Source organism: Microbispora sp. CA-102843, from assembly GCF_050936215.1.
GTDB lineage: Bacteria > Actinomycetota > Actinomycetes > Streptosporangiales > Streptosporangiaceae > Microbispora.
The window spans coordinates 1,272,501-1,385,436 of record NZ_JBNJNF010000001.1; the positions used below are offsets into that span (position 1 = coordinate 1,272,501).

The 112,936-nt window shown below is 70.2% G+C and carries 105 protein-coding genes and 2 rRNA genes (2 of these 107 only partly in view); 53 read left to right on the forward strand and 54 right to left on the reverse strand.

The annotated features are described in order from the left end of the window. The 3 genes from ACQEVJ_RS05920 to ACQEVJ_RS05930 all read left to right on the forward strand — a co-directional run. Positions 1-2,861: ribosomal RNA gene (locus ACQEVJ_RS05920) — 23S ribosomal RNA — on the forward strand (it extends 244 nt beyond the left edge of the window). 71 nt (positions 2,862-2,932) lie between these two features. Further along, a 5S ribosomal RNA gene (rrf, locus tag ACQEVJ_RS05925) occupies positions 2,933-3,049 on the forward strand. Between the two features lie 623 nt (positions 3,050-3,672). Then, positions 3,673-4,530 (forward strand): phosphotransferase family protein, encoded by an 858-nt coding sequence (locus tag ACQEVJ_RS05930; protein WP_433097961.1) that lies wholly within the window; start codon positions 3,673-3,675, stop codon positions 4,528-4,530. 58 nt (positions 4,531-4,588) lie between these two features. Here the strand turns inward: ACQEVJ_RS05930 and ACQEVJ_RS05935 are convergent, their stop codons facing one another. The 5 genes from ACQEVJ_RS05935 to pstS are packed head-to-tail and all read right to left on the reverse strand — an operon-like array spanning position 4,589 to position 9,092. After that, on the reverse strand, positions 4,589-5,293 hold the full coding sequence (locus tag ACQEVJ_RS05935; protein ID WP_433097963.1) for a response regulator transcription factor: 705 nt from the start codon (positions 5,291-5,293) through the stop codon (positions 4,589-4,591). A 36-nt stretch (positions 5,294-5,329) separates the two neighbouring features. Beyond that, positions 5,330-6,106, reverse strand: coding sequence for a phosphate ABC transporter ATP-binding protein PstB (gene pstB, locus ACQEVJ_RS05940; RefSeq protein ID WP_433097965.1), 777 nt, complete (start codon positions 6,104-6,106; stop codon positions 5,330-5,332). A 4-nt stretch (positions 6,107-6,110) separates the two neighbouring features. Continuing rightward, positions 6,111-6,995 (reverse strand): phosphate ABC transporter permease PstA, encoded by an 885-nt coding sequence (pstA, locus tag ACQEVJ_RS05945; RefSeq protein WP_433097967.1) that lies wholly within the window; start codon positions 6,993-6,995, stop codon positions 6,111-6,113. Then, complete coding sequence (gene pstC / locus ACQEVJ_RS05950) at positions 6,992-7,972, reverse strand: phosphate ABC transporter permease subunit PstC (protein WP_433097969.1); 981 nt, start codon at positions 7,970-7,972, stop codon at positions 6,992-6,994. Before pstC ends, pstA begins: the two co-directional genes overlap by 4 nt. A gap of 4 nt (positions 7,973-7,976) precedes the next feature. Then, positions 7,977-9,092, reverse strand: a complete 1,116-nt coding sequence (gene pstS / locus ACQEVJ_RS05955) for a phosphate ABC transporter substrate-binding protein PstS (protein ID WP_433097971.1) — start codon at positions 9,090-9,092, stop codon at positions 7,977-7,979. A gap of 163 nt (positions 9,093-9,255) precedes the next feature. On the opposite strand from pstS, the gene ACQEVJ_RS05960 reads away from it, so the two are divergent. Beyond that, the gene (locus ACQEVJ_RS05960) at positions 9,256-9,714 is read left to right on the forward strand and encodes a low molecular weight protein-tyrosine-phosphatase (protein WP_433097973.1); all 459 of its coding nucleotides are present in this window, start codon (positions 9,256-9,258) and stop codon (positions 9,712-9,714) included. After that, on the forward strand, positions 9,701-10,507 hold the full coding sequence (locus ACQEVJ_RS05965; RefSeq protein WP_433097975.1) for a fructosamine kinase family protein: 807 nt from the start codon (positions 9,701-9,703) through the stop codon (positions 10,505-10,507). Before ACQEVJ_RS05960 ends, ACQEVJ_RS05965 begins: the two co-directional genes overlap by 14 nt. 43 nt (positions 10,508-10,550) lie before the next feature. On the opposite strand, the gene ACQEVJ_RS05970 is transcribed toward ACQEVJ_RS05965, so the two are convergent. Together ACQEVJ_RS05970 and hisN are read right to left on the reverse strand one after the other, a co-directional pair. Beyond that, on the reverse strand, positions 10,551-11,303 hold the full coding sequence (locus ACQEVJ_RS05970; protein WP_433097977.1) for an NPCBM/NEW2 domain-containing protein: 753 nt from the start codon (positions 11,301-11,303) through the stop codon (positions 10,551-10,553). A gap of 214 nt (positions 11,304-11,517) precedes the next feature. Further along, a complete protein-coding gene (hisN, locus tag ACQEVJ_RS05975; protein ID WP_433097979.1) occupies positions 11,518-12,303 on the reverse strand; it encodes a histidinol-phosphatase in 786 nt (261 codons plus the stop codon). A gap of 81 nt (positions 12,304-12,384) precedes the next feature. Here hisN and ACQEVJ_RS05980 point away from each other — a divergent pair, with 81 nt between their 5' ends. After that, on the forward strand, positions 12,385-12,828 hold the full coding sequence (locus ACQEVJ_RS05980) for a DUF4442 domain-containing protein (RefSeq protein WP_433097981.1): 444 nt from the start codon (positions 12,385-12,387) through the stop codon (positions 12,826-12,828). 4 nt (positions 12,829-12,832) lie between these two features. Here ACQEVJ_RS05980 and ACQEVJ_RS05985 read toward each other — a convergent pair whose 3' ends face one another. Beyond that, complete coding sequence (locus tag ACQEVJ_RS05985; RefSeq protein ID WP_433097983.1) at positions 12,833-14,170, reverse strand: PLP-dependent aminotransferase family protein; 1,338 nt, start codon at positions 14,168-14,170, stop codon at positions 12,833-12,835. Between the two features lie 164 nt (positions 14,171-14,334). On the opposite strand from ACQEVJ_RS05985, the gene ACQEVJ_RS05990 reads away from it, so the two are divergent. Next, positions 14,335-14,973 (forward strand): LysE family translocator, encoded by a 639-nt coding sequence (locus tag ACQEVJ_RS05990; RefSeq protein ID WP_433097985.1) that lies wholly within the window; start codon positions 14,335-14,337, stop codon positions 14,971-14,973. 11 nt (positions 14,974-14,984) lie between these two features. Here ACQEVJ_RS05990 and rsgA read toward each other — a convergent pair whose 3' ends face one another. Both rsgA and aroA read right to left on the reverse strand, forming a co-directional pair. Then, positions 14,985-16,007, reverse strand: coding sequence for a ribosome small subunit-dependent GTPase A (gene rsgA / locus ACQEVJ_RS05995; protein ID WP_433112587.1), 1,023 nt, complete (start codon positions 16,005-16,007; stop codon positions 14,985-14,987). Positions 16,008-16,154: 147 nt separating this feature from the next. Beyond that, positions 16,155-17,498 carry a 3-phosphoshikimate 1-carboxyvinyltransferase gene (gene aroA, locus ACQEVJ_RS06000; RefSeq protein WP_433097987.1) on the reverse strand — a complete coding sequence of 448 codons (1,344 nt, stop codon included), beginning with the start codon at positions 17,496-17,498 and terminating at the stop codon, positions 16,155-16,157. Positions 17,499-17,579: 81 nt separating this feature from the next. Between aroA and ACQEVJ_RS06005 the strand changes: the two genes are divergently transcribed. The 3 genes from ACQEVJ_RS06005 to ACQEVJ_RS06015 all read left to right on the forward strand — a co-directional run bounded on the left by ACQEVJ_RS06005 (position 17,580) and on the right by ACQEVJ_RS06015 (position 20,403). Next, complete coding sequence (locus tag ACQEVJ_RS06005) at positions 17,580-18,341, forward strand: SOS response-associated peptidase (RefSeq protein ID WP_433097989.1); 762 nt, start codon at positions 17,580-17,582, stop codon at positions 18,339-18,341. A gap of 161 nt (positions 18,342-18,502) precedes the next feature. Continuing rightward, positions 18,503-19,906 carry a hypothetical protein gene (locus ACQEVJ_RS06010; protein WP_433097991.1) on the forward strand — a complete coding sequence of 468 codons (1,404 nt, stop codon included), beginning with the start codon at positions 18,503-18,505 and terminating at the stop codon, positions 19,904-19,906. Between the two features lie 164 nt (positions 19,907-20,070). Next, positions 20,071-20,403 (forward strand): TraR/DksA family transcriptional regulator, encoded by a 333-nt coding sequence (locus tag ACQEVJ_RS06015; protein WP_357052642.1) that lies wholly within the window; start codon positions 20,071-20,073, stop codon positions 20,401-20,403. 43 nt (positions 20,404-20,446) lie between these two features. Here the strand turns inward: ACQEVJ_RS06015 and ACQEVJ_RS06020 are convergent, their stop codons facing one another. After that, positions 20,447-21,187 carry a class I SAM-dependent methyltransferase gene (locus tag ACQEVJ_RS06020; RefSeq protein ID WP_433097994.1) on the reverse strand — a complete coding sequence of 247 codons (741 nt, stop codon included), beginning with the start codon at positions 21,185-21,187 and terminating at the stop codon, positions 20,447-20,449. 249 nt (positions 21,188-21,436) lie between these two features. Between ACQEVJ_RS06020 and ACQEVJ_RS06025 the strand changes: the two genes are divergently transcribed. The 8 genes from ACQEVJ_RS06025 (at position 21,437) to ACQEVJ_RS06060 (ending at position 28,751) form a co-directional block, all read left to right on the forward strand. Further along, a complete protein-coding gene (locus tag ACQEVJ_RS06025) occupies positions 21,437-22,078 on the forward strand; it encodes a sigma-70 family RNA polymerase sigma factor (protein ID WP_433097995.1) in 642 nt (213 codons plus the stop codon). Further along, on the forward strand, positions 22,075-22,341 hold the full coding sequence (gene rsrA, locus ACQEVJ_RS06030; RefSeq protein WP_433097996.1) for a mycothiol system anti-sigma-R factor: 267 nt from the start codon (positions 22,075-22,077) through the stop codon (positions 22,339-22,341). Before ACQEVJ_RS06025 ends, rsrA begins: the two co-directional genes overlap by 4 nt. A gap of 85 nt (positions 22,342-22,426) precedes the next feature. Then, positions 22,427-23,344 carry an NAD-dependent epimerase/dehydratase family protein gene (locus ACQEVJ_RS06035; protein ID WP_433097998.1) on the forward strand — a complete coding sequence of 306 codons (918 nt, stop codon included), beginning with the start codon at positions 22,427-22,429 and terminating at the stop codon, positions 23,342-23,344. A gap of 135 nt (positions 23,345-23,479) precedes the next feature. Continuing rightward, positions 23,480-24,040 (forward strand): hypothetical protein, encoded by a 561-nt coding sequence (locus ACQEVJ_RS06040; protein ID WP_433098000.1) that lies wholly within the window; start codon positions 23,480-23,482, stop codon positions 24,038-24,040. Between the two features lie 357 nt (positions 24,041-24,397). Further along, the gene (locus tag ACQEVJ_RS06045; protein WP_433098002.1) at positions 24,398-25,753 is read left to right on the forward strand and encodes an HD-GYP domain-containing protein; all 1,356 of its coding nucleotides are present in this window, start codon (positions 24,398-24,400) and stop codon (positions 25,751-25,753) included. Further along, positions 25,750-27,039: an HD-GYP domain-containing protein gene (locus tag ACQEVJ_RS06050; RefSeq protein WP_433098004.1), complete on the forward strand. Its 1,290-nt coding sequence runs from the start codon at positions 25,750-25,752 to the stop codon at positions 27,037-27,039. The genes ACQEVJ_RS06045 and ACQEVJ_RS06050 overlap by 4 nt, the downstream gene beginning before the upstream one ends. Positions 27,040-27,172: 133 nt before the next feature. Then, positions 27,173-28,507 carry an acetyl-CoA carboxylase biotin carboxylase subunit gene (locus tag ACQEVJ_RS06055; RefSeq protein ID WP_433098006.1) on the forward strand — a complete coding sequence of 445 codons (1,335 nt, stop codon included), beginning with the start codon at positions 27,173-27,175 and terminating at the stop codon, positions 28,505-28,507. Between the two features lie 31 nt (positions 28,508-28,538). After that, on the forward strand, positions 28,539-28,751 hold the full coding sequence (locus ACQEVJ_RS06060) for a biotin/lipoyl-binding carrier protein (protein ID WP_433098008.1): 213 nt from the start codon (positions 28,539-28,541) through the stop codon (positions 28,749-28,751). 14 nt (positions 28,752-28,765) lie between these two features. Here ACQEVJ_RS06060 and ACQEVJ_RS06065 read toward each other — a convergent pair whose 3' ends face one another. Continuing rightward, positions 28,766-29,143: a thioesterase family protein gene (locus tag ACQEVJ_RS06065; protein WP_079316282.1), complete on the reverse strand. Its 378-nt coding sequence runs from the start codon at positions 29,141-29,143 to the stop codon at positions 28,766-28,768. A 489-nt stretch (positions 29,144-29,632) separates the two neighbouring features. Between ACQEVJ_RS06065 and ACQEVJ_RS06070 the strand changes: the two genes are divergently transcribed. Then, positions 29,633-31,333: a protein kinase domain-containing protein gene (locus ACQEVJ_RS06070; RefSeq protein ID WP_433098010.1), complete on the forward strand. Its 1,701-nt coding sequence runs from the start codon at positions 29,633-29,635 to the stop codon at positions 31,331-31,333. 51 nt (positions 31,334-31,384) lie between these two features. Here the strand turns inward: ACQEVJ_RS06070 and ACQEVJ_RS06075 are convergent, their stop codons facing one another. The 6 genes from ACQEVJ_RS06075 to ACQEVJ_RS06100 form a co-directional block, all read right to left on the reverse strand. After that, positions 31,385-32,353 (reverse strand): aldo/keto reductase, encoded by a 969-nt coding sequence (locus ACQEVJ_RS06075; RefSeq protein WP_433098012.1) that lies wholly within the window; start codon positions 32,351-32,353, stop codon positions 31,385-31,387. A 145-nt stretch (positions 32,354-32,498) separates the two neighbouring features. Beyond that, positions 32,499-34,145 (reverse strand): acetolactate synthase, encoded by a 1,647-nt coding sequence (locus ACQEVJ_RS06080; protein ID WP_433098014.1) that lies wholly within the window; start codon positions 34,143-34,145, stop codon positions 32,499-32,501. Positions 34,146-34,303: 158 nt separating this feature from the next. Next, the gene (gene bioB, locus ACQEVJ_RS06085) at positions 34,304-35,302 is read right to left on the reverse strand and encodes a biotin synthase BioB (protein ID WP_433098016.1); all 999 of its coding nucleotides are present in this window, start codon (positions 35,300-35,302) and stop codon (positions 34,304-34,306) included. A 29-nt stretch (positions 35,303-35,331) separates the two neighbouring features. After that, the gene (bioD, locus tag ACQEVJ_RS06090; RefSeq protein WP_433098018.1) at positions 35,332-36,054 is read right to left on the reverse strand and encodes a dethiobiotin synthase; all 723 of its coding nucleotides are present in this window, start codon (positions 36,052-36,054) and stop codon (positions 35,332-35,334) included. Positions 36,055-36,352: 298 nt separating this feature from the next. Beyond that, complete coding sequence (locus ACQEVJ_RS06095; RefSeq protein ID WP_142565677.1) at positions 36,353-37,081, reverse strand: GntR family transcriptional regulator; 729 nt, start codon at positions 37,079-37,081, stop codon at positions 36,353-36,355. Then, positions 37,078-38,265, reverse strand: a complete 1,188-nt coding sequence (locus tag ACQEVJ_RS06100) for an 8-amino-7-oxononanoate synthase (protein ID WP_433098021.1) — start codon at positions 38,263-38,265, stop codon at positions 37,078-37,080. Before ACQEVJ_RS06100 ends, ACQEVJ_RS06095 begins: the two co-directional genes overlap by 4 nt. A 68-nt stretch (positions 38,266-38,333) precedes the next feature. Between ACQEVJ_RS06100 and ACQEVJ_RS06105 the strand changes: the two genes are divergently transcribed. Continuing rightward, positions 38,334-39,797 carry a histidine kinase N-terminal domain-containing protein gene (locus tag ACQEVJ_RS06105; RefSeq protein ID WP_433098023.1) on the forward strand — a complete coding sequence of 488 codons (1,464 nt, stop codon included), beginning with the start codon at positions 38,334-38,336 and terminating at the stop codon, positions 39,795-39,797. 216 nt (positions 39,798-40,013) lie between these two features. Here ACQEVJ_RS06105 and ACQEVJ_RS06110 read toward each other — a convergent pair whose 3' ends face one another. Further along, entirely contained in the window at positions 40,014-40,268 is a 255-nt protein-coding gene (locus ACQEVJ_RS06110) for a WhiB family transcriptional regulator (protein ID WP_030511444.1), read from the reverse strand. A 286-nt stretch (positions 40,269-40,554) separates the two neighbouring features. Beyond that, entirely contained in the window at positions 40,555-41,547 is a 993-nt protein-coding gene (locus tag ACQEVJ_RS06115) for a diacylglycerol/lipid kinase family protein (RefSeq protein WP_433098026.1), read from the reverse strand. An 86-nt stretch (positions 41,548-41,633) separates the two neighbouring features. Here ACQEVJ_RS06115 and ACQEVJ_RS06120 point away from each other — a divergent pair, with 86 nt between their 5' ends. Beyond that, positions 41,634-42,035 (forward strand): hypothetical protein, encoded by a 402-nt coding sequence (locus tag ACQEVJ_RS06120; protein ID WP_433098028.1) that lies wholly within the window; start codon positions 41,634-41,636, stop codon positions 42,033-42,035. A 137-nt stretch (positions 42,036-42,172) separates the two neighbouring features. Here ACQEVJ_RS06120 and ACQEVJ_RS06125 read toward each other — a convergent pair whose 3' ends face one another. The 3 genes from ACQEVJ_RS06125 to sodN all read right to left on the reverse strand — a co-directional run bounded on the left by ACQEVJ_RS06125 (position 42,173) and on the right by sodN (position 44,013). Then, entirely contained in the window at positions 42,173-42,973 is an 801-nt protein-coding gene (locus ACQEVJ_RS06125) for an RNA polymerase sigma factor SigF (protein WP_169988165.1), read from the reverse strand. Further along, positions 42,973-43,398 (reverse strand): ATP-binding protein, encoded by a 426-nt coding sequence (locus ACQEVJ_RS06130; RefSeq protein ID WP_079316287.1) that lies wholly within the window; start codon positions 43,396-43,398, stop codon positions 42,973-42,975. Before ACQEVJ_RS06130 ends, ACQEVJ_RS06125 begins: the two co-directional genes overlap by 1 nt. A gap of 213 nt (positions 43,399-43,611) precedes the next feature. Further along, the gene (sodN, locus tag ACQEVJ_RS06135) at positions 43,612-44,013 is read right to left on the reverse strand and encodes a superoxide dismutase, Ni (protein WP_142575666.1); all 402 of its coding nucleotides are present in this window, start codon (positions 44,011-44,013) and stop codon (positions 43,612-43,614) included. Positions 44,014-44,097: 84 nt separating this feature from the next. On the opposite strand from sodN, the gene ACQEVJ_RS06140 reads away from it, so the two are divergent. Next, on the forward strand, positions 44,098-44,412 hold the full coding sequence (locus ACQEVJ_RS06140) for a S24 family peptidase (protein WP_433098031.1): 315 nt from the start codon (positions 44,098-44,100) through the stop codon (positions 44,410-44,412). A 36-nt stretch (positions 44,413-44,448) separates the two neighbouring features. Here the strand turns inward: ACQEVJ_RS06140 and ACQEVJ_RS06145 are convergent, their stop codons facing one another. After that, a complete protein-coding gene (locus tag ACQEVJ_RS06145; RefSeq protein WP_433098033.1) occupies positions 44,449-44,976 on the reverse strand; it encodes a CGNR zinc finger domain-containing protein in 528 nt (175 codons plus the stop codon). Between the two features lie 293 nt (positions 44,977-45,269). Here ACQEVJ_RS06145 and ACQEVJ_RS06150 point away from each other — a divergent pair, with 293 nt between their 5' ends. Together ACQEVJ_RS06150 and ACQEVJ_RS06155 are read left to right on the forward strand one after the other, a co-directional pair. After that, positions 45,270-46,433 carry an NAD(P)-dependent malic enzyme gene (locus ACQEVJ_RS06150; protein ID WP_433098035.1) on the forward strand — a complete coding sequence of 388 codons (1,164 nt, stop codon included), beginning with the start codon at positions 45,270-45,272 and terminating at the stop codon, positions 46,431-46,433. Positions 46,434-46,646: 213 nt separating this feature from the next. Further along, a complete protein-coding gene (locus tag ACQEVJ_RS06155) occupies positions 46,647-48,083 on the forward strand; it encodes a hypothetical protein (RefSeq protein WP_433098037.1) in 1,437 nt (478 codons plus the stop codon). Between the two features lie 28 nt (positions 48,084-48,111). Here ACQEVJ_RS06155 and ACQEVJ_RS06160 read toward each other — a convergent pair whose 3' ends face one another. The 4 genes from ACQEVJ_RS06160 to ACQEVJ_RS06175 form a co-directional block, all read right to left on the reverse strand. Next, the gene (locus tag ACQEVJ_RS06160; RefSeq protein WP_433098039.1) at positions 48,112-49,218 is read right to left on the reverse strand and encodes a trypsin-like serine peptidase; all 1,107 of its coding nucleotides are present in this window, start codon (positions 49,216-49,218) and stop codon (positions 48,112-48,114) included. A 187-nt stretch (positions 49,219-49,405) separates the two neighbouring features. After that, positions 49,406-49,681 carry a hypothetical protein gene (locus ACQEVJ_RS06165; protein ID WP_433098041.1) on the reverse strand — a complete coding sequence of 92 codons (276 nt, stop codon included), beginning with the start codon at positions 49,679-49,681 and terminating at the stop codon, positions 49,406-49,408. A gap of 67 nt (positions 49,682-49,748) precedes the next feature. Beyond that, a complete protein-coding gene (locus ACQEVJ_RS06170; RefSeq protein ID WP_433098043.1) occupies positions 49,749-50,930 on the reverse strand; it encodes a trypsin-like serine peptidase in 1,182 nt (393 codons plus the stop codon). A gap of 287 nt (positions 50,931-51,217) precedes the next feature. Further along, on the reverse strand, positions 51,218-52,345 hold the full coding sequence (locus tag ACQEVJ_RS06175) for a hypothetical protein (RefSeq protein WP_433098045.1): 1,128 nt from the start codon (positions 52,343-52,345) through the stop codon (positions 51,218-51,220). A gap of 211 nt (positions 52,346-52,556) precedes the next feature. Between ACQEVJ_RS06175 and ACQEVJ_RS06180 the strand changes: the two genes are divergently transcribed. Next, a complete protein-coding gene (locus ACQEVJ_RS06180; protein WP_433098047.1) occupies positions 52,557-53,066 on the forward strand; it encodes an SSI family serine proteinase inhibitor in 510 nt (169 codons plus the stop codon). A 122-nt stretch (positions 53,067-53,188) separates the two neighbouring features. On the opposite strand, the gene ACQEVJ_RS06185 is transcribed toward ACQEVJ_RS06180, so the two are convergent. Next, positions 53,189-54,349: a trypsin-like serine peptidase gene (locus tag ACQEVJ_RS06185; RefSeq protein WP_433098049.1), complete on the reverse strand. Its 1,161-nt coding sequence runs from the start codon at positions 54,347-54,349 to the stop codon at positions 53,189-53,191. A 356-nt stretch (positions 54,350-54,705) separates the two neighbouring features. Between ACQEVJ_RS06185 and ACQEVJ_RS06190 the strand changes: the two genes are divergently transcribed. Beyond that, complete coding sequence (locus ACQEVJ_RS06190) at positions 54,706-55,668, forward strand: zinc-binding dehydrogenase (RefSeq protein WP_433098051.1); 963 nt, start codon at positions 54,706-54,708, stop codon at positions 55,666-55,668. Here the strand turns inward: ACQEVJ_RS06190 and ACQEVJ_RS06195 are convergent. From ACQEVJ_RS06195 to ACQEVJ_RS06225, 7 genes are all read right to left on the reverse strand, one after another. Further along, a complete protein-coding gene (locus ACQEVJ_RS06195) occupies positions 55,658-55,837 on the reverse strand; it encodes a hypothetical protein (RefSeq protein WP_433098053.1) in 180 nt (59 codons plus the stop codon). The two genes, ACQEVJ_RS06190 and ACQEVJ_RS06195, sit on opposite strands and share 11 nt — an antisense overlap. A gap of 43 nt (positions 55,838-55,880) precedes the next feature. Then, the gene (locus ACQEVJ_RS06200) at positions 55,881-56,621 is read right to left on the reverse strand and encodes a PadR family transcriptional regulator (RefSeq protein ID WP_433098055.1); all 741 of its coding nucleotides are present in this window, start codon (positions 56,619-56,621) and stop codon (positions 55,881-55,883) included. Between the two features lie 91 nt (positions 56,622-56,712). Further along, positions 56,713-57,534 (reverse strand): DUF4097 family beta strand repeat-containing protein, encoded by an 822-nt coding sequence (locus tag ACQEVJ_RS06205; RefSeq protein ID WP_433098057.1) that lies wholly within the window; start codon positions 57,532-57,534, stop codon positions 56,713-56,715. A gap of 182 nt (positions 57,535-57,716) precedes the next feature. Next, entirely contained in the window at positions 57,717-57,890 is a 174-nt protein-coding gene (locus tag ACQEVJ_RS06210; protein ID WP_167530605.1) for a DUF6104 family protein, read from the reverse strand. Positions 57,891-57,974: 84 nt separating this feature from the next. Then, positions 57,975-61,658 carry a multifunctional oxoglutarate decarboxylase/oxoglutarate dehydrogenase thiamine pyrophosphate-binding subunit/dihydrolipoyllysine-residue succinyltransferase subunit gene (locus ACQEVJ_RS06215; RefSeq protein WP_433098059.1) on the reverse strand — a complete coding sequence of 1,228 codons (3,684 nt, stop codon included), beginning with the start codon at positions 61,656-61,658 and terminating at the stop codon, positions 57,975-57,977. 197 nt (positions 61,659-61,855) lie between these two features. After that, positions 61,856-62,497: a B3/B4 domain-containing protein gene (locus ACQEVJ_RS06220; RefSeq protein WP_433098061.1), complete on the reverse strand. Its 642-nt coding sequence runs from the start codon at positions 62,495-62,497 to the stop codon at positions 61,856-61,858. Between the two features lie 10 nt (positions 62,498-62,507). Further along, positions 62,508-63,083 (reverse strand): TetR/AcrR family transcriptional regulator, encoded by a 576-nt coding sequence (locus ACQEVJ_RS06225; RefSeq protein ID WP_433098063.1) that lies wholly within the window; start codon positions 63,081-63,083, stop codon positions 62,508-62,510. Between the two features lie 70 nt (positions 63,084-63,153). Here ACQEVJ_RS06225 and ACQEVJ_RS06230 point away from each other — a divergent pair, with 70 nt between their 5' ends. After that, complete coding sequence (locus ACQEVJ_RS06230) at positions 63,154-63,912, forward strand: SDR family NAD(P)-dependent oxidoreductase (protein WP_433098065.1); 759 nt, start codon at positions 63,154-63,156, stop codon at positions 63,910-63,912. A 42-nt stretch (positions 63,913-63,954) separates the two neighbouring features. Further along, a complete protein-coding gene (locus tag ACQEVJ_RS06235; protein ID WP_433098067.1) occupies positions 63,955-64,662 on the forward strand; it encodes a type 1 glutamine amidotransferase in 708 nt (235 codons plus the stop codon). A gap of 99 nt (positions 64,663-64,761) precedes the next feature. Here ACQEVJ_RS06235 and ACQEVJ_RS06240 read toward each other — a convergent pair whose 3' ends face one another. Beyond that, positions 64,762-67,299: a glycoside hydrolase family 9 protein gene (locus tag ACQEVJ_RS06240; protein ID WP_433098069.1), complete on the reverse strand. Its 2,538-nt coding sequence runs from the start codon at positions 67,297-67,299 to the stop codon at positions 64,762-64,764. A gap of 203 nt (positions 67,300-67,502) precedes the next feature. Between ACQEVJ_RS06240 and ACQEVJ_RS06245 the strand changes: the two genes are divergently transcribed. Together ACQEVJ_RS06245 and ACQEVJ_RS06250 are read left to right on the forward strand one after the other, a co-directional pair. Then, complete coding sequence (locus ACQEVJ_RS06245) at positions 67,503-68,084, forward strand: ArsR/SmtB family transcription factor (RefSeq protein ID WP_433098071.1); 582 nt, start codon at positions 67,503-67,505, stop codon at positions 68,082-68,084. After that, complete coding sequence (locus ACQEVJ_RS06250) at positions 68,077-69,381, forward strand: MFS transporter (RefSeq protein ID WP_433098074.1); 1,305 nt, start codon at positions 68,077-68,079, stop codon at positions 69,379-69,381. The genes ACQEVJ_RS06245 and ACQEVJ_RS06250 overlap by 8 nt, the downstream gene beginning before the upstream one ends. Before the next feature lie 50 nt (positions 69,382-69,431). Here the strand turns inward: ACQEVJ_RS06250 and ACQEVJ_RS06255 are convergent, their stop codons facing one another. Beyond that, the gene (locus ACQEVJ_RS06255) at positions 69,432-70,544 is read right to left on the reverse strand and encodes a helix-turn-helix domain-containing protein (RefSeq protein WP_433098076.1); all 1,113 of its coding nucleotides are present in this window, start codon (positions 70,542-70,544) and stop codon (positions 69,432-69,434) included. A 56-nt stretch (positions 70,545-70,600) separates the two neighbouring features. Next, entirely contained in the window at positions 70,601-70,921 is a 321-nt protein-coding gene (locus ACQEVJ_RS06260) for a type II toxin-antitoxin system RelE/ParE family toxin (RefSeq protein ID WP_433112590.1), read from the reverse strand. Between the two features lie 236 nt (positions 70,922-71,157). On the opposite strand from ACQEVJ_RS06260, the gene ACQEVJ_RS06265 reads away from it, so the two are divergent. Then, positions 71,158-72,222, forward strand: a complete 1,065-nt coding sequence (locus tag ACQEVJ_RS06265; RefSeq protein WP_433098078.1) for an MBL fold metallo-hydrolase — start codon at positions 71,158-71,160, stop codon at positions 72,220-72,222. A 43-nt stretch (positions 72,223-72,265) separates the two neighbouring features. On the opposite strand, the gene ACQEVJ_RS06270 is transcribed toward ACQEVJ_RS06265, so the two are convergent. Continuing rightward, entirely contained in the window at positions 72,266-73,804 is a 1,539-nt protein-coding gene (locus ACQEVJ_RS06270) for an FAD-dependent oxidoreductase (RefSeq protein WP_433098080.1), read from the reverse strand. A 457-nt stretch (positions 73,805-74,261) separates the two neighbouring features. Here ACQEVJ_RS06270 and ACQEVJ_RS06275 point away from each other — a divergent pair, with 457 nt between their 5' ends. Continuing rightward, on the forward strand, positions 74,262-74,741 hold the full coding sequence (locus ACQEVJ_RS06275; protein WP_433098082.1) for a MarR family winged helix-turn-helix transcriptional regulator: 480 nt from the start codon (positions 74,262-74,264) through the stop codon (positions 74,739-74,741). A gap of 48 nt (positions 74,742-74,789) precedes the next feature. Here the strand turns inward: ACQEVJ_RS06275 and ACQEVJ_RS06280 are convergent, their stop codons facing one another. The 4 genes from ACQEVJ_RS06280 to ACQEVJ_RS06295 all read right to left on the reverse strand — a co-directional run bounded on the left by ACQEVJ_RS06280 (position 74,790) and on the right by ACQEVJ_RS06295 (position 79,112). Beyond that, positions 74,790-75,659 carry an SDR family NAD(P)-dependent oxidoreductase gene (locus tag ACQEVJ_RS06280; RefSeq protein WP_433098084.1) on the reverse strand — a complete coding sequence of 290 codons (870 nt, stop codon included), beginning with the start codon at positions 75,657-75,659 and terminating at the stop codon, positions 74,790-74,792. 68 nt (positions 75,660-75,727) lie between these two features. Beyond that, entirely contained in the window at positions 75,728-76,570 is an 843-nt protein-coding gene (locus tag ACQEVJ_RS06285; RefSeq protein WP_433098086.1) for an amidohydrolase family protein, read from the reverse strand. Beyond that, the gene (locus tag ACQEVJ_RS06290; protein ID WP_433098088.1) at positions 76,567-77,754 is read right to left on the reverse strand and encodes a mandelate racemase/muconate lactonizing enzyme family protein; all 1,188 of its coding nucleotides are present in this window, start codon (positions 77,752-77,754) and stop codon (positions 76,567-76,569) included. Before ACQEVJ_RS06290 ends, ACQEVJ_RS06285 begins: the two co-directional genes overlap by 4 nt. Further along, a complete protein-coding gene (locus ACQEVJ_RS06295) occupies positions 77,754-79,112 on the reverse strand; it encodes an aspartate aminotransferase family protein (protein WP_433098090.1) in 1,359 nt (452 codons plus the stop codon). The genes ACQEVJ_RS06290 and ACQEVJ_RS06295 overlap by 1 nt, the downstream gene beginning before the upstream one ends. Positions 79,113-79,301: 189 nt before the next feature. Here ACQEVJ_RS06295 and ACQEVJ_RS06300 point away from each other — a divergent pair, with 189 nt between their 5' ends. The 12 genes from ACQEVJ_RS06300 (at position 79,302) to ACQEVJ_RS06355 (ending at position 93,837) form a co-directional block, all read left to right on the forward strand. Then, a complete protein-coding gene (locus ACQEVJ_RS06300; protein ID WP_433098092.1) occupies positions 79,302-80,099 on the forward strand; it encodes an IclR family transcriptional regulator in 798 nt (265 codons plus the stop codon). Positions 80,100-80,292: 193 nt separating this feature from the next. Continuing rightward, positions 80,293-82,458: a hypothetical protein gene (locus tag ACQEVJ_RS06305; RefSeq protein ID WP_433098094.1), complete on the forward strand. Its 2,166-nt coding sequence runs from the start codon at positions 80,293-80,295 to the stop codon at positions 82,456-82,458. A 23-nt stretch (positions 82,459-82,481) separates the two neighbouring features. Further along, positions 82,482-84,590 (forward strand): hypothetical protein, encoded by a 2,109-nt coding sequence (locus ACQEVJ_RS06310; protein ID WP_433098096.1) that lies wholly within the window; start codon positions 82,482-82,484, stop codon positions 84,588-84,590. Between the two features lie 34 nt (positions 84,591-84,624). Beyond that, a complete protein-coding gene (locus ACQEVJ_RS06315) occupies positions 84,625-85,878 on the forward strand; it encodes a Gfo/Idh/MocA family protein (protein WP_433098098.1) in 1,254 nt (417 codons plus the stop codon). 32 nt (positions 85,879-85,910) lie between these two features. Continuing rightward, a complete protein-coding gene (locus tag ACQEVJ_RS06320) occupies positions 85,911-87,143 on the forward strand; it encodes an ABC transporter substrate-binding protein (protein WP_433098100.1) in 1,233 nt (410 codons plus the stop codon). Positions 87,144-87,228: 85 nt separating this feature from the next. Beyond that, positions 87,229-88,125 (forward strand): carbohydrate ABC transporter permease, encoded by an 897-nt coding sequence (locus ACQEVJ_RS06325; RefSeq protein WP_433098102.1) that lies wholly within the window; start codon positions 87,229-87,231, stop codon positions 88,123-88,125. Continuing rightward, a complete protein-coding gene (locus tag ACQEVJ_RS06330) occupies positions 88,122-88,958 on the forward strand; it encodes a carbohydrate ABC transporter permease (protein ID WP_433098104.1) in 837 nt (278 codons plus the stop codon). Before ACQEVJ_RS06325 ends, ACQEVJ_RS06330 begins: the two co-directional genes overlap by 4 nt. A gap of 3 nt (positions 88,959-88,961) precedes the next feature. Then, positions 88,962-89,981: an NAD-dependent epimerase/dehydratase family protein gene (locus tag ACQEVJ_RS06335; protein WP_433098106.1), complete on the forward strand. Its 1,020-nt coding sequence runs from the start codon at positions 88,962-88,964 to the stop codon at positions 89,979-89,981. After that, positions 89,981-90,973, forward strand: coding sequence for a dihydrodipicolinate synthase family protein (locus ACQEVJ_RS06340; protein ID WP_433098108.1), 993 nt, complete (start codon positions 89,981-89,983; stop codon positions 90,971-90,973). The genes ACQEVJ_RS06335 and ACQEVJ_RS06340 overlap by 1 nt, the downstream gene beginning before the upstream one ends. Continuing rightward, complete coding sequence (locus ACQEVJ_RS06345) at positions 90,957-91,934, forward strand: hydroxyacid dehydrogenase (protein WP_433098110.1); 978 nt, start codon at positions 90,957-90,959, stop codon at positions 91,932-91,934. Before ACQEVJ_RS06340 ends, ACQEVJ_RS06345 begins: the two co-directional genes overlap by 17 nt. Further along, positions 91,931-92,848 carry a GNAT family N-acetyltransferase gene (locus ACQEVJ_RS06350; RefSeq protein ID WP_433098112.1) on the forward strand — a complete coding sequence of 306 codons (918 nt, stop codon included), beginning with the start codon at positions 91,931-91,933 and terminating at the stop codon, positions 92,846-92,848. The genes ACQEVJ_RS06345 and ACQEVJ_RS06350 overlap by 4 nt, the downstream gene beginning before the upstream one ends. A 65-nt stretch (positions 92,849-92,913) precedes the next feature. After that, entirely contained in the window at positions 92,914-93,837 is a 924-nt protein-coding gene (locus ACQEVJ_RS06355; RefSeq protein ID WP_433098114.1) for an SDR family oxidoreductase, read from the forward strand. Positions 93,838-93,865: 28 nt separating this feature from the next. On the opposite strand, the gene ACQEVJ_RS06360 is transcribed toward ACQEVJ_RS06355, so the two are convergent. Together ACQEVJ_RS06360 and ACQEVJ_RS06365 are read right to left on the reverse strand one after the other, a co-directional pair. Further along, the gene (locus ACQEVJ_RS06360) at positions 93,866-96,268 is read right to left on the reverse strand and encodes a glycoside hydrolase family 65 protein (RefSeq protein WP_433098116.1); all 2,403 of its coding nucleotides are present in this window, start codon (positions 96,266-96,268) and stop codon (positions 93,866-93,868) included. Next, positions 96,265-97,008, reverse strand: coding sequence for a beta-phosphoglucomutase family hydrolase (locus tag ACQEVJ_RS06365; protein ID WP_433098118.1), 744 nt, complete (start codon positions 97,006-97,008; stop codon positions 96,265-96,267). Before ACQEVJ_RS06365 ends, ACQEVJ_RS06360 begins: the two co-directional genes overlap by 4 nt. Before the next feature lie 155 nt (positions 97,009-97,163). Here ACQEVJ_RS06365 and ACQEVJ_RS06370 point away from each other — a divergent pair, with 155 nt between their 5' ends. The 6 genes from ACQEVJ_RS06370 to ACQEVJ_RS06395 all read left to right on the forward strand — a co-directional run bounded on the left by ACQEVJ_RS06370 (position 97,164) and on the right by ACQEVJ_RS06395 (position 104,357). Continuing rightward, a complete protein-coding gene (locus ACQEVJ_RS06370; RefSeq protein WP_433098120.1) occupies positions 97,164-98,351 on the forward strand; it encodes an ROK family protein in 1,188 nt (395 codons plus the stop codon). Between the two features lie 46 nt (positions 98,352-98,397). Continuing rightward, positions 98,398-99,945: a sugar ABC transporter ATP-binding protein gene (locus ACQEVJ_RS06375; protein WP_433098122.1), complete on the forward strand. Its 1,548-nt coding sequence runs from the start codon at positions 98,398-98,400 to the stop codon at positions 99,943-99,945. After that, positions 99,938-100,948: an ABC transporter permease gene (locus ACQEVJ_RS06380; RefSeq protein WP_433098124.1), complete on the forward strand. Its 1,011-nt coding sequence runs from the start codon at positions 99,938-99,940 to the stop codon at positions 100,946-100,948. The genes ACQEVJ_RS06375 and ACQEVJ_RS06380 overlap by 8 nt, the downstream gene beginning before the upstream one ends. Positions 100,949-101,067: 119 nt before the next feature. After that, positions 101,068-102,129 carry a substrate-binding domain-containing protein gene (locus tag ACQEVJ_RS06385; protein WP_433098126.1) on the forward strand — a complete coding sequence of 354 codons (1,062 nt, stop codon included), beginning with the start codon at positions 101,068-101,070 and terminating at the stop codon, positions 102,127-102,129. 17 nt (positions 102,130-102,146) lie between these two features. After that, the gene (locus ACQEVJ_RS06390) at positions 102,147-103,316 is read left to right on the forward strand and encodes a Gfo/Idh/MocA family protein (protein ID WP_433098128.1); all 1,170 of its coding nucleotides are present in this window, start codon (positions 102,147-102,149) and stop codon (positions 103,314-103,316) included. Positions 103,317-103,346: 30 nt separating this feature from the next. Beyond that, positions 103,347-104,357, forward strand: coding sequence for a sugar phosphate isomerase/epimerase family protein (locus tag ACQEVJ_RS06395; protein WP_433098130.1), 1,011 nt, complete (start codon positions 103,347-103,349; stop codon positions 104,355-104,357). A 269-nt stretch (positions 104,358-104,626) separates the two neighbouring features. Here ACQEVJ_RS06395 and ACQEVJ_RS06400 read toward each other — a convergent pair whose 3' ends face one another. The 4 genes from ACQEVJ_RS06400 to ACQEVJ_RS06415 form a co-directional block, all read right to left on the reverse strand. After that, positions 104,627-105,121: an MSMEG_6728 family protein gene (locus ACQEVJ_RS06400; protein ID WP_433098132.1), complete on the reverse strand. Its 495-nt coding sequence runs from the start codon at positions 105,119-105,121 to the stop codon at positions 104,627-104,629. A 73-nt stretch (positions 105,122-105,194) separates the two neighbouring features. Next, positions 105,195-106,280, reverse strand: coding sequence for a Zn-dependent alcohol dehydrogenase (locus ACQEVJ_RS06405; RefSeq protein WP_433098134.1), 1,086 nt, complete (start codon positions 106,278-106,280; stop codon positions 105,195-105,197). A gap of 37 nt (positions 106,281-106,317) precedes the next feature. Continuing rightward, entirely contained in the window at positions 106,318-106,512 is a 195-nt protein-coding gene (locus ACQEVJ_RS06410) for a ferredoxin (RefSeq protein ID WP_030506197.1), read from the reverse strand. 20 nt (positions 106,513-106,532) lie between these two features. Beyond that, the gene (locus ACQEVJ_RS06415) at positions 106,533-107,015 is read right to left on the reverse strand and encodes a pyridoxamine 5'-phosphate oxidase family protein (RefSeq protein ID WP_433098137.1); all 483 of its coding nucleotides are present in this window, start codon (positions 107,013-107,015) and stop codon (positions 106,533-106,535) included. Between the two features lie 82 nt (positions 107,016-107,097). Here ACQEVJ_RS06415 and ACQEVJ_RS06420 point away from each other — a divergent pair, with 82 nt between their 5' ends. After that, positions 107,098-107,727 carry a class I SAM-dependent methyltransferase gene (locus ACQEVJ_RS06420; RefSeq protein WP_433098139.1) on the forward strand — a complete coding sequence of 210 codons (630 nt, stop codon included), beginning with the start codon at positions 107,098-107,100 and terminating at the stop codon, positions 107,725-107,727. Here ACQEVJ_RS06420 and ACQEVJ_RS06425 read toward each other — a convergent pair whose 3' ends face one another. From ACQEVJ_RS06425 to ACQEVJ_RS06435, 3 genes are all read right to left on the reverse strand, one after another. Beyond that, on the reverse strand, positions 107,728-108,789 hold the full coding sequence (locus ACQEVJ_RS06425; protein ID WP_433098141.1) for a prenyltransferase: 1,062 nt from the start codon (positions 108,787-108,789) through the stop codon (positions 107,728-107,730). It abuts the gene before it with no gap. Then, complete coding sequence (locus ACQEVJ_RS06430; RefSeq protein WP_433098143.1) at positions 108,786-109,499, reverse strand: class I SAM-dependent methyltransferase; 714 nt, start codon at positions 109,497-109,499, stop codon at positions 108,786-108,788. Before ACQEVJ_RS06430 ends, ACQEVJ_RS06425 begins: the two co-directional genes overlap by 4 nt. A gap of 65 nt (positions 109,500-109,564) precedes the next feature. After that, the gene (locus ACQEVJ_RS06435; RefSeq protein ID WP_433098145.1) at positions 109,565-110,806 is read right to left on the reverse strand and encodes a glycosyltransferase family 4 protein; all 1,242 of its coding nucleotides are present in this window, start codon (positions 110,804-110,806) and stop codon (positions 109,565-109,567) included. 265 nt (positions 110,807-111,071) lie between these two features. On the opposite strand from ACQEVJ_RS06435, the gene ACQEVJ_RS06440 reads away from it, so the two are divergent. Beyond that, positions 111,072-112,097 carry a GDP-mannose 4,6-dehydratase gene (locus ACQEVJ_RS06440; RefSeq protein WP_433098147.1) on the forward strand — a complete coding sequence of 342 codons (1,026 nt, stop codon included), beginning with the start codon at positions 111,072-111,074 and terminating at the stop codon, positions 112,095-112,097. A 23-nt stretch (positions 112,098-112,120) separates the two neighbouring features. On the opposite strand, the gene ACQEVJ_RS06445 is transcribed toward ACQEVJ_RS06440, so the two are convergent. Then, the gene (locus ACQEVJ_RS06445) at positions 112,121-112,648 is read right to left on the reverse strand and encodes a hypothetical protein (protein ID WP_433098149.1); all 528 of its coding nucleotides are present in this window, start codon (positions 112,646-112,648) and stop codon (positions 112,121-112,123) included. Between the two features lie 216 nt (positions 112,649-112,864). On the opposite strand from ACQEVJ_RS06445, the gene ACQEVJ_RS06450 reads away from it, so the two are divergent. After that, on the forward strand, positions 112,865-112,936 hold the start of the coding sequence (locus ACQEVJ_RS06450) for an ROK family protein (RefSeq protein WP_433098151.1). The gene runs 1,191 nt beyond the window's last position; 72 of the gene's 1,263 nt are visible here — the first part of the coding sequence; the start codon lies at positions 112,865-112,867; its stop codon lies beyond the right edge, outside the window.

Below are 112,936 nucleotides of genomic sequence, written 5' to 3' on the forward strand. Positions count from 1 at the left end.
GAGTAGTGGTGAGCGAAAGCGGAGGAGGCTAAACCGTGCGCGTGTGATAGCCGGCGGGCGTTGCGTGTGCGGGGTTGTGGGACCTTCCGGGGGAGACCGCCGTCTCTTCAGGCAGTGAGAAATCGGTGGGGTAGTCGAACGCTCTGGGAAGGGCGGCCGTAGACCGTGATAGCCGGGTAGGCGAAACTTTGCCGACTGTTGGGAGTGTTCCCGAGTAGCACGGGGCTCGAGAAATCCTGTGTGAATCTGCCAGGACCACCTGGTAAGCCTAAATACTTCCTGATGACCGATAGTGAACGAGTACCGTGAGGGAAAGGTGAAAAGCGCCCCGGTGAGGGGTCGTGAAATAGTACCTGAAACCGTGTGCCTACAAGCCGTAGGAGCGTAGTCGTCTTCGGGCGGCTGTGATGTGACTGCGTGCCTTTTGAAGAATGAGCCTGCGAGTTATGGTGTGTGGCGAGGTTAACCCGTGTGGGGGAGCCGTAGCGAAAGCGAGTCTGAATAGGGCGTTTGAGTCGCATGCTGTAGACCCGAAGCGGAGTGATCTACGCATGGGCAGGTTGAAGCGTGGGTAAGACTGCGTGGAGGACCGAACCCACCAGGGTTGAAAACCTGGGGGATGACCTGTGTGTAGGGGTGAAAGGCCAATCAAACTCCGTGATAGCTGGTTCTCCCCGAAATGCATTTAGGTGCAGCGTTGCGTGTTGCTTGCCGGAGGTAGGGCTCTGGATGGCTGATGGGCCCGACAAGGTTACTGACGTCAGCCAAACTTCGAATGCCGGTAAGTTGAGCGTGGCAGTGAGACTGCGGGGGATAAGCTCCGTGGTCGAGAGGGAAACAGCCCAGATCACCGACTAAGGCCCCTAAGCGTGTGCTAAGTGGGAAAGGATGTGGAGTCGCAGTGACAACCAGGAGGTTGGCTTAGAAGCAGCCACCCTTGAAAGAGTGCGTAATAGCTCACTGGTCAAGTGATTCTGCGCCGACAATGTAGCGGGGCTCAAGTACACCGCCGAAGTCGTGGCACCGCCGGCATTTGCTGGTGGTGGGTAGGGGAGCGTCGTGCGAGCCGGTGAAGCCGCCGAGTGATCGTGTGGTGGAGGTCGTGCGAGTGAGAATGCAGGCATGAGTAGCGAGTCAGAAGTGAGAATCTTCTGCGCCGAATGACCAAGGGTTCCTGGGGCAGGTTCGTCCGCCCAGGGTAAGTCGGGACCTAAGGCGAGGCCGACAGGCGTAGTCGATGGACAACGGGTTGATATTCCCGTACCCGCTGTGATGCGCCCATATCGAATCCAGTGATACTAAGGGTCCTTAAGCCCTTCGAGCCTTCGGGTTTGGGGTGAGGCTGAACGCCTGGCCTGATCTGGTAGTAGGTAAACGATGGGGTGACGCAGGAAGGTAGCCCAGCCCGGGCGGTGGTTGTCCCGGGGTAAGCATGTAGGGCGAGAGATAGGCAAATCCGTCTCTCATGTGCCTGAGGTGTGATGCCGAGCCGATTGTGGCGAAGTGGGTGATCCTATGCTGCCGAGAAAAGCCTCTAGTGAGTGTCGCGGCGGCCCGTACCCGAAACCGACTCAGGTGGTCAGGTAGAGAATACCAAGGCGGTCGGGTGAACTGTGGTTAAGGAACTCGGCAAATTGCCCCCGTAACTTCGGGAGAAGGGGGACCTTTACTGGTGATCGGACTTGCTCCGTGAGCTGGTGGGGGTCGCAGTGGCCAGGGGGAAGCGACTGTTTACTAAAAACACAGGTCCGTGCGAAGTCGTAAGACGATGTATACGGACTGACGCCTGCCCGGTGCCGGAACGTTAAGGGGACCGCTTAGCACTCTTCGGGGTGCGAAGGTGAGAACTTAAGCGCCGGTAAACGGCGGTGGTAACTATAACCATCCTAAGGTAGCGAAATTCCTTGTCGGGTAAGTTCCGACCTGCACGAATGGCGTAACGACTTCCCCGCTGTCTCAACCACAGGCCCGGTGAAATTGCAGTACGAGTAAAGATGCTCGTTTCGCGCAGCAGGACGGAAAGACCCCGGGACCTTCACTACAGCTTGACATTGGCGTTTGGAGCGTCTTGTGTAGGATAGGTGGGAGACTGGGAAGCTCTGACGCTAGTCAGGGTGGAGTCATTGGTGAAATACCACTCTGGTCGTTTTGGACGTCTAACCCGCGCCCGTGAATCCGGGTGGGGGACAGTGTCTGGTGGGTAGTTTAACTGGGGCGGTTGCCTCCTAAAAGGTAACGGAGGCGCCCAAAGGTTCCCTCAGCCTGGTTGGCAATCAGGTGTCGAGTGTAAGTGCACAAGGGAGCTTGACTGTGAGACTGACGGGTCGAGCAGGAGCGAAAGCTGGGACTAGTGATCCGGCATCGGCGTGTGGAAGCGGTGTCGCTCAACGGCTAAAAGGTACCCCGGGGATAACAGGCTGATCTTCCCCAAGAGTCCATATCGACGGGATGGTTTGGCACCTCGATGTCGGCTCGTCGCATCCTGGGGCTGGAGTAGGTCCCAAGGGTTGGGCTGTTCGCCCATTAAAGCGGTACGCGAGCTGGGTTTAGAACGTCGCGAGACAGTTCGGTCCCTATCCGCTGCGCGCGCAGGAGACTTGCGAGGGGCTGTCCCTAGTACGAGAGGACCGGGACGGACGAACCTCTGGTGTGCCAGTTGTTCCGCCAGGAGCACGGCTGGTTGGCTACGTTCGGTAGGGATAACCGCTGAAAGCATCTAAGCGGGAAGCTCGCCTCAAGATGAGGTCTCCCACCACGAGAGTGGGTAAGGCCCCCTAGAGATGATGGGGTTGATAGGCCGGAAGTGGAAGCGTAGTAATGCGTGGAGCTGACCGGTACTAATAGGCCGAGGACTTGACCATAATATGCTCGCGTCCACTATGTGATCTCAGAGACAGCAACCATTGCTTGGTGGTTGTGTGTTTCATGGGGTTACGGCGGTCATAGCGGCAGGGAAACACCCGGTTACATTCCGAACCCGGAAGTTAAGCCTGTCAGCGCCGATGGTACTGCACCGGGGACGGTGTGGGAGAGTAGGACACCGCCGGACAATCTTTCATGCGGTAGGGCCACCCTGGTTTGGGGTGGCCCTACCGCATTTTCAGGGGTTTTTCCCCATGCCTGCTGGTGGGGTGTGGGAGATGGTGTGGTGGTGTGTGGTGGGGGTGCCCCGGCCGGTTGGCCGGGGCTTTCGCATTTCCAGAGGCCTCCGCCCGCGGGGTGCGGTGGTGTGTTCCATGGCGTCCTGGTGGTGTCCTCCTGGGTGAGGCTGCGCGCCGCGACAGGCTGGGCCGGCGCGAGGCGGCCGGCCGAGGTGACAGGGGGATGTGGTGCCGCCGCTGGGTGGGCGCGAGCAGCAAGCGGGAGGAGCGGAGCGGGCGGGAGGGAGGACCGCAGCGAAGGCCCAGCGGAGCGGGCTTCGCGAGGACCGGACCTTCCGGCCGGCGCAGTGACGTCCCACCCCACCGGACCAACACGCCCCACCGTGAGACCTCCCGCCGCCGAGCGCAGCGACCTCCCACCCCACCCCGCCAACACGCCCCACCGTGACACCTCCGCCGCCGGGCGCAGCGACCTCCCGCTCCACCCGACCAACCTCCTCACGAGAGCCCCCACCCCAGACACAGTGACCTCCCACCCAACCAACCAACCAAAATGGCTAGGGTTACGGAGGTGACGGAGCAAATCATCCGGTTGCTGGCCCGCCACCTCCCCGGCTACGTGGTCAGTACCGTCGAACGTCTGGGCGAGGGACAGGACAACGCGGCGTACGAGGTCAACGGTGAGTTGGTCGTACGCCAAAGCAAGATCGACGATGTGGCTCTCCGCGGCGAAGAGGTGCGGAGAGAGGCGGCGTTGCTCGCCGCCGTGAGCGAGCTGTCGCCGCTGCCGGTGCCGCAGCCGATTCTGGTGGACGAGGAAGAGGGCGTCCTCGCGTACCGCAAGCTGCCCGGTCGTCCGCTGAACCTTCACCCGGTCAGGGAACCCGCGCGTCTGGCGGCCCCCCTGGGCGAGTTCCTGAGCCGGCTCCACGCGGCGCCGGTGGAGCGGATGGAAGCGTTCGTGTCGCGTGACACCTATTCGATGAGCGAGCTCCTGGAAGAGGCCGAAGAACACTACCGGGACATCGTGGCCCACGTGCCGGCGGCCGCCCGGCGGCTGGTCGAGGACTTCATCGGCACCGCGGCCCCCGCCGAGCCCGGCGTGCTGACGTTGTGCCACAACGACCTGGGCAGCGAGCACCTACTGGTGGACGTCGAGGCGAGCACCGTGACGGGGGTCATCGACTGGACGGACGCGGCCATCGCGGATCCCGCGTACGACCTGGCGCTCGTCTACCGGGACCTCGGACCCGAGGTCTACAAGCGGACGCTGGAGCACTATCAGGGCCGGCGCGACGACGCGGACCACGAGCGGGCGGTCTTCTACGCGCGGTGCGCGCTGCTGGAGGACGTCGCGTACGGCCTGAGCTCGGGCGTCCGGTCGTATGCGGACGCCGGTCTTGCGCACCTCGACCACACCTTCTCCTGAAGACCACACCTTCACCTGAAGACAGCGAGCACCGAGACAGCGCGCACTGAGACAGCGGTCAGCCGCTGACCAGGCGGTAGCCCACTCCTCGGACGGTCTGGATCATCCTGTCCTCGACGTCGCCCAGCCGCGCGCGCAGGCGCTTGACGTGCACGGCGATGGTGTTGGTGGACATCCCGTCGGTCGAGTGCCAGACGTTGCGCATGATCTGCTCGCGGGTGACCGTTCTGTCCGCGTTGCGCATCAGATAGTGCAGCAGCTCGAACTCGCGCAGCGGCAGGTGCACGACCTGCCCGCCGACCTTCACCTGGTACGCCGTCACGTCGAGCTCCACGTCGCCGATCGTCAGCACGATCCGGTGGCCGTCCTGCCGGCGGAAGGCCGCGTGGACGAGGGGGAGAAGCTCAGGCACGCGGTACGGCCTGGCCACGCAGGCCGTCGCGCCCGCCTCCAGGGCCTGCAGGGCCTGCTCGGCGTCGCTCCCGAAGTCGATGCCGAGCAGGACGGGCACGGCCCGCATGAGCCGTACGGCGCGGACGAAGTCGACGGGGCCGACGATGGGAAGGGAGGCGCAGATCAGCACGGCGTCGGGCCGGAGCGCTCCGGCCTGCAGCAGCGCCTGGGCGCCGTCCGGTACGCCGGTCACGTCGACGCCCTCGGCCTGCATGGCCGCCGAGAGCTGCCGCACCAGACCCGCGTCCGGATCGGCCACCAGGAGCATGGGCGCCGTCCGAGTGTCCCCCTCCACTGCGGGTGCCGTCACCCAGGTCCCTCCAATGCTGTCAGCCGGAAGCGGTCGTCAGCCGAAGCGGCCCGTGATGTAGTCCTCGGTCGCCTTCTCGGCCGGATTGGTGAAGATCTTCGAGGTCTCGGCCATCTCGACGAGCTTGCCGGGCTGACCCTGCGCGGCCAGGTTGAAGAACGCGGTCTTGTCGCTGACCCGGGCGGCCTGCTGCATGTTGTGGGTCACGATCACGATCGTGTAGTCCTGCTTGAGCTGGGAGATCAGGTCCTCGATCGCCAGCGTCGAGATGGGGTCGAGCGCCGAGCAGGGCTCGTCCATGAGCAGCACCTGCGGGCGTACGGCGATCGCGCGGGCGATGCACAGGCGCTGCTGCTGACCGCCGGACAGGCCCGCGCCCGGCTTGTTGAGCCGGTCCTTGACCTCGTTCCAGAGGTTGGCGCCCTTGAGCGAATCCTCGACGATGCCGTCCAGCTCCGAACGGGAGTAACGGCCGTTGAGCCGGAGGCCCGCCGCCACGTTGTCGAAGATGGACATCGTGGGGAAGGGGTTCGGCCGCTGGAACACCATGCCGATGGTCCGGCGGACCGACACCGGGTCGACGTCCGCGCCGTACAGGTCCTGCTCCTCGAGGCGGACCTTGCCCTCGACCCGGGCGCCGGGGATGACCTCGTGCATCCGGTTGAGGGTCCGCAGGAACGTGGACTTCCCGCAGCCCGAGGGGCCGATGAAGGCCGTCACCGACCGCGGCTCGATCGTCATCGAGATGCCCTCGATCGCCTTGTGCGAGCCGTAGTAGGCGTCGAGGTCCGAGACCTCGATCTGCTTGGCCATGTTCCTACCTCCTCCTCGCGGGCGAACGCCACCAGGTGATGAGGCGTGCGACCAGGTTGAGCAGCATGACGATCAGGATCAGCGTGAGCGCGCCGGTCCAGGCCCGGTCGATCGCGGTGTCCGTGGGACGGCCGGCCTGATCGAAGACGTACAGCGGAAGCCCCATCTGCGGCCCGTTGAACGGGTCGTTGTTGATGGAGTCCGTGATGAAGACGGTCAGCAGCAGCGGCGCGGTCTCGCCGGCGACGCGGGCCACGGCCAGCATGACGCCGGTCACGATGCCGGTGAACGCGGTGGGCAGCACGACCTTGACGATGGTGCGCCACTTGGGCACACCCAGCGCGTACGACGCCTCGCGCAGCTCCCGGGGGACCAGGCGGAGCATCTCCTCTGCGGACCTGACCACGACCGGCATCATCAGGATCGACAGGGCGAGCGCGCCGGCGAAGCCGGAGAACGGCATGCCGAGCACGAGGATCCAGAAGGCCAGGACGAAGAGCCCGGAAACGACGGAAGGGACGCCGGTCATGACGTCCACGAAGAAGCTGATTATGCGTGACAGTCGCCCGCCCTCGCCGTACTCGACGAGGTAGACGGCGGTGAGCAGGCCGATCGGGACCGCGATGACCGATGCGAGCAGGACCTGTTCGAGCGTGCCGATGATGGCGTGGTAGGCGCCGCCGCCCGCGTCGCGCGCCCCGATGTTGCGCATGGAGTGGGTGAGGAACTCCATGTCGAAGCGGCCGATGCCGTTCTTGACGACGAGCCACAGCACCGACAGCAGCGGGATGACCGCGAGCGCGAACGCCAGGTAGACGAGCACCTGGACGATGCGGTCCTTGGCCCGCCGCGCTGCGGAGATGGGCTGGATTCCGGTCTGTACGGTCACGCTGCGGCCCTCGCGTATTCCTTGCGGCGGGCGATGACGAAGCGGGCGGCCATGTTCACCAGCAGGGTGATGAGGAACAGGACGAGACCCGAGGCGATCAGCGCGCCGCGACCCACCTCGGTCGCCTCGCCGAAGCCGTTGGCGATGTTGGCGGCGATGCTGTTGCCGTACGGGCCGAGGATCTGGAACGAGATCTTGAACGTCGCGGGGAAGATGAGCGCGACCGCGATGGTCTCGCCCATCGCGCGGCCGAGGCCGAGCATGGCGGCGCTGATGACGCCGGGCCGGCCGAACGGCAGGACCGACATCCTGATCATCTCCCAGCGCGTCGCGCCGAGCGCGAGCGCGGCCTCTTCCTGCATCTTGGGGGCCTGCAGGAAGACTTCGCGGGAGATCGCGGCGATGATCGGCAGGATCATGATCGCGAGCACGAGCGACGCGGTGAGCATGCTCTTGCCGACTACGGTGTCACCGCCGAACAGCGGGATCCAGCCGAGGTAGTCGTTGAGGAACTTCGACGGGCCGAGCATGAACGGCACGAGGAAGGTGACGCCCCACAGGCCGTACACCACGCTGGGGACCGCCGCGAGGAGGTCCACCACGTAGCCCAGGACGGAGGCGAGCCGCCGGGGCGCGTAGTGCGAGATGAACAACGCGACCCCGACCGCCACCGGGGTGGCGATGACCAGCGCGAGCAGCGAGCTCAGCACGGTGCCGAAGGCGAGCGCCCCGATGCCGAAGACGGGCTTGGTGGCGTTCGGCTGCCAGGTCAGCTCGGTCAGGAAGTGGGACGTGTTCGCCCGGAGGGCGGGGACGGCCTTGACGACCAGGAACACCCCGATCGCGGCCATGATCGCCAGAAGGACGACACCGGCCCCGGTCGAGGCGAAGCGGAACGGGCCGTCGCCGCGGCTGCGCCGGAAGGCGGACCGGCGCATGGCCGGCCCGCTCTTCCTGGTTCTGGTTGATGTCGCCATCTGGTTAGGAGATCGCCTCGACCGCGGTGCGGACCTTGGTGAGCAGGCTCGCCGGCAGCGGCGCGTAGCCGAGGCTGGTCAGCGCCTGCTGGCCCTCGTCGCTGGAGGTGTAGGTCAGGAACGACTTGACCAGCTTCGCGTCGTCCGCCGACAGGCCCTTCTCACAGGTGATCTCGTACGTCACCAGCACGATCGGGTAGGCGCCCGCGGCCTTGGTGGCGTAGTCGATCTTCAGCTTGAGGTCGTTGCCGCTGCCCACGATCTCCGCGGCCTCGACGGTCTTGCCCGCGCTCTCCGGCGTGAGCTCGACGTACTCGCCGGCGCCGTTGGCGACCTTGGCCTTCTGCAGCTGCGAGTTCTCGGCGAAGGAGAGCTCGACGTAGCTGATCGCGCCTTCGGTGCTCTTGACGCTGGACGCGATGCCGTCCGAGCCCTTGGAGCCCTGACCCTGCGCCTCGGCCGGCCAGGCCTTGGCCGGCTCGTACGGCCAGTCGGCCTCGGCGGTGCCCTTCATGAACTTGGTGAAGTTGTCGCTGGTGCCCGACTCGTCCGAGCGGTGGAACGCCTGGATGGCGGTCGAGGGCAGCTTGGCGTCGGGGTTGTCCGCCTTGATGGCCGGGTCGTCCCACTTGGTGATCTTGCTGTTGAAGATGCCGGCGATGGTCTTCGGCGAGAGCTGGAGGCCGTCCACGCCCGGCAGGTTGTAGACGACGGCCACCGGGCCGGTCACCATCGGCAGGTCGATCGCCTTGCCGGTCTTGCAACGGCCGTCGGCCTGGGCGGGCTCGCCCTTCTCGTCGTTCAGGGCCGAGTCGGAGCCGGCGAAGGCCACCGTGCCCTGGATGAACGCCTGGACACCGGCGCCGGAGCCGCTCGGGTTGTAGTTGATGCTGACGCCGGGGTTCGACGACTGGAAGTTCTTCTTCCACTCCGCGATGGCGTTCGCCTGGGCCGAGGAGCCGGCGGCGTTGATGGTGCCCTTCAGGGTGTCGTCGCCCTGCGCGGGAGCGGCGGCGCTGGAGGTGCCCCCCGCGTTGCCAGTGTTGTCATCGGTCCCGCATGCGGCGAGCGAGAGCACGCCGACGATAGTGGCGGCTGCGAGCCGGCCTGCATACTTCACGGTTGTTCCTCCCCTTGTCTCTCAACATCAGGGACGGTAGGGAGCCAAGGTGACCTAAAACCTTGGTAAAGGTGAACGGGCAATGAACGCGCCCAGTCGCTCTTGTGCGACCCCGGAAGAGATAACGAGCAGGTCACGGGCGTTATGGGAGAGGATTGAGTTCATGAAGCGTGTATGTCTGGTCTGCATGGGGAACATCTGCCGCTCGCCGATGGCCGAGGTCGTGCTGCGCCGTACGCTGGCGGAACACGGGCTCGACGTGGAGGTGGACAGCGCCGGCACCGGCGGCTGGCACGAGGGGGAGCCCATGGACGAGCGGGCCCTGGCGACGCTGGCCGACCACGGGTACGACGGCTCGTCCCACCGGGCCCGCCAGTTCGACCGGGCGTGGTTCGCCGAGCGTGACCTCATCCTCGTGATGGACCGGGACAACCTGCGCGCCCTACGGCGGATCGCCCCGCCGGACGCCGACGTCAGGCTGCTGCGGTCGTTCGACCCGGCGGCCCCCGAGGGCGCCGAGGTGCCCGATCCCTACTACGGCGGGCGCGAGGGGTTCGTCGAGGCGCTGCGGATGGTCGAGGCCGCCTGCGAGGGGGTGGCGAAGTACCTTGAGGATCACTAGGGATCTCGGCGGCGGACACGCCTGGACGCTGCACGAGGGCGTGCTCGACGACGGCCGCAGGGTGTTCGTCAAGAAGAGCGCGGACGCGTCCGCCGTCCTCGACAGCGAGGCGGCGGGGCTGCGCTGGCTGGCCGAGCCGGGAGCGGTGGCCGTCCCCGAGGTGATCGCCGCGGACGGCGGCACGTTGGTGCTGCAGTGGATCGACACCGCCCCCGCGACGGCCGGGGCCGCCGAGCGGTTCGGGCGTGAGCTGGCCGCCCTGCACGCCGCCGGGGCCGCGGACTTCGGCGCCCCCTGGCCCGGCTACATCGCCGAGCTGCCGATGAGCAACGAGCCCGCGCCGGATTGGCCGTCGTTCTACGTGTCCCGCCGCGTGCTCCCGTTCGTACGGCTCGCGCGCGACCGCGGCGCGCTGTCGGCCGCGGACGTGGAGCTGGTCGAGGAGGCGTGCGACCGGGTGGCGGAGGTCGCCGGGCCGGCCGAGCCGCCGAGCCGGATCCACGGCGACCTGTGGAGCGGGAACCTGCTGTGGTCCGCGGACGGGGTCGTGCTGGTCGACCCCGCCGCCCACGGCGGCCACAGGGAGACCGACCTCGCGATGCTGGCGCTGTTCGGGGCACCGCACCTCAACACGATCCTCGCCGCCTACCGTGAGGCGACGCCCCTCGCGGACGGCTGGCGCGAGCGCGTGCCCCTGCACCAGCTCCACCCGCTCGCCGTCCACGTCTGCCTGTTCGGCGAGGCGTACCGCGGCAGCCTTCTCACCGCCGCGGGCGACGTCCTCGCGCTGTAACCATTGCCGACAAAAGGGAATCCGGCGGGCGAAAGGATTCGCGTCAGCCGAAGGTGGGATTTATCCACGCGGACCGGAAATAGTTCGACCCCGAGACGTCGCCGCTCTTGACGACCGTCATTTTGAGGCGGATTCGCGGCACTCCCGAAACCCGGGCGGTGATGTCCGGCGCGCTCGTATAAGTCGCCACCTGTTGCGCGAGCACGTTGTCGTCAAGGTCGACGACAGAGAACCGCACCCTCGCCGACGTGTTGGGTGACATGCGGTCGATTCCCACTTTCGCCGTGAACGTGGTCGCGTTCTGCGGAACCACGTAGTCGAGGTATCCGGTCACGGCGCCCGCGGCTTCGACGCGGCACGTCAGGGCGCCGAACTGCTCGTCCGAACCCGCGAGGGCGACCGAGCGGTCGAGCCAGTCGTTGGTGAACCCTCCGGGCGGGCCACAGTGCTCGACGCCGACGGCATTCGACCGGGTCAGGGACGTCGCGGCGCCTCCGGCGGTCTCGTCCGTACTGGCGTCCGCCACGCTCGCGTGCGGGGAAGGGGCCGGCGGGCTGACGGTGACCGTGGCGGTGACCGTCGCCGTCGCCGTGCGGGTCACCGCGATCCTGTCTCCGACGACGTCCCGCACCGTGTCAGGGGAGGCGATGACGGCGACCGTCACCGCCGACCCGGCGGTGATGAGCGTGCCGGCGAAGGTCAGGACTCCACTGATCCACGCTATTCTCCGGGCGTTTTTCCGCTCCTTGTCGCCCGGGTCGTCCTGTGCTTTCCGCGGCTGGGCTGGTGCGCTCATCGTCGGTGTTCCGGCTCTATCCACTCGTGGGCTGGGAAGGCCGCTTGCGCGTCCGATTGTTCGACGCGGTTCACGAGAAGCCGGTTGGCGATTCGGGTGTCACGAGAGGAAAACGAGTTCCCTCCGGGCCGGCCGAATTCCACCACCGATTATGCTGAAATATCCTTTTATAAAGGGATACCTGCACCCTGTTCTCTGGGGCTAATAAGGCGGTTCAACGGGGGGACAGGCGCTTGAGTACCTCGTTGTGGAGCAGGCCGTTGGTGCAGACGAGGTTGCCGCCGTCGAGGGGCGCGGTGCCGTCGAGCGAGGTGCAGGAGCCGCCGGCCTCCTCCACGATGATCGTGAGCGCCGCCATGTCCCAGGGGGACAGCTCGGGCTCGGCGGAGATGTCCACCGCGCCCTCGGCGACCATCATGTGCGACCAGAAGTCGCCGTAGCCGCGGGTGCGCCAGCACTCCCTGGTGAGGTCGAGGAACGGGTCGAGCCGCCCGGCCTTCTCCCATTCCTCCAGGTCGGAGAAGGAGAAGGAGGCGTCGTCGAGGCGGCCCACCGAGGACACCTCGCAGCGGGTGGCCTTGCTCAGGCTCCGCCCGGTCCACGCGCCGATCTCCTTGGCGGCCCACCAGCGGCGGCCGAGCGCCGGGGCCGAGACCACGCCCACGACGACCTTGCCGTGCTCCATCAGCGCGATCAGCGTGGCCCACACGGGGACTCCGCGTACGTAGTTCTTGGTGCCGTCGATCGGGTCGACGATCCAGGAGCGCATGCCGTAGCCGGTCATGCCGAACTCCTCGCCCACGACGGCGTCGCGGGGCCGGGCACGGCGCAGCGTGCCGCGGATCGCCTCCTCCACGGTCCGGTCGGCGTCGCTGACCGGGGTGAGGTCGGGCTTGGTGTCGACCTTGAGGTCCACGGCCTTGAAACGGCGCATCGTGATGTCGTCGGCGGCGTCCGCCAGTAGATGCGCGAGATGCAGGTCGTCGCGGTACTCCGTCACAGGCCCAACGTATCGTGCCGCGACCTGGTCACATCAGAGGAAGGATCGCCACGAACCGTACCAGTCGGTAACATCCCGGCCATGGACATCGGCGCCTTCATGCTCGACAGCGTTCCGTTCGCGCGGCTGCTCGGCATCACGTTCGACTCGATCGGCACCGGTACGGCGGTCGCCCGCCTGGCCGACCGGGGAGACCTGCACAACCACGTGGGCGGCCCGCACGCCGGCGCCCTGTTCACGCTGGCCGAGACCGCCTCTGGCGCGGCCATGCTGTCGGCCTTCGGCGACCAGCTGTCCCGGGCCGTGCCGCTGGCGACCGAGGCGAGGATCGGCTACCGCAAGCTCGCCATGGGCGAGGTCACGGCCGCCGCCACCCTCCGGGCCGAACGGGAGGCGGTCGTCGCCCGGCTGGACGCGGGGGAGCGGCCCGAGTTCGAGGTCGCCGTCGAGATCCGCAACGCCGAAGACGTCGTCGTCTCGGAGATGACCGTTGCCTGGACCCTGCGCCCCAACCGCAAGGCCTGACCCCTCACTCGGCCAGCAGGTCGTCCGGTGAGGAACGGGCGAGACCGGCGAGGGTGGACAGGGCGCGTGCCAGCGTCTCGGCCGGAGGTGAGGCCAGGCCGAGGCGGACGGCGTTCGGCGTGCGGTTGTCGCCGACGGCGAAGGCCGCCGCGGGAGTGACGGCGATGCCGTGCCGTGCGGCGGCGGCCACGAACGTGTCGGCCCGCCACGGAGGCGGAAGCTCCCACCAGCAGTAGTAGGACCGCGGGTCGCCGCGGACGGCGAACTCGCCCAGGTGGCGCGCCGCGATCTCCTGCCGGGCCTCGGCGTCCCGCCGCTTGCCTCGGCTCAGCGACTCCACGACGCCGTCGCCGGCCAGCCTGGCCGCCGCCTCCAGCGCGAACCGCGGCGGCGCGGAGCCTCCCGAGTGCAGCGCCGCGGTCACATTGGGGACGGCGGCCTCGGGCACGACGGCGAATCCCACGGTCAGCCCGGGCGCGAGCCGCTTGGAGAGGCTGTCGACGAGGATCGTGCGCTCGGGCGCCACGGCGGCGAGCGGGGGCACCTCGTCGCGGAGGAACGACCAGATGCCGTCCTCGATCGCGGGCACGTCCAGCCGTGCGAGCACGGCCGCGAGCTCGGCGCGGCGCTCGACCGGCATGGTGAGCGACAACGGGTTGTGCAGCGTCGGCTGGAGGTAGACCGCTCTCAGCGGAGCCTTGCGGGCGGCGGTCTCCACCGCCTCGGGCACCAGGCCCGCCTCGTCGACCGGCAGGGGCACGAGGGTGACCCCGAGCCGGGTGGCGATCGTCTTCACGACGGGGTAGGTGAGCTCCTCGACGCCCAGCCGCGCACCCGGCGGGACCAGCGCGGCGATGACGGCCGCGATCGCCTGGCGTCCGTTGCCGGCGAAGAGCACCCGCGCCGGGTCCGGACGCCAGCCGGCGCGGGCGAGCAGGTCCGCGACGACCTCGCGGGCGAGAGGGGTGCCCGCCGCACCCACCGGCCGCATGGACGCCTCCAGCACGTCGGGGCGCAGCAGCCGCCTGATGCCGTCCCCGAGCAGACGGGCCTGCTCGGGGATGACGGGATAGTTGAGTTCGAGGTCGATCCTGGTGCCGCTCGGTTCGGCCAGAGCGGTCCCGGGGCGCCGGGTGGAGGCGCGTACGAAGGTGCCGCGGCCGACCTCGCCGACCGTCAGGCCGCGGCGGGTCAGCTCCGCGTAGACACGCGCCGCCGTGGAGCCGGCGATGCCGCGCCGCCGGGCGAAGTCGCGCTGCGGAGGCAGCCGGTCTCCCGGCCTGAGCCGCCCGGCGGCGATGTCCGCGGCCACCTCGTCGGCCAGCTCCCGGTAGTTCTCCACCGCCGCCTCCTCTCCGCATCGCGGTGAACGCCTCACGGTGAACGCATCCAAACACAATATTGCTCCGAGAGCAATATTGAATATTGCATTCTTTGTGAACGATGAAATAGCCTGAGAAAGCCGTCCGGACCGGCACTGACGACCTGCGAGGAGAGGGCGGCATCATGGTCGAGGCGAACGCGCTGCTGGGTGTCGTTTCCGTGGCGCTCGGAATGGTGCTGTCACCGGGGCCGAACATGATGTATCTCGTGTCGCGGAGCATCAGCCAGGGGCGCCGGGCCGGGATGATCTCGTTGAGCGGAATCGTCGCGGGATTTCTCGTCTATTTGACGGCGACGAATCTCGGCCTGGCGGCGCTGTTCGCCGCGGTTCCGCAGGTTCTCACCGCGATACGGCTGGCCGGAGCGGGTTACCTGCTGTGGCTCGCCTGGAAGACGATCGGGCCCGGCGGTGTTTCGGTGTTCACCGTGCGGGACATACCGCACGACCCGCCGCCCCGGCTTTTCGCCATGGGACTGATGACGAACCTGCTCAATCCGAAGATCGCCATTCTGTACGTCTCCGTCATTCCGCAGTTCGTCGATATCGGCGCGGGGAACGTGCTGGCTCAGGGCATCGTTCTCGGCCTTTTCCAGATCGCGGTGGCCTCGACGGTGAACCTGTCGATCGTGCTGGCCGCCGGAAGTGTCGCGGGCTTCCTGGCGCACCGGCCGGCGTGGCTGCGGGCACAGCGGATCGTCATGGGGAGCATGCTCGGAGCACTCGCCGTAATGCTCGCTTTCACCCGGACCGCGTCGTTCTAGTCCTCGTCGCCCTAGTCTTCGTCGGCAGAGCCCTCGCGGCTGGCGAGCAGCCGCCGCAGGGACTCCAGGCGCGTGGGGTCGGCGTGCCCCTCCGCGACGTAGCGGTCGAGGGCGCAGTCGTCGCCGAGGTGGGTGCAGCCCTTGGGACAGCCGGTCGTGGCGTCCACCAGGTCGGGGAAGGCCGCGAGCACGGTCTCCACCGAGATGTGGGCGAGCCCGAAGCTGCGTACGCCGGGGGTGTCGATGATCCAGCCGCCCTCCGGCATCTCCAGGGCGACCGCGGAGGTGGAGGTGTGCCTGCCCCGGCCGGTGACGGCGTTCACGTGGGACACGGCCCGGCGGGCGTGCGGCACCAGCGCGTTGACCAGGGTCGACTTGCCGACCCCCGAATGGCCGACCAGCACGCTGATGCGGTCCGCGAGCGCCTCGCCCAGGTCGTCGAGCGGGCCGCCCTTGCGGACGACCACGAACGGCACGCCGAGGGGTTCGTACAGCGCCACGAGGTCGTCGGCGGGGGCCAGGTCGGCCTTGGTGAGGCACAGCAGCGGCTCGATGTCGGCGTCGAAGGCCGCGACGAGCATCCGGTCGATCATCCGGGGGCGCGGCGGGGGATCGGCGAGCGCGGTGACGATGACCAGCTGGTCGGCGTTGGCGACGATGGGGCGCTCGATGTCGTCGACGTCGTCGGCGCTGCGCCGCAGCATGGAGGAGCGCTCCTCCACGCGGACGATGCGCGCCAGCGTGTCGGGCTGCCCGCTGACGTCACCCACCAGCGCCACGCGGTCGCCCACCACGATGCCCTTGCGGCCGAGTTCGCGGGCCTTCATCGCCACGACGAGCGTCCGCTCGTCCCGCCGCTTCCTCTTGCGCTGAGGGACCCCGTCGCCGACCAGGCAGGTGTAACGCCCGCGGTCGACGGCCACCACGAAGCCCTCGACGGCCTCGCTGTGGGCAGGACGGATCCGGGTCCGGGGCCGTGAGCCCTTGCCCGGCCTGACCCTGACGTCGTCCTCGTCGTAATGCCGCTTTCTCAGCGCCCGCGCCCCGATCGCCCGGCGGGGACCAGCCCCTCGCTCATGCCATCCCCTCGCCTAGCGGCTCGGAGTTCGGTCGTGCCGGAGGCGCACAGGCCGACACTTCGCGAATCGCGCTGTGCCTACTGATCCGCTCGCTCCGCTCGCTCATTCTCGGTGTCCCCCGCTGCCCAGCATCGCGGCCCACATGCTCGGGAACTCGGGCAGCGTCTTACCGGTCGTCGCGATGTCCTCGACCTCGACGCCCGGCACGACCAGGCCGATGACCGCGCCCGCCGTGGCCATGCGGTGGTCGGCGTACGAGTGGAAGACGCCGCCGGTCAGCGGCCGGGGGTGGATCTCCAGGCCGTCGTCGGTCTCCCGGGCGTCGCCGCCCAGCCGCTTGATCTCCGTGGCGAGGGCGGTGATTCGGTCGGTCTCGTGCCCCCGGATGTGCGCCACACCCCGGATGCGGGACGGCCCGTCGGCCAGCGTGGCCAGCGCGGCGATCGTGGGGGTGAGCTCGCTGACGTCGTGCAGGTCGGCGTCGACGCCGCTCACCCGGCCCTCGCCGGTCACCCGCAGGCCCTCCGGCACCCGCTCGACCCGCGCGCCCATCTGGGAGAGCAGCCCGCGAAGCTCGTCGCCGCCCTGCGTCGTCTCCTCCGGCCAGTCCGGCACGACGACGGAGCCCCCGGTGACCAGGGCCGCCGCGAGGAAGGGGGCGGCGTTGGACAGGTCGGGCTCGACCGTGACGTCCCTGGCCCGGATCGGGCCGGGCTGCACCCGCCACACGTCGGGCTCGGAGTCGTCCACCTCGACCCCCGCCTGGCGCAGCATCTGCACGGTCATCTCGATGTGCGGCATCGACGGGACGGGCGGGCCGCTGTGCCGCACCGTCACGCCCTTCTCGAAGCGCGCGGCGGCCAGCAGCAGGCCGGAGACCATCTGCGAGGAGACCGACGCGTCGAGGGTGACCTCGCCGCCCGGGATCGGCCCGCGGATCGTGACCGGCAGCGCGTCGTTGTCCACCGACGCGCCGAGCGCGCGCAGCGCGCCCAGGATCGGGCCCATCGGCCGCTTGCGCGCGTGCGGATCGCCGTCGAAGAAGACCGGTCCGTCGGCCAGCGCGGCGACCGGGGGCACGAACCGCATGACGGTCCCGGCCAGGCCGACGTCGATCGACACCCCGCCGCGTACGGGATGAGGGGTCACCGACCAGTCCACGCTGTCGGCGCTCTCGTTGGACGGCGTCATCTCGGCGCCGAGCGAGCGCAGCGCCGTCGCCATCAGGTCGGCGTCGCGGCTGCGCAGCGCGAGCCGTACGGTGCCGGGGGCGTCGGCCAGCGCGGCGAGCAGCAGCGCGCGGTTGGTCACCGACTTCGAGCCGGGCAGGCGGACCGTCGCGCGGACCGGCTCGGCGGCCACCGGGGCGGGCCAGAGCGGTGCGGCGGCGTTCTGATCGACGCCGTGCGGCGCGGCGCCGCCGGACGCGGACTGCGGAGAGGCCATGTCCGCAAGCTTAGTGCGCGCACGCTCGTCCGCACCGTCGTGAGAGTGCGTGCGGCCCGTGCGAGTGGCAGTCTTGGTGGCATGTGCGGGAGGTACGCGTCTGCGCGCAAGAAGCAGGAGTTGCTGGAGGAGTTCCAGGTCGACCTGGACGGGGTGCCCGACCAGGTGTCCGGCGGCGAGCTCCGGCCCGACTACAACGTCGCGCCCACGAAGAACGTCTACGCGGTCATGTGCCGCGTGCCGAAGGACGACGGCGGCGAGAGCCGGGGCGACGAGCCCGTCAGGCAGCTGCGGGTGGTCCGGTGGGGGCTCGTGCCGAGCTGGGCGAAGGACCCGTCGGTGGGTTCGCGGATGATCAACGCCAGGGTGGAGACCGTGGCGGAGAAGCCGTCCTACCGCAGGGCGCTGAAGTCCCGGCGCTGCCTGGTCCCGGCGGACGGCTACTACGAGTGGATGCCGCTGGAGGGCAAGAAGAAGCAGCCGTTCTTCATCCACCCCGCCGACGGCGGCGTGCTCGCGATGGCCGGCCTTTACGAGTTCTGGAAGGACCCCACCCGCCCGGACGACGACCCGCTGAAGTGGCTGTGCACCTGCACGGTGATCACCACCACGGCCACGGACAAGCTGGGCCGCATCCACGACCGGATGCCGATGATGGTCGAGCGCGACCGCTGGACGGAGTGGCTCGACCCGCGCGTCACCGACCCCACCGGCCTGCTCGTCCCGGCCGGCCCGGACCGGCTGGAGGCGTACGCCGTGTCGGACGCCGTCAACAGCGTCCGCCACAACGGCCCCGAGCTCATCGAGCCCCTGGAAGGCGACGACGTTCCGCGGCTGCTGTGACCGGTCCCGAACGGGACCTTCCCGGCCCGGACACGGGCGGATCCGTTATCGCAGTCCTATGGCGGACAACCTGTTGATCGGAGCCAGGGCCGGACGTACGCTCCGGTGGCGCTTGCACGACATGTACGTGACTCGCCACCCTCAGCCATTTGGAGCGTTACATGTCCCTGACGAACGACCTCACGCGCACCCCGGCCGAGCCGAGAACGGTCGGCTTCGGACCGCTGAAGGCGACGGTCGACTACACGAAGCTGCGCGCCCTCCCCGAGAGCAAGCACCCCGACTACTTCAACCGCGTCTACCGCCTGTTCACCGGGCTGGATATCGACATCTGGCCCCAGATCGCGCAGTACCAGGGTGAGAACAAGCTCTGGCTGGCCCACGCCCTCTACCTGTACGGCACGAACCAGGACGTCCTCCCCGAGGACTTCGACCACACCGCGGCGGTGAGCCGCCTCATAAGCCGGGCGCCCCTGCGTACGGCGATGCCGGGCGCCGAGAACGACGCGTTCGAACGGGAGGCGCTGCGGGCGAGCGGATGGGTATCGGCGGCGGTCGTCCGGAAGCTCACCCCGCCGGACCAGGTGTTGGCGGCGAAGTTGAACATCATCTACAACCCCCCGGGCTCTGAACGGGACGGCGAGGGGAAGACGAAGGTCGGGCCGCTGCAGGAGAACGCACTCAAGGAGCTGGCCGACCTGCTGGCGAAGGTGGTGGACGAGCAGCTCCGGCACTGGGCGCCGCCCACAGGCAAGCAGCCCGAGCCGGAGTCGCTCGATCACCTCAGGCGCATCGCCGAATTCCTCCAGCTGTTCGTCACCGTCGGACTCCGGCCATACGCGGACGCCTGGGAGGCCGGGCCGTACTTCGACGGCTTCCGTTACGCCGAACGCCTGCAGAGCACCTGGGAGCTGCCCGCCGGGCCCGCGGAACAGCTGAACTGGATGATGAACAGGGCGCAGGCGGTCGGCTGGGACAAGCAACGAGGGGCGCTGCTCGCCAAGGCGAACTACGACGCCACCCGTTCCGGCGACCGGGAGAGGCTGCGCGCCCTGCTGCGGGAGCGCCTGTCGGCCGACGCGACCCTGAGCAGGAGGGTCGGCACCATGATCAAGCTGACCGCGGCGCACAGCGGAGGCGAGGGCAACATCTCCGTTCAGCCGATCTTCCCGAGTCCCACGTGGGGGACCAAGTCCGACTGGCGCTGGCGGGTGATCAGGACGCTCGTGCACGAGTTGATGCACCGGCTCGCCCACCCTCGCTTCAGGGAGACGGCGGGGGAGATCCGGCACGACCAGATCATCGGCGAGGGCTTCGTCGACCTGCTGACCGTGGACGTCTACACCCAGCTCTGGGAAGCGGTGTCCAGGTCGGGCAGGGGCGCGCAGGTCCTGCTCAAGGGGCTCGACACGACCAAGGAACCGGACCCGTCGTTCCTGAAGGTCGGCTACGGCGAGGCGGGGACCTCGGCCGCGGCGATCCGTGACCTCGTGGGTGACGACAACGTCCGCGCGGCCTTCTTCCTCGGCGCGACGCACCTCATCGGATTGCCCCCGCGCCAGTGAACCCCCACCAGGGGCGGCTGCCGAGCAGGTCAGGAGTGTAAGCGGCGCGCGAAGTGGGCATCCGTTCGAGAAAGCGGTCGCACGGAAGGTGACCGGCCGCTGCCCGACCAGGAGACCGGGGGCTCCTGGGCAGGTGATTCCCCCACTCCCGGAGGTGCGGATCCGTGGACGTCGCGACCGCGCGTATGCGCCTGGAAAGCATGCTCGCCGAGCTCGACCGGTCGATCAGCGTGCTGCGTGGGGATCCGGCCGCCGGGCACGACAGGTCCCTCGCCGACGCGGGAGCCGGACTCACCGACGCCGACCGGACCCGGGCCATGCTCGACGCCGCGTCCCGGCAGCGTACGGCCGTGCTGGCCGCGCTGCGGCGGCTGGACGACGGCGGTTACGGCCGCTGCGTCGACTGCGGCGCGCTCGTTCCCGAGGGCAGGCTGGAGGCCCGCCCCGAGGCGGCCCGCTGCGTGCAGTGCCAGTCGCGGGCCGAGCGCCGCCGCTGAGGATCCGTCCCATGCGCCTGCCGAGCGGCGTTCGGGAGAGCGTTCACAACGGCTTGCGAGCGCTGGCCACCAGGTGGATGCCGACCGTGTCGTCGCCGTCGGCCTGGGTCTCGAGCTCGGTGCGGACCAGCCAGGACAGCGACTTGCTCTCCGTGCTCAGCACGTGGTCGACGGTGGAGGGGGACAGCACGGTGCGCGGGCGCACCCACTCCACCTCAAGGCCGGCGCCGGTGATCAGCTCGCGTATCTGCTGGCTGGTGAAGCAGCGGGTGATGCTGCCGTCGGGCCAGGGGATGAGCATGACCTCGCCCGTCTGGCACAGGTGCGCCCAGTAGTTCTGCTCGGCCAGGATCGCCATCCCGAGGACCAGTGAGTCGACGCACAGGAGCGCACGCCCGCCGGGCCGCAGCACCCGGGCCACGTCCTCGATGACGGACTCCGCCATGATCTCGACCGACAGCACGCGCTCCTCGGCGATCACGCCGTCCACGCAGCCGTCGGGCAGGAAGCCGAGGTTGTCGGCGCGCACCTTCTGTATGCGGTCGGAGGCGTCGCGCAACCACGGCTCCGCCGGCCTGCGGAAGTCCATGACCTCGATCACCCGGTGACCGGCGCGCGCCGCCTGGGCCGGCCACCGCCCGCGTCCGCCGGACAGGTCCAGCAGGAGGGAGGGGCGGCCGGGCAGCCACTGGCGCAGCTGTTCGGCGACGACCGCGTGATAGAAGGTCCAGTACGGCCCGAGTGTGCCCGAGCCGTTGAGTTCGTTGGCCGGTATGGGCAGCACGAGCGGCTCCTGGACTCTGGCTGCCTCACGCATGGGCGTGCGGCAGCGAAACTCGGTTTCCGGGCTACCAAGCCGGTGCTTACTTTTTTCCCCGCACCGGGTCGTTCGTCACCTCAATCTGCACCGGGAACAGACTCTACGCCCGCCCTGTTGCAGTTGGGCATGAAGACGTTGGTGCTGCCAGAAGGCCTCGACGGGCTGGACGTTGCCGGGCCGGTATCCTCGGCTGGGTACGGTGTCCTTAAGGGGGTGGGTCCGGTCTCCAAGACAGCCGAGGAGACTCTGGAGCAGCGCAGCGAGCGGTTCGAGCGCGACGTCATGCCGTTTCTCGACCAACTGTACTCGGCCGCGCTCCGGATGACCCGAAACGCAGCGGATGCGGAGGATCTCCTGCAGGAGACCTTCGCCAAGGCGTTCGCCTCCTTCCACCAGTTCCAGGAGGGGACGAACCTCAAGGCCTGGCTCTACCGCATCCTCACCAACACGTTCATCAACAGCTACCGGAAGAAGCAGCGGGAGCCCAAGCAGGCGGGCACCGAGGAGATCGAGGACTGGCAGCTCGCGCGGGCGGAGTCGCACACGTCCAGCGGGCTGAAGTCGGCCGAGATCGAGGCGCTCGAGCACCTTCCCGACAGCGACGTGAAGCACGCTCTCGCCGCGCTCCCCGAGGAGTTCCGCATCGCCGTCTATCTGGCGGACGTGGAGGGCTTCCCGTACAAGGAGATCGCCGAGATCATGGGCACGCCCATCGGGACCGTGATGTCGCGCCTCCATCGTGGCCGCCGGCAGCTGCGCAACCAGCTCGAGGACTACGCGCGCGAGCGAGGTCTCGTGCGGTCGGACTCCCGCGGCGCGGGTCTCGGCGGAACGCTTGGCGAGGAGGAGCGATGAGCTGCGGGAACCACCACGACACCCCGTGTAGCGAGGTGCTCGACCGGGTGTACACCTACCTGGACGGCGAGCTGGACAGCAACCGCATCGCCGAGATCAGGAAGCACCTCGACGAGTGCGGCCCCTGCCTGGAGGAGTACGGCCTCGAGGAGGTCGTCAAGCGGCTCGTGGCCAAACACTGCGGGTGCGACCCCGTCCCGCAGGACCTGCGCGCCAAGGTGCTCACCCGGATCGAGCAGGTGCGCGCCGAGATGGCGGAATAGCCCGCGTTCCACGGGAGGCGTGCTCGGGCCGTGCCGGGGCAATGCTCGTTAGGATCTTCCGTTACAGGCCGGGAAGGGCGGGGACATGCGGGCACTGGTCACGGGCGGGGCGGGGTTCATCGGGTCCACCCTCGTCGATCGGCTGTTGGCGGACGGCCACGAGGTCGCGGTGGTGGACGACCTGTCGTCCGGGCACGTGCGCAACGCCGACGCCCCCCTGCATGTCATGGACGTGCGCGACCCCGCGCTCGCGGAGCTCGCCGAGCGCTGGCGGCCGGAGGTCGTCTGTCACCTCGCCGCGCAGATCAGCGTACGCAGGAGCGTGGCCGACCCGGTGACCGACGCCAAGATCAACATTGAGGGCACGGTGAACGTCCTGGAGGCCGCCCGGCGCGCCGGCGCCCGCAAGGTCGTCTACGCGTCCTCCGTCGCCGTCTACGGCAGGCCGGCCGTGATCCCGGTCCCGGGCGACGCCCCCACCGATCCCCGCTCGCCGTACGCCGCCTCCAAGCTCGGCGGTGAGCTGTACCTCGCCACCTACCGGGCGCTGCACGGGCTCGAATACACCACGCTCGTGCTGTCGAACGTCTACGGGCCGCGCCAGTCGCCCGAGGGCGAGGCCGGGGTGGTCGCCATCTTCACCGACGCCCTGCTGGCCGGAAAGCCCACGGTCGTGTACGGCGACGGCTCCCAGACGCGCGACTACGTCTTCGTCGAAGACGTGGTGGACGGCTTCGCCCGCGCCTGCGGGCCGCAGGGCGACGGCCGGCGTGTCAACCTCGGCACCGGCGTCCAGATCACCGACCGTGAGCTGCACGGCCTGGTCGCCGCTGCCGCCGGAGCCCCTGACGAGCCGCGCTTCGAGCCCCCTCGCATGGGCGACCTCCCCGCGATGGCCGTCGACCCCGCTCCGGCGTACGAGGCCCTCGGCTGGCGTCCCCGGCACGACCTGCCCACCGGTCTCAAGGCCACCGTCGAATGGGCCCGCCAGGCGCTCGCCTGACCGGTTTCATTACCAGATGCGGCGTGCTATCAGTCGGGCATGCCAAGATCATCGGCCGTTGATGTACGCCGGGTGGGGCCTCAGCTTCTCGACGTCGGGTCCACAGCAGGTGTGCGCCAGGTGAACCGGCTTGCCATGACGGGACGTCTCAGCAATGTCATGCGCTTGCGCCGGATCGTCGTCGCCGTCGCCGCCTTGTGGGCGGGAGCCGTACTGGCCGCGTGCTCGCCGGGGCCGAGGACGGCGGTGCCGGACGCGTGCCCGCCGCGCTGGGGCGGGGAGGGCATCGGCGGCTGGGTGCCGGCCGCCGTGGACGTGGACGGCGCGGACGAGTCGCTGGTGCCCGGCTCGCCGGTCCGGGCGCTGATCTGCGCTTATCCCGGTGTCAACATGGATCCGGGCGGCGAACCGCTGGGCGGGTCGCGGACGCTGACGGACCAGGCGGCTGCGATGGCCCGCGACCTCGCGTCCCTGCCGGTGACCACCGGCGAGGGCGATCACGTCTGCACGCTGATGGGCGGGCCGATGACGAACTACCTGGTCCGGTTCGGGTACGCCGACGGCTCGGCGCTGTGGGTGGGCAGCGCCGAGGAGGTGAACTCCTGCGTCGTGACGACGAACGGCACGGTCCGGACCCGCTCGTACGTCGGGGAGGCCCTGACCGCCGCCTACCGGGAGGGGACGTGGCGCACCTGATCACACGTCGGCTGGCGGCAACGGGATGCTCCAGGCTCGCCCCGGGAAAAGGCACTGACAAACCGGTGCAATTGCACGCGGTGTGATGGCTTGGTTACGGTTTGGCTGCGATGGTCGCGACATCCCGGACCGGCCATCGGCCCTTCTGTAGCCTGAGTGCGACATCGACGTGGAGGCGGCGCAATGCTTGGGAAGACCGTCGTCAGGCTGATAGTGGCGCTGGCGCTGCTCACTCCGGTGGTGGCTCTGGCCGGTCTCGCGGCCGGCACCCCGGGGATCTCCTGGACGTAGTCACTGCCCGTGGGCCGGTCCGGCAGGGCCGGCCCACGGGTCCGATCCGCATTCAAGGTGGCCGCAATGCGGGAACTTCCGTGGCCCGCCAGGGTCTACTTCGTCGCACTCGTCGGAACCGCCGGTCTTGTGATCACGCGCGGTCTCCTCGCGCATCACGGGCTCGTGGCGGAGGACTGGTCCGCGCTCCTTGTCCTGGCGCTGCTCTTCCTGCTCTGCGAGTCGGTGCCGACGCTGCTCAACGTGCCGAACGTCGCGGTGTCGGTGAGCTTCTCCGCCGCGCTGGCCGCCGTGGTGCTGATCGGCCCGGAGGGCGCGGCCCTGGTCGGGCTGGCCGCGGTCGTGAGCGTGCGCCCCGGGCTGCCGATGGTGAAACGGCTGTTCAACGGCGCGCAGTACGCCCTGTGCGGGTACGCCGCCGGGTGGGCCTACGAGAGCGCGGGAGGACGGGCCGACCTGCCCGAGCCGCCCGACTTCCCGGGCATCCTCGTGCCGTACGCCGCGGCGACGGTGGTCTTCGTGGCCGTCAACTTCGCGCTGACCGCGGTCATCCTGCGCCTGGCGTCGGCGGTGCACAGGGACCAGGTCTCGCTCCGCGCGATGGTGCAGTTCCTGAGCTCCTACGTCGGCTTCGCCACCTTCGGCCTGCTGATCGCGGCCCTGTGGTCGACGGTGCAGTCGATCTCGGCCGTGCTCGTGCTGCTGCCGCTGTTCGTGGCCCGGTGGGCGCTGGGGCACTACCACGCCGAGCAGCGGGCGTACGACGCGACCATCGCGGCGCTGTGCCAGGCGGTGGAGACGAAGGACTACTACACGCGCGGGCACTGCACGCGGGTCTCCGCGGCCTCCTCCATGATCGCCGAGGAGATCGGGATGGGCACCGAGCGGCTTCGCGCGATCCGTTACGCGGGCATGCTCCACGACGTGGGCAAACTCGGCGTGCCGACCAAGGTGCTGCAGAAGGACGGCCGCCTGACCGAGGAGGAGTACGCCGCGATCCAGCTCCACCCGATGCGCGGGCTGGAGATCGTGCGCGGCATCGACTTCCTCGACGAGGCGTTCGCCGGGATCATGCACCACCACGAACGACATGACGGGAGGGGCTACCCGATGGGCCTGGCCGGCTCGGAGATCCCCGAGTTCGCCCGGATCATCGCGGTGGCCGACGCGTTCGACTCCATGACCTCCGACCGCTCCTACCGCAAGGCCAAGTCGATCGAGTTCGCGGTGGCCGAGCTGCGCAAGAACGCGGGGACCCAGTTCGACCCCGACATGGTGTGCGCGTTCGTCAAGGCGCTCGACCGGCACGGCTGGGACATGGCACAACGGGTGCCCGTCCCGCCGGACGACCCCGCCGTGGTGACCACGGTGAAGGACCACGACGACCCGACGACGCCCATCCAGGTGGTGTCGGAGCGGTGAGGGAGCGTCGGCTGACGGCCAGGCCGGTGGGGCTCGACTCGGGCCAGCTCCTGCTCATCTGCGCCGCCGGGATGCTGACCGTGGCGGGAATCGCCCACACCGCGGCGGAGGGGCTGACCGATCCGCGGGTCGCCATCGGGTTCGGCGCGCTCATCGCCGCCGGGGAGCTGGCCCGGCTCACGATGCCCGGCAACCGCGAGGTCGCCCCGATCTCCACCGCCGCCTCCCTCGGATACGCCCTGCTGCTCGACGTGGGCGGGCGGCCGGCGCAGCATTCGGCCCTGCAGGTCGTGGCGGTGATGTCGGTCGGCATGATCGCGGGCGGGCTGCCGCACCTGGCGGTCGGCCGGCCGCCGCGTCTCGACGCGCTGGCCCGGCGGCTGCTCGCCGGGTCGCTGCTCGCCTTCGCCTACCGGCCGCTCACCGGCCCGCTGGGGGAGCTCGCGGGGGACACGGCCGACCGGCACGGCAACTGGTGGCCGGCGCTCGGCGTGATGGCGGTGCTCGTCACGGTCATGCTCGCGGCCGACGTGGTGATCGCGGCCATGCTCCGGGCCGACCAGGTCAGGACCGCGTTCGTCGTCGCCGTACGGGACGAGATCAGGATGGCCGCGCCGCTCGGCGCCGCCGTCGCGGCGTCGGGCATCCTGCTCGCGCTCGCCTCGCACAGCATGGACATGACCGCGCTGCCCGCGTTCGCCGCGCCGCTGCTCGTCACTCAGGTGGCGTTCCGCAAGTACGCCGGCATCCGGGCGACCTACCTGCAGACCGTGCGCGCGCTGAGCCGGGTCACCGAGGTCGGCGGGTACGTCGAGCCGGGCCACTCGCGCCGCGTCAGCCAGCTGTCGGTCGCCATCGGCCGGGAGCTGGGCATGGCGGAGCCGCAGCTGCTGGAGCTGGAGTACGCCGCGCTCATGCACGACATCGGCCAGCTCTCGCTGCGCGACCCGATCCCCGGCGGCGCGACCGTGCTGGCCGACCCCGCGCAGGCGCGGCGGATCGCCGAGCTGGGCGCCGAGGTGATCAGGAAGACCGGCGTACTCCACGGCGTCGCCGAGATCGTCCGGCGGCAGTGCGACACGCTCGGCGAGTCCCCGCCGATGGCCAGCCGCATCATCAAGGCCGCCAACGCGTACGACGACCTCGTGGGCGGATCGACCGACAGGGACCGCGCGGCGGCGGCCCTGGAGCGGCTGCGCCTCGACGGCGGGTCGGCCTACGACCCCGGAGTGGTGGAGGCGATGGCGCGCGTCGTCGACCGGCTCGTGCTCGTAACGCGCTTGTAGCAGACGTAGCATCGGAGCGCCTCCAACGCCACGCCGGGCTCGTCGTTGTTGTGGCGACCCTACAGATTCGGCCCCCGCGTTCAGTCGGAACGGTCGGGGGGACGGAGCGGGGGATCATCCTAGAGTTGGCTGCGTGTTCGACTCAGTTCTTGTCGCCAACCGTGGTGAAATCGCCCGCCGGATCATCCGTACGGTGCGGGGCATGGGGCTGCGCGCCGTCGCGGTCCACTCCGAGGCGGACGCCGACCTGCCGTTCGTGCGTGAGGCAGACGACGCCGTGCTCCTCGGTCCCGCCAACCCGGCCCAGAGTTACCTCGACATCGACAAGGTGCTCCAGGCCGCCCGTACGACGGGGGCGCAGGCGATTCACCCCGGCTACGGGTTCCTCGCGGAGAACGCCGCGTTCGCCCGTGCGGTGATCGACGCCGGTCTCGTCTGGATCGGCCCGGACCCCAAGGCCATCGAGCAGATGGGCGACAAGATCAACGCCCGCAATCTGATGGAGTCCGCGGGCGTGCCGGTCGCCGCCGGGACCAGGGAGCCGGTGTCCGACCTCGCGCAGGCCGGGCGGGCCGCCAAGGAGATCGGTTACCCCGTGATGGTGAAGGCGGCCGGCGGGGGCGGCGGGATCGGCATGGGCGTGGCGCGCGACGACGCGTCGCTGGCCAAGGCGTTCGAGCAGGCCTGCCGGGCGGCCGCCCGCTTCGGCGGCGAGCCGGCCATCCTGCTGGAGCGCTACATCGAGCGGGCCAGGCACGTCGAGGTCCAGATCCTCGGCCTCGCCGACGGCACCGTGGTCGCCCTGGGCGAGCGCGACTGCTCGGTCCAGCGGCGCCACCAGAAGGTCGTGGAGGAGAGCCCGTCCCCCGGCGTGACCCCGGAGCTGCGCGAGCGGATGCTCGCGGCGGCCGTACGGGCGGGGGAGGCCGTGTCGTATCGCGGCGCGGGCACGGTGGAGTGCCTGGTGGACGCGGACGCCCAGGACTTCGTCTTCCTGGAGATGAACACCCGCCTCCAGGTGGAGCACCCCGTCACCGAACTGGTCACCGGCCTCGACCTCGTGGAGCACCAGATCCGCGTCGCGGCCGGCGAGGTCTACTCCGTCGAGCCGAGGGTGAGCGGCCACGCGATCGAGTTCCGCGTCTACGCCGAGGACCCCCGCAGGTTCCTGCCCGGTCCTGGCAAGATCGGTGTGTGGGAGGAGCCGGTGGACGAGGGGGTGCGGATCGATTCGGGGTACGCGGCGGGCAACACCGTCACGCCGTTCTACGATCCGCTGATGGCCAAGCTCTGCGTCGTCGGCGCCACCCGCGAGGAGGCGTTGGAGCGGGGACGGGAGGCCGTCGCCGGGTTCCGCATCGAGGGCCCGAAGCACAACCTGCCGTTCTGCGCCGAGTTGCTCGACCACCCCGAGTTCGTGAGCGGGGACTACGACACCGGGCTGGTCTCCCGGATGAGAAAAGCTTGATCTGCCGGATTACGTTGAGGGGAGTTCCCGGGTGGCCGAGGTGCGCGCCGAGATGGTGGCGAACGTGTGGAAGATTGTTGTGAGCGAGGGCGAGGTCGTCGAGGAGGGCGACACCCTTGTGATCCTGGAGTCGATGAAGATGGAGATCCCGGTCCTCGCCGAGGACGCCGGGACCATCTCGAAGCTCCACGTGGAGGAGGGCGACGTCGTCCAGGAGGGAGACCTCATCGCCGTCATCGAGTAGAGCGGGTCAGACGTTCAAAGACGGGAGAGGAACCGTTCCCGGTCGACGACGACCCGCTCGATCGTGCCCGTGGCGACCAGGGCGCCGGTCTTGTCGACGGCCCTGACGGAGAAGACGAGCCTCCGGCCGTCCACCTCCGTGAGCTCGACGCCGATCTCGACGTGCATCCCGACCGGGCTGGGCAGACGGTGCTCGATCAGCACCCTGGTCCCCACCGTGGTCTGCCCGGGCTCCAGGTGATGCTGGACGGCCTTGACCGTGGCTCCCTCGGCGAACGACAGCAGCCGCGGCGTGCCCAGCACCGGCACGTCGCCGCTGCCGACCCGGATCGCCGTGTCCTCGCGCTCCACCATGATGAGGACCTCGGCGCGCAGACCTGGAGCAACACTCATGCTGGTCAGCCTATTGGGTCGTCATTCCCCGACGCCCGTGGAGACCGCGAGGCAACTAAACGGGGTCGCGAAGCGTCTTAATTGGCAGCGGGGACTCCATGATGCTTTCCAGGCGGCGGAGGCGGGCAGCGGTTAGGGTGGTGCACTGTGGACCTCTACTGCGATCACTGCGGCCGTTCGGCCGGGAACGGTGATCACGCGGCCTGCCTGGCCGCCAGGGTGATGGAGCCACCGCGTTACTGCCCGCACTGCCGCCGCCGCATGGTCGTCCAGATCACGCCCAGGAACTGGACGGCACGGTGCTCGGTGCACGGTAGTACGGGCGGATAACAGGTAGGCTCGACTTCCGACTCCCCGAGCCTGGATCCCTTACGCGTACAGGGTTCCGTGAACTTGTCGTTATCTACCCGCGACACGAACCTGCTTTGTTGGACACCTTCGGGGGTCGATTGACTTAGGGGGTACGGGGCGCAAATGGTGGCCCAAGGCATGACCCTGGCTGGGCGTTACCGGTTGGACGTCCGGCTCGGCGCCGGGGGCATGGGCGAGGTATGGCGCGGTGAGGACACCGTCCTCGCGCGCACCGTCGCCGTCAAGGTGCTTCTCCCCGGTCGTCTCGACGACCCCGGATTCGCCGTCCGCTTCCAGGGTGAGGCCCGGGCGATGGCGACCGTCAACCATCCCGGCGTCGTCGACGTCTACGACTACGGGGTGACCGAGGTCCCCGGCGACGGCTCCACGGCGTACCTGGTCATGCGGTTCGTCGACGGCGAGCCCCTCGACCGCCTGCTGACCCGCATCGGCCGCATCGGCGCGGAGCCCGCGATGGAGCTCATCGCGCAGGCCGCCTCCGCCCTCCAGGCCGTGCACGAGCGGGGAATCGTGCACCGGGACGTCAAACCGGGCAACCTGCTGGTGCGTTCCGACGGCACGCTGGTGCTGACCGACTTCGGGATCGCCCGCGCCGACCAGGGCAGCCGTCTCACCGACGCCGGAATGGTGCTCGGCACCGCGGCGTACTGCGCGCCGGAGCAGGCCGAGGGCGCTCCGGTCACGCCCGCCGTCGACATCTACGCGCTGGGCGTGGTGGCGTACGAGTGCCTGGCCGGGCAGCGTCCCTTCGACGGCGACTCGCCGGTGACGATCGCGCTCAAGCACATCCGCGAGGAGCCGCCGCCGCTGCCGCCGGACGTGCCGCCCGCCGTCCGGGCCATCGTCGAACGGGCCATGTCGAAGGACCCGGCCCGCCGCTGGCCGTCCGCCACCGCGATGAGCCAGGCGGCCCGGCAGTCGGTGCTGCCCCCGGGGTCGGTGGCTCCCGACGCCGCCCCCGCGTACGGCCCGCAGGGCCTGGCCGAAGGGGGGTACGGCCCGCAGGGCGCGGCCGCGGCCCCGGCCACCGCAGGCATGGGAGCCCCGCCTCCGTCCACGGGCGCGGCCACCCAGGCAGGCCCCTATCCGGGCGGGCCTGAGGCTGCCCCGGCCACCGGTCACACCTACCGCGTCACGCGGGAGTCCTGGAACGACGCCCCGGCCGTGCCGCCGGCGACAGTCGCATCCCCGCAGCAGGGCTCACGTACGGCGCGACGCGCGGCACAGCGGTCCAAGAGAGGCCGGGGGATGCCGGTCGCGGCCGGGGTGGCGGGGTTCGCCGTCGTGGGCGGTCTGGCCGTCCTCGGCATCAACATGGCCTCGGCCGGGTCCGGAACCCCCACGTCGCCCGCTCCGTCGCTGACGGTGCGCACCACTGACCCGCCGACCCCGTCGCCGACGCGGACCGCCTCGCGGCCCTCCACGAAGCCCTCCCTGGAGGTGCCGCCGTCGCGGCCGAGCCCGTCCAGGAGGCAGCCGAGCCCCTCGCCGAGCCCGACTCCCAGCCCGTCGCCGAGCCGCACCGCCTCCCCGACGCCCTCGCCGAGTCCGACCGAGGGCATGGTCAAGGTGCCCCAGCTCAAGGACCTGCCCGAGAGCTCCGCGCTGGCGCGGCTCAACATGCTGGGTCTCAGCCCGAAACCCGTCTACGACGGCGAGGGAGAGTGCAAGGGATCGGTCGTCAGCCAGAAACCGGCGGCGAACACGCTCGTGAAGGAGGGCACGGCGGTCACGTTCACCGTGAAGAAGGACTGTCCGCCCCCCTCGCCCAGTCCGTCGCCCAGCCCGGCCGTGAGCCGCTCTCCCGCGGCGTCCTGACGCCGGAAGGAGACGAGCCGGAACGCCTCGCAGGACTGGTCCGGCGGCACATCATGTGTGGCCGTACGGGGCGCGGGGGCGGTAGTGCTCCTCCAGCCTGGTCTTCTCCTCCGGGGTGAGCACCAGGTCGACGGCGGCGACGGCATCGTCCACATGACCGGTTCTCGTGGCTCCCACCACCGACGCGGAAACCGCCGGGTGGGCGAGCGTCCACGCCAGCGCGACCCGGGCGGGTGGCAGGCCGCGCTCGGCGGCGATCGCGCGCAGCGCGCTGACGACGACGGCGTCGTCGCCGTCGGTCGAACGGGACCTGCCGCGCTCCGCCGCCGCCCGGTCGGTGTCGCGGGGGCCGGCGGCGGCCAGGAGACCCCGGGCCAGCGGGCTGTAGGGCAGGACGCTCACCCCCTGATCCGCGCACAGCGGCAGCATCTCGCGTTCCTCCTCCCGGTACAGGAGGTTGTAGCGCGTCTGCATGGATACGAACCGGGTGAAACCGCCCCGTTCGGCGGCGTGCTGGGCCTTGGCGAACTGCCAGGCGTACATCAAGGAGGCGCCGGCATAGCGCACCTTGCCCGCTCGGACCAGGTCGTCCAGGGCCTCCATCGTCTCCTCGATCGGGGTTTCCGCGTCCCACCGGTGGACCTGGTACAGATCGATGTGATCGGTGCCGAGGCGGGTGAGCGAGGCGTCGACGGCCGACATGATGCGCTTGCGCGACAGCCCACCGTCATTGGGGCCCGGCCCCATGGGGTAGTAGACCTTGGTGGCCAGCACGTAGTCGTCGCGCCTGGCGAACAGCGCGCGCAGCAGGCGGCCGGTGACCTCCTCGCTGGCGCCGTCGCCGTACATGTCGGCCGTGTCGAAGAAGGTGACGCCGGCCTCGACGGCGCGCCGCGCGATCGGCTCGGCCCGGTCCAGGTCGAGGCTCCACGAGAGTGCCGAGGGGTCGCCGTAGCTCATCATGCCCAGCGCGACTCTCGACACCTTCAGGCCGGAAGATCCCAGACGCACGTATCGCACCCATCTGTCCTAGCACAACCTTCGGACAGCGTGATCACCATGCGGCCGTCAAGCGTCGACGGGTCGCACAGGATCGACGGGAGGATCGTCGCCAAGAACCGCGGGGGCTCCGCCCGGGTGCCGCGGGGCGGAGCCTCACGCGAGATCACACTCCGGTCGTGTTGCGCGGGTAGGCGATCGACGGGTCGGTGGCGATGTTCACCAGATAGGGCACGCCGGAGTCGAAAGCGCGGCGCAGCGCCGGGCCGATCTCGCCCGGCGACGTGACGAGCTCCCCGCCGCCGCCGAGCGCGGTGACGACCTGGTCGTAGCGGCACTGCGGCTGGAGCTCGGCCGCCACGTCGTAGCCGTACAGCATCTGCATGGGGTGCTTCTCCAGGCCCCACATGCCGTTGTTGCCGCAGATCATGACGACCGGCAGGCGGTGGCGGACCAGCGTGTCGACGTCCATCAGCGAAAAGCCCGCCGCGCCGTCGCCGAGCAGCAGCACGACCTGCGACGACGGCCTCGCCAGACGGGCCGCGACGGAGTAGCCGAGCCCGGTGCCGAGGCAGCCGTACGGGCCGGGGTCGAGCCAGTTGCCGGGACGGCGCGGCTCGACGTACTTGCCGGCGTAGGAGACGAAGTCGCCGCCGTCGCCGATGACGACCGCGTCGTCGGCGAGCACCTTGTTCAGCTCGCCGTAGATGCGCATCGGGTGGATCGGGTCGGCGTCCGACTCCAGCAGGGCCGCGTCCCCGGCGGTCGCGGCCGTCGCGGCCTCGCTCAGCCTGCTCACCCACGGCTCGTACGCCTTGGGGTTCACCCCGGCGGTCCCGCAGGCCGCGGACAGCCCCCAGAAGACGACCGACAGGTCGCCGGCGGCCGAGCCGGACAGGCCGGTGTGCGTGGCGAGCTGGGAGGGCGCGTCGGCGATGTGGACGACCCTGGCGAGCGGCGCGCCCTCCTTGCCGCCGAACCAGCCGTACGCGAGCCGGAAGTCGAGCGGGGTGCCGACCACGATGACGAGATCGGCCTGGCCGAAGGCGACGCCCCGGGCGCGGGTGGCCAGCAGTTCGTGCCCGGCGGGCAGGATGCCCCGGCCCTGGCCGTTGGGGACGACGGGCAGGCGCCACTCCTCGACGAAGTCCCGCGCGGCCTCCTCGGCGCGCTCCATCCACACGTCCGAGCCGAGCACCAGCACCGGGCGCTCGGCCTCGGCGAGCAGCCCCGCGATGCCGGCGAGGGCCTCGGGGTCGGGCTCCAGCGGCGACGGGGTCAGCGTCTCGGAGACGTACTCGGGCGACGGGGAGAACAGGTCGTCCATGTAGACGTCCAGGAACACCGGGCCGCGGTGCGGGGCCAGGGCGGTCCGGAAGGCCATCTCGACGTCCTGCCCGATGGAGTCCGCGCCCGATCCGGTGAAGGCGAGCTTGGTGATGGGCTCGAACAGCGGAGGATGGTCCATCTCCTGAAGCGCCCCGGAGCCCCAGCGCGAGCGCGGGGCGCGCCCGCCGAGCACGACGACCGGGGAGCCGTTGAAGTGAGCGGTGGCGACCCCCGAGACGCCGTTGGTGACGCCGGGACCGGCCGTGAGCACGGCGAGGCCGGGCTTGCGGGTCAGCCGGGCCGTCGCCTCGGCCGCGAACACCGCGCTCTGCTCGTGGCGCACATCGAGGATGCGCATGTTCTGATGGACGGCCCCGTCGTACAAGGGGAAGACGTGCCCACCGGACAGCGTGAACATCATGTCCACGCCGTAGGCCTGGGAGACGGCGACGGCGATGTCGCCTGCGTGTTTGGGGGACTCCATAGGGTGAAACCTACCAGTCGGTCACTTACCGGAACAGATGGGCGGCCAATGCCCTCCAGCCACAGGAGAACGTCGGTTACCCCCGCTGATGCCCGGTGTCGTCGCGCCTACTCCGCCCCCGCCGGCTGGGATTCCAGCCGATCGCCCGCCGACGGTCTTCAGAGGGTCTGGGAGAGCGCCTTGATGGGCATCTTGAGGTCGGCGAGCAGCTCCAGGTCGCGCTCGGGCGCGCGGCCCAGGGTGGTCAGGTAGTTGCCGACGATGATGGCGTTGACGCCGCCGAGCATGCCGTCCCTCGTGCCGAGGTCGCCCAGGGTCAGCTCGCGGCCCCCGGCGTACCGCAGGATCGTGCGCGGCAGGGCGAGGCGGAACGTGGCGATCGTCTTCAGCGCCTCGGCGCCCTCGACGAGCGGCTGGTCGGCGAACGGCGTGCCCGGGCGGGGGTTGAGGAAGTTGAGCGGCACCTCGTCCGGTTCCAGCTCGCCGAGCTGGGCGGCGAACTCGGCACGCTGCTCCAGGGTCTCTCCCATGCCGACGATGCCGCCGCAGCACAGCTCCATGCCCGCCTCCCGGACCATGAGGCAGGTGTCCCAGCGTTCCTCCCAGGTGTGGGTGGTGACCACGCGGGGGAAGTGCGACCGGGACGTCTCCAGGTTGTGGTTGTAGCGGTGGACCCCTATCTCGGCCAGTTCGTCCACCTGCGCCTGGGTGAGCATGCCGAGCGAGCAGGCCACGTTGATGTCGACCGCCTCGCGGATCGCCTTCACGCCCTCGCGGACCTGGTCCATCAGCCGCCGGTCGGGTCCGCGTACGGCCGCGACGATGCAGAACTCCGTCGCCCCGGTCGCGGCCGTCTCGACGGCCGCCCGGACGAGCGAGGGGATGTCGAGCCAGGCCGCGCGCACCGGGGAGGAGAACTGGCCGGACTGTGAGCAGAAGTGGCAGTCCTCCGGGCAGCCGCCGGTCTTGAGCGAGACGATCCCCTCCACCTCGACCTCGGGACCGCACCACTTCATCCGCACCTCGTGGGCCAGGGCGAGCAGGTCGGGCAGGCGCTCGTCCGGCAGCGTCAGGCACTCGAGCGCCTGGGCCGCGTCGAGCCCCCTGCCCTCGTCCAGAACCTGAATGCGGGCGATCTCCAGGATGTCGGTCTTCACGCGGCACTCCCGTCGGTCCTCGGCGGCTGTCACAGGGGCAGCTTAAGGGTCGAGCGGAATCTGGCCGGGTCGAACATGCCGCCGAGGGCCGGAGCCAGTCCGGCGCGGGCGGCGCGGCCGAACGCCTCCCGGCCGAGCGCGCCCGCGCCCTCCGGCAGAGCGCCCGACAGCGGCCGGGCGGCGAGCATCTCCAGGTCGGCGACGTTCGACCGCTCGGCGAGCCCCGGATCGGCCGGCCAGGACCCGATCACCACGCCCGCCAGGTCGAGGCCCCGGTGCGCCATGGCTTCGAGCGTCAGCGCCGTGTGGTTGAGCGTGCCCAGCGCGGCGCGCGCCACCACGAGGACGGGGGCGTGCAGCCGCCGCGCCAGGTCCGCGAGCGTGCCGCCCTCCTCGTCGTAGCGGACCAGCAGGCCCCCGGCGCCCTCGACGAGCACCAGCCGGTGCGACTCGGCCAGCTCCTCGATCCTGGCCGCCGCCGACGCGAGCGACAGCGGCGGCAGGCCGGAGACGCGGGCCGCCGCGGCGGGGGAGAGCGGGTCGGGATAGCGCGCCATCTCGAAGGTCGTCGTCACCCCCGACAGGCGGATCACCTCGTCGAGGTCCCCGGGCTCCCCGGCCGCCACCCCGGTCTGCGCCGGCTTCACGACCGCGACCGTCGCGCCCCGCTCCCCGGCCAGGACCGCGAGCGCGGCCGTCGCCACCGTCTTGCCGACCCCGGTGTCCGTTCCGGTCACAACGAGAATGCTCACTGTGTTTCCCGCTTCGCTCTCGGGGCGCCTGTATCCGTCATCTTCCCTCGTCGCGCTCTGGTCGCTGTGTTTGCTTCGCCTCGCTTCGCTCGGCTGCTCGGGGCGCCTCCAGGCCGTGTCTTCCCTCGTCGTGCTCTGGTCGCTTCGCTCCCGCGCGCTCCTCAGTCCAGAACACGGCCGCGCCCCTCGCGGCTCCCGCGCGCTCCTCAGTCCAGAACACGGCCGCGCCCCTCGCGGCTCCCGCGCGCTCCTCAGTCCAGATTGGCGGCGCGCCCCTCGGCTCGCTCGGTATTTCCGCTCAGGGGCGGCGGAGGCGGGTGACGAACTTGTAGCGGTCGCCGCGGTAGAGCGACTGGGCGTACTCGACGGGGTTGCCGTCGGCGTCGAAGGCGTGCCGGGTCAGCAGCAGCATGGGCAGGCCGACGTCCACTCCCAGCACCTGCGCGTCGTACGGCGTGGCGAGCACGGTCTCTATGACCTCCTCGGCGTCGGTCAGCCGCACGTTGTAGGCGTTGTGCAGGGTCTCGTACAGCGAGGAGTGCACCTCCAGCTCGCGCCGCAGGCGGGGGAACCGGCGGGCGGACAGGTGCGTGGTGTCGATGGACATCGGCTCGCCGTTGGCCAGGCGCAGGCGGTGGATCCGCAGGACCCGGCCGCCGGGATTGATGGCCAGCCGCCGTCCGAGCGCCTCGTCGGCGGTGATGTAGCTGATGTCGAGGATCTTGGTGTCCGGCTCCAGGCCGACCGTGCGCAGGTCACCCGTGTAGGAGGTGAGCTGGAGGACCTGGGCGACCTTGGGCTGGGCGACGAACGTGCCCTTGCCCTGGATGCGCAGCAGCCTCCCCTCGACCACGAGCTCCGACAGCGCCTGCCGGACTGTGGTCCGGGAGGTCTCGAAGCGCACCGCCAGGGCGCGCTCGGGCGGGAGCGCACTGCCCGCGGGCAGGCTCTTGGTGAGCTCCAGAAGGCTGCGCTTCACGTCGTAGTACTTCGGAACCCGGGGAGAGTCCTCGCTGTGCTCCGTCACCTGTCCACCCTCAACTCGGCCACATCGCCCAACTCAGGCAACATCGTCAACTCGGCCACAGCGGTGAGCGCACCCCGGACCACCGCGAGATCATCGGACCTCAGATCGGCCCTCGCGGTCAACCGCAGACAGGACCGGCCCCGAGGCACCGATGGTGGGCGGAAGCATCCCACGCGGACCCCCAGTTCCGCACACAGGGTTCCCGCTGACAGGGCGAGCCTGGGCGAGCCGAGCACGACCGGCACCACGGCGGCCGCCGGATCGGTCGTCTCCAGGCCGAGCTCGCGGGCCAGCGCGGCCAGCTCACGAGCTCTCTGCCGAGCGCGTCCGGGCAGGTCAGCGGCGCTTTCCAGGATATCGAGAGCGGCCAGGGCGGCACCGGCGCAGGCCGGGGCGAGGCCGGTGTCGAAGATGAACGACCGGCCGGTGTCCACGAGCTCGCCGATCACCTCGGGGGCGCCGAGGACGGCGCCGCCCTGGGAGCCCAGGGACTTCGACAACGTGACGGTTCTCACAATCCCCGCAGACCCGGCGAGACCCGCCGCGTGCACCGCGCCCCTGCCGTGGTCGCCCACCACGCCGAGCGCGTGGGCCTCGTCCACCACCAGCAGCGCGCCGTGCCGTACGGCCGCCTCGTGCAGGGCGCGCAGCGGCGCGAGGTCGCCGTCGACGGAGAAGACGGCGTCGGTGACGACGAGGGCGTGCTCCTCGGCACGCTCGGCCAGGGCCTTGTCCACCGCCTCGGCGTCCCCGTGCGGCGTGACCACGACCCGCGACCGCGACAGCCGGCAGGCGTCCACGATCGAGGCGTGATTGCCGGCGTCCGAGACGATCAGGCCGCCCCGCCCGAGGGCGGCGACCGCGGCGAGATTGGCGAGGTAGCCCGAGGAGAACACCAGGGCCCCGGCGGCTCCGGTGAACGCGGCGAGCCGGTCCTCCAGCTCGGCGTGGAGCCGGGTGGAGCCGGTGACCAGACGTGAGCCCGTCGAGCCCGCCCCCCACTCCCGGGTGGCCCGTACGGCCGCCTCGACGAGCCGCTCGTCCCGCGAGAGCCCCAGATAGTCGTTGGAGGCCAGGTCGAGCAGGCCGTCGTGGTCGGGCGTGCGCGGGCGGAGGGCGCGGCGCAGGCCCGCCGCCTCCCGCTCGGCGGCAGCCGCGCGCAGTCTGTCCAACGGCCCTGTCATGAGGTGCATCTTGCCAGGTGGCGATGGTCGATTCGCTTTCGACCCGGACGGCGGCGCATCATGCACTCGTGCCGACTCTCAGCGACCTGGTGTCGCGCCACACCGCACTCGATCCCGCCGGCATCGACTGGATCCACTCGCTGGTCTCCGACTGGCAGTTGCTCGCCGACCTGTCGTTCGCCGACCTCATCCTGTGGGTCCCCGACCAGGGCGGCACGAGGTGGGTGGCGGTGGCACAGATGCGGCCCACGACCGGTCCCACCGTCTACCACGACGACGTCGTGGGCATGTCCATCGCCACCGGGGAGCGGCCGCTGATCGACGTGGCCTGGAGCGAGCGCCGCATCTGCAGGGAGGGCGACCCCGACTGGTCCAGCGGCGTGCCGGTGCGCGAGGAGACGATCCCGGTGCGGCGCGGCAAGGACGGCCCGATCATCGGGGTCATCCAGCGCTCGACCAACCTGTCGTCGGCGCGCACCCCGTCCCGCCTGGAGCTGACCTACCTGCAGAGCGCGTCCGATCTGGCGCAGATGGTGGCCGAGGGCAGGTTCCCCTTCGCGGAGGAGGAGCCGATCCTGGTCAGGTCGCCCCGGGTGGGCGACGGCCTGCTCCGCCTGGACAAGGCAGGACGGGTCACCTACGCCTCGCCCAACGCGCTGTCGGCCTACCGAAGGCTCGGCCTGCACGCCGACCTCGTGGGAGCGGACCTGGGGAAGACGACCGCCAACCTGTGCTACTCCGACGAGCCGATCAACGAGGACCTGATGCTCGTCGCCAGCGGGCGTGCCCCCCGGGAGACCGAGGTGGAGAACGGCGGCACGGTCGTGCAGCTACGGGCGATCCCGCTGATCGTCAGCGGGGGCCGCATCGGCGCGCTGGTGCTGATCCGCGACGTTACCGAGCTGCGGCGGCGCGAGAGGGAACTGCTCACCAAGGACGCGACGATCCGCGAGATCCACCACCGGGTCAAGAACAACCTGCAGACCGTGGCCGCGCTGCTGCGGCTCCAGGCGCGCCGGCTGAACAACCCGGAGGGCCAGGAGGCGCTGGAGGAGGCCGTACGCCGGGTCGGCTCGATCGCGATCGTCCACGAGATCCTCGCCCAGATGCCGGAGGAGATGGTCGAGTTCGACGACATCGCCGACCGGGTCATCGCGATGACGGCGGAGGTGGCGCTCGCGCAGGTGGCGACCAAGCGGGTCGGCAGCTTCGGTGTGCTGCCCGCCGCGGTCGCGACCCCCATCGCCATGGTGCTGACCGAGTTGCTGCAGAACGCGGTCGAGCACGGGTTCGCCCACTCCTCCGGGAACGTCCAGGTCGTCGTCTCGCGGGACGCCGACCGGCTGGAGTTCGCGGTGGCCGACGACGGCAGGGGCCTGCCCGAGGACTTCGACCTGGACGCCACCGGGAGCCTCGGGCTCCAGATCGTCCGTACGCTGGTCGTCGGCGAGCTGTCGGGCCGCCTGGGCGTGGCCAGGAGAGAGGGCGGGGGCACTGAGGTCAGCCTCAGCATCCCGGTTCAGTCGGGCTGATCTCCCGCCGGGTCCCCGGGATCGCGGGAGGCTCCACAGGGGGTCCCGCTGTGCGAGACCGGTGTGGGGGATGCCATAGTGGACGCGATGCGTTGGTGGACAGACGGCCCTATGGGCGGGAGGTTACGCGGCCGTCTCGGCCGGGCTCCGGTGCCCCGCGATTCGGTGAATGCCATGGCAGGCATCCACCGAAGGCGTTCGCGTGCGGCGGGGGAGTCAGACGGCGGCGCGGGCGCGGGCGCGAGCCGTGCGGCGCTTGAGGGCGCGACGCTCATCTTCGCTGAGCCCGCCCCAGACTCCGGCGTCCTGACCCGATTCGAGGGCCCACTTGAGACAAGACTCGGCGACCGTGCATCGCCGGCATACCTGCTTGGCCTCTTCAATCTGCATGAGCGCCGGACCAGTGTTCCCGATCGGGAAGAACAGTTCGGGGTCCACGTCACGGCAGGCAGCGCGGTGGCGCCAGTCCATGCGTTCCACTCCTTCGTAAAGTGGAGCCTCCGTGGCTCCTCTGGCCGTCAACTTTGTGAACTCTTTCACTAGCTGGTGCGAACGATCACCCGGATCCTGGGTGGGGGCCGGGGCTCGTCCGCGTGATCGCCGGGGCTCCTTACGGAGGCGGTGGTCTCCGTAAAGGTCCTACGTTCCGACGTCGTGTTCAGCTTTTCAGCCGTACCAACACCACACAAGAGGTTTGGGACAAGGTTTTGCCTGCCGTGGCTGTCGGATGCGTCACACTATGACTACATGTAACAGGCTAGACGAGGACTTGTAACGCGTCCGGGATAGCGCGGAAGATCACCCACTCGTGTTCTCCCAGGTAGTCGCCGTCGAGCTGGAAGGCGACCGGGCGGGAGGCGTGGAGGGTGAACTCGGCCTCGTCATGGATCTGAACGAGGTGTTTACCGCGCGGCAATCCCCGGTGTTCGCCGATGATCTGCCGGGCGAGCGCGAGCACGGCCGGCAGGCTCATCCTCCGGAGCCCGAGCATGTCGAGCCCCGTCTCGAAGCCGGCCCACGGTGTCGGGTTGATCGGACGTGTGCCGGCGTAGGTCCACGGCGACGTGTTGGACACGATCGCCATGAAGATCCCATCCTCTGTCGGCCGGCCGGGACGCGTCAGCCGGATCGCCGGCCGCTGCCGGTCCGTCACGAAGAAGTGGCGGACCGTCGTGTTCACGTAGAGAGCGGGCAGCGCGCGATGTCCCGCGCTCCGCAGGCCTTCCACGGCTCGGACGACCTCGGCGTCGTATCCCAGCCCAGCACAAAATGTGAAATATCTGGACCTTTGCTGGTCAGGTGGCGCATCTGCCCCCGGGTCCGGGCCCGAAACCTCGTCATGCCAAATTGCCTGTCCCAAACCGATGGTCCGGCGGCGTCCTTCGCGTAGCGCCTCCAGGACGGCGCCGGTCGCCTCGACCGGGTTGTTCGGCAGCCCGAGGGCGCGGGCGAAGACGTTGGCGCTGCCGCCGGGGATCACGATGAGCGCGGGCCGCTCGCTCGCGCCGCCGGCGGGCCGGGCGTCCAGCAGGCCGTTGACGGTCTCGTTGATCGTGCCGTCGCCGCCGAGGACCGCCACCGCGTCGAAGCCTTTGGCGTGCGCGGTGGCCGCGAGCGCGGTCGCGTGGCCCCGGTAGGCGGTCTCCTCGACCGACAGGTCGACGGCGGCGCCGAGCGCCCGGATCAGCACGTCCCGCGTACGCCGGTGCGTCGAGGTCGCCTTGGGATTGACGAGGAGGAGTGCCCGCATGCCTGAAGGTTAACGAACGGTTTACCGCTGGTGCCGGGTGACGCCGCCCCGAGGGGCACACTTCTCTGCGGGTAGGGTTGGGCGGTGTGATCAGCAGTTCCGTCGGCCGCCCCGGCACACTGACCGTGGCCGCCGCCGTCCTGGCCGCGGAGGGCCTGCTCGCCTTCGCCTTGGGCGCTTACGTCGGCGTCGAAACCGTGATCGGCAAACCCACCGACATGGTCACCAGCATCGCGGTGGCCGGATTCGGGGTGCTCGGCGGCGCCCTGCTGTTCTGGGTGGCGTGGGGCGTGTGGCAGGTGCTGCGCTGGAGCCGGGGCCCGGCCGTGGTGACACAGATATTCGCGCTTCCGGTGGCGATCAGTCTCATCCAGTCCGCGCAGTACGCGTTCGGCATCCCGCTCATCGCCGCGGCGGCGGTCGCCCTGGTCACGCTGCTCGCGCCGGCCTCCACCCACGCCCTCATGGGCGAGGACGGCGCGCGCTGAGCAGGCTTCGGGGCAGACACCGGGACAGGCACCGGTCACTGACTGGGCGCCGCCGGGGGGAGCGCGGCGTCGCAGTCGTCCGTCTCTGATCGTCCCGGGCCGTCCGGGGCCGTCCGGGGCCGTCCGGGGCCGGACGATCAGTCCTCGGCGGTGAGGCCCTCGCGGAGCTGGGCCAGGGTCCGCGCGAGCAGCCGGGACACGTGCATCTGCGAGATCCCCAGCTCGGTCGCGATCTGCGACTGCGTCATGTTGCCGAAGAAACGCAGCAGCAGGATCCGCTTCTCACGCGGCGGCAGGCGCTCCAGCAGCGGCTTGAGCGACTCGCGATACTCCACGCCCTCCAGCGACTCGTCGACGATGCCGAGCGAGTCGGACACGGCGGGAGCGTCGTCGTCGCCGGAGTCCGGCGCGTCGAGCGACACGGTGGAGTAGGCGTTGGCCGACTCCAGGCCCTCCAGGACCTCCTCCTCGCTCATGCCCAGGTGGGCGGCGAGTTCGGCGACCGTGGGCGCCCGGCTCTCCCGCTGCGACAGCTCGCTTATCGCCTTGGTGAGCGAGAGCTTCAGCTCCTGCAGCCGGCGCGGCACGCGGACCGCCCAGCCCTTGTCGCGGAAGTGCCGCTTGATCTCGCCGACGATGGTCGGGGTGGCGTACGTGGAGAACTCCACGCCGCGTGCGAGGTCGAAACGGTCGATCGACTTGATCAGACCGATCGTGGCGACCTGCGTGAGGTCGTCGAGCCACTCGCCCCGGTTGCGGAAGCGGCGGGCCAGGTACTCCACCAGTGGCAGGTGGAGCTCGACCAGCTCGTCGCGGATGCGCTGGCGCCTCGGGTCGTCCGACGGGAGCTCCGACAGCTCGGCGAAGAGTGTGCGCGCGCGTACGCGGTCCGGCACCGCCGAGTCGCCGGAGGTCATCGCACTCGTCCTTTCCGTCATCACGACGGCCTCGCCGTGCTCCGGCGCTTACGCAGCACGATCGCCAGGTGGTCGGCGTGGTCGGAGATGGCGTCCACGTCGTCGGCGAGCGCGGTCAGCACCATCCAGGCGAAGTCCTCCCGGTTGGGCGAGCTGACGCCGAGCGTGTTGACCTCCACGCGAACCGTCATCTCCTGGCCCGTGAGTTCGAACTCCGCGAGGAGGTCCGTTCCGGGCACAGCGTGCCGCAGCAACATGGCGCACGCCTCGTCGACGGCGATGCGCAGATCCTCGATCTGATCGAGGGTGAAGTCGAGCCGCGCGGCGAGCCCGGCGGTGGCCGTGCGCAGCACGGACAGGTAGGCGCTCACGGCGGGCAGCCGGACACTCACAGCATCGCGAATCCCGGTCAGATCCACCGCAGGCGTCTCGGTTTCCTCGGTCACGTTCCTCCTCGCCCCTTCAGCCGGCTGAGTGCCGCTGACTGCAACCTACCGCCACTCGCGCGGTGCTGCCCCGGCTGGACGCGCTGATTGTGGCGATCCTTGGAGGTAACTGCACGTAAATTCCGTACTACCGAATACGTAGTTTGTATGGGCCTTGGGATGATCTGGCCCCGCGCGACCGTGGAGACCGTGCGGGGCCCGGGATCCCGGGGCTCAGGCGGCCTTGGTCTCCCAGAAGATCTTGGCGATCTCGTCGATCTTCGCGAGGAGGTCGTCGGCCAGGCCGGGGTCGACGGTGCCCTTGGCACCGGCGGCGCCGGCGAGCTTCGTGGCGTCCCAGAAGAGCTGGTGGAGCTGCGGGTACTGCTCCAGGTGCGGGGGCTTGAAGTAGTCGGTCCACAGCACCCACAGGTGATGCTTGACCAGCTCGGCCCGCTGTTCCTTGATGATCAGCGCCCGGGTCCTGAAGACCGGGTCGTCGTTGTCGGCGTACTTCTTAATGATCGCCTTCACCGACTCGGCCTCGATGCGAGCCTGCGCCGGGTCGTAGACCCCGCACGGCAGGTCGCAGTGGGCGGACACCTCGTGCCGGGGTCGCAGCAGTCGTGCGAGCATCGGAATCCTTCCTTAGGAATGCTGGTGACAGCACTGTTCCAGGACCGACCTTACTCGTCTCGAAATCATTGCGCGGAGGGGGATGTGCTCACCGCCGTGTGTGTCTCCGGCGACTCGATGCTGCCCGTGTTGCGGCCGGGAGACTGGCTGCTGGTACGGCTCGGCGCCCCTGTGCGCCCGGGCGACGTGGTGGTCGCGAGGCGGCCGCACGGGCTGATCGTCAAGCGGGCCTTCCGGCTCACGGGCGACGGCTGGTGGCTGGAGAGCGACAACCAGTCGGCCCCCGGGCGCCGCGACAGCTGGGACTTCGGCGCCGTGCCCGAGGAGGACGTCGTCGGCAGGGTCGTGCTGCGTTACTGGCCCAGGCCCGCGCTGCGCTTCCCCGCGCCGGCCGCCTGACCGCGCCCCGAGAAACGGAGCCGCCCGGCACCTGGGTCAGGCGCCCCGCTTGCGCGCCCGGTAGGCGGCCACGTTGGCCCGGCTGGCGCACCGCTCGGAGCAGTAGCGGCGAGACCGGTTGGAGGAGGTGTCGAGGTAGGCGTTGTGGCACGGCGTCGCCTGGCAGGTGCCGAGCCGGTCCACGCCGAGGCGGGTCACGACGCTGGCCAGGCCCATGACCGACCCGACCGCGAGGGCGTCGGCGACCCGGCCGCCCTCGGTCAGGTGCAGGTGCCAGGGCTGGCCGTCGTGCCCCGAGATCTGCGGATGCACGGGATGGCGGACCAGCAGCCCGTTGAGCCGCTCGACCACCTCCACGTCGTCGCCCTCGGCGGCGGACGCGAAGACCCCCGCGAGCTCGTCGCGCAGCTCGCACAGCGCGTCGATGTCACGGCGGGTGAGGCGCGCGGCCGCCTCCGTACGGCCCGTCTCCTCGAGCAGGGCTCGGAGCGAGAAGGGGTTTTTGAGTTCGTCGCCCATGTTGACCAGCTGAACGGCCAGCTCGGCGTAAGACGTCAAGTCCACTGGGGCGCCCAAGTACGTAAGAGATCACTGGCAAAGCCGAGTATTACACGCCCGATGGCCTGGGGGAACACCTGAACGTGCAACGATATGTGACCCGATCGGGCAGGGGCGGTTGTCGCTTGTGTGGCACAATCAGGGAACGGGTGACCCCCGTACCCCCCTCAAGAGACGACCGTCAACGACGACGGCCTCCGGCGGCTACCGAAGCCAGGGCTCTCGTTCTCTTGACGGCGTCTACCGAAGGAACTCGTCCTTTCGACACTGGGGTCGCTGTGACCGTTACATCTGCTTCCTTGGAATCTCTCGACCTGGATCCCGCTTTCGCGCTGCACCGCGGCGGCAAGCTGGAGGTCCGCTCCACCGTCCCGGTCCGCGACGCCGATGACCTGTCGCTCGCGTACACGCCGGGGGTCGCCCGCGTCTGCACCGCCATCGCCGACAACCCGGACCTGGTCAACGACTACACCTGGGTCTCCAACGTCGTGGCCGTGGTCTCCGACGGCACCGCGGTGCTGGGACTCGGCGACATCGGGCCCGCCGCCGCCATGCCCGTGATGGAGGGCAAGGCCCTGCTGTTCAAGCAGTTCGCCGACGTCGACGCGGTGCCCATCTGCATCGACTGCACCGACGTGGACGCGATCGTCGAGACCGTGGTCAGGCTCGCGCCGTCGTTCGGCGGCATCAACCTGGAGGACATCAGCGCCCCCCGCTGCTTCGAGGTGGAGGAGCGCCTGCGCGCGCTTCTCGACATCCCCGTCTTCCACGACGACCAGCACGGCACCGCGATCGTGGTCCTCGCCGCGTTGCGCAACGCGGCCCGCCTCACCGGGCGGTCCCTCGGCGACCTGCGCGCGGTGGTGGCCGGCGCCGGCGCCTCCGGCGTCGCCGTGTCGCGGATCCTGCTGAACGCCGGGATCGGCGACATCGCGGTCTCCGACTCCAAGGGCGTCATCCACGCCGGCCGCGAGGACCTGAACCCGGTCAAGCGGGCGCTGGCCCGCGACACCAACAAGGCCGGCCTGTCCGGGTCGACCGAGCTGGCGCTCTCCGGCGCCGACGTGTTCGTCGGCCTGTCCGGGTCGACCGTCTCGGAGCAGGCCATCGCCGCGATGGCGCGGGACTCGATCGTGTTCGCGCTGTCGAACCCCACCCCGGAGGTGGACCCCGCGGTGGCGGGCCGGCACGCCCGCGTGGTCGCCACCGGCAGGTCCGACTACCCCAACCAGATCAACAACGTGCTGGCCTTCCCCGGGGTCTTCCGCGGCGCGCTCGACGTCCGCGCCACGACGATCACCGAGAACATGAAGGTGGCGGCGGCGGACGCGCTGGCGGCCGTGGTCGGGGACGACGTCACCGAGAACTACGTCATCCCCTCGCCCTTCGACGCCCGGGTCGCCCCCGCGGTGATCGCCGCCGTCGCGCGGCAGGCCCGGGAGGACGGCGTCGCCCGCAAGTAGCAGCCGTCCGTCCTCCGGTAGGGGACGTAGGCACGGACCCGGAAGGGCCGCGCACCGCGTGACAGACGCGAGGCGCGGCCCTTCGTCTTTCCTTGTCAGTCTCCTTGCCGGTGCCGTCAAACATTTGGGAATCCCTTTAGGTCCTCACGGTTAGTGCTATAAAGAAAGCTCTCCGTAACCAACTCGGCTATTGCCTGTCCCGGTTGGAGAGCGATGCGACGTGACCCCAACCGCCTGCTCCAGCAGCACCTCACCGAAGCCGGACTGTCCCGCAAGGGCCTGGCCCGCCGGCTCAACGGTCTCGGCTCGGCCCGGGGGCTGCTGGGGATGCGGTACGACCACGGTTCCGTGCTGCGCTGGATCGGCGGCCGCCGCCCGCGCGAACCGGTTCCCGGCCTGCTGGCAGAGATCTTCTCGCTGCGGCTGGGGCGGCAGGTGTCCAGGGAGGACATCGGCATGCCGCGTGGAACGGTCCCCGCCGATCTGGGACAGGAGTTCCCCCATTCGTGGGAGGAGGGCGTGGCAAGCGTGACAGCACTGTGGAGGGCCGACGTCGAGCGGCGCAGGTTCCTGCTCGACTCCACCTTCGCCCTGGGAGCGGGTTCGGCGGGCATCCTCCGCTGGCTGGCGGCCCCCGACGGGGAGCGGCTCTCCGCGAACGGGCCGCGCCGGGTCGGGCCCTCCGACGTGGCCGCGATACGCGAGGTCACCCGGTCGTTCAGCGAGCTGGACAACCGGTTCGGCGGCGGCAGCATCCGCGGCCCGGTCGTGCGCTACCTGCACACCGCCGTGACGCCGCTGCTGCGCGAGGGCGCGTACGGCGAGGCCACCGGGCGGTCGCTGGCGACCGCGGCGGCCGAGCTGACCCGGCTGGCGGGATGGATGGCCTACGACCTGGAGCAGCACGGACTGGCCCAGCGCTACCTGATCCAGGCGCTCGGCCTGGCGCGCGGCGCGGGCGACCACGCCCTGTGCGGCGAGATCCTGGCCGGGATGAGCCACCAGGCCGTCTACATCGGGCATCCCCGGCACGGGCTTGAGCTGGCCAGGGCCGCCGTCGCGGCGGCCCGGCGATCAAGTGTCGGCACGCTGCTGGCCGAGGCCCGGGTGCTGGAGGCGCACGCCCTGGCCCTGCTCGGGGACCGCAGGGCGTGCGGCGGCGCGCTGCACGAGGCGGAGGTCGCCTTCGGCCGGCGCAAACCCCAGAACGAGCCCGGCTGGATCGGCTACTTCGACGAGGCCTACCTGGCCGCGAAGTCGGCCCACTGCCTGCGCGACCTCGGCGACGGGGCGCGGGCCGTACGGCAGGCCCGGCGCTCGCTGGTGATGGACGGGCGCTATGTGCGCGGCAAGATGTTCAACCTCTCGCTGCTCGCCACGGCGCTCATCCAGGAGGGCGAACTGGAGGAGGCGTGTCAGGCGGCGTCGTCGGCCCTCGATCTGGCCGACGGCATCCAGTCGGCGCGCACCCGGACGTACGTGGCGGACATGTGCCGCCGGTTCGCGCCGTACGCCGCGGAGCCGCGGGTGGCGGAGCTGCTGGAGCGCGGCCGGGGTCGCGCAGGGAGCAGGGAAAGCACGAGCAGGGAAAGCTCGGGCGGGGAAACCGCGAGCAGGCAGAGCGCGAGCAGGGAGGCGGTCGGCGTCTGAGCGGACGCCGTATGTCTCGCCGCAGGCTTCAGCCGGCGCGCCGGGCCGCGTTGTAGACCTGGAACAGTTCTCCGTCGAAGTACGGCGACAGGCCGGTCGCAGGGCCGGAAAGGCCGATGGTCAGGCCGTTCAGGTACCCGAGACCGCGTACGCCGCGGTAGGCGGCCAGCCACGGCGACCCGGAGGCGGCGGTGAAGGCCGAGCGCACGGCGACCAGTTCGTTCGCCCTCCTGGACAGGTCCTGGGCCAGGAAGGGCCTGCCGTACGCCCGGGTGAGCTGGGTGGACCCCCCCGCGGGACGTTCGGCGGTCCCCAGCGGGTAGCCGAAGATGGCGAGCGGCCGGTTGACCGGCAGGTTGTAGGCGAGGCCCTGCCCGCCGACCTTGTCGCCGAGACGCCCCCCGGGAAGCAGCCTGACGCCGGTGTAGCCGGTGGCCGTGCGGTACTTGGGGCCGGCGGAGAACGCCGCGTACTGCGCGGCGTCCCGCAGCGTGACGCGCTTGGGGAGCACGCCGGCGTGGACGCTGACGAACGCGTAATCGCGGTCCAGGTCGCCATACCTGGTGAAGTCGCTGTGGGCGAAGGCCCGGTCGCCGACGTAGACGCCCCACGGCGTGCCGCCGCCGGCGAACCCCGGAATGAAGATCCAGTATCGGTACGGCGTCGCGGTGGACTCTCCTGTGGGCCTCGTGGCGTACACGCAGTGCCCGGCCGTCGCCACGAGATTGCGGTGATCGGACTGTACGGACGTGCCCGCGCACCAGTGGGGGCGGCCGTCCGAGCCGACGAAGAAGATCTTGCCCGTCGTCCTCGGCAGGTTGACGTTCCTCGACGGGCCGACGGCCCGCTTGACCCCGGCGGCGGCGGGCACCACGCCCCGTACGCCGTCGGGAGCGGTGCCCTCGGCCGTGAGGGGAGTGGCGTCGATCCCGGTCGGCGCGGACGCGGGTGTCGCCCCCGCGAGCGGGCGTCCGCCGTCCCTGAGCCAGTAGGCGATCACGGACGCCACCTTCGCGCTGGAGACGAGGGGCGTCGTCACGGTGATCTCGTAGGCGTGAGCGGGCACCGCCGTCCCGCTGACGAGCAACGCGGCCGTCGCCGCCGCACCCCACAGCGGGGGGAGGATGCTCTTCAACCGGATCTCCTTGCTGTGGAACGTCTCCCTCGCCCCATGGCGCCCTCGGGAGTGCGGTGTTAACGGGCTGCGAAGGAAGATACAGCGATGGGGATCAAGTCGGGAAAACGACGCGGACGGAGCGTGGTTCTCCCATGAACGCCGAAGTGCCCCGCCGCGGCGCGGCGGGGCACTTCTTGGGGGGTGCTCAGGTGAGACTCGGGGCCTCCTGGGCGAACGTGATGACGATGTCCCGGCCGTTGGCGTAGCTGACCACCGGCCGCCGCAGCGTCTCACCCGCCCTGCGGGCGACCGTCTGCCACAGATCCACCATCTCCGGGCTGTCGGCGGTGATCCTGAACCGCCCCCGCGTGACGAGGTGTTCGGCGACGAGCTGCGAGAAGGTGACCTCGCTGCGGGCCCTTTCCTCCGCGTTCAGGGGGGTGCGCCGGGGGGCGGGCTGCGTACTGAACGGGTGGGTCATCGCTCATCTCCTGTGATCGCCGTCCGCTCATCATGCCACCGCGGAACGGCCCGGAGGCGCCGGAGACTCAGGCGATGGAGCCGGACCAGTTGTTGGCGGCGGCCTTGTAGACGCCGTAGGTCTCGCCGTCGAAGTACGGGGAGACGCTGGTGTCGATCCGCTTGTTGCCGTCGGTGTCGGAGACGCCGCTGGTGACACCGTTGAGGTAGCCGAGCCGCTTGGCGCTGCTGTACCTCAGCAGCCACGAGGAGCCCGAGGAACCCTCACCGGTGAAGGACGACTTGACGCCCACGAGCTCCTCGCCCTTGACCGAGGGAGCCTTGGCGGCGAAGGTCTTGCCGTACGACCACTTGAGGGTCTGGCCGGTGAAGGCGTGGTTGCCGTCCGGGTGCGACCCGCTCGGGTAGCCGAACACGTAGACCGAGCTGCCGACCTTCTGGTTGTAGGCCAGGCCCTGCCCGCCGACGTTGCTCTCGAGGCGGCCGACGTCGGTGAACTTGACGACGTAGTACTTGCCGCCCTTGCTCCTGCGGATGAAGCGGTCGTAGCTGGAGTAGGTCTTCCTGTCGACCTGCTTCCAGTTCCACTCGGCGACGTTGCGCAGGTCGCCGCCGCGCCCGGCCTTGATGCCGTTGTAGACGGTCACGAAGGCGTAGTCGCGGTCGCCGTCCTCGTAGACGTCGAAGTCGTAGTGGGTGTACGCCGTCTTGCCGACGTAGATGCCCCACGGAGCCTTGCCCTGGTAGTAGCCGGGGATGAAGACCCAGCGGTCCATGGTGGCCCGGTTCGTCTTGGTGTCGTAGACGCAGTGCCCGGCCGTGGCGACCAGGTTGCCGTACTTCGAATTGACGGAGGTCGCGCTGCACCAGTGCGGCCGGCCGTCGCCGCCGCGGAAGAAGACCTTGCCGGTGGTGCGCGGCAGGTTCACGTTCTTCAGGGTGCCGCCGGACTTCCCGCCGCCGGTGGCGGAGACGGTGCCGGGCTTGCTGTCGGCGGACGGCCCGCCGGTCGAGATGTGCTTGGCGCTGACCTGGCTCTCGTACCCGTACGGGGTGGCGTGGACCAGGTTGGAGGCCTTCTCGTTGAGCCAGTAGGCGATGACGTTCTTCGCGGCGACGCCGCTGCCGGCCAGGGTGTCGTGGGCCGTGTCACCGGCGGCCTGAGCCGGGACTGCCATGGTGGCCCCGACGAGGCTGGCGGCGGCCACGCCCCCGATGGGGAGGAGCAGGCGCTTGACTCGCGTGTTCATGACTCTCCAGGTGCTGTCGTGGTACGCCACATGCGTCCCACCCGTCAGTAAAGGGCTAGTAAAGACAGTACCTCTCGCTTTTATCCGTGTTTTACGTGCTTTCTGGCCCGTCGTTCACGTGACTTTTCCGTGACTCTCAACAACGCTTGTCAAGACCGGAGTCGCGCCGGGTGATCAGTGCAGGTCCCCTCGGACGCCTTCTGTGTCAAATCGCGCACGGGGCGCAGTCGATGGGGGGGTTGTGGTGTGACGGAGATCACATTTCGGGGCTCGCCGGTCCGGAGAGGTCAGCCCGTGCCCTGCTTGCCCGCCTGGGTGTACACCCGCTGGGTCAGCTGGTTGAAGTAGGGCGTGGAGACGGCGTCGAGACGTCCGCCGCCGCTGAGGTTCCAGGTCAGGCTGGTGATCCCGGTGATGTAGCCGGTCCGATTGGCGGCGTCGTAGCCGATCACCCACGGGCCGCCGCTCGCGCCGGCGGTGAACGGGCAGCCCGGCAGCCGCACTCCGTGTTCGAGCTGCCAGGTCGGCGCGCTGACGAACTTCTTCTCGGTGGTGCCCTCGCAGGACTTCACCGCCTGACCGGTGTACGGGCGGCTGCCGTCGGGGTTGGCCCCCGCGGGGTAGCCGAAGACGTAGATCGGCCGTCCGAGCGGCTTGCCGGAGGCGAAGCGGAAGGCGCCGACCTTGTCCTCCAGGCGGCCCACGTCGACGGACCGGTACTTGAGCCTGCCGTTCTCCACGTACGGCTGCCAGGAGAAGCCGCGGTGCACGGTCACGAAGGCGTAGTCGCGGTCGAAGTCGCCCTGGCCGGCGAAGTCCTCCTGCATGTAGAGCGTGTGGCCGACGAAGATGCCGGAGGGGGCGACGCCGTCGTGGTAGCCGGGGATGAAGACCCAGTTCTGCACCGGCTTGTCCTGCGACAGCGCGTACGCGCAGTGTCCGGCGGTGGCGACGAGGTTGCGGTGGGCGGAGTGCACCGCGGAGGCGGAGCACCAGTACTCCTTGTCGCCGACCTTGAAGAACACCTTGCCCACCATCGGCGGGGAGGCCACGGGCGGGGGTGTCGCGGCGCGCGGTGCCCCCGCGCGCGTTTTCTCGTCCCCCGGGCCCACCTCCACCGCGGAGGTCGTGCTCCTGGTCGAGGGCGACGGCTTCGTGCTCGGCACGTAACTGCTCGCCTGCTTGAGCCGCTCCGGGCTCCAGTACGCCGCCACCCGCTGCTCGTCCGCGTCGCTGGAGGCGAGGGGGAAGGCGCTGACCCCGTTCCTGTTGACGCCGGTCACGGCGGAGACCGTCGTCGTGGCCACGCGGGACACGGCGGTCGCGGGAACGGCCGGTCCCTGGCTCCACAGCACGGCGACCGCACTCGCGGCGGCGACGACGCCACCGGCGGCGAGTGTGAGCTTCCTAGTCACCGTGAGCCTCTCAGGGCGGAGATATGGTCAGTAAGGGGTGATTTTTCCAGATCCATACGGTTGTGGCACACCTTCTTGTCCAGCTCGTTATGAATCGAGCGGAACCGATGTGATCTGTGGTACGCCATGTTTCCGGTGGGATCCGGAGTGGGTGCTTGCCCTGCAAGTCTCTCGTGAGAACGCTGGTCAGCAGCGGAAACGGGGGGATCGCATGAAACCGCTGCTTGTTCTACTGGCCGGTGCGGCGCTGGCCGCCGGCCCCTCTGCCCAGGCCTGGGCCCAACCGGGTGCCTCCGGTGACGGCGGGACGGCCGCCCGATCCGGGCCGCTCTCGCCGTCGTGGGTGGACACCCTGCCGGCTCCGCCGCCGCCCGAGGTCGCCCTGCGGGCGGCCCGGCCGCCGGCCTCCCGGGTGCGGGCGGTGATCCTGACCGTCGCGGACGGCGAGCAGGCGGAGCCGCCGACGCGCTCGGTCTTCCTGAACTGCGCTCCGGTGGGAGGCTCGCACCCTTCGGCGGAGAAGGCGTGCGACTGGCTGAACAGGACCGGGCTCGACCCGGGCGCCTTGCGGGTGAACGCGGAAGAGCCCTGCACGATGATCTACGCACCTGTCACGGTCACCGCCAGCGGCATCTGGGACGGGAAGTACGTCCAGTTCCGGCGCACCTTCGGCAACGACTGTGAGAAGCGGTCGGCCGCCGGGGCGTTGTTCGACTTCTGACAGGGATAGTCGACCGCACGCGGCGTACAGGCAGCGTAAAGGGCGAACACGAGGGGCCCGGCGGAACGTCCGCCGGGCCCCCTGCCTGACCGAATGGCCGTGCGGTCAAGCCTGTGCCGCTGTCACTGTGTCCACCGGTTGGCGGCCACCTTGTAGACGTCGTAGGTCTCGCCGTTGAAGTACGGCGAGGAGATCCGGTCGTACCGGTCGTTGCCGTCGCTGTCCCACGCCACGCTGCTGATGCCGTTCAGGTAGCCCGTGCGGGTCGCGCTCTTGTAGCCCATCAGCCAGGGGCCGCCGCTGGCGCCGGAGGTCATCCCGCACGTGAGCCCGATGTGCTCCTGGATGTTGTACTTCGGCACGGCCGGCATCGGAGCCGACCGGCCGTAGCACCACTTCATCGTCCGTCCCGTGAAGGGGCGGTCGCCGTCGGGGTGCGGCCCGGCGGGATAACCGAACGCGAACACCTTGACCTTGGTGCTGCGGTTCCAGGTGAAGCCCTGGCCGCCCACGTTGTCGCCGAGGCGGCCGGCCGGGGTGCGTACGTAGCGGGTGACGTCGCCGTCCTTCTTCGGCGTGAGTCTGAAGCCCGACGACACGTTCACGAACGCGTAGTCGTAGTCGTAGTCCTCCCTGACCACGAAGTCGTCGTGCGCCTGGAACCACTTCGCCGGGTAGATGCCGTACGGCGCCTTTCCCTCCCACGCCTGGTCCCCGTCCCAGTAGGAGGGGATGAACACCCAGTTGTCGTAGAACTGGTTGGTCACCGGGTCGTAGACACAGTGCCCGGCCGTCGCGACGACGTTGCGGTAGTGACCCTGCACGGAGGTGCCCGAGCAGTACTTCCAGCTCTTCGGGTCCTGGGGGTTCCTGCCCGGCAGGGTGAAGAACACCCGGCCGACCGTGGGGGGCAGGTTCACCTGCTTGCTGATCTTGCCGGAACCGCCGGTCCCGCTCTTGCCGGCGCCGGTCGGCGGGACCGTGCCCGCCCTGCCGTCCGGGGTGGCGTCGCCGGACCTGCCGAAGCCCTTGACGGAGTTGCCGAGTTCCTCGGTGTAGTCCTTGGCCGCCCGCAACCGCTGCGGCGACCAGAAGGCGACGGCCTCGGCGGGAGTCTGGGGCGCGGCCTTGGCGGTCACGTCACCCGGGGCGGCCTGCGTCGCCGCGATCGCCGTGGCCGTGCCGGTCGCGGCCGTGGAGGCCGTCGGGGTGGCGCCGACCACGCCGGCCGCGAGGAGCGCGCCGGTGAGGGGAACGGCCAGACGCCGTGCTCGGGGGATCATGGAGCTCCTTTCCCTGGGACGGTGAGGGTGCGTCCCATTCCTCAGGAAAACGCTCCGAGATTAATGACCGGATCTTGCTGAATGTTGGGGCTATAACCAGAACAATCGGCGCTTTGCCCTATCTGTTATCAATAGCGAGTGGTTATGAGTGCCATAGTCGCAGGTCACGGCGCTTCGTCCGTGGGCGTCGCGTCGCGACGCAAGGGGTTTACGGCCATTCTTGACCGGTCTTGTTTGATTTCCGGCGCTCTGTTCCCACTGATGTCTCTGCGTATCAACGAGCACCAGAAGACGCCGGCGGCGAGCCGCGCGGGGGCCGTCCGGGTCCGGCGCGACGGCCGGAGTAATGTTCTGGCATGTTCGCCGTCACCGCCACACAGACCGATCCGGACGACCCGATCAAGGGCCTGACGCTCGGGGAGCACCCCGAGCCCGCCGTACCGGAGGGATGGACGACCGTCACGGTCCGGGCCGCCGCGCTCAACCACCACGACCTGTGGACCCTCAAGGGCGTGGGGATCAGCCAGGACCGGCTGCCGATCGTGCTCGGCTGCGACGCGGCGGGGGTGGACGAGGACGGCAACGAGGTCATCGTCCACTCCGTCATCGGCACGCCGGTCGCCGGGGACGAGACCCTCGACCCGGCGCGTTCGCTGCTGTCGGAGAAGTACGACGGGACGTTCGCGGAGAAGGTCGCGGTGCCCCGCCGCAACCTGGTGCCCAAGCCCGCGGCGATCTCCTTCGAGGAGGCCGCCTGCCTGCCCACGGCCTGGCTGACGGCCTACCGCATGATCTTCGACAAGGCCGGGCTGGAGCCGGGCTCGACCATCCTGGTCCAGGGCGCCGGTGGCGGCGTGGCGACCGCGCTGATCGCGCTCGGCCGGGCCGGCGGCTTCCGCGTCTGGGCGACCAGCCGCTCGCACGACAAGCGGGAACGAGCCCTCGCGCTCGGCGCCGACCGGGTCTTCGAGACGGGCGCGCGGCTGCCCGAGCGGGTGGACGCCGTCATGGAGACGGTCGGCGAGGCCACCTGGAAGCACTCGCTCAGCTCCCTGCGCCCGGGTGGCCGGATCGTCACCTGCGGCGCGACGAGTGGCATGGTCGCCGAGACGCAGCTCGCGCAGGTCTACTTCCTGCAGAAGTCGATCATCGGGTCCACGATGGGGACGCGCGAGCAGCTCGCGCGGCTCGCGGTGTTCCTGGAGCAGACGGGTGTCCGGCCGGCGATCGACCGGGTGCTGCCGCTGGCCGAGGCGGAGGAGGGCTTCGCCGCCATGCACCGCGGCGAGGTCTTCGGCAAGGTGGTCTTCACGCTCTGAGGGGCACCCGCGCGGGGCGGGCGGCGCTCTCGTCGCCGCCCTCCCGCTGCCGGTCGCGCTGGAGGGTGTGGTCGTCGCCCGGCCGTTCCGGCTCGCGGACCGGCCTGGCGCACGGCGGCGGAGGGAGAGGTGCGCGCAGGAACGGATCGCGCCAGCCGTACGGGCTCAACTCGGCTCCTCGCTGGTCGTGACGTTCGTGGGGATGCCGCCGGTCAGGAACCCAGTGCCCGGTGGATGCGCTCGGCGGCCTCGTCGAGGGCGGCCCGGCACTCGGCCAGGGCCCGCTCGTCGGGCACGCCCGCGCCGGAGGACCGGTGGACGTCGGCGACGAAGTCGGCCAGCATCCGGCTGAGCGCGGCGTCGTGGCCGCCCTGCCGGCCGCCGCCGAACCCCCAGGACTCCTCCCAGATCCGGCGCCACTCGTGCTGCCAGCGCTCGCTCTCCTCCTTCCACTGGCGCTTGTGGTGGCGCCACTCCTCCTTCTGCCTGCGCCACTCCTCCCTGGCGTGGTCGCGCTGCCGCCGCCACTCCTCCTTCTGATCACGCCGGAGGTCGCGGTTGTCGTGGCCGATGTCCCTGGCCATCTGGGTGAGCTCCTCGCGCAGGGAACGCACGGTCTGCCGCACGTCCTCCTTCACCTCGCGCGCGATGTCCTGGACCGAGGCGGTGATCTCCTGCTCCAGGTCGGCCAGCTCGTCCATCCGGTCGTTCAGCTCGGCCCGCCCCTTGTCGGTCAGCGTGAAGACCTTCTTGCCGTCCACGACCTCGTGGGTGACCAGGCCCTCGTCCTCCAGCCGGGCCAGCCGGGGGTAGATCGTGCCGGGGGAGGGGGAGTAGACGCCGAGGAAACGGTCCTGAAGGAGCCGGATGACCTCGTAGCCGTGCCGCGGGCTCTCCTCCAGCAGCTTCAGCAGGTACAGCCGCAACCGGCCGTGCCCGAAGACGGGGCTCATGCCACCTCCTCGCCTTCGGCTCGGAGTTCGGTCGTGCCGGAGGCGCGCAGTTCAGCACCTCGCCAGACGCCGTGTTCCCCGATTCGCTCGCTCATGCTCTCTCCTCTGCCCGCTCGCCGGCGGGCTGGCCGCTCAGCAGGGTGACGCCGCCGGACACCGTGGTCACCGAGAGGGACGCCATGCCGCCGCCCAGCCGGCCGCTGAGCGAACGGGCCCCCGGGGCCGAGGTGCCGTGCAACTCGGGGAAGGCCGACTCGATCCTGCCTGAGGTCGAGTGGGCGGACACGTCGGTGTCCACGTCGTGCGGGAGCCGTACGACGATCGCGCCCGACATGGTGTTCAGCGTGACGTGACCGGTGGGCTCCAGTTCCAGGTCGGCGGTGACGCGCCCGGACACCGTGTTCGCGCGCAGCCGCCGCGGCCGGCCCGCGGCCACCGTGAGGTCGCCGGAGACGCTGGAGAAGGACAGGTCGCCGGCCAGTCCCCGGCTCTCCACCGAGCCCGAGACCGTCTCGGCCCGCATCTCGCCGCTGACGCCGTCGAGGACGATCTCCCCCGACACGCTCTTCACGCCGGTGGTCCCCTCCATGCCCGCCACGACGGCGGAGGCGGAGACGACCCCGGCCTGCACGGGACACGTCTTCGGCACGGTCAGCGTCAGCGTGGTCCTGCGCGGGCCGGGGCGTAACCACCCCAGGATCCCGTCCCACGTCAGGTCCTTGTACGCGACCGTCAGGCGGCCGTCGTCGTCATGGGTCACCACCAGCGGCGAGCCGTCCACCTCCGTCACTTCGAGGGTCGGCGGGCCGTCGCTGGCCAGCACGGCCAGCCGACCGGCCACGACGCGCACGTTGAGCGCGGTGACCTCTCCGAACGTGAGCCGTCCGGGAGAGTCGATCGTCCATTGGGGCATCGCTCAGGTCCTTCCACGCGAAGTCCTGCGCCCGCGCGTCGGTATCCGCGCGGACGAACCATCCACAAACAAGATATATCGCGTTTGTGGGAAGTCAAGATGTATCGCGTTTGCCGCGCTTGCTCCAGAACCTGAGTCCCGTCCTGAGCCGTCCTCCGAACCGCTCTCGTCGGCCGTTCTCGTCAGTCGTCCTCGTCGAGGCGGGCGAGCCAGGTGGCCAGCCGTTCGACGGGCACCTCGAACTCGGGGTTGAGGTCCACGAACTCGCGCAGCCGCTCCGCGAGCCAGCCCACGCTGACCTCCTCCTCGCCGCGACGCTCGACGAGCTCCTCGATCCCCCTGTCGGTGAAGTACATACCTCGCTCCAGTGAATTTCCTGATCATGGAGAAAGGTCCCCCACGAGCGTGGGGGACCTCCCTCAGCGGTACGGAATCCTCGGTCAGCCGAAGATCTCGTCCAGGATGCCGTGCAGTTCCTCGTCGTGCTTGGCGTGCGAGCCGACGGCCGGCGAGGAGTTCGGCGTACGCGAGACCCGGCGGAAGGTGCGGCCCCCGAGCAGGTCGGGCTTCTCCACCATCTTCAGGCTCAGGTAGGGCCAGGGGCCCATGTTGACGGGCTCGTCCTGCGCCCAGAGCAGCTCCGCGTCCGCGCCGTAGCGGGCCAGCTCGGCCTTGAGCGGGTTCTCCGGGAACGGGTAGATGCGCTCCAGGCGCACCAGCGCGACGTCCTTCCTGCCGCTCTTCTCGCGCCCCGCGAGCAGGTCGTAGTAGATCCTGCCCGAGCAGACCACGATCTTGCGGACCGCCGACGGGTCCACCGTCGAGTCGCCGATGACCGGGCGGAAGGCGCCGGAGGTGAACTCCGAGGTGGCCGAGGCGGCCGCCTTGAGCCGCAGCAGCGACTTGGGCGTGAAGATGACGAGGGGCTTGCGCCGCTCCGACAGCACCTGCCAGCGCAGCAGGTGGAAGTAGTTCGCCGGGGTGCTCGGCTGCGCCACCGTCATGTTGTCCTGCGCGCACAGCTGCAGGTAGCGCTCGATGCGGCCGGAGGAGTGGTCCGGGCCCTGGCCCTCGTAGCCGTGCGGCAGCAGCAGCACGACCGAGGAGCGCTGGCCCCACTTCTGCTCGCCCGACGAGATGAACTCGTCGATGATCGACTGGGCGCCGTTGGCGAAGTCGCCGAACTGCGCCTCCCAGGCGACCAGGGCGTCCGGGCGGACCACGCTGTAGCCGTACTCGAAGCCCATCGCGGCGAACTCGCTGAGCAGGGAGTCGTACACGTAGAACTTCGTGGTGTCGTGGTTGAACGTCTTGAGCGGGGTGTACTCCTCGCCGGTGACCCGGTCGACCAGCACGGCGTGACGCTGGCCGAAGGTGCCGCGGCGGGAGTCCTGACCGACCAGGCGGACCGGGTGGTCGTCGATGAGCAGCGAGCCGAACGCGAGCAGCTCACCGGTCGCCCAGTCGATCGCGTCCTCGGTGATCATCGTGCCACGGCGGTGGATCACCGGGGCGAGACGCGGGTGGATGGTGAAGCCCTCGGGCAGGTTGAGCTGGGTCTCGATGACCCGCTTGACGACCTCCTCCGAGATCGCCGACTTGGTGTCCTCGTGCGACCACGGGATCACCTCGTCGGGCTCGGGCCGCACGACCGCGCCCGGCTGGAGCGGCTGCCTGGTGGCCTCCCGGGTCTCGGTGAAGGCCCGTTCGAGCTGCTCCTGGTAGTCGCGCAGGGCCTGCTCGGCCTCCTCGACCGTGATGTCGCCGCGGCCGATGAGGGCCTCGGTGTACAGCTTGCGGGTCGAGCGCTTGGCGTCGATCAGGTCGTACATCAGCGGCTGCGTGAACGCCGGGTTGTCGGTCTCGTTGTGGCCGCGCCGCCGGTAGCAGATCAGGTCGATGACGACGTCCTTGAGGAACGTCTGGCGGTATTCGTAGGCCAGCCGGCCGACCCGCACGACCGCCTCGGGGTCGTCGCCGTTCACGTGGAAGATCGGCGCCTGGATCATCCGGGCGACGTCGGTGGCGTACACGCTCGACCGCGAGGAGGCGGGCGAGGTGGTGAAGCCGACCTGGTTGTTCACCACGATGTGGACGGTGCCGCCGGTGCGGTAGCCGCGCAGCTGGGACAGGTGCAGGGTCTCGGCGACCACGCCCTGGCCGGCGAACGCCGCGTCGCCGTGGACGAGCACGGGCAGGACGGTGAAGCCCTCCTCGCCGCGCTCAAGCAGGTCCTGCTTGGCCCGGACCACGCCCTCAAGGACGGGGTCGACGGCCTCCAGGTGCGAGGGGTTCGCCACCACCGACGTGCTGATCTTGTTGCCGTCCGGCGCGACGAAGTCGCCGCTCGCACCGAGGTGGTACTTCACGTCGCCGGAGCCGTGCGCGCTGCGCGGGTCGATGTTGCCCTCGAACTCGCCGAACACCTGGGCGTACGACTTGCCCACGATGTTGGCCAGGACGTTGAGCCGGCCGCGGTGGGCCATGCCGATGACGACCTCGTCGAGGCGCTCGGCCGCCGCGGAGCTGATCACCGAGTCGAGCAGCGGGATCAGCGACTCGCCGCCCTCCAGCGAGAACCGCTTCTGGCCGACGTACTTGGTCTGCAGGAAGGTCTCGAACGCCTCGGCCGTGTTGAGCCGGCGCAGGATGTTCAGCTGCTCCTCGCGGTCGGGCTTGGCGTGCGGCTGCTCCACCCGCGCCTGGATCCAGGCCCGCTCCTCGGGGTTCTGGATGTGCATGTACTCGATGCCGATCGTGCGGCAGTACGAGTCGCGCAGCACGCCGAGGATGTCGCGCAGCTTCATCAGCGGCTTGCCGCCGAAGCCGCCCGTCGGGAACTCGCGCTCCAGGTCCCACAGCGTCAGGCCGTGCGACTGGATGTCGAGGTCGGGGTGCTTGCGCTGACGGTACTCCAGCGGGTCGGTGTCGGCCATGAGGTGGCCGCGGACCCGGTAGGCGTGGATGAGCTCCAGCACGCGCGCGGACTTGGCCACGTCGTCGTCGTGGGTGGCCGAGATGTCCTTGACCCAGCGGACCGGCTCGTACGGGATGCGCAGCGACTCGAAGATCTCGTCGTAGAAGCCGTCGTTGCCGAGCAGGAGCTGGTGGATGCGGCGCAGGAAGTCGCCCGACTGGGCGCCCTGGATGATCCGGTGGTCGTAGGTGGAGGTGAGCGTCATCACCTTGCTGATGGCCAGGCGGGACAGCGTCTCCTCCGAGGCGCCCTGGTATTCCGCCGGGTACTCCATCGCGCCGACGCCGATGATCGTGCCCTGGCCGGGCATCAGCCGCGGCACCGAGTGGACCGTGCCGATCGTGCCGGGGTTCGTCAGGGAGATCGTGGTGTTCTGGAAGTCCTCCACGCCGAGCTTGCCCGCGCGGGCCTTGCGCACGATCTCCTCGTACGCCACCCAGAACTGGCGGAAGTCCATGCCCTCGGCCTGCTTGATCGAGGGCACCAGCAGCTGGCGGGAGCCGTCGCTCTTCTGCACGTCGATCGCGAGGCCGACCCCGACGTGCTCCGGCTTGACGAGGACCGGCTTGCCGTCCACCTCGCCGTACGAGTAGTTCATCTCAGGCATCGACTTGAGTGCCTGGACGATCGCGTAGCCGATGACGTGGGTGAAGGAGATCTTGCCGCCGCGGCCGCGGGACAGGTGGTTGTTGATGACGATGCGGTTGTCGATCAACAGCTTCGCGGGGACCGCGCGGACGCTCGTGGCCGTGGGAACGACCAGCGAGGCCTCCATGTTGGCGGCCGTGCGCGCGGCGGCGCCGCGCAGCTTCTCCTCGGCCGCGCCGGCCGGGGCCGGGGCCTGCTGCTTGGCGGGCGCCTTGGCCTCGGGCTTCGCCTGCGGCTTGGGCTTCGGCGGCGCCGTCTGCGGGGCCGGGCTCACCGGAGCGGGAGCCTCGGGTGCGACCGTCGCGGTCGCACCGTTCGCGGTGCCTGCGGACTTGGACGGAGCGGGCTTGGCCGTCCCGTTGTAGTCAGCGAAGAAGTGCCACCAGGCCTGGTCAACAGACTCGGGATCTTCGAGATACTTTTGGTACAACTCGTCGACAAGCCACTCATTTTGTCCAAAGCTTGCCAGCGGGTTTGTCCGCGACGACTCAGACGACACGGCGGAAATCGCCCTCTTCCGCAGATCGGCGTTGATGTTTGGTGAACCTGTCCAAGGCTACTCGCCTCGCACACCGACGTGCGCCTCGGCGGGTCGCAGGTCCCGGCCCATCCTCCCAGGATCGATAAAACAGGTCACGCGCGGATAGTCCGTCTGGGTGGTGAGGTGTCCCTTACCATCTGGTCACAACGACTGAGTCAGCCGATGAGCCGCGACTCGATCCGGACATCAGGAGTTATATCGGACAGCATACCCGCGAGGTCGTCGCTCGCGGCACGCAACGCGTCCAGAGAGAGCGGTTCGAGGCGCTCAAGGAGGAAGAGCGCGTCCACCGTCTCCTCGGTGATCCTCGTCCTGACGCACTGCCGCCAGTTCCATCGACGGCAGGTGACGCCGGTGTCGTCGCGCCACACCACCTCGCCGATCTCCGGGTCGCCCAGCGCCTCCTCCGAGGGCTCGTCGCCCGCGGCCCGCACCAGCCGGGCGGCGCCCTGGTAGCGGCGCAGGTCCTCGCCGCCGATCGGCAGGCCGTGCCGTACGGACACGGTGTTGTAGGCGTCCACCACCAGGTTGATCTCGGGGAGCGGCATCCGGCGGACCAGCGCGTCGACCGACGGCCGGGTGCGCTGGGGCTTGGCGCCGAAGGCGCGGTAGGCGGTCCGCCAGGCCTCGATCCTCTCGTCGTCCAGCGGCACGGCGTCGGCCGCCGCGCCGGCGAGCCAGGCCCGCGAACGGTCGTCGGACGGCCCGTTGCGCAGGCCGTACGCGCAGATCACCAGGACGGCGAAGTCCGGACGCAGCGCCGTGACGGCGTCGTCCACCCAGATGTCGTCGATCACGCCCGACAGCCTACGGCCACGCCCGCATGGCGAGCGTCGCCACCGCGTCGAGGTCGGCCCGGGTCGCGCCATCCCTGGCCTGGGTGGACATGCCCTGGATGACGGCGGCGAAGAACGTCGCGAGCGCGGCGGCGTCGGTTTCCGGCGGGAGAAGGCCGGCCTCGGCGTCCCGCTCGATCCGGCGGCGGATCGCCGCCTTGCCCGCCTCGCGGTGCCCGCGCAGCTCCTCGATCACAGTGGCGTCGCTCGTGTTCACCCCCGCCGAGATGATCATGCAGCCGGGTGGGTGCGCCGGGTCGGTGTAGACCTCCGCCGCCTCGCGGAGCAGGCGCTCGACGGCCGCCCGCGCGGTCGGCTCCCCGGCCAGGGCGCGGGGGGTGAACGCGCCGTGGGTCTCCTGGTAGCGGCGCACGGCCTCGCCGAACAGCCGGTGCTTGTCCCCGAAGGCGGCGTAGAGGCTGGGCGGGTTGATCCCCATCGCCGCGGTCAGCCCGGCGACCGAGGTCGCCTCGTAGCCGTGCCGCCAGAACTCCTCCAGAGCCCGCTCCAGCGCGACGTCCCGATCGAACGCCCTGTTCCTTCCCATGCGCCGATTTTATAGCGATCGCTACACGTCGTGTTATTGTGTAGCGGTCACTACAAAAAAGGGGACGGACATGACTGTGTTGAGCGGCAAGACGGCGCTGGTGACGGGCGCGAGCAGGGGGATCGGGCGTGGCATCGCCGAGCGGCTGGCGGCCGACGGCGCGCTGGTGGCGGTGAACTACGCCAGGGACGAGGTGGCGGCCAAGGACACGGTGGCGGCGATCGAGGCCGCCGGCGGCCGGGCCTTCGCGGTGCGGGCCGAGCTGGGCGCGCCGGGCGACGTGGACGAGTTGTTCGCCGGGCTGGACCGGGAGCTGGGGCCGGACGCGCCGATCGACATCCTCGTCAACAACGCGGGGATCACCAACCGGGGGTCGATCGAGGAGGTCACGCCGGAGATCTACGACAGCGGATTCGCCGTCAACACGCGGGCGGCGTTCTTCGTCACCCGGCGGGCGCTGCCGCGCATCCCCGACGGCGGGCGGATCGTGAACATCACCTCGGGTGTGACCAGGATCGCGTTTCCCGACGCCATCGCGTACGCGATGACCAAGGGGGCGCTGGAGACGTTCACGCTGGCGCTGGCCAAGCACCTCGGACCACGGGGGATCACGGTCAACAACGTCGCGCCGGGGATCACCGACACCGACATGAACGCGGACTGGCTGCGCGGCGACGAGGCGGCCTGGACGGCGTCGGCCGGCCGGGCGGTGCTCGGCCGGGTCGGGACGCCCGAGGACGTGGCCGGGGTCGTGGCGTTCCTCGCCTCCCGCGACGCCCGATGGGTCACCGGCACGACGGTCGACGCCACCGGCGGCAGCGACCTGTGACCTCGGCGGGCGGGGGCGGTAGAGTCCGGCCTCATGCCGGAAATGCCGCGTGTGCTTGCCGTACAGAACGGAGCGAACGGGGGTCCCGGGCGCTTCGGGGAATGGCTGGAGGCCGCCGGGGTCGCCGTCGAGGTGGTCACCGCCTTCGACGGGTCCGCCCTCCCGGCACGGCTGGAGCACGACGGCCTGATCGTGCTCGGCGGCGGTTACCTGCCGGACGACGACGACAAGGCGCCCTGGCTGCCGGACACCCGCGCCCTGGTCGAGCAGGCCCTCGCCCGGTCGGTGCCGTTCTTCGGCATCTGCCTCGGCGGGCAGATGCTGGCCGCGATCGGTGGCGGGAAGGTCCAGGGCGACGCCGGGGCGCCCGAGCACGGCAGCACGTCCATCACCATGAGGGCCGAGGCGGCGGACGACGCGGTCTTCGGCGGGCTGCCCGCCGCTGTCCCGGCGATCGAGAACCACATCGACGCCATCACGGCCCTGCCGCCGGGCGCGGTCTGGCTCGCCGAGACCGAACGCTGCCCCTACCAGGCCTTCCGGCTGGGCGACCGCGCCTGGGGCGTGCAGTTCCACCCGGAGGTGAGGCCCGAACGCATCCGGCGGTTCGATGTCGAGTACATCCGCCGGAGGGGTCTCGACCTCGACGAGCTGTACGCCGCCGCCGTGACCGACGACCCGCTCTCGCGGGCCGCCTGGGGTGAGGTGGCCTCCCGTTTCGCCGCCTTGGTCAAGGAGGGACGCCCCTAGCAGGGGTGTCGAGCGCTGAATCCCGCGGGCCGGCATGGAGCCGGCCGCCGCCTCTGCCGAGGCGGCGGCCGGGGTCTTTCCGATCCGGTGCGGATCGGGTCAGGCGCAGGCGGTGCCGTTCAGCGTGAACAGGTCGGGCGTGGGGTTGGCCCCCGGCGCGGCCTGGCCGTTGAAGCCGAAGGTGACCGACTGGCCCGGCTTGATGGTCTTGTTCCACACCTCGTTCGCGGCGGTCACGGTGGCCGCCTGCTGCGAGAAGTTGGCGCTCCAGCTATTGGCTATCTTCTGGCCGCCCAGGAACGACCACTTCAGCGACCAGCCGTCGATCGCCTTCGTGCCGGTGTTCTCGATGGTGATCTGGGTGGTGAAGCCCGTCGGCCATGTGCCGTGCGTGGTGTAGGTGACCTTGCACGCGCCCGGGGCCTTGACCGTGCCGTCGCCCTGGTCGGCGATGAACGCCGAGATCCACGACAGCGGCGAGTTCCAGTTGATCGTCAGCTCGTTGGTCGACCACGAGTTGATGTCGTCGATGTAGCAGAACTGCGGCTTGCAGCCCTTCAGCTTCGCCTGGGCCACCGGGTCCTGGATGCTGGAGTTGGGGCCGCCCGCGAGCGAGCCGCGCGGCGGGTTCGGCAGCGAGGTGTCCAGCGAGTGGGCGTACCACCGGCTGTGCTCGTTCTTCGAGGCCACCTCGCCGTAGCCGGTCACGTACGACTGGTTCAGCGCGTTGCGGCCGAGGATGTAGTCGATGCCCTCAAGCACGCCGTCGCGGTACTTCACCTCGCCGGTGATGTCGTAGGCCGTGGCCATGACCACCATGTTGTTGAGGACCGTGCTGTTCGATCCCCAGTCGTAGGACGCCGGGTCGTACGGCAGGCCGTACGGCTGGGCCTTCACCGTGGCGAGGTACTTGTCCGCACCGGCGACCACCGAGTCGCGCACGGCGTCGCGGCCGGGCAGGTCGTTGGGCACGGTGGCCAGGTCGAGGCGGCCGAGCGCCGCGACGTTGCCCCAGTCCATGGCGCCCGTCTTCCAGATGTCGGCCGTGTGGTGCGGCGAGGCGAGGACGAAGTCCTTGTACTCCTTGTCGCCCGTGGTGATGTAGAGCTCGGCCGCCGCCCAGTAGAACTCGTCGCTGACGTTGGCGTCGTCGTAGGTGCCGCCGCCGACGCCGTCGGAGGGGGAGGCCAGGACGTCGGGATGCGCCTTGGCCGCCGCCCACGCCTTCTTCGCCGCCGCCAGGTTCTTCGCCGCGAACGCCGCGTCGTACGGCGCGAAGATCCGGGCCGCCTGGGCGGCCGTCGCGGCGAGGTTGAGCGTGGCGGCCGTGGACACCGGGTGCAGCTCGCGCTTCTGCGCGTCCTGGTTCGGCAGCAGCGGCAGGCCGGTCCAGTTCTCGTCGTGGATCTTGTGGTGGACCATGCCGTCGGACCGCTGCATCTTCAGCAGGAACTCCTGCTCCCAGCGGGCCTCGTCGAGCACGTCGGGAACGGCGTCGCCGCTTTCGGGGATGTTCAGGCTCCCGATCGGCTTGGCGGTCGCGGCGTTCTTGGTGCGCTCGAACTCGCTCATGAGCTGGGCGACCGAGATGCCGCCGTTGACGACGTACTTGCCGTGGTCGCCCGCGTCGTACCAGCCGCCGGACACGTCGAGGGAGTAGGCGCAGACGCCCGGCTGGCACGGGACGTTCGTGTCGCCCTGGTTGGGGGCGACGCCCACGTGTCCGGCGGGCCGGCCGTACCCGGGACGCAGGGCGTCGTCGATGGCGATGCCGCTGCGCTGGGTGTAGTAGAACTTCAGCGCGTCGAGCTTGAGATCGGCGTACGCGTCGGGCTTGATGTCGAACGGCCGGCTCGTCTCGCCGTCGGCGGTCAGCGTGTAGCCGGTCCCGGCCTTCGTGTAGGCGCCGAAGTCGATCGAGTGGACGTTCTGCCCGGAGCTGGCGTCGTCACCGCGCGGGGTGGTCGTGCCGTGTGCGACCACGGTCCCGGCGGAGTTCTTGAGCTGCCACGGCAGCGCCTCGGCGGCGTCGGTGACCAGGGTGGCGTTCTTGGGGCCCTTGGGCAGGTAGGCCACCTGGTTCACGCGGACCCGGGGGCCGGTGTCGGGCGTGTAGACGTCCGGCGGCGCCCCGCCCTTGAGCGAGACGTTGTCCACGCAGAACCGCCACGCCGTCGCGCTGCCGCCGATCTGGAAGACGACCTGCGCGTTGGGCAGGTCGACCGGCGAGGTGAACGTGTAGCTGTAGGTGTTGCCGGAGACGCTCAGCTCGGGGGCGGCCGACACGTACTGCGTGTAGGGGTCGGTCGGGAGCTGGACGTACGCCCTGGCGACCTTCCCGGGGTTCGCGGTGGCGAAGAAGCTGAACGCGTAGGTCTCGTCCTTCACCAGCGGGATGTCGTTGAGGCCGATGATCGCGTCCCAGGGGTTGGTCGTTCCCGCGGGGACGTCGGAGCAGAGCCGGCCGTCGGTCAGCTCGAAGTTCAGGTTCGCGGTGTGCCACCACGGGTCGGTGGTGGTGTCGAACGTGCCGTTGGGGATCTGTTCCGGGCCCTCCTCCGCCGTGGCGGGAGGTGCGCCGGTCAGGCACGCCGTGGCCAGTGCCGCCACGGCGAGGATGCCGATTCGTCTGAGCACAGTCGTCCTCGGGGGGTGGATGTGGGAGTGGGAGCGCTCCCAAAGTGATGAGCGAATCGCATGTTTCCTTCGGGTTTCCGCGGGCGTCAACGAGCCGGTGGGAGAGACGCGTCTGACCGGGCATTGCGGGGCGGCGTGGCTGAAACTTTCATTTCCGCAAAGAGACTTTTGCAAAGCTGTCTTTGCAATGTTAGCGTCCGCGTATGGATCACGAGGTCTTCCACGTCCACGATTCCCGGACGCTGAAGGCGGTCGCCCACCCGCTGCGGGTGCGGCTGCTGGGGGAGCTGCGCACGAACGGCCCGGCGACCGCGACCGAGCTGGCCGGGCCCCTCGGCGAGAGCTCCGGCTCCACCAGCTATCACCTGCGTCAGCTCGCCAGATATGGCTTCGTGGAGCAGGATCCCGGCCAGCGCGACCGGCGCGAGCGGCGGTGGCGGGCGATCCACCGCTTCACCTCGTGGAGCGACGTGGAGATGGCCGCGACCGCCGAGGGCCGGGAGGCCGCGGCGTTCCTGCGGCGGCGTCAGCTCGAACAGCTCACCGCCGACGTGGAGAACTTCGAGCGCGAGCGCGACCTGTGGAGCGAGGCGTGGGTCGAGGCCGCCGGGATGTCCGACCTGGTGGTACGGCTGTCGCCGGCGACGGTGGCGTCCCTGTACGAGCAGGTGTCGGCCCTGCTCCTGGAGGCCGCCGAGCGGGACCGCGACGACCCCGACGCGCGCACGGTCGCGGTCCTGCTGGCGGCCCATCCGCGCCGCGACCCGGCGGCCGGGCATGCGTGAGCCCGAGCGGTCGCTCGCCGAGACCCCGCGGCCGGGCATGCGTGAGCACGCGCGCTACGCCGCGATCGAGTTCCTCACCTGGCTGCCGACCGGTCTGATGCTGGCGCCGATGGTGCTGCTGATGTCCGCCAGGGGACTGGACATCGCCGAGATCGGCCTGGTCAGCGGGGCCTACTCGGTCACGATCGTCGTGCTCGAACTGCCGACGGGCGGGCTCGCCGACGTCCTCGGGAGACGCCCGGTGCTCGCCGCGTCGGCCGTCGTCAGCGTGGCCGGGCTGGTCGTGATGGCCATGGCGCACTCGGTGTGGCCGTTCCTGGTCGCGTCCGTGCTCAAGGGCGTCGCGCGTGCGCTGTCCAGCGGGCCCGCCCAGGCGTGGTACGTCGACACCCTGCACGCCCGGTATGGCCCGGCCGCCGATCTGAAGCCCGGGCTGGCGGCCGGCAACGTCGCGGGCTCGGCCGCCCTGGCGCTCGGCACGCTCGCCGGCGGCCTGCTCCCGCTGGCCGTACGCCGGGACCCGCTGGCCGCGCCGGTCTGGGCGGGGGCGGCGGCCGCGCTCGTCCTCCTCGTGGCCGTGCTCGTGCTCATGCGCGAGCCGAGCCGTACGGGGAGGGGGCCCGCCCGGGCGACGGTACGGCTGGCCGAGGTGGTGCGCGACGTGCCGGTCACCATCGTCGCCGGGATCCGGCTCGGCCTGGCCGACCGCGCCCTCGGGCGACTGCTGCTGCTGGCCGCCGGGGCCGGCGTGATGCTGAACAGCATCGAGCTGCTGACCCCCGGACGCCTCGCCGCCCTGACCGGAGGATCCGAGACGGGCGGCGCGACCTACGCCTTCGTGACCTTCGCCGGCTTCGCCGCCAACGCGCTCGGCAGTTCCCTCGCGCCGCCGGTCGCCCGGCTCGTCCGCGGCTCGGTCCGCGCGGCCGCCTCGGCGACGGTCGTCACGGCGGTGGCGGTCGTCGCGCTGGCCGCCTCGACGGTCCTGCGGGGCGCGGCCGGGGTCGTCGCCACCGCGGCGGCCTACGTGCTGCTGTTCACCGCGCTCGCGGTCGCCTCCCTGCTCAGGACCGAACTGCTGCACCAGCGGGTCGCCGCCGATCGCCGGGCCACCGTGATGTCGGTGGACTCCCTGCAGCTCCAGTTCGGCGGCCTGCTCTCCTCGCTCCTCCTGGTGCCGCTGGCGGGGATCGCCGGCGTCGGCCCCGTCTGGGCGCTCACCGCCGTGGTCGTCCTCGCCTCCGCCCTCCTGTACGTACGCCTCCCCGCCGGTCCCGCCCCGAGGGACCCCCGGTAGAGCCATCCACGGACGGTCGCGGTCGCCACGGTGACGTTGTCTTGCTGTCGCTACGTGTCGAGTAGATCCAGCTTGCGCTTGAGGTCGTTGCCATTCCTGTAGGGCCAGCGTCGGGGGTGTTCTCGTTGCAGGCGTCCCACGACTATCCCGGGGGCGATTCCGATCTCCCGGGCGAAGGCCCGTACTGCGTCCTTCGAGGTCAGGCCTGTCAGGCGGGAAGCGTGCTGGGGCGGTATGAGGGTGTCGGTGGCGAACCGATCGGCTTCCCATTCTTTCGGGTCGTCGGTCTCGGTCCGCCCGGCGATCTCGATGCGGATCTCGTCGTCACCGTTCAGAACGTGGTGCAACTCATGGAAGAAGCTGAACCAGAGTTGATCATCGGTCCGGTATCGCTGACTGAGCTGGATCACGCGCTTGGTTCCGATCTTGCGGGTGACCCCGCTCACCCGCGCGCCCTTGACTTCCTCGATGAAGACGACGGCGACTCCGCCGGCGGAGCAGATCTCCTGCAGCCGGGGACGGAACTCCTGAGCGGGTAGCACGGTGAGAGCCCGCAGTTCAGGTAGCGACTCCTTGAGAGCCGTCGAGTCGAAGGCGGCACAGGACAACTGCTGGGCCTCGATCTCGCCGAGACGCAGCCACGTGGCCAGGGGACCCAGCTTCGAGTCCTGGACCTTGGACTTCCTGAACGCGTATCCGGCGGGCTGCTCGTACAGATCTCGCCACACGTCGACCGAGCCCACGGCGAAGAACGTGAGGAGTTGATCGATACGCGAGATCTTGTCGCTCGGCTCCTGCGGGAGGATTTTGCGCTTCACCAGTTCGGACACCGGGAGTTCTTTGAGCCAGCCGACGTGTTTCTCCAGGTCTCTGGCAGAGCGAAGGCGTGCCCGCGTCGACTGGTAGTCCGCTTCAAGCCGGTTCCAGATTCTCGCGGGCGTCCCAACCACCCGCTCCAGCGATTCCGCCACCTCGGGAGTGAGACGTACGAGACCGTTAATCAGCTGGTTGACATGCTTTGGAGACAAACCGACTCGCTCGGCGAGCTCGCGCTGAGTCATTCCCTTCTCTTCGAGAAGCTCCCGCAGGGTTTCCCCTGGCGGCACCGCGTAGTCGAGGTCTCCGGCCGCATACAGCGTACGCGTGGTCTTGGCCCTGGCCATTGCTTTCCCTCCTCACGCTGTTGTACCGCTTGTGGTTCAGCCCACTGGTGTCGGCGTCAGTGGTAGTCCACGATCTCGATGAGCACGACCTCCGTTATCGCCGTCCAATCGAGAGCGCCCTGATCATCCGTGACCCACTCCAGCGGTTCGAGGATGAGCCGGTAGTTGGCATCGAGTCGGACGGATAACTGGCCCTTCCGGTCTCCCTTCAATTCCTCGCATCGGCCGCCGAGACCACGGATGTCTTCGAGCGTCTCGGCCTGCTGGAAGTGCTGAATGCGCTTCGCCAAGGCAATTGCCCGGTCATGACCGAAGTGACGGCGCCGCTCCCTGTCGGATTCGCACTTCTTCCTGAACTTCGCATCCTCGTAGTACACCTCCAACCTACCCGCGCCTCCCACCTGTGAGATTTACCTAGTAGGTAAAGATGGCCTCACTGTAGTCGAGATGTCAGAGGGTTGCACACGCATTGTGTCCAAATAATTGCGGAAAGTGACGTAAGAAATGTGTATGCGCCTCCCCGCCGGTCCCGCTCTGAGGTACCCCAGGTAGAACCAGATTCGGTAAGGCGGCACAATCAAGCGGGCAGGGCTGCGAAAGGGGCGGGGAGCCGATGAGCAAGGTGATCGTGACCGCGGCGAACGAGGCGCAGCGCGCGGCGTGGCTGGGCGGGGGACTGCCCGAGGTCGAGCGGGTGCGGCCGGGGCTATGGTCGATCCCCGTCCCGATCCCGATCAACCCGCTGCGCTACGTCCTGGTCTACGCCCTGGAGGTCCCCGACGGGGTGGTGATCATCGACGCCGGGTGGAACACCGAGGAGGCGTACGGCGCGCTCGTCGCGGGGCTCGCCACGGCCGGGTACGCGATCACCGACGTGCAGGCCGTGCTGGTCACGCACATCCATCCGGACCACTACGGCCTGGCCGGGCGGATCCGTGAGGTCTCCGGCGCCTGGATCGGACTCCACCCGGCCGACGCCCGCATCGTGCACGACCGCTACGACGACTCGGCCGTCGACTCGCTCGTCCAGCGGGAGCGCGCCCTGCTGGTCAGGTGCGGCGTGCCCGACATGACGGCCGAGGAACTCGCCGGGGCGTCGGTCATGCTGCGCCAGTTCGTCACGATGGCGACGCCCGACCGGCTCATCGAGGACGGCGACCGGCTCGACCTGCCCGGCTGGGACCTGCGGGCGGTGTGGACCCCCGGCCACTCGCCCGGTCACCTGTGCTTCGTGGAGCCGGAGCGCAAGCTGCTGTTCTCCGGCGACCACGTGCTCGCCCGGATCACGTCGATGGTCGCCGTGCACCCGCAGTCGTCGTCCAACCCGCTCGCCGACTACCTCGACGCGCTGCGGGCGGTGGGCAAGCTCGACGTGGAGGAGGTGCTGCCCGCCCACGAGTACCGCTTCCTGGAGCTGGAGAAGCGGGTGGACTACGTGATCGGGCACCACGAGGAGCGGCTGGCGGAGGTGCGGCGGGTCGTGGCGGAGGGCGACGGCTCCACCTGCTGGGACATCGCCACCCGGCTCACCTGGTCGCGCGGCTGGGAGGAGATCCCGGCGCACATGCGGCGGGCGGCCAACAACGAGACGCTCGCCCACCTGGTGTGGCTGGAGCAGCGTGGCACGGTCACCCGCGTGCCGGGCGAGCCCGACCTCTGGTACGCGCCGTCCGCCTGAGGTGGCCGCGCGCGGCCATGCCGGCCGGGACGCGGCCGCGTGCTCATCGCGACGCTGCGTACGCGGCGGGAATCACCTCCTGCCGCGCGCTCGCGGGTGCGGTGATGTCCAGGTGGGTTTCGAGGTAGGCGTCGATGACGTTCAGGTCGGCGGCCACGGCGGCGACGTAGCCGTCGGGGCGTACCAGGACCCACTGCCCGGGGGCGAGTCCGTAGCCGTCGCGCACGTGCCGGCCGGTGTCGACGATGTCGCCGCGTTCGCCGATGGTGTGCACGTGCACGTCGCGCCGGGCGGCCGGGGCGTCGCCGGCGCGCACGTCGTAGCCGATCAGCGTCCAGTGGGTGCCCTTGAAGAGGGAGAACAGCCGGGTGGGCACGCCGCCGGCGCCGGTGACGGGCGCGTCGGGTGCGCGGTCGCCGGCGAGCACGCCCGTGGTGCGCTGGGGGTCGATGAGGGTGAGCGGCGAGTCGGGGTAGCCGAGGTCGAGCTGGCTGACTGCCCGGTTACGGCTCATATCGCGGTTCTTGGCCGCCTCCAGCAGCCGCTTCGACAGGCCGAGCACGGCCTCCGCGATCGGGCGGCGCTCCCTCTCGTACGACGTCAGCAGCCGGTCCGGGGCGCCGGCGAGCACGGCGGCGAGCTTCCAGCCGAGGTTGTAGGCGTCCTGCACGCTGGTGTTCAGTCCCTGCCCACCGGTCGGCGGGTGGACGTGTGCCGCGTCCCCGGTCAGGAACACGCGTCCGACCTGGTAGGTCTCGGCCAGGCGGGCGTTCATCTCGAACACCGAGGCCCACGAGACCGACTGGATCAGCACGTCGTCGCGGCCGGTGCGCTCGCGTAACAGCGCCGTCAGACCCTGCGCGGACAGATCGACGTCCACGCCGAAAGGGACCGGTCCCATGAGCTGGAACATCTCGGTGCCGTAGAGCGGGCACAGCATGATCTGGTCCGCGGCTCCCCGGCCCCAGCGGTGCCATACCTCGAACGAGACCCCCTCGACGATCACGTCGGCGACCACGGCACGCACCCCGAGGGTCTCACCGTCGAAGGCCACGCCCAGGGCCTTGCGCACGAAACTCGACCCGCCGTCGGCGCCCACGAGGTAGCGCGCGCGCACCGTGCGCGCACCGTCAGGGGTGACGATGTGGGCGCTCACCCCGTCCTCGTCCTGGTCGAAGCCGACGAGCTCGTGGTCGTAGTGCGGGGCGTGGCCGAGCTCGGCCAGCCGCTCGCGCAGTCTGCGCTCGGTGAGGAACTGCGGGACCAGCAGCGCGATGTGGTAGGGCTCGTCCGGTGTCGGGCCGGGCATGTCGATCACGTTGGTGTCGACCGGGCCGTCGTCGGTGTAGGAGCGCTGGAGCGGATACTCGCCACCAGAGGCGATGATCTTGTCGATCACTCCGAGGTCCTCGAACACCTCCTGGGTGCGCGACTGGATGCCCTTGCCGCGTGACCCGACGAACGGGTGCGCGGCCTTGTCTATCAACAGGAAACTCACGCCCCGGCGGGCCAGCTCGATCGCGAGGGTCTCCCCGGCTGCCCCGGATCCGCAGATGACTACCTCGACGTCGTTGACGGTCATGCCCAGCTCCTTCTTCGCGTGGATCCGGACAGCCCGGCCGTCCGGAATTTATGTGTAAAACGCACTCATCTTACGAAGGGGTGCCGACGGCCGTCAATCGCCACGACGTACCGGTATATCCTGCCGTTGTGGGCTCTGAAGATCGTGAGACGAAGGGGCGGCCGCTTGTCCGGTCGGGCAACATATACGTGCTCAATACACGCATATATTGAAGGTGTGTCAGGTGCCATGCGGGATCAGGCGGTCCCGGCGGGACCGGCGGGACCGGTGTCGCGGCGCCCCGAGGCGGTCAGGCGCCCACGCGTCCGAACGGCGGGCGCCGTCACCGCCGGGAGAACCGCTCTCCGCCGTCGACGGCGCCGCGGGTAGACCTCCTAGAATTGCCCTCCGTATCCGATCCTCAGCAAGGCCGGATGCTCGGGAAGGCTCGGTGCCAAGGAAGGACGGTGCGGCCGCCTTGACCACACGGCGACGCCAGACCACGTTGCGCCGTCTCCACGGGGCCATCGTCGATCTGGTCGTGCTGATGAACCTGCCCAGCCGCGACGATGTCCTGTTGGCCGAAGCCGGTGTCTCCCTCGACCGCGCCCTGTTCTCCCTGATCGTGGGCATCGAGCGATTCGGGCCGATCGGTGTGGGCGAACTGGCCGAACGAGCCGGACGCGACTACACCACGATCAGCCGCCAGGTCGCGAAACTCGCCGCGCTCGGGCTCGTCGAACGACGCCCCAGCCCTACCGACGCCAGGGTGAAAGAGGCCATCATCACCGACGCCGGCCGCCGCGTCACCGACGCTCTCGACGCCGCCCGTCAGCGCCTGGCCGGTCCCGTTCTCGCCCAATGGAGCGACCGTGACCTCATGGAACTCGAACGCCTCATGCGCCGTTATGTCGACGACATGTCCGCCGCGGTAGCGAAGACCACCAGCGGCGACTGACGGGCCGCCGACCGGCCCTGGGCCGGTCACCGGCCTGCCGGCCCAGCCCTATCGCGGCTGATGCAGGGTCGAGCGGTACGGCGGCATGAACCGGTGGCGGGGCATCTGGTCGGCCAGCACGCCGCCGTCGACCACGAGGGTGGCGCCCGTGACGTACCGGGCGGCGTCCGACGCGAGGTAGACGACGGCGCCGGTGACGTCGTCGGGCGTGCCGTACCCGCCTCTGAGGGGGATCCGCTCGGCCCAGGCCGCCTCGAACGCCTGATGCTCCAGGGGGAACACGTCGTCGATCGGCGTGGCGATCATGCCGGGCGCGACGGCGTTGACGGTGATGCCGTGCGGGCCGAGCTCCGCCGCGAGCGACTTGGTGATCAGTTCGACCGCGCCCTTGGACGCGTTGTAATGGGCCAGCCCGGCCTCGGCCATCAGGCCGTTCTTCGACGAGACGTTCACGATCCTGCCGGGCCTTCCCGCGGCGATCATGTGCTCGGCGATCCGCTGGGACAGGAAGAACACGGCGTCGACGTTGACCGCCATGATCTCGCGCCAGGCCTCGACCGTGATCTCGTTGAAGTGCTCGAGCCTGGCGATCCCGGCGTTGTTGACCAGGATGTCCACCGGGCGTTCGGCCCAGAGGCGGTCGGCGAGGCCCGCGAGACCCGCGGTGTCGGCGAGGTCGAACTCGACCGGGCGGCAGACCCTGCCGTACGCCTCGACCAGCAGGACGGTCTCGTTCAACGGCGGGCCGCCCGGCCTGTCGATCGCCACGACGTCCGCGCCGGCCTCGGCGAGACCGGCGGCGAACGCCTGGCCGAGACCGCGCGCGGCGCCGGTGACGACGGCCGTCCGTCCTGTCAGGTCGAAGCGGCCGCACTGTGCCTGCCCGGTTCGCTCGCTTCGCTCGCTTCGCTCGCTCATGTGTCTGCCGGTTCGCTCGCTCATGTGTCTGCCGGTTCGCTCGCTCATGTGCTTGCCGATTGGCTCGCTCATGCCAGCCCCAGCAGCGGAAGGGCGTCCCGGTGGATCAGCTTCTCGATCTCGTCGCGGTCGAGCGGCGGCAGTCCGGGGATGCCGGCCACGGCGCCGACCGCCCGCAGGCCCTCGATCGAGGCGTCGACAGTGGTGAACGGGTAGTCGCTGCCGAACAGCAGCTTGTGCCACACCCTGTAGTCCTGGACGAGCCTGAGGCTGTGCCAGAGCTGGAAGGGGCGGTAGTGGAGCGCGGAGACGTCCGCGTAGACGTGCCGGTGCTTGCGGATCACCGCGATGCACTCGCCCTCGAACGGGTGGCCGAGATGCGCCAGGACCATGCGCAGCTCGGGATGGCGGATCGCCACCTCGTCCAGATGGACGGGAAGCGCCCACTTCAGCGGCGCCTTGGACACGAAAGTCGTGCCGGTGTGCACCAGCAGGGGCAGTCCGTGCCGCTCGGCGTAGGCGAACAGGTCGTCGTACTCCGGGGCCGCGGGGTCGAATCCCGCGTACATCGGCATGAGCTTGATCCCGCGCAGGCCCAGGTCCTGGTGGCCGCGCACCAGCTCGTCCCGCCAGCCGGGCTGGGTGGGATCGAGCGACAGGTAGCCGATCAGACTGTCGGGGTGCGCGGCCGCGTAATCGGCCACGGCCGCGTCGTCCACCCACAGGCCCGACCTGCGCGCCTTGCCGCCGACCACGATCGTGCGGGTCCCCTCGGGGGCGGAGGCCGCGTAGTCGGCCCACCGCACGGTGAGGTCGACGTGGCCTCCGTGGGCGCGGGCCGACTCCGCCGCGAAAGGGTCCCCGACGTCGTCCGGGCAGGTGAACAGGTGTGAGTGGACGTCGACGATCATGTGCGGTTCCGCTTCTCCCAGCCCTCGGCGAACATGTTCCAGAATCGGTGGCTGGGCGGGTGCTCCTCGAAGACCTCGTCGGCCAGCTCGATTCCCAGTCCCGGCTTATCAGGTATCCCGATATATCCGGACTCGATGGGTAGCGCGCCGCGGACCGCCTCGAAGACGTACGGCTCCAGCAGGCCGTCGAAGGTTTCCAGGATCGTGAAGTTCGGCATGCCGAGCACGGCGTGCACCGATACGGTTGTGCACAGCGGCGAGTTCGAGTTGTGCGGTGCCACCGTCATCGCGTGGACGTCGGCCAGCGCGGCGAGCTTGCGCACCTCGGTGAACCCGCCCGCCATCGACAGGTCCGGCTGGATGATGTCCACCGCGTCCGTGGCGAACAGCCGCGCGTACTCGTACCGGTTGTGGAAGTGCTCCCCGCCCGAGATCGGGAAGGCCGCCCGCTGACGCAGCTCGGCGTACCGCTCGATGTGGGTCCACGGCAGCGGCTCCTCGAACCAGCCGATGTCGTACGGCTCCAGCTCCCGCACCAGCCGGGCGGCGGTGTGGAAGGCGAAGCGGGCGTGCCCCTCGACGAACAGGTCCACGTCCGGGCCGGCCGTCTCCCGTACGGCGGCGACGATGTCGAGCGAGAGGCGCAGTTCGGTGCGGGACAGCTCGCCGAGGCCGGCCCCGAACGGGTCGAACTTCAGCGCGGTATAGCCCCTGGCGACCGTCTCCTTGGCGCGCTGGGCGAACGCGCCGGGCTCGCGGTCGCCGGTATACCACCCATTGGCGTAGACCCTGACCCGGTCACGGCAGGCGCCGCCGGTGAGCCGGTAGACGGGCACGCCGAGCGCCTTGCCCATCAGGTCGTGCAGCGCCTGGTCCACGCCCGACACCACGATGCCGCCGATGTCCCCGCCACGCAGGAAGTCGCCCTGGTAGAGCCGGAGCCAGATCTCCTCCACGTCGAACGGGTCGGCGCCCAGCAGGTGGCGCTGCGCCATCGCCTCGGTCAGCAGGCAGGTCTCCCGCGCCCGGTAGGGATGGGTGATCTCGCCGACGCCTGACAGCCCCTCGTCGGTGTGGATCCGCACGTAGCTGAAGTCGCGCCAGGCGGTGCCCAGGGTGAGGGTCTCGACACGGCTGATCCGCCCGGCGGGGCCCACCGGGCGGGTGGTGTTCACGGTCAGCATCAGCGGGCTCCTCCCATGGTGGAGGCGGTGCTCAGGTCGCCGTGCGCGCCGCCGTCGGCGAGCTGGGCGCGGACGGCCGCCTCGGTCGCCTCGATCAGCCGGTCCACGTCCGCGTCGGTGTGCGCGTACGACAGGTGGCTGCGTTTGAGGTTGAGCGGCAGCTCGAAGACGCCCTGGTCGACCATGCGGCGACGGTATCCGACGAACATGGCGGTGTCGTTGGCGAGGAGGTCGTCGTACGTCTTCGGCACCCGGTCCATGAAGTAGGTGACGAACACCGAGCCATACCCGGTGACGACGGCGGGCACGCCGAGAGAGGCGAGCACCGGGGGGAGTTCGGCGCGCACCCGGTCGCCCAGCCGGAACACGTGCTCGTGCACCGGCTCCTCGCGCAGCTTGCGCAGGGTGGCGAGCGCCGCCGCGACCACCGCGGGGTGGCCGTTGTAGGTCCCCGCGAAGAAGACGGGGGCGCCGGGGCGCGAGCTGAACATGTCCATGAGGTCGGCGCGGCCTCCGAGCGCGCCGACGGGATAGCCGTTCGCGATGGCCTTGCCCATCGTGGTCAGGTCCGGGGTCACGCCGGCGACCTCCTGCCAGCCGCCCAGGCCGTGCCGTACGCCCGTGATCACCTCGTCGAAGACCAGCACGCTGCCGTGCCGGGTGCACTCCTCCCGGAGCGTACGCAGGAACTCCGCGTCGGGGAGCAGGCAGCCGACGTTGTGCGGCACGGGCTCGACGATCACGGCGGCGATGTCCTCGCCGTGGTCGGCGAACGCGGCGCGCACCCCCTCCGGGTCGTTGAACCGGAGGACGAGCGTGGCGTCGAGTACCTCGGGCAGGATGCCGGTGGAGATCGGGTCCCTGTGCCCGACGCGGTCGGGCGCCGAGATCACGTTCATGCTCACGGCGTCGTGCCAGCCGTGGTAGCAGCCCTGGAACTTCACCACCAGCCGGCGCCCGGTGGCGGCCCGCGCGACCCGCAGGGCGTGGAAGGTCGCCTCCGAACCGGTGCTGGTCAGGAGCACCCGCTCCATGCTGGGCACCAGCTCAGCGAGCGTCTCGGCCAGTTCGATCTCGCCCTCGGTGACGCCGACGCCGCACAGGTCCAGGGTCCGTCCCGCCTCCGCCACCGCCGCGGCGACGTCGGGGTCGTTGTGGCCGAGCAGGGGCGGGCCGAAGGCCGCGTGGTAGTCGGTGTACTGCCGCCCGCCCGCGTCCCAGAACGTGGCGCCCTGGGCCCGTGCGATCACCAGGTCGGCGAGTCCCGGAACGTTCCGCTGCCCGCTGTTGACTCCGCCGGGGATGACCCGGCGGGCCCGTTCGGGCAGGGAGGTGGACGGGGCCGGTTGCTGATTCACATGGTCTCCTTGGCCGCCGCACCGGGACCAGCCCCGTTCCGGTGTGACGCGAATGTTTCCGCCGCAGGTCGATTGTTACGAACACTATTCGGCGTAACCGAACAGCTAGCGGCATCTTAGAGAGGGGCATACGCCAGGTCAATGCCATACAGGGGAGATGTGGTGAAAAATGCGCTACAGTGTTCGGCTATGACGAACAGTGAGGCAGAGAACTCTCGCTACTGGATCCGCAGCGTCGCCAGGGCGGCCGAGGTCCTCGAGGCCCTGGCCGGCGGTCCCCCGGGTGAGGGGCTGAGCGTCACCGAGGTGGCGGCGGCGTGCGGCCTGTCGAAGAGCTCGGCCTTCGCCACGCTCTACACACTCCAGCGGTTCGGCCTGGCCGCCGACGACGGCGAGGGCATGAACCGGCGCTACCGGCTCGGGATGGCGCTCGCCCGGCTCGGCGACAGGGCGCGCGACCAGCTGTCCCTGCGGGACGTCGCCCGTCCCATTTTGGTGGAGCTGACCCGGTCGACGGGTATGAACTCGCGGCTCGCGATCCCGGAGAGCGACCAGGCCGTCGTGATCGACCAGGTGAGCAACGGCGAGCGCATCCAGGTGGACCTCCGGATGGGCGTGCGGGAGCTGCCCCACTGCACCGGTCTCGGCAAGGCGCTGCTCGCCGAGATGGAGGATCGGCAGGTCGCGGCCCTGATCGAGCGGGTCGGGCTGCCCCGCCGTACGCCGCACACGATCACCGAGCTCGACCGGCTGCTGGCGCACCTGCGCGACATCCGCGAGACGGGCTACGCGCTCGACGACGAGGAGGACGCGGAGGGGGTGTTCTGCGTCGGCAGCGCTCTGCGCGACCATTCCGGCGTGTGCGCCGGGGCCATCAGCATCACCGGCCTGAAACCGGCTCTGCCCACGTGGCGCTACCAGGAGCTGGGGCGGCAGGTGCGGGACGCGGCGCTGCGTATCTCGTGGGAACTCGGCTACCGGCCTTGATTTACCGACCGAAACCTGCTTAAGGTTTGCGCCACATCGGGCGAACAACTGGCCCCCGCGACGTCACAGCCCCTGACCGCGGACGGTTCCGGCCAGCAGCACCGCCGCCTGCACGCCTCACGCGTGTCCGCCCGGCCTTCATTCACCCCCTGCCGTGTCGCCTCTCGCCGCACGGCCGAAGGTTGAGGCATCTGTGAAAGACCCCCAAAAATCCTCTTCGGCCCGTCGTGCCCTGCTGACGGCGGGTGGTGTCGGCGGGCTGGCTCTGCTGGTTCCCGGTACGGCTCACGCCGGGGCGGCGGCGGAGCTGAAGAACGCGGTGTACGCCGTGGCGACGGTGGCCGAGTTGCTGTCGCTGGACGGCAGGAAGATCCCGGACGGGACGCTGGTGCAGGTCGCGGGTTACAAGGCGGCCGGTGACGGCGGCGGCATGCTGGTGCGCTGGAGCGCCGCCTCCACGGTGGCGGTCAACGGCGGCACAGTCCTGGGCGGCCCGGGTGCGGGCCGGTGGGTGCAGGTCCACGACGGTGTGGGCGACTTCCGCAGGTTCGGCGTGTTCGGCGGCGACGCGCCGGCCGACGCAGCGCTGGACGCGATGGTCAACGACCCGTCCATCCACCGGATCGAGGCCCACACCGACCTGCTGTTCGTCAAGCGGCACAAGTACACCCGCTCGAACCTGGAACTCGACTTCGGCGGCCACACTGTCCGCACCGACGGCATCGAGAAGAACACGCACGACAACCCGTTCGGCGCCGTGATGTTCTTCCGCGGAGAGGTCACCGGCACGGTCGTCGAGCACACCCTGGGCGCCCCGATGCCCGACCTGGCCGACGTCTTCGAGGTCGGCGACTCCGCGAAGTTCACGGTCGGCCAGTGGTGGACGGCGGTGGTGAACAACCTCTCCGGCGGCGACGAGCGGGAACTGCAGAAGATGGTGCAGGTCACCGAGATCGTCGACGGCGCCCACATCCGGGTGAACTACCAGATCGGCTGGGACCTCGACAAGGGCCGCGTGATCACCTGGACCAGGGTGAAACCGGTCGAGCGGGTCCACGTCAGGAACATGGTCTTCGTCGGCGCCCCGCCGTACGACGGGCCGAAGAACGGGGAACTGCCCGACGACCGGGAGTACACCGGCTCGCACCCGGTCGCCTACGAGTACGCCGCCTGGTGCGACGTCTCGGGCATCGACGCCACCCTCACCTGGTGGCCGGTCGTCATGCGCCGCTGGTGCACCTACTTCCGGACCGAGAGTTGCACGCTGAAGAACCCCCCGACGGTCTTCTACGGCGGCGCGGGCTACCTCACCCAGCAGATCTACTGCCTGTACGGCCACGTGGCCGACTGCCACACCTCCAACGCCCGCCACCTCAACGACCTGACCGCGTCGGCCTACTGCGTGGTGGAGAACTGCCACGGAGACGGCGACGACACGGGCGGCAACCCGTTCACCACCCACGGGCAGTACGAGCACGACCTGGTGTTCACCGGCAACTCCGGCCTGATGGACATCGCCAACTCGGGCGCGCAATGGGGGATCAGCGCGAAGCGGATCACCGTACGCCGGCACGTCTGCTCCTGGTTCACGGCCAACACCAAGATCACCGATCTGACGCTGGAGGACGTCAAGGTCATCCCGCGCTCCACCTTCGACCCCGGCGGCACACTGACGGTCAACGCCGACGGCGTCCAGATGCGCGGCTGCTCGGCCAGGACGTTCGCGGTCGCGCAGCGCTCGGCGCGGTCCGGCAGGCCGAACGTCATCGAGGACTGCAGCTTCGACCTCCCTGAGGGGCAGGTCGTCGTCCAGACACCGGTGACGAACCCCGTCCACTTCGTCCGGTGCGTCTTCACCGGGGTGAACGGCGCGGTCATGCGCGGGTCCGGCCCCGTGCACCTCACCGACACCGTGGTCACGGGGACCGCCGGTGCGGCGCCGCTGCTGATCGGAGCCGCGGAGGTCGTCGTGTCCGGCGGGCGGCTGACCGACACCGGCATCCGTCTGTCCGCGGTCCGCGAGCAGCGGATCTCGATCGGCGGGGGCGCCGTGGTCGAGGGGACCAACAGCGAGAAGGCGCTTCTGTCCCGCGCCGACGGCTCACCGGTGCGGTGGGAGCTGGGCGACTACGTCAGCTCGACCGGCGACGGCGGCACCGCGCACGTCGCGATCACGAGCGGCGTCAACCGCTACTCCGCCGTCGGTGCGCGGTTCCGCGGCGGCGCCATCACGCTCGCGGGCGCCGCGTTCGGCGGCGACTCCCATCTCCTGCACACGGGCTGCGCCGAAGAGGGCGTCACCCGTACGGTCCCGGCGGCGGGGCCCCGAGTCATCACCACCGGCAACCTGGCCGTCTGAGGAGTCCCGAAATGAGTTCATCCATGAGTTCTCGTCGTGCCCTGCTGACGGCGGGTGGTGTCGGCGGGCTGGCTCTGCTGGTTCCCGGTACGGCTCACGCCGGGGCGGCGGCGGAGCTGAAGAACGCGGTGTACGCCGTGGCGACGGTGGCCGAGTTGCTGTCGCTGGACGGCAGGAAGATCCCGGACGGGACGCTGGTGCAGGTCGCGGGTTACAAGGCGGCCGGTGACGGCGGCGGCATGCTGGTGCGCTGGAGCGCCGCCTCCACGGTGGCGGTCAACGGCGGCACAGTCCTGGGCGGCCCGGGTGCGGGCCGGTGGGTGCAGGTCCACGACGGTGTGGGCGACTTCCGCAGGTTCGGCGTGTTCGGCGGCGACGCGCCGGCCGACGCAGCGCTGGACGCGATGGTCAACGACCCGTCCATCCACCGGATCGAGGCCCACACCGACCTGCTGTTCGTCAAGCGGCACAAGTACACCCGCTCGAACCTGGAACTCGACTTCGGCGGCCACACTGTCCGCACCGACGGCATCGAGAACGCCGGTTACGACGACCCCTTCGCGGCCGTGCTCTTCTTCCGGGGCAAGGTCACCGACACGGTGGTGACCGCGCCGCTCACCGCCGACATGCCCGAGCTGTCGGACGTCTTCGAGGTCGGCGACTCGTCGAAGTTCCAGGTCGGCCAGTGGTGGTCGGCCGAGGTGAGCAAGGGCGCCGGGCAGTGGGAACGCGAGCTGCAGAAGCTCGTGCAGATCACCCAGATCGTGGACGGCTCCCACATCCGGGTGAACTACCTCAACGGCTGGACGATGAAGGCCGGGCGGTCGATCACCTGGACGAGGATCGAGCCGGTCGAGCGGGTCCACGTCAGGAACATGGTGTTCACCGGCGCGGGCGCGGACCAGTACACCGGCTCGCACCCGGTGGCCTATGAGTACGCCGTCTGGTGCGACGTGTCCGGCATCGACGCGACCGGCACGTTCTGGCCGGTCGTCATGCGCCGCTGGTGCACGTACTTCCAGACGCGCTCCTGCTCGCTGAAGAACCCGACGTCCGTCACCTGGGGCGGCGCGGGCTACCTCACCCAGCAGATCTACTGCCTGTACGGCCACGTGGCCGACTGCCACACCTCCAACGCCCGCCACCTCAACGACTGGACCGCCTCGGCGTACGGACTGGTGGAGAACTGCCACGGCGACGGGGACGACCAGGGGCCGTTCGTCACCCACGGCCAGTACGAGCACGACCTCGTCTACACCGGCAACTCCGGCCTGATGACGTTCGCCAACTCCGGCGCGGCGTGGGGCTCGGCGGCCAAGCGGATCACCGTCCGGCGGCACGTCTGCTCGTGGTTCGTCGCCCGCGTGAAGGTCGCCGACCTGACGCTGGAGGATCTCCGGGTGATCGGCAAGCCGTCGCTCGCGGGCTCCGGGATGATCTGGGTCAACGCCGACGGCGTCCAGATGCGGGGCTGCTCCGCGAACGACCAGCTGATCATCTCCCAGTCGTCCTCCCTGTCGGCCCGGCCGAACATCATCGAGGGGTGCGACTTCACGCTCGCCGCCGGTTCGGAGATCGTGCAGTCCTCGGTCACCTCGCCCGTGCACATCGTGCGGTCGGTGCTGTCGAACCTGGACGGCAACGCCTGCAACGGCACCGGGGAGCTGCACCTGGTCGACAGCACCCTGCTCGGCAAGGAGGGCGGCGCGCCGCTGCCCGTCGCCGCCTCACTCGTACGGATCCAGGGCGGGCGGCTGTCGGGCACCGGCATCCGGGTGTCGGGCAAGAAGGACCAGCGGATCCACGTGGGCGGCGGCGCGGTGCTGGAGGGGACCAACGGCGCGAAGGCGCTGCTGTCCCGCGCGGACGCGGGCGGGACGGTCCAGTGGGAACTGCGCGACTACCGGAGCACGACGAACGACGCGGGCGCCGCCCACGTCGCGGTCGAGGCCGGGAAGAACGTGTACTCGGCGGTCGGCGCCCGCCTGTCGGGAGGGAAGGTCACGCTCGCCGAGGCCGCCTTCGGCGACGGCTCGCTGCTCCAGCACACCTCCTGTGTCGAGGAGGGCGTCTCCCGGAAGACGCCGCCGGACGGCCCCCGGGTTCAGACCACCGGAAACCTCGTTCTCTAACCTTCTACTCCCAATCACGTACATAGGAGTGCAAATGGAACGCCGGGTCGCATTGGCCCTCGCCGGCGCCGGAAGCCGGGGCCAGACCTACGCCTCGTGGGTGGCGCGCAACCCGGACCGGGCGCGACTCGTCGCCGTGGCCGACCCGGACCCTCACCGGCGCGGCCTCGTCGCGGCCGGGCACCCCGGGGTGGCGGAGTACGCGACCTGGCAGGACATGCTGGCCGCGGACGTGCCGGCCGACGCGGTGATCGTGGCGACCCAGGACAGGGACCACGTGGACCCGGCCGTCGCGTTCGCCCGGGCCGGGCGCGACCTGCTTTTGGAGAAGCCGCTCGCGCCCACGGAGGAGGAGTGCCGGCGGATCGCCGCCGCGGTCACCGAGGCCGGCGTCCGCCTGGCGGTCTGCCACGTGCTGCGCTACACGCCGTACACCGACCTGGTGATGGAGGTGGTCCGCTCCGGTGTGCTGGGCGAGATCATGAGCGTCCAGCACCTGGAGCCGGTGGGCTGGTGGCACGCGGCCCACTCCTACGTCCGGGGGCCGTGGCGGAGCGAGAAGCTGGCCAGCCCGATGCTGCTCGCCAAGTCCTGCCACGACCTCGACTGGCTGGCGTACGTGACCGGGCGCAGGATCGCCCGGGTGGCGAGCTTCGGCGACCTCGGGCACTTCCGGCCCGACAAGCGCCCCGCGGGTGCCGCGGACCGCTGCCTGGACTGCGCGATCGAGCCCGAGTGCCCCTATTCGGCGCCCAAGCTCTACTACCCCGTGCTGCGGGAGCGCGGGGCCGTCTGGCCCGTCAGCGTGATCACCGAGGCGACGGACGAGGCGGGCGTCACCGAGGCGCTGCGCACCGGTCCGTACGGCAGGTGCGTCTACGCCTGCGACAACGACGTCGTGGACCACCAGGTGCTGGCCCTGGAGTTCGAGGGCGGCGCCTCCGGGACGTTCACGATGACCGCCTTCACCGAGCAGACCCACCGGCAGACCCGGATCTTCGGCAGCCACGGGCGGCTCGAAGGAGACGGCGAGCGGGTGGCGGTCCTGGACTTCCGCACCGGCAGGACCGAGACCGCCGAGGCCGGCCCCGCCGGCGGCGCCAACGCCGGCGAGGGCCACGGCGGCGGGGACGACGGCGTGATGGACGCCTTCGTGCGCGCGGTGGCCACCGGCGACGACACCCTGATCAGATCCGGCCCGGCCGAGTCGCTCGCCTCCCACCTCGCGGTCTTCGCCGCCGAGCGCGCCCGCCACTCCGGCACCGTCGTCGACGTGCCGGAACAGTGAACTTCCCCGAATCCCCAGAGAGGACCTTCCCCATGCGACTTCGCATGCTCGCGCCGGTCGTGGTGGCGGCGCTCGCCGCCGCGGCCACCGCCTGCGGCTCCGGCTCGGACGCCGCGTCGGACAAGCAGTCCGTGACCATGTGGGTGTACCCGATCATCCCGGATGAGGCCAAGCACAAGGCCTTCTGGGATGGCCAGATCGCCGCGTTCACCAAGGACAACCCGAACATCGACGTCAAGGTCGAGATCTACCCCTGGGCCAAGCGCGAGGAGTCGCTCACCACGGCGATCGCCGGCAACAAGGGGCCCGACCTCGTCTACCTGATCCCCGACCAGATCCCGAAGTTCGCGAAGGCCATCGAGCCGGTCGACTCCTACCTGCCGGACACGGCCAAGGCGGACTACCGCGACAACGTCAAGCAGGCCGTCACCATCGACGGGAAGCTGATGGGCGCCCCGATCCTGATGGGCGCGAACCCACTGATGTGCAACCAGAAGGTGCTCGACGAGGCCGGGGTGGAGGCTCCCAAGACCTGGGACGACGTGCTCGCGATCGCGCCGAAGCTCAAGGACAAGGGCTTCGACGTCACCAACTACTACGCCGACCCCGGCGCCACGCTTAACCAGTCGTTCTACCCGCTGCTGTGGGAGGCCGGCGGCAACGTGTTCACGCCCGACGGCGCCAAGGTGGCCTTCGACGGCCCCGAGGGCCTCAAGGCGCTGACCTTCCTCAAGACGCTCGCCGACAAGGGCTATGTCGAGAAGGACCTGCTCACCGGCATCCCCGCGTTCGAGCAGACGCACCTGGCGCAGAACAAGGTCGCCTGCACCTGGCAGCAGGTGCCCGCGGACGTCGAGTCGTTCTGGGGCGCGGAGAACATCAAGATCTACCCGCCGCTGAGCGACGCCAAGCAGGTCGGCTACGGCTCCATCGGCGCGCTGTCGATGCTCAAGGGCTCCAAGGCCAAGGACGCGGCCGGCAAGTGGCTGACCTTCGCCTCCAGCGCCGCCGTCACCAAGGCGTACGACACGGCCTCGGGCTTCTTCTCCCCGCAGAAGTCGACGGGCGCCCTCTACACCGAGGGGCCGAACGCCGAGATGGAGAAGACGCTCGACCTCATGCAGGGCGCGCCGCTGCACAACAAGGCGCGCGACGTCATGGGCGTGCTAGCGCCGGAGATCCAGGCCGCGCTGATCGGCCAGAAGAGCCCGCAGCAGGCCCTCACCGACGCCGCCACCGCGGCCAACGCCCTCATCGGCCAGTAGGCCGTCCCAGGAACGCCCGCCCGGCCGCCGTGACCCGAGCGGCCGGGCGGTGCGACAAGTTTCGAGACACCTGTGAGGTAAACCCGTGACGGTCACCGCGGAGGCGCGTCCGCGCCGAGTGACGGCCCGGCGCAGGTCGGCGGGCGCCCGGTACGAGGCCCGCTGGGGCCTGGCGTTCGTCCTGCCGTGCTTCCTGTTGTTCCTGGCCTTCCGGTTCGGCCCGGCCGTCGTGGGGACCTTACTCGGCTTCTTCGAGTACACGGTCGGCGACAGCCCGACGTTCGTCGGCCTGGAGAACTTCCAGCGGATGGTGCACGATCCGCTCTTCTGGCAGGCGCTCAGGGTGACCGTGATCTACACGGTGCTCTACCTGCCGCTCTCGGTCGGCGTGTCGGTGGGTCTCGCGCTGCTCGTGCGCCGGTCGTTCCGCGGGGTCCGGCTGTTCCGGTCGATCTTCTTCCTGCCGGTCATCACCAGCCTCGTCCTGGCGGCGACCATCTTCACCTGGCTGTTCTCCTCGTCTGGGCCGCTGGGCGAGCTGATCGGCGGCTCCTGGCTGGCCTCGCCGGTGCTCGTCATCCCCGCCCTGGTGGTCGTCTCGGTCTGGTCCCGCTTCGGGTACGGCATGCTGATCGTCCTGGCCCGGCTCCAGGACCTGCCGCGCGAGCTGGAGGAGGCGGCGCTCAGCGACGGCGCGGGGCCCTGGCAGCGCTTCCGCTATGTGGTCCTGCCGCAGCTGCGGCCGGCGATCTTCTTCCTGGCCGTGATCGAGACCACGAACTCCTTCCAGGTCTTCGACCTCGTCTACGTCATGACGAGCGGCGGCCCGGGCCGTTCCAGCTACACCCTGGTCATGGACCTCTACGACCAGGGCTTCAAATACTTCGACCTCGGCTACGCCAGCGCCCTCGGCGTCGCCCTGTTCGTGCTCACTCTGTTCGTCGCGCTGATCCAGCGGCTGCTCATCGGGAGGGCCAAGTGACCGCATACCGAGCGCTGGAGCCGGGAGCCGCTGGCCGGGTCGTACGGATCGTGCTCCTGAGCGTCGCCTCGATCGTCACGATCTTCCCGTTCTACGCGATGGTCGTGCTCAGCCTGAAGCCGGTGGCGGCGGTCGAGTTCCCCGGCAGCCTGCTGCCCTGGCCGCTGGCCACCGGGGCGTACGAGCGGGTGCTCGGCGGCGGCGACCTGCCGCTGTGGACGCTGAACACGCTGATCTACTCGGTGGTCAGCGTCGTGCTCGTGCTGCTGCTCGCCTCGCTCGCCGGATACGCCTTCGCCAAGAAGCGCTTCCCCGGCAAGGAGACCATGTTCTGGTCGTTCCTCGCGATGGTGATGGTGCCCTACCACGTCACGCTGATCCCGCTGTTCGTCCTGGTCGCCAACGCGGGCGGGGTGGACACCTTCTGGGGGCTCATCGTGCCGACCCTCGCCAACGCGCAGGCGGTCTTCCTGATGCGGCAGTTCATCGGCGCGCTGCCCGACGAGCTGTTCGAGGCGGCGCGGCTGGACGGCGCCTCGGAGTGGACGATCTTCGTCAGGATCGTGCTGCCCCTGTGCAAGCCCATCCTCGCCACGCTCGGCCTGTTCGTCTTCCTGTGGCACTGGAACGACTTCCTCTGGCCGCTGATCGTCGGGCAGAGCACCGACATGCGCACGCTGACGGTCGGCATCGCGTCGCTCCAGGAGCAGAACGTGCCGCTCAACGTCGTGCTCGCGGGCGCGACTGTGGCCTTCGTCCCGATCTTCGCCGCCTATCTCGTGGGTCAGCGCTACCTCACCGAGGGCGTCACCATGTCTGGAATCAAGGGATAAATGATGTTCGACTCTGAATCCGCGCTGGAAGACCGGCTCACGACGCCGTCCGCGGCCCTCGTGGCCTCTCTGGCCTCGGGTGCGGGAGACCTGGTCGTGCTCGGCGCGGGCGGCAAGATGGGCCCCACGCTGTGCCGGCTGGCGCGCCGGGGCCTCGACGAGGCGGGCCGTACGGGCGACGCGGTGTGGGCGGTCTCGCGCTGGTCCGACCTCGCCGCGGCCCGTGACCTGGAGCGGCACGGCGTGCGGACGGTGACGTTCGACCTGATGGGGAACGCGGACCTGAGCGCGCTGCCGGACGCCCGCGACGTGGTGTTCATGGTGGGGGCGAAGTTCGGCACCGCCGCAGCGCCCTACCTCGCCTGGGTGGTCAACGCCGCGCTGCCCGCGCGCGTCGCGGAGCGGTACGCCGGCGCCCGGATCGCGGCGTTCTCCACGGGCAACGTCTACCCGCTCACCGACCTGGAGACCGGCGGCTGCGCCGAAACCGACCCGACCGGGCCCGTCGGCGAGTACGCGATGAGCTGCCTCGGCCGGGAGCGGGTGTTCGAGCACGCGGCGCAGCGCGGCACGCCGGTGAGCCTGCTGCGCCTGAACTACGCCGTGGACCTGCGCTACGGCGTGCTCGCCGACATCGGCGAGGCCGTGCTGTCCGGGGGGCCGGTGGACGTCACCACCGGTCACGTCAACGTCGTGTGGCAGGGCTACGCGAACGAGGTCGCGCTGCGCTCGCTGGAGCACGCGTCGACCGACGCCTTCGTGCTCAACCTCACCGGTCCGGAGACCGCGTCGGTCCGGCGGATCGCCTCCCGCTTCGCCGAGCGGTTCGGCGTCGCCGCCGAGTTCGCCGGGACCGAGGCCCGTACGGCCCTGCTCAGCGATGCCACGCGCTGCCACGCGCTGTTCGGCTACCCCGATGTCCCGCTGGGCGCGCTGGTCGACTGGCAGGCCGACTGGCTGCAGCGGGGACTGCCGGTGTCGGGCAAGCCCACCAAGTTCGCCGTGCGCGACGGGAGGTTCTGATGTCCCTGACACCGCTGCTCGACGGGGCGGTCATCCCCGCTCACCCGCTCGCCCTCACCGCGGACCGCACGCTCGACGAGCGCCGCCAGCGGGCCCTCACCCGCTACTACCTCGCGGCGGGGGCCGGCGGGATCGCCGTCGGCGTGCACACCACGCAGTTCGAGATCCGGGAGGCCGGGCTGCTGCGCCCGGTGCTGGAACTGGCGGCCGAGACCGTCGCCGCGAGCGGCCGCGCCGGCAACGTCGTGACCGTCGCGGGCGCCTGCGGCCCCCTCGCACAGGCGGTCGCGGAGGCGGAGCTCGCGGCGGGTCTCGGGTACGACACGGTGCTGCTGTCGCCGGTCGTCCCCGGGGCCACCGAGGCGGACCTGCTGGAGCGGGCGCGGGCGGTGGGCGAGGTGCTGCCCGTGATCGGGTTCTACCTGCAACGGGCCATCGGCGGCCCCGCGCTGTCCCGGGACTTCTGGCGGGCGCTCGCCGACCAGCCGTCCACCGTCGCGATCAAGGTCGCGCCCTTCGACCGCTACCGCACGCTGGAGGTCGCATACGGCGTCGCGGCGTCGGACCGGCGCGAGGAGGTGGCGCTCTACACCGGCAACGACGACCACATCATCGGTGACCTGCTTGCCACGCTTCCCGGCGGGCTGCGGTTCCGCGGCGGCCTGCTCGGCCAGTGGGCGGTCTGGACCCGGGCCGCCGTGGCGATGGTCGAGCAGGTGTCCCAGGACCCCGCAGGGCTGGCCAGGAAGGCGCAGCAGCTGACCGACGCCAACGCGGCGGTGTTCGACGCCGCGCACGGCTTCGCCGGGTGCATCGCGGGCGTGCACGAGGTGCTCAGGCGGCAGGGCCTGCTCGCCGGCGTCTGGTGCCTGGACCCGGACGAGGGCCTGTCGCCCGGCCAGGCGGAGGAGCTGACCCGGGTGACGGCCGCCTACCCCTGGCTCGTGGACGACGACTTCGTGGCGGAGCACCTCGATGCCTGGCTCGCCTGACGCGCGCACGCTGGTCTGCGTGCCGCCGGACCTGCGCGCCCTGCTGTTCGGGCGGGAGCTCGGTGAAGCACGTCTGCTCGACGACCCGGCCGACCGGGCCGCTCTCGCCGAGGCGCTTCCCGGCACGGAGATCCTGGTCACGGGCTGGGGAGTGCCGGTCCTCGACGCGGCCCTGCTGGACCTCGCGCCACGGCTGCGGCTGGTCGCCCACATCGGCGCCAGCGTCAAGTTCTTCGTCACCGGCGAGGTGTTCGCGCGGGGGATCAGGGTGACCCAGGCGGGGCAGGCGATGGCCCGCCCGGTCGCCGAGGTGGCGCTCGCCTTCACCCTGTCCCTCCTGCACCGGATCCACCGCTTCGACCACGCGCTGCGCGGCGGCGCCGACTGGCACGCGGCGGAGCAGGCGCCGCCGCGGCACGAGATCCTGGGATGCCGCGTCGGGGTCGTCGGCGCATCCCGCACCGGCCGGGCCTATCTGGAGCTGGTGCGCGCCCTCGGCGCGGCGACGGTGGTGAGCGATCCCTACTACGCGGGGGAGCCCGGCGTGCCCGCCGTGGCACTGGACGAACTGCTGGCCACGAGCAGGATCGTGGCCCTGCACGCGCCGGTGCTGCCGGAGACCAGGCACCTGCTCGGCGCGCGCGAGCTGGCGCTCATGCCCGACGGAGCGGGGCTGGTGAACACGGCCAGATCGTGGCTGGTGGACGAGGAGGCGCTCCTGGCGGAGCTGCGCACCGGGCGGATCGACGCCGCGATCGACGTCTTCGACGCCGAGCCGCTGCCCGCGGACCACGGATTCAGGACCCTGCCGAACGTCCTGCTCACGCCGCACCAGGCGGCCGGGACGGTCGAGGCGCGGCGGCGCCAGGGCGCGCTCGTGCTGGACGAGATCCGGCGCCACCGCGCGGGACTTCCCCTGAACCACGAGGTGACCCCCGCGATGCTGGAGCGCATGGGGTGACCGAGTTCAGGACCGTAAGGGCGGACGAGACGGTCTCCCTCTACGAACTGTGGGCGCGGGCCTTCACCGCGTCCCACATCGTGTCGCTGTACGAGCAGGACGAGGGCCGCCTCGGCCGCACGTTCGTGGCCGCGGACGGCACCGGCGTGCTGGCCGTCGTGTACTGGCTGCCCCGCGAGGTGCGCGACGCCCGCGGCGGGGTCCAGCGGGTGGGCTGCGTGTCCAGCGTCGCGACGAGGCCGGACGCCCGGGGCAGGGGGCTGGTCAGACGGCTGCTCGCGATGGCGGCCGAGGCGATGACGGCGGCCGGGTGCGCGTGGTCGCTGCTGTTCACCGGCACGCCGGGCGTCTACGCCGGTTCCGGCTGGCGGGTGTTCGACCGGCCGCGCGTGGACGGCCGCTTCGCCGCCGTTGCCACTCTCGACGCCGGCTGGACCGCGGAACCGGCCGGGCTCGGCGACTGGCCGGTGCTCGCCGCGCTGCACGACCGGCACGACGACCGGCGTCCGCTCACCACCGTCCGTTCCGCCCGTGACTGGACCGGCCGCGTCCCTGTCTGGTACGGCCCGCCGCACGAGATCCTGCTGGTCCAGGAGCACGGCACCCCCATGGCGTACGCGGTGGTGGACTGGAGCGTCGGAGACGTGGCCGAGGTAGCGCTCGCGGCCGGCCCGGCGGCCGCGCCGCTGCTGCGCGCCGTGGCCGCCGAGGCCCGCGCGCGCGGCGTGCGGTCGGGGTGCTTGCACGCGCCGCTCGACCCTCCGGTCCGCGCGGCTCTGCCCCTCCTCTTCGAGGAGTGGGAGCGCCGGGACGAGCAGACCGGCATGGCCAGGCCGCTGCTGCTGCAGGAGGCCGAGGTCAGGGCCGTCGTCGAGCACCCGTTCGCCGTGCACTGGACGGCCGACTACTTCTGACCGTTATCGCCGCCGAAGGCTAAAGTGCTACCAGAACCTTGTTCTCTTTCTGGAAGGGTGGCGCCATGCCTGCTGGTGAGGGTCTCGATGGTGGAGGGTCCGAGCTGAGGTTCGACGGGAGGGTGGCGATCGTCACCGGAGCCGGGCACGGGCTCGGCCGGTCGCACGCGCTGCTGCTCGGCCAACGGGGGGCGAAGGTCGTCGTCAACGACCTCGGCGGCGCCCTCGACGGCTCCGGCGCGTCCTCGGGCCCGGCGGCGGAGGTCGCCGAGCTGATCGTGAAGAACGGCGGGAAGGCGGTGGCCAGCACCGACAACGTCGCCACGCCGGAGGGCGCGGAGGCGATCGTGCGGACGGCGCTCGACGCGTTCGGCCGCGTGGACGTCGTCGTCAACAACGCCGGCATCCTGCGCGACCGTTCGTTCGGGAAGATGACGGTCGAGGAGTTCGACGCCGTGCTCGCCGTGCACGTGCGCGGGTCGTTCCTGGTCAGCCGGGCGGCGTTTCCGCACATGAAGGAGCAGGCGTACGGGCGGATCGTGAACACCTCCTCGCCCGCCGGGCTGTTCGGCAACTTCGGCCAGGCCAACTACTCGACGGCCAAGATGGGCCTGGTGGGCTTGACCAAGACGCTCGGCATCGAGGGCGCGCGGGCGAACATCAAGGCCAACGCGATCGCTCCCGTGGCGTGGACGCGGATGACCGAGATGCTGCTGCCCGCGGAGTTCGAGAGCAAGTTCACCCCCGAGCGGGTCAGCCCGCTGGTGGCGTACCTGGCCCACGAGAGCTGCGAGGCCAGCGGCGAGGTGTTCTCGGTCGGCGCCGGCCGGATCGCCCGCGTGTTCGTGGCCGAGGGGCCGGGCTGGCGGACCGACGACCTCACCATCGAGGCGATCCGCGACAACTGGGAGGCCGTCATGGCCGAGCAGCCCTATCTCCCCACCAAGCTGGGTGAGCAGGCCGGCGCCTCCCTGCAGGCGATGCTCTGACCTCCTCTCGTCCCGCCCGGCCGGGCCGTCAGAGCTCCTCGGCCTGCTCGGCCGGGCCAAGGAGATCGCGGGACAGGTCCCCGGGCCGCCGGGGTGCGGGCGCGCGGCCGGGCGGCTGCCTGACCCGCAGGCCGGGGAACGGCGCCGGCGCGTTGCGCCGGGCCTGCGGCTGCGCGCCGAGCGTGAGCTCCTCACCGTGGTGCGACAGCGTGATGGGCGGGCCGTGCAGGAGCCGGTACGTCGTGCCGTCAGGCGTGACGTCGATCCGCAGCAGGCGGCCCCGATAGCGGACGCGGAAGGTGAGCCGGGTGATGCCCGAGGGCAGGCGGGGCGCGAAGCGGACATGCCCCTCGCGTGCCCGCATGCCGCCGAACCCGGCCACCAGCGCGATCCACGCCCCGGCCAGTGAGGCCATGTGGACGCCGTCGCGGGTGTTGTGCTCCAGGTCGCGCAGGTCCATCAGCGCGGCCTCGCCGAGGTAGGCGTAGGCGAGGTCGAGCTGCCCCACCTCGGCGGCGAGCACGGCCTGGGTGCAGGACGACAGCGAGGAGTCGCGCACGGTCAGCGCCTCGTAGTAGGCGAAGTTACGCGCCTTCTGCTCCGGCGTGAACGCCTCGCCGCACAGGTGCATGGCCAGCACGAGGTCGGCCTGCTTGACGACCTGCTTGCGGTACAGATCGAAGTAGGGGAAGTGGAGCAGCAGCGGATACTGCTCGGGTTCTGTGCCCGCGAAGTCCCACACCGCGTGCCCGATGAACCCCTCGCTCTGCTCGTGGACCCCCATCCGTTCGTCGTACGGCAGGCACATGGCCGCTGCGGCGTCGCGCCACATCGCCGTCTCCTCCAGCGTGACCCCGAGCTGCTGGGCGCGGTCGAGGTGGCGTACGGCCGCGGCGGCGGCGGCCCGCAGGTTCCGCTGGGCCATGAGGTTGGTGTAGACGTTGTTGTCCGCGACGGCGCTGTACTCGTCCGGGCCGGTCACGCCGTCGATGCGATAGTGGCCCTCCGCGTCGTGGTGGCCGAGCGCGCACCACAGCCGGGCGGTCGCGACGAGCAGCGGCAGGCCGATGTCCCGCTCGAAGTCGGTGTCCTCGGTCGCGTCGACGTAGCGCGTGACCGCGGCGGCGATGTCGGCGTTGACGTGGAAGGCCGCCGTGCCCGCGGGCCAGTATCCCGAGCACTCCTCGCCGTTGATCGTCCGCCAGGGGAAGGCCGCCCCGGCCAGGCCGAGCTGCTCGGCCCGCGCCTGGGCGAGGGGCAGGATCGACTGCCGCCACGTCAGGGCGTCGGCGGCGGCCCGGGGATAGGTGTAGGTGGCCACCGGCAGCACGAAGCTCTCGGTGTCCCAGAACGCGTGCCCGTCGTAGCCCGAGCCGGTCAGCCCCTTACCGGGGATGGGCCGCCGCTCCAGCCGGGCGCCCGCCTGGAGCAGGTGGAACAGCCCGAAGCGTACGGCCTGCTGCACCTCGGCGTCGCCCTCGACCTCGACGTCCGCGCCCGCCCAGAAGTCGTCGAGGAAGGCACGCTGCTCGGCGCGCAGGCCGTCCCACCCGGTGAGCCGGGCCGCCGCCAGCGCCGCCACGACCTGGTCGTGCATCGCGGGCCGGGACCGCTTGGCCGACCAGCCGTAGGCGAAGAACTTGTCCAGCCGCAGCCGCTGGCCCGGCGCGAGCCGGGTGGCGATCGTGACCCGGCTGACGTTGCCGCCGCCGTCGCACTCGGCGCGAGTGCCGTCGGGGCCGTCGATCTCGTGACGCATCGCCGCCGCGACCCGCAGCCGGCTGGCCCTGGTGGAGTGGACCATGACGCACACGTTGTTGCGCGCGGCGACGTTCTCCTCCAGCACCAGCGGCGCCTGCAGCGCGGCGGCGGCGCGGGGGTCGGCGGTCGGCGACGGCACGGTCTCGTTGGCCACCAGCTCCGACTGGACGACCACGTTGAGCGGCTGGTCCACCGGCTCCACCTCGTAGCGGATCGCGGCCACGGCCCGGTGGGTGAACGACACGAGCCGGGTCGAGGTGACGCGCACCTGCGCCCCGGTCGGCGAGCTCCAGCAGGCCTTACGAGTGAGCGTCCCCGCCCGCAGGTCGAGGACCCGTTCGTGTGAGTGCAGCGTGCCGTATCGGACGTCGAACGGCTCGTCGTCCACGAGCAGCCGGATCAGCTTGCCGTTGGTGACGTTGACGACCGTCTGCCCGGACTCGGGGTAGCCGTAGCCCGCCTCGGCGTACGGCAGCGGGCGCAGCTCGTAGAAGGAGTTGAGGTAGGTGCCCGGCAGCCCGTACGGCTCGCCCTCGTCGAGGTTGCCGCGCAGCCCGATGTGCCCGTTGGACAGCGCGAACACCGACTCGGTCTGGGCGAGCACGTCGGTGTGCAGGTGACACTCCCGCACCGACCACGGCTCGACGATGAAGGCGGGATGCTTGATCATTTCTCGTCCAGCAGTTCGGAGAGGTCCGTCACCACGACGTCGGCGCCGTTGTCCCGCAGGGCGCCGGCCTGATGCCCGCGGTCCACGCCCACCACGACGGCGAAGCCGCCCGCGCGCCCGGCGGCCACCCCCGCCAGCGCGTCCTCGAACACCGCGGCCTCGGCCGGCGCGAGCCCGAGCGCCTCGGCGGCGGCGAGGAACATGTCGGGGGCGGGCTTGCCGGCCAGGCCGCGCTCCCTGGCCACCTCGCCGTCGATCCGCGCGTCGAACATGTCCCCGAGACCGGCCGCGGCGAGCACGCGCGCGGTGTTGGCGCTGCTGGAGACGACCGCGCGGCGCAGCCCGGCGTCGCGGGCGGCGCGCAGGTAGCGCACCGAGCCCTCGAAGACCTCCACGCCCTGCCGGTCGAGGATCGCCTGGACCAGTTCGTTCTTGCGATTGCTCAGGCCGTTGACGGTGGGCATGCCCGGCGGGTCGTCCGGCCTGCCCTCGGGCAGGTCGATGCCCCTGGCCCGCAGGAACCCCCGCGTGCCGTCCAGGCGCTTCCTGCCGTCGACGTACCGCTCGTAGTCGCCGGTCTCGTCGAAGGGGACGAACGGGGTGCCGGCGGCGACCGCCCGGTCGCGCAGGTACTCGTCGAACATCTCCTTCCACGCCGCCGCGTGGATCCGGGCCGTGCGCGTGAGCACCCCGTCCATGTCGAACAGGCAGCCGCGCACCTCGTCAGGCAACCCCAGCATGTGCCCTCCAACCATTCTCTCTGCTCTCCTACCCCGTCCACGAGCACGACTTTTGCTGATTTCAGCGAAAGGTTGCATCACTTCGATAAAAGGTCTTCCCCAATCAGCAGAAAAGAGGTACGTTTCGAGCCAATCACTGGGACGCGGAGGCGTACGTGAAGAGGACGACCATCAGGCCGGAGAACGTCCACCAGGCCGCGCTCCTGCGGTTGCTGAGGGACGGCGGGCGTTCCCGTGCCGAACTCGGCGACGTGGTGGACCTGTCACGGTCGAAGCTCAACGTCGAGCTGGACCGGCTGGTCGAGCTGGGACTCGCCGAGCCCGACGGACTGGCCGCCTCGCGTGGCGGCAGGCGCTCGGGACGCGTACGGCTGGCCGGTGACATCCGGTTCGCCGGGATCGACATCGGCGCCACCTCGATCGACGTCGCGGTCACCGACGGTGAGCTCAACGTGCTCGGTCATCTGAGCGAGCCCTGCGACATCAAAGAGGGACCCGCCGTCGTCCTCGACCGGGCCATCGAACTGCTCGGCAAGCTGAGCAGGGACGGGATGTTCACCGATCTCAGCGGCGCCGGCATCGGCGTCCCGGGGCCGGTGAGCTTCGCCGAAGGCGTCCCGGTGGTGCCGCCGATCATGCCGGGCTGGGACCGTTACCCGGTCAGGGAGACGGTCGGGCAGGCGCTGTGCTGCCCCACGGTGGTCGACAACGACGTCAACATCATGGCACTCGGAGAACTGCACGCCGGTCTCGCGCGGCACGTCGAGGACTTCCTGCTCGTCAAGATCGGCACCGGTATCGGCTGCGGCATCGTGGTGGACAGCAAGATCTACCGCGGGGTGTCCGGCAGCGCCGGCGACATCGGCCACATCCGGGTGGACGACCTCGGGCCGGTCTGCTCCTGCGGCAACTCCGGGTGCCTGGAGGCATACTTCGGCGGCGCCGCGCTGGCGCGGGAGGCCGTCGCGGTGGCCCGCTCGGGCGGCTCGCCGTACCTGGCCGAGCGGCTCGCGGTCGCGGGCACGCTGACGGCCGAGGACGTCGCCGCCGCGGCGGCGCAGGGCGACGCGGGCGCGATCGGGCTGATCCGCGACGGCGGGCGCCGGGTGGGCCAGGTGCTGGCGAGCCTGGTGAGCTTCTTCAACCCCGGCCTCGTGATCATCGCGGGTGGCGTGGCCAAGCTCGGCCACGTGCTGCTCGCGGAGATCAGAAGTGTCGTCTACCGCAGGTCGCTGCCGCTCGCCACCGGAAACCTGCCGATCGTGCTGTCCGAACTCGGCGATACCGCGGGTGTCATCGGCGCCACCCGCCTGATCAGCGACCACGTCTACTCCGCCAACTGACCATCGTTGGGAGACCCCCATGGGAGACGAACACCCCCTGCTTCAAATGAGGGGGATCGTCAAGCAGTTCCCCGGCGTACGTGCGCTGGACGGCGTGGACCTTGAGGTCAGAGCCGGAGAAGTGCACTGCCTGCTCGGCCAGAACGGCGCCGGGAAGTCCACGCTTATCAAGATCCTGTCCGGTGCGCATGCGCCGGATGAGGGTGAGGTGTTGCTCGGCGGTGAGCCGGTGCGGCTGGCGCCGCCGACCGCGGCGATGGGCCTCGGGATCGCCACCATCTATCAGGAGCTCGATCTGGTCGACGGGTTGAGCGTGACGGAGAACATCTTCCTCGGCCATGAGATGGCGACCTTCGGGTTCTCCCGCCGGTCGGAGGCCGATCGGGCGACGGCCGAGTTGCTCAAGCGGCTGGGGCACGGTGAGATCCGGCCGCGTACCGAGGTGGGCCGGTTGTCGCCGGCGCACAAGCAGATCGTGAGTATGGCCCGGGCGTTGTCGCACTCGGCCCGGTTGATCATCATGGACGAGCCGTCGGCCGCGTTGGCCCATGACGAGGTCGCCAACCTGTTCCGGGTGATCCGTGATCTCACCTCTCAGGGGGTGGCGGTGATCTACATCTCCCACCGGCTGGAGGAGATCCGGGAGATCGGTGACCGGGTCACGGTGTTGAAGGACGGGCGGACGGTCGCGGTGGGGCTGGCGGCCAAGGACACCCCGACCTCGCAGATCGTGGCGTTGATGACCGGCCGCAATGTCGAGTACGTCTTCCCGCCCCGGCCCGGTAAGGGCGCTCATGAGGGGCGGCCGGAGGTGCTGCGGGTGGAGAACCTGAGCCTGCCGGGCCGGTTCGCGGATGTGTCGTTCAGCATCCGGGCGGGGGAGATCGTCGGTCTGGCCGGGCTGGTGGGTTCGGGCCGCAGCGAGATCATCGAGGCGATCTACGGTGCGCGGCGGGGCAGTGGCCGGGTCGTGCTGGACGGGCAGACGGTGCGGCCGGGCAGCACGACCCGGGCGGTGCGGATGGGCATGGGTCTGGCGCCGGAGGAGCGTAAGGCGCAGGCGTTGCTGCTGGATCATCCGGTGGCGCAGAACATCACGCTGGCGAGTCTGAGCCGGTATACCAAGCCGCGGTGGCTGGGCTGGCTGGATCGCAAGACCGAGTTCGCCGAGGCGAAGCGGTTGTCGGAGGCGTTGGACATCCGTCCGCCTGATCCGCGGCGGCCGATTCGGACGTTGTCGGGTGGTAACCAGCAAAAGGCGGTGCTGGGGCGGTGGCTGGCCGAGGATCGCAAGCTGTTGTTGCTGGATGAGCCGACGCGTGGTGTGGACGTCGGCGCCCGGGCTGAGTTGTATGCGCTGGTGCGCAAGCTGGCCGATGACGGCATCGGTGTGCTGCTGGTGTCCAGCGAGGTGCCCGAGGTGCTGGGTCTGGCCGACCGGGTGCTGGTCATCCGTGAGGGCCGGATCGTCCACGAGGCGCCGGCCGAGGACCTGGACGAGCACCGCGTGCTCGATCTGGTGATGGTCTCCACTGGGGAGACGTCCGGGTCCGATGAAGCAAATCCCCCCCTTGAAGGAGCGTTCCATGACTGAGGTCGATCAGGCCGCGCCGGCCGGTCCGCGGGTGAAGGCGCCGGGCCCGGGCGGCCGCCTCGGCCGGCTGGGTGAGGTCCGGCATCTGGGTCTGGTTGTCGCACTGGTGTTGCTGGCGATCGTGGGCCTGGTGACCCGGCCGGAGAACTTCGCCACCTCCTCCAACTTGGTGAGCATCCTGGCGCTGGCCTCGACCATCGGGGTGATCACGGTCGGCATGACCTTCGTGATCATCGGTGGTGGCATCGATCTGTCGGTCGGGGCGTTGATGGCGTTGGCGTCGGTGTGGGCGACCACGCTGGCCACCCAGTCCTACGGGCCGGTCGTGATGATCGTGTGCGCGGTGGTGGTGGGCACCGGCGCGGGACTGCTGAACGGGATCCTGATCTCCTACGGGCGGATGGTGCCGTTCATCGCGACGCTGGCGATGATGGTGGCCGGGCGCGGTCTGGCGCAGCGGATGTCTAACCAGCGCACCCAGCTGGTGCAGCCGGACAACTCCCTGATCGTGAATCTGTCGACCACGCGGGTGCTGGGGCTGCCGCTGCTGGTGTATGTGTTCGCGCTGGTGGTGCTGATCGGCTGGCTGGTGCTCAACCGCACGACGTTCGGCCGGCGCACCTACGCGGTGGGCGGCAATCCCGAGGCGGCCCGCCTGGCCGGTATCGATGTGCGTAAGCACACGCTGATGTTGTATGCGCTGTCGGGGTTGTGCTGCGGGATCGCCGCGGTGCTGATCATGGCGCGGACCACGACCGGGTCGTCCACCCACGGCGATCTGTATGAACTCGACGCGATCGCCGCCGTCATCATCGGCGGGACGCTGCTGAGCGGCGGCCGGGGCACGATCATCGGTTCGATCCTCGGTCTGCTGATCTTCACTGTGATCACCAACCTGTTCATCCTCAACGGCCTGAACACCGCCGACCAGCTCGTCGCCAAGGGCGCGATCATCGTCGTCGCCGTGCTGCTGCAGCGACGCAGCCTCAGATCGCATACCTGACCCCCGACACCCCCTCACGTCCTTTTCCAACCTTCCAGGTCCGCCGCCCGAAGGCCGCGGTCCTGGCCTCGTACGCCCCTTTTCCTCGCTTTTCACCCCCCATTGCAAGGGAGAACGACATGACCCAGAACCCCGGCCGCCGGGGCTTCCTCTTCGGCGGAGCCGTCATCGGCGCAGGCGCCCTCATCACGGCCTGCACCAGCAACGAGCCGGCCGCGCAGGCGAGCGCGCCGGCCGCCACCACCGCGGCCGCGGCCACGGGCGGCAACGAAGCCCCCGGCGACAAGGTCGTCATCGGCTTCTCGGCCCCGGCGGCCGACCACGGCTGGATCGCCGCCATCGCCAAGAACGCGGCGGACGCGGCCAAGCAGTACACCGACATCGAGTTCAAGCCGGTCGAGCCGACCAACGACATCAACCAGCAGATCTCGGCGGTGGAGTCGCTGATCCAGGCCAAGGTCGACGTGCTGGTGATCCTGCCGAACGACGGCCAGCAGCTCAACCAGGTCGCCCGGCAGGCCATGGACGCCGGCATCCCGGTGGTCAACGTGGACCGCGTCTTCCCGGACAAGCTGTCGTACCGCGCCTGGATCGGCGGTGACAACTACGGCATGGGTGTGGCGGCCGGCCACTACATCGGCAAGACGCTGAAGGACAAGGGCGTGTCCGACCCGGTCATCCTGGAGATCCAGGGCATCGCCACGCTGCCGCTGACCCAGGACCGCAGCAAGGGCTTCGCCGACGCCCTGAAGTCGTACGGTTACAAGGTGACGGCGCAGCAGGACGCCAAGTTCACGGTGGAGTCGGGCACGCAGGTGGCCAGCAACCTGCTGCAGGCGCACAAGAAGATCGACGCGATCTGGAACCACGACGACGACCAGGGCATCGGCGTGATGGCCGCGATCAAGGAGGCCGGTCGCGACGAGTTCTTCATGGTCGGCGGCGCCGGCTCGGCCAACGCGATGCGTGACATCCAGGCCGACAACGGCGTGCTGAAGGCCACGGTCACCTATCCCGCGACCATGGCCGCCTCGGCGATCAAGATCGCCCGGCTCATCGCCCAGGGCAAGGGCATGAGCGACCTGCTGGAGCAGGAGGTGCCCCAGTCGATCACACTCGCCTCGGAGACCATCAGCAAGGAGAACGTGGACAAGTATCTGCCGTTCGGCTTCGAATCCTGATTCGGGGGAGATATCCAGTGACAGACAGCAGGCCGGCGCTAGGCGTCGGCATGGTGGGGTACGCGTTCATGGGACGCGTGCACTCGCAGGCATGGCGGAGCGTCGCCTCGGTCTTCGATCTGCCGGTAAGGCCCGTCATGGCGGCCCTGTCCGGCAGGTCGCCCGACCGCACGGCCGAAGCGGCGGCCACGCTCGGCTGGGCGACGGTGGAGACCGACTGGAAGCGGCTCCTCGAACGCGACGATGTGCAGATCGTCGACATCTGCACGCCGGGCGACAGCCACGCCGAGATCGCCATCGCGGCGCTGGAGGCGGGCAAGCACGTCCTGTGCGAGAAGCCGCTGGCCAACACCGTGGCCGAGGCCGAGGCCATGGCCGTGGCGGCGAAGGAGGCGGCGGCGCGCGGGGTGCGCAGCATGGTCGCCTTCAACTACCGCCGCGTGCCCGCCGTCGCGCTGGCCCGGCGGTTCGTCGAGGAGGGCAGGCTCGGGGAGATCCGGCACGTGCGGGCGCAGTACCTGCAGGACTGGATCGTCGACCCCGAGTTCCCCCTGGTCTGGCGGCTCCAGAAGGACAAGGCCGGATCCGGCGCTCTCGGCGACATCGGCGCCCACATCATCGACACCGCGCAGTTCATCGTCGGCCGGTCGCTGACGGGGGTGAGCGCGCTCACCGAGACCTTCGTCAAGCAGCGCCCGCTCGCCGAGGGGTCGAGCGGCCTGGCCGGCGAGGGCGGCACCGGTGAGATGGGCGAGGTGACGGTGGACGACGCGGCGCTGTTCATCGGCCGCTTCGAGGGCGGGGCGCTGGCCTCGTTCGAGGCCACCCGCTTCGCCACCGGGCGCAAGAACGCGCTGCGCATCGAGATCAACGGATCGGCGGGCAGCCTGTCCTTCGACTTCGAGGCGATGAACGAGCTGTGGTTCTACGACGCCGCCGAGCGGGACGCCGGGTTCCGGCGGATCCTCGTCACCGAGCCGGACCACCCGTACGCCGGGGCATGGTGGCCGCCGGGCCACGGCCTCGGCTACGAGCACACCTTCGTCCACGAGACGAAGGACTTCCTGGAGGCGGTGGCCGCCGGCACCGACCCCGCGCCGTCCTTCGAGGACGGGCTGCGGGTGCAGCGGGTGCTCGCCGCGGTCGAGGAGAGCGCCGCCGCAGGGTCGGGCTGGACCTCGGTGTGATTGCCACATGGCTGTGAGAACGGGAGTGAGATGACGCGACCGATCACGTTGTTCACGGGGCAGTGGGCGGACCTGCCGTTCGAGGAGGTCTGCCGGCTGGCCTCCGAATGGGGCTACGACGGCCTGGAGATCGCCTGCTGGGGCGACCACTTCGAGGTCGACAAGGCCCTCGCCGACGACTCCTACATCGAACGCAAGAAGGAGACCCTGGCCAAGTACAACCTGGGGGTATGGACGATCTCCAACCACCTGGTCGGCCAGGCCGTGTGCGACCACCCCATCGACGAACGCCACAAGGGCATCGTGCCCGCACGCATCTGGGGCGACGGCGAACCCGAAGGCGTACGGCAGCGCGCCGCCGAGGAGATCAAGGACACCGCCCGCGCGGCGGCCAAACTCGGCGTCACGACCGTCGTCGGCTTCACCGGCTCATCCATCTGGCATACGCTGGCGATGTTCCCGCCGGTGCCGCCGTCGATGATCGAGACGGGTTACCAGGACTTCGCGGACCGGTGGAACCCGATCCTCGACGTCTTCGACGAGGTGGGGGTGCGCTTCGCGCACGAGGTGCACCCCAGCGAGATCGCCTACGACTACCACACCACGGTGCGGACGTTGGAGGCCATCGGGCACCGGCCGGCCTTCGGGCTGAACTGGGACCCCTCGCACATGGTGTGGCAGGGCCTGGACCCGGCGAACTTCATCCTCGACTTCGCCGACCGGATCTACCACGTCGACTGCAAGGACGCCCGGGTCGCCACCCGCGACGGCCGGCGGGGCCGCCTGGCCTCCCACCTGGCCTGGGCCGACCCCCGCCGCGGGTGGGACTTCGTGTCCACCGGCCGCGGCGACGTGCCGTGGGAGGAGTGCTTCCGGGCGCTCAACCACATCGGCTACGACGGCCCGATCTCCATCGAGTGGGAGGACGCGGGCATGGACCGGCTGCACGGCGCACCGGAATCCCTCGCCTACATCCGCTCGCTCAACGCCATCACCCCACCGGCCGCCGCCTTCGACGCCGCCTTCTCCTCCGAGAGCTGACCTCTCTCTCCCCAGCTCTCGCGAGGCCGGGAGTGTCCCGCGGCAGGGACACGACCTGAGGCCGGGCGCTCCATCAGGAGCGCCCGGCCCTTCGCCATGCCCTCACCCCCACGCCGCGACCACGTCGTCGGTGCCCCACGCCGGGCCGACGCCCTCCGCCGAGGGATGGAGCCCGGACAGCGACACCACCGCGAGGCCGCCCGCCGATGAGAGGAACCGCGCTCACCGTGCCCCTTACGTAGATGCAATCTCCAGATCCGCCCGGGGCACTACAGGGTGCGGCGGGGTGGGAGCAGGGAGTTGACGCGGTCGGAGTCGGGCCAGACGTAGGGGAGATCGTCGGGGTCTCCGGGGAACAGCGGGCCGTAGAACCGCGGATCCTTGCGCAGCAGGGCCGAGCGGTGGCTGAGGTGGAGAGCGGGATCACCGAGCCACGGCGGCAGTTCGCCCGCCTCCGCGAGAGCCGTCTGGGTGCGGGGCGTCTCGACGCCCCGGAACTCGAGCAGTTCCCTGGTCATCGTCCCGGCGCAGGTGTCGGCGCGGCCCAGGTCGCACCAGGCCGCGACGACCTCCAGGCCGTAGCGGACCAGCGCCTCCTCATATCCGGCCCACATGTGCGCCACCGGGTGGTGCCGCCAGCCGTACCCCGGAATGGTGAGCGTGCGCAGGACCTGCAGGGCCTCGACCCGCTGCTTGCCGAGGCGGAGCGGGTCGAGGACGCGGGCGGTGGCCGCGAAGTCGGGGTAGGGCAGGAACGTCTGCATGTCGCCGCCCGGGGTACCCTGGCCCGCCGGAGATATCCCCCGCGCCGGGGAGATCTCCGGCGGACCAGTGGCGTCAGTCGAACAGCACGATCTGGCGGAGCACCTCGCCGCCGCGCAGGGCGTCGACGGCGTCGTTGAGGTCGCCGATCCTGATGCGGGAGCTGATCATGCTGTCGAGGTCGAGCTTGCCCGCCTTGTAGAGGTTCACGAAGCGCGGGAAGTCCCTGCGGACGTCGGCGTCGCCGTACAGCGAGCTGAGGATGTTCTTGCCCTCGAACAGCAGGTTGAAGGCGGTCAGCGGCACGTGGTCGTCCATGGCGCCCGCGCCGACGATGATGACGTCGCCGCCGCGCCGCGTCGCCTGCCAGGCCGTCATGATGGCGGCCGACTTGCCGACCACCTCGAAGCCGTGGTCGAAGCCCTGGCCGCCGGTCAGGGTGGTGATGGCGTCCATGAGCTGGTCGGGGGTGCAGGCGTGGGTGGCGCCGACCTTCTTCGCGAGCGCGTGCTTGGACTCCAGCGGGTCGATCGCGAGGATCGTGGTCGCGCCGGAGATGCGGGCGCCCTGGATCACCGACAGGCCGACGCCGCCGCAGCCGACGACCGCGACGGTCGCGCCGGGGCGCACCTTCGCGGTGTTGAGCACCGCGCCGACGCCCGTCGTGATGCCGCAGCCGATCAGCGCCGCCGCCTCGTACGGCACGTCCGGGTCGACCTTGATCGCGCCCTGCCACGGCACGATGATCTCCTCGGCCCAGGTGCCGCACCCGGCCATGCCGAACGCCGGGGTCTCGCCGTCGAACAGGAAACGCGGTTCGGTGAAGCTCTTCATCATGTACGTCATGCAGAGGTTCGGCTGGCCGCCCACGCAGCTCGGGCAGTCGCCGCAGGCGGGCGTCCAGTTGATGATGACGTGGTCGCCCGGCTGCACGGTGGTCACGCCGTCGCCCACCTCGACGACCTCGCCCGCGCCCTCGTGACCGGGGATGATCGGGAGCGGCATGGGGAGCACGCCGGTGAGCACCGAGAGGTCGGAGTGGCAGACGCCGGTGGCCTTCACCCGCACCCGGACGTCACCCGGGCCCACCGGCGTCAGCGTGAAGTCGTCTCTGATGTCGAGCTTTTCGTCGCCGACCGCGTGGAGAAGCGCGCCGCGCATGGGGACCTCCTGGCCTTTCAGGGTTGGGTGCCGTGCGTCACTCGTCCTCGAGCGACAGCGCGGCCTTGGGGCAGGACCGGACCGCGTGGCGGACCCGGTCGAGCAATTCGGCGGGCGGCTCGGGCATCAGCACGTGGAGGTTGTCCTCGTCGTCGACCTCGAAGACCTCGGGCGCCAGGCCCATGCAGACGGCGTTGGCCTCACACACGTCGTAGTCGACCTTGATCTTCATGCGCGTCCTCCTCCTGTGCGTCACGTCGCGCTGGAGTTCACGCTATCGCCGCCGAGCTTGCGGTGATCCCAGGAAACGACGCGGTCCGGCTCGACCAGGTAGGCCACGCGCTTGCGCGCGGTGTGCTCGACGTATGCCCGCGCCTCGGGGCCGTCGACGGGCATGCCGGTCATCCGCCGGGTGACGTCCAGGCCGACCTCCAGGACGGCCGCCGGGTCGTCGATCAGCCGCGCCTTGCCGTAGACGAGCACGCCGCGCAACTGCGTGTACTCGTCCCCGGTCTCGATCAGGCAGCTCACCCGCGGGTCGCGCTCGATGTTGCGGGCCTTCTGCGATTTGGCGTACGTCCAGAACGTGACGCGGCCGTGGTCGAGTCCGTAGAACATCGTGACCAGGTGAGGCGTGCCGTCGGGATTGATCGTGCCGAGCTGGAGCTTGCGGGCGTCCCGCAGGAGCCCCGCGATCTCTTCCTCGCTCATCGCGATGCGGGCGCGCTGGTTCACGAAGCAAAGTAGAACACGTTCCATCAGGGTGGACAAGGGGCAGTCCCGAACATCGTTCGGCTCGTTGGGTAGGGTGCCCGACATGGTGACCCCGATGCCCGACGACCTGCGCCGCGCCGCCGAGGAGGCGCGCGGGTTCATGCCGCCCGCCGAGGGCGAGGCCCTGTACGAGATCGCCTGCGCGTACGGCTCCCGCGGGCCGATCTGCGAGGTCGGTACCTACTGCGGCAAGTCGGCCGTCTACCTGGGCGCCGGGGCGCGGCGGGCGGGCACGGTGGTCTTCACGGTGGACCACCACCGGGGGTCGGAGGAGATCCAGCCGGGCTGGCCGCACCACGACCCCGAACTGGTGGACCCGGAGACAGGGCGGATGGACTCGCTGCCGTTCTTCCGCGACACGATCGCCGCCGCCGGCCTGGAGGACGAGGTGATCGCGATCGTGGGCGCGTCGGCCACGGTCGCCCGGCACTGGTCCACTCCGCTGGCCGTGCTGTTCATCGACGGCGGCCACTCGGAGGAGCCGGTGACGGCCGACTACGAGGGATGGGCGCCGCACGTCATGGAGGGCGGCGCGCTGGTCTTCCACGACATCTACCCCGACCCGGCCGACGGCGGGCAGGCGCCGTACCGGGTCTACCTGCGCGCGCTGGAGTCGGGCGCCTTCCGCGAGGTGCGGGTCGTCGGGTCGCTGCGCGTGCTCGAAAGAGTGTGATCAGGCGCGGGCGCGCTCGCAGCCGCACTCGCCGGTGATGCCGGCCTCCCGGCCGCCGGCGTCGCGGAAGATCCCGGAGCCGGGGGTCGCGCGGGTGAGGGCGTCCGCGGCGAGCACCACCGCGGCGGCCGTGTATCCCGACCGCTCGTTGGGGAAGTGCCGCTCGTTCACGAACTGCCAGCCGGTCCAGTAGGAACCGTCCTCGTGGCGCAGGTGCTGCATGTCGGCGAACACCGCCAGCGCGCGCTCCCGCAGCCCGGCGGAGTCGAGCGCGAGCACCAGTTCGCACGACTCCGCGCCGGTCACCCAGGGCTGGTCGGAGACGCAGCGCGCGCCGAGGCCGGGCACGACGAAGGTGTCCCACTCCTGGTCGAACCGCCGGGCCGCCGCCGTCCCGCGCACGGCGCCGCCGAGCACGGGGTAGTACCAGTCCATCGAGAACCGGCTCTTGTCGGCGAACGCCTCCGGGTGGTCGGCGATCACGTGGCCGAGCTGGTCGGCGGCGAGCTCCCAGTCGGGCTGCGGGTCGCCCAGCCGCTCGGCGAGCAGCGCCCCGCACCGCAGGCCCTGGTGGATGGACGAGCACCCGGTGAGCAGGGCGTACTCCGCCGGACGCCCCTCGGCGTCGCGCTGCCACAAGATCTCGCCGCGCGCGGTCTGCAGGCCGATGACGAAGTCGAGGGCCCGCGCCACCACCGGCCACATCGACCGGGCGAAGTCCTCGTCGCCGGTCACCAGCAGGTCGTGCCAGACCCCCACCGCGATGTACGCCGCGTGGTTGGACTCGCCGGCCGCCTCGGCGGGCTCGCCGTCGCGGACCTTCATCGGCCAGGAGCCGTCCGGGCGCTGGTGCCGTACGAGCCAGTCGTAGCCCTTGCGGGCCTCCTCGCGCAGCCCGGCCACGGTCAGCGCCATCAGGCACTCGATGTGGTTCCACGCGTCGATGTGGCCCTCGGGCCAGGGCACGCCGCCCTGACCGTCCTGTATCGCGGCGATGCTCTCGGCCGTACGGACGACCTGCTCGGCGGTGATGATCCCCGGAACGTCCGGCACCCGCCTCATGCGGGCTTCCGGACGTAGACCACGACGCTCTTGCCGATCAGGGGGTTGAGCACGGCCTCGGCCAGCCGGGTGGCGAGGGGGCGCTTCATGATGTCCCAGACGAGAAGCTCGTGGTATGCCTTGGCCAGCGGGTGCTCGTCGTCGTTCACCCCGACGGCGCACTTGATCCACCAGTACGGTGAGTGCAGGCCGTGGGCGTAGTGGTGGCCGCCGACCTCCAATCCGGAGGCCTTCAGCTTCGCCTGGAGCTCCGCCAACGTATAAATCCGGATATGTCCGCCGGGGGCGGTGTGGTAGTCCTCCGACAGGGCCCAGCAGATCCGCTCGGGCAGGAAGCTCGGCACCGTGATCGCGGCCCGGCCGCCCGGCTTCAGCACGCGTACGATCTCGCGCATCGCGGCCGTGTCGTCGGGGATGTGCTCAAGCACCTCGGCGGCGATGACGCGGTCGAACGACGCGTCGGGGAACGGCATGCCGAGGGCGTCGCCGACGACGGTGTCCCCGGTCGCGCCCGGCGGCACCTCGCCCTCCTTGTCCATGGCCGCGAACATGGCCGCCACGCTCTCCATCTCGGCGGCGTCCATGTCGAAGGCGACCACGTCGGCGCCCCGGCGCAGCACCTCGAAGGCATGCCGGCCACCACCGGCCCCGAGGTCGAGGACGCGGTCGCCCGGTCCGACGGGCAGCCGGTTGAAGTCGACGGTCAGCACTCGGTGCCTGCCTTTCGTGGGTTCTGGGGAGTCACCGGTTCTCGGGAGTCACCGGTTCTGGGGAGTCACCGGGAGACGCGGTGGGCGGCGATGGCCTCGTGGTAGGCCTCGACCGTGCGGCGGGCGACGACCGGCCAGGCGTACCGCTCCATCACGCGGTCGTAGCCGCGCCGGCCGAACTCCGCGCGCTCCTGCGGGGAGTCGAGCAGACGGCGCAGTACGGCGGCCAGCTCCTCGGGGTCGCCCGGAGTGACCTGCACGGCCGCGTCGCCGACCACCTCGGGCAGGGCGCCCGTACGCGAGGCGACCAGCGGCGTGCCGCACGCCATGTGCTCGACGGCCGGCAGCGAGAACCCCTCGTACAGCGAGGGGACCACCGCGACCTCGGAGGTGGCGATCAGCTCGGCCAGCTCCTCGTCCGGGATGCCGTGCACGAACCGTACGCGGTCGTGCAGCGACAGCTCGTTGACGAGCTGTTCCGTGGGTCCTCCGGGGGTGGGCCTGCTGACCACGGTGAGGTTGACCTCGCGCTCGGTGGCGAGCTTGGCGACCGCCCGCAGCAGGGTCGCCACGCCCTTCATGGGCGAGTCCGCGCTGGCCACGGCCACGATCGAGTTCTCCCGCTTCGGCAGTTCCGGCCGGGGGTGGAAGAACCGCGTGTCGACGCCGAGCGGGATCAGCCGCATGTTGGACTGCGGCACGTTGAAGTCGCGGTGGATGTCGGCGAGCGACGACTCGCTGACGGTCAGGATCGGGCTCAGCCGGGGCGCCACGATGCTCTGCATGCGGACGAAGCCATACCAGCGGCGCATCGACAGCCGCTTCCATCCCTTGGCGGCCTTCAGCTCGATCCGCCGGTCCACGCTGATCGGGTGGTGGATGGTGCCGACCACGGGGAACAGTCGCTGGATGCCGAGCAGGCCGTAGCCCAGCGTCTGGTTGTCCTGGACGACGTCGAAGTCGCCCCGCCGCCTCTTCAGCTCCCGGTAGGCCCGCAGGGTGAACGTCAGCGGCTCGGGGAAGCCGGCCGTCCACATCGTGGCGACCTCGAGCGCGTCGATCCAGTCGCGATACTCGTCGAGTTTCGGCGTGCGGAACGGGTCCTCGTCGCGGTAGAGGTCCAGGCTCGGCACCTTGTTGAGGATCACGCCCTCGTCCAGCTCAGGGTAGGGCTGGCCGGAGAAGACCTCGACGTGGTGGCCAAGAGCGACGAGCTCGCGGCTTATGTGGCGCAGATACACCCCCTGGCCGCCGCAGGTGGGCTTGCTGCGGTAGGACAGCAGCGCGACTCGCAGCCTCTCCGCCAAGAGGCACCCCTTTCCAGCCGGTTTCCAGCCGTGCCCCCGTGGGGCTGCTGCCAGGAACACTACCATTTGACCTTAGATGGGGTAGGTGAGGTGGAAAGGGTCCTCGATCGACTCTCACCCTGCCCGACCTGGGGTGTTAGCTTACCTGAACGAGATTCGGTGTAACGCGTTCTAGCGCCGCTCTGCCCGGCGTATGCGGGCGGGGTCGGGCAGGGCGGTACATTCGCCTCTCATAGGCCAAGTTGGGCGCTACGAGGAGGATCCGTTGGCCAGGCGTGCGCTGATCACCGGCATCACCGGTCAGGACGGCTCCTATCTCGCGGAACACCTGCTGAGCGAGGGATACGAGGTCTGGGGCCTGGTTCGCGGGCAGGCCAACCCCCGCGTCCCGCGCGTGCGCCGGCTCCTGCAGGACGTACGGCTGGTCCGCGGCGACCTGCTCGACCAGGGGTCGCTGATCTCCGCGGTGGAGAAGGTGCAGCCGGACGAGGTCTACAACCTGGGCGCCATCTCGTTCGTGCCCATGTCGTGGGAGCAGGCCGAGCTGACCGCCGAGGTGACTGGCATGGGCGTGCTCCGCGTGCTCGAGGCCATCCGCGTCTGCTCGGGGATCACCGCCTCGCGCGGCTCCTCGGCGGGGCAGATCCGCTTCTACCAGGCGTCGTCGTCGGAGATGTTCGGCCAGGTCAGGGAGACGCCGCAGACCGAGCGCACCCCCTTCCACCCCAGGTCGCCGTACGGCGTGGCCAAGGCGTACGGGCACTTCCTCACGCAGAACTACCGCGAGTCGTACGGGATGTTCGCGGTGTCGGGCATCCTGTTCAACCACGAGTCGCCCCGGCGGGGAGCCGAGTTCGTCACCCGCAAGGTCTCGCTCGGCGTCGCGCGGATCAAGCTCGGCATGGCCGCGGAGCTGCGCCTGGGCAATCTGGAGGCGCGCCGCGACTGGGGGTTCGCCGGCGACTTCGTCCGGGCCATGCACATGATGCTGTCGGCCGCCGAGCCCGAGGACTACGTCATCGGCACCGGGCGCACGCACTCGGTGCGCGAGCTGGTCGAGGCGGCGTTCGCCGCCGCCGATCTGGACTGGGAGCGGTACGTCGTCTGCGACGCGTCCCTGCACCGCCCGGCGGAGGTCGACCTGCTGTGCGCGGACCCGAAGAAGGCCCGCACCCAGCTCGGCTGGGAGCCGACGGTGTCGTTCGAGGAACTCGTGGCGATGATGGTCGAGGCCGACCTGCGTCTGCTGGCCGACGGCGGCGACCCCGAGCAGGACTCCTCCTGGGCCTGACATCCCCGTCGCGGCGACACGGCTCACCGATGCTCCGGCGGAGTGAGAGCCCGGCTCACCGCCTCCGCGACCTTGCCGATGCCGTATTCGAGACGGCGGAAGTAGGTGGCCCTGGACAGGTGGAGGCGATGCGCGAGGAGGTCGTGGCCTCCGGCACGGGTGAGGTAGTGCAGGCGGAGGATCTCCCCGGCTTCGGCGTCCACGGCGGACGCCGACGACGCGAGTGCCTCCACGGCCTGCCGCAGGAGGTCGGCGAGCGCGGGCGCCGGCCGCGGGCCTGAGGCGGCCGTCCGGGGCGGCGTGCGAAGCTCCCGCAACGCGGTGCGGACGAGCTCGGCCGTCCGGCCGGGTTCCTTGCGGCCGATCGTCTCGTCGTCGCCGTCGCCGGCGCGCCGCACCGAGAACTCGCCGCGCTCGTCGGCGTACAGGTCACGGCGTGCACGCGGGCTCCCCGACAGATAGAGGACCTGGTCGGCGAGCCGGGCCCGCAGCGGCGGGTCGGCGGTGCGGACCAGCTGACGGTGCCGATGCTCGGCGGCCCGCGCGGCCATGTCGTCGCGGAGGACCAGGTGACGCCAGCGATAAGCGAGATCGCCCTCCGGGCCCCGTTCGCCGCCTCTGCGGATCGTCCGGCACAGCCATGGGGCGGGAAGGGTGGTTCCAGCGCATCGTGAGCCGCCTGACACCCGCTGTCAAGATCTCTCCGCACCCTTGCTTGGGCCGTCCAAGATTGACACAAAACCTACCAATTGTGCATGCTTTTCCGCATGCAATCCAGGCCAGATGTCGTGTCTCCGGCGCGGCGCGGGCACGAGCAGGCCGTGCTCGGCCTGCTGCGC

Coding starts and splice junctions, on each gene's coding strand:
- ACQEVJ_RS05990 (WP_433097985.1), top strand. CDS start 14,335: ATGGTCGAGGCGAACGCGCTGCTGGGTGTCGTTTCCGTGGCGCTCGGA.
- aroA (WP_433097987.1), bottom strand. CDS start 17,498: ATGGCCTCTCCGCAGTCCGCGTCCGGCGGCGCCGCGCCGCACGGCGTC.
- ACQEVJ_RS06280 (WP_433098084.1), bottom strand. CDS start 75,659: ATGAGCGAGCGAAGCGAGCGAAGCGAGCGAACCGGGCAGGCACAGTGC.
- ACQEVJ_RS06070 (WP_433098010.1), top strand. CDS start 29,633: ATGACCCTGGCTGGGCGTTACCGGTTGGACGTCCGGCTCGGCGCCGGG.
- rsrA (WP_433097996.1), top strand. CDS start 22,075: ATGAGCTGCGGGAACCACCACGACACCCCGTGTAGCGAGGTGCTCGAC.
- ACQEVJ_RS06005 (WP_433097989.1), top strand. CDS start 17,580: ATGTGCGGGAGGTACGCGTCTGCGCGCAAGAAGCAGGAGTTGCTGGAG.
- ACQEVJ_RS06100 (WP_433098021.1), bottom strand. CDS start 38,265: ATGACAGGGCCGTTGGACAGACTGCGCGCGGCTGCCGCCGAGCGGGAG.
- ACQEVJ_RS06320 (WP_433098100.1), top strand. CDS start 85,911: ATGCGACTTCGCATGCTCGCGCCGGTCGTGGTGGCGGCGCTCGCCGCC.
- ACQEVJ_RS06225 (WP_433098063.1), bottom strand. CDS start 63,083: ATGGGAAGGAACAGGGCGTTCGATCGGGACGTCGCGCTGGAGCGGGCT.
- ACQEVJ_RS06040 (WP_433098000.1), top strand. CDS start 23,480: ATGACGGGACGTCTCAGCAATGTCATGCGCTTGCGCCGGATCGTCGTC.
- ACQEVJ_RS06360 (WP_433098116.1), bottom strand. CDS start 96,268: ATGATCAAGCATCCCGCCTTCATCGTCGAGCCGTGGTCGGTGCGGGAG.
- ACQEVJ_RS06185 (WP_433098049.1), bottom strand. CDS start 54,349: ATGATCCCCCGAGCACGGCGTCTGGCCGTTCCCCTCACCGGCGCGCTC.
- ACQEVJ_RS06445 (WP_433098149.1), bottom strand. CDS start 112,648: ATGGCCGCGCGGGCCGCCGAGCATCGGCACCGTCAGCTGGTCCGCACC.
- ACQEVJ_RS05980 (WP_433097981.1), top strand. CDS start 12,385: ATGGACATCGGCGCCTTCATGCTCGACAGCGTTCCGTTCGCGCGGCTG.
- ACQEVJ_RS06290 (WP_433098088.1), bottom strand. CDS start 77,754: ATGCTGACCGTGAACACCACCCGCCCGGTGGGCCCCGCCGGGCGGATC.
- ACQEVJ_RS06245 (WP_433098071.1), top strand. CDS start 67,503: ATGGATCACGAGGTCTTCCACGTCCACGATTCCCGGACGCTGAAGGCG.
- ACQEVJ_RS06230 (WP_433098065.1), top strand. CDS start 63,154: ATGACTGTGTTGAGCGGCAAGACGGCGCTGGTGACGGGCGCGAGCAGG.
- ACQEVJ_RS06410 (WP_030506197.1), bottom strand. CDS start 106,512: ATGAAGATCAAGGTCGACTACGACGTGTGTGAGGCCAACGCCGTCTGC.
- ACQEVJ_RS06255 (WP_433098076.1), bottom strand. CDS start 70,544: ATGGCCAGGGCCAAGACCACGCGTACGCTGTATGCGGCCGGAGACCTC.
- ACQEVJ_RS05970 (WP_433097977.1), bottom strand. CDS start 11,303: ATGAGCGCACCAGCCCAGCCGCGGAAAGCACAGGACGACCCGGGCGAC.
- ACQEVJ_RS06155 (WP_433098037.1), top strand. CDS start 46,647: ATGCGACGTGACCCCAACCGCCTGCTCCAGCAGCACCTCACCGAAGCC.
- ACQEVJ_RS06210 (WP_167530605.1), bottom strand. CDS start 57,890: ATGTACTTCACCGACAGGGGGATCGAGGAGCTCGTCGAGCGTCGCGGC.
- ACQEVJ_RS06355 (WP_433098114.1), top strand. CDS start 92,914: ATGCCTGCTGGTGAGGGTCTCGATGGTGGAGGGTCCGAGCTGAGGTTC.
- ACQEVJ_RS06205 (WP_433098057.1), bottom strand. CDS start 57,534: ATGCCCCAATGGACGATCGACTCTCCCGGACGGCTCACGTTCGGAGAG.
- ACQEVJ_RS06065 (WP_079316282.1), bottom strand. CDS start 29,143: ATGAGTGTTGCTCCAGGTCTGCGCGCCGAGGTCCTCATCATGGTGGAG.
- ACQEVJ_RS06045 (WP_433098002.1), top strand. CDS start 24,398: ATGCGGGAACTTCCGTGGCCCGCCAGGGTCTACTTCGTCGCACTCGTC.
- ACQEVJ_RS06170 (WP_433098043.1), bottom strand. CDS start 50,930: ATGAACACGCGAGTCAAGCGCCTGCTCCTCCCCATCGGGGGCGTGGCC.
- ACQEVJ_RS06115 (WP_433098026.1), bottom strand. CDS start 41,547: ATGCGGGCACTCCTCCTCGTCAATCCCAAGGCGACCTCGACGCACCGG.
- ACQEVJ_RS06335 (WP_433098106.1), top strand. CDS start 88,962: ATGTTCGACTCTGAATCCGCGCTGGAAGACCGGCTCACGACGCCGTCC.
- ACQEVJ_RS06395 (WP_433098130.1), top strand. CDS start 103,347: ATGACGCGACCGATCACGTTGTTCACGGGGCAGTGGGCGGACCTGCCG.
- ACQEVJ_RS06190 (WP_433098051.1), top strand. CDS start 54,706: ATGTTCGCCGTCACCGCCACACAGACCGATCCGGACGACCCGATCAAG.
- pstC (WP_433097969.1), bottom strand. CDS start 7,972: ATGGCGACATCAACCAGAACCAGGAAGAGCGGGCCGGCCATGCGCCGG.
- ACQEVJ_RS05960 (WP_433097973.1), top strand. CDS start 9,256: ATGAAGCGTGTATGTCTGGTCTGCATGGGGAACATCTGCCGCTCGCCG.
- ACQEVJ_RS06125 (WP_169988165.1), bottom strand. CDS start 42,973: ATGACGGAAAGGACGAGTGCGATGACCTCCGGCGACTCGGCGGTGCCG.
- ACQEVJ_RS06405 (WP_433098134.1), bottom strand. CDS start 106,280: ATGCGCGGCGCGCTTCTCCACGCGGTCGGCGACGAAAAGCTCGACATC.
- ACQEVJ_RS06315 (WP_433098098.1), top strand. CDS start 84,625: ATGGAACGCCGGGTCGCATTGGCCCTCGCCGGCGCCGGAAGCCGGGGC.
- ACQEVJ_RS06035 (WP_433097998.1), top strand. CDS start 22,427: ATGCGGGCACTGGTCACGGGCGGGGCGGGGTTCATCGGGTCCACCCTC.
- ACQEVJ_RS06420 (WP_433098139.1), top strand. CDS start 107,098: ATGGTGACCCCGATGCCCGACGACCTGCGCCGCGCCGCCGAGGAGGCG.
- ACQEVJ_RS06250 (WP_433098074.1), top strand. CDS start 68,077: ATGCGTGAGCCCGAGCGGTCGCTCGCCGAGACCCCGCGGCCGGGCATG.
- ACQEVJ_RS06235 (WP_433098067.1), top strand. CDS start 63,955: ATGCCGCGTGTGCTTGCCGTACAGAACGGAGCGAACGGGGGTCCCGGG.
- ACQEVJ_RS06375 (WP_433098122.1), top strand. CDS start 98,398: ATGAGGGGGATCGTCAAGCAGTTCCCCGGCGTACGTGCGCTGGACGGC.
- ACQEVJ_RS06010 (WP_433097991.1), top strand. CDS start 18,503: ATGTCCCTGACGAACGACCTCACGCGCACCCCGGCCGAGCCGAGAACG.
- ACQEVJ_RS06180 (WP_433098047.1), top strand. CDS start 52,557: ATGAAACCGCTGCTTGTTCTACTGGCCGGTGCGGCGCTGGCCGCCGGC.
- ACQEVJ_RS06385 (WP_433098126.1), top strand. CDS start 101,068: ATGACCCAGAACCCCGGCCGCCGGGGCTTCCTCTTCGGCGGAGCCGTC.
- ACQEVJ_RS06340 (WP_433098108.1), top strand. CDS start 89,981: ATGTCCCTGACACCGCTGCTCGACGGGGCGGTCATCCCCGCTCACCCG.
- ACQEVJ_RS06265 (WP_433098078.1), top strand. CDS start 71,158: ATGAGCAAGGTGATCGTGACCGCGGCGAACGAGGCGCAGCGCGCGGCG.
- ACQEVJ_RS06365 (WP_433098118.1), bottom strand. CDS start 97,008: ATGCTGGGGTTGCCTGACGAGGTGCGCGGCTGCCTGTTCGACATGGAC.
- ACQEVJ_RS06345 (WP_433098110.1), top strand. CDS start 90,957: ATGCCTGGCTCGCCTGACGCGCGCACGCTGGTCTGCGTGCCGCCGGAC.
- ACQEVJ_RS06380 (WP_433098124.1), top strand. CDS start 99,938: ATGACTGAGGTCGATCAGGCCGCGCCGGCCGGTCCGCGGGTGAAGGCG.
- ACQEVJ_RS06110 (WP_030511444.1), bottom strand. CDS start 40,268: ATGGACTGGCGCCACCGCGCTGCCTGCCGTGACGTGGACCCCGAACTG.
- ACQEVJ_RS06285 (WP_433098086.1), bottom strand. CDS start 76,570: ATGATCGTCGACGTCCACTCACACCTGTTCACCTGCCCGGACGACGTC.
- pstB (WP_433097965.1), bottom strand. CDS start 6,106: ATGGCCAAGCAGATCGAGGTCTCGGACCTCGACGCCTACTACGGCTCG.
- ACQEVJ_RS06425 (WP_433098141.1), bottom strand. CDS start 108,789: ATGAGGCGGGTGCCGGACGTTCCGGGGATCATCACCGCCGAGCAGGTC.
- ACQEVJ_RS06080 (WP_433098014.1), bottom strand. CDS start 34,145: ATGGAGTCCCCCAAACACGCAGGCGACATCGCCGTCGCCGTCTCCCAG.
- ACQEVJ_RS06200 (WP_433098055.1), bottom strand. CDS start 56,621: ATGAGCCCCGTCTTCGGGCACGGCCGGTTGCGGCTGTACCTGCTGAAG.
- ACQEVJ_RS06310 (WP_433098096.1), top strand. CDS start 82,482: ATGAGTTCTCGTCGTGCCCTGCTGACGGCGGGTGGTGTCGGCGGGCTG.
- ACQEVJ_RS06165 (WP_433098041.1), bottom strand. CDS start 49,681: ATGACCCACCCGTTCAGTACGCAGCCCGCCCCCCGGCGCACCCCCCTG.
- ACQEVJ_RS06270 (WP_433098080.1), bottom strand. CDS start 73,804: ATGACCGTCAACGACGTCGAGGTAGTCATCTGCGGATCCGGGGCAGCC.
- ACQEVJ_RS06300 (WP_433098092.1), top strand. CDS start 79,302: ATGACGAACAGTGAGGCAGAGAACTCTCGCTACTGGATCCGCAGCGTC.
- ACQEVJ_RS06400 (WP_433098132.1), bottom strand. CDS start 105,121: ATGCAGACGTTCCTGCCCTACCCCGACTTCGCGGCCACCGCCCGCGTC.
- sodN (WP_142575666.1), bottom strand. CDS start 44,013: ATGCTCGCACGACTGCTGCGACCCCGGCACGAGGTGTCCGCCCACTGC.